The organism is Sphingobium sp. RSMS (genome assembly GCF_005406185.4).
Classification (GTDB): domain Bacteria; phylum Pseudomonadota; class Alphaproteobacteria; order Sphingomonadales; family Sphingomonadaceae; genus Sphingobium; species Sphingobium fuliginis.
On sequence record NZ_CM191258.1, the window covers coordinates 869,875 to 984,187 of the forward strand.

Sequence of the window (114,313 nt, forward strand, 5' to 3'; positions counted from 1 at the left end):
GAAGCGGATATTGCAGGATCTGGTCATTCTCGATCGTGACCAGATTGGTGCGCAGCAGCCGCTTCAACCGGCGGCCTTCGACGGCACGCAAAAGAAGATCGCTGACCTCGATTTCGAGATCATGCTCGAGGGCAATGTCGTCCAGGCGGCAGGGTGGCCGATTAGCCTTGAGCCAGGCGTTGACTTCAGATTCGGTCCGTCGGCCAACCTGATGATAGAAGTCCGCCCCGCCCGTTCCCTGGTTGCGGGCATGAAAGGCCAACTCGCCGTCTATCCAGATCTCGGCGGAATAAGCGGCGGTTTCCTGCGATAGCGCGGCACTGTAGGAGATGCGCCGGAGTTCGATTTCCATGGGGAAGCTCCTGTCTGCTCCATCAAACGGAGCCCCTTCCCCCACCCCCCTTTCCTCCACCCAGTCAGCGCGGAGGGTCCTGTTCGCCGTGGGGCCGGTATTCCGAATTCCAGGAGCAGCAATTTTCGAACTCGAGATCGTCCGCCCCGTCGACGAGAAAGCAGCTGCAGACCGCGCAATCAGGCCGGTAGCTCCGACCATCCGCCGGCGGCGCTGATCCAGACCATTCCCAGGGTGTCAGGACGCGCGGCAAACCCTTCGAGGCCCTCAGTGAAGGGATCACGAACGATCACGCTGCCGTGGTCATTGATGCGCTGTGGTGCCCGGCCGCCCAGGACGATCAAATCGCCGCGGCCGCCTGGCAAATGGATGAGGTCCCCTGCACTGACGACGGCAGCCAGTTCGCGACCGATCGTGTAGTGAAGCGTCCAGTGATTATGGGTGATGGGCGTCATACACGCTATCCTTTCGGGAATCCTGCCACCCTGGGAGTCGGAAACCGGGCTCGGTTCAAAAGCCGGGAGCCGGTTGTTGATGACGCAGGCAGCTTTTCGGCGAACGTGATGTCCGCACGTTACCCTACCCCCCCTCTCCTTCAGGATCGTGTCCCACTGCGTGGTGTAGGTTCTCCGGCGTAGCCATAGCGATCTCCGGCTAGAGCCGGGTTGATCACGCGGCCATGGGGGGCAGCGTGACGAGCGGATCATCGCCGATTTGGGCGACGCTTTCCAGTGTCATGTAGCGGGAGCGCTGGACCGCCCATTCGTCATTCTGTTCCAGCAGGATAGCGCCCACGAGGCGGGTGATGGCATCCTCGTTGGGGAAGATGCCGACCACCTCTGTGCGCCGCTTGATTTCGCCGTTGAGGCGCTCGAGCGGGTTGGTCGAGTGCAACTTCGTGCGATGCTGCGGCGGGAAGGACATGTAAGCCAGCACGTCCTGCTCGGCGTCGTCCATCAGTTTGGCCAGCTTGGGCACCGCCGGTCGAAGCTGATCAGCGACCTTGCGCCACTGGATCGTGGCGGCCTCGGCGGTTTCCTGGGCGTACGCAGTGGCGATCAGCGCGGAGACGACACGGTTCCGGCTCCGCCCGGCATGAGCGATGGCATTGCGGGCAAAATGCACGCGGCAGCGCTGCCAGGTGGCATTGAAGACGCGGGACACCGCCGCCTTGATACCCTCATGGGCGTCGGAGATGACGAGCTTCACGCCGCGCAGGCCCCGCCGCGCCAGATTGCGCAGGAAGTCGGTCCAGAAAGTCTCGGCTTCAGAAGCACCGATCGCCATGCCCAGCACCTCGCGGCGGCCATCGCTGTTGACGCCGACCGCGATGGTGACCGCCACCGAGACGATCCGCCCCGCCTGCCGGACCTTGAGGTAGGTGGCATCGACCCAGAGATAAGGCCAGTCGCCTTCGATGGGCCGATCGAGGAATGCCTTCACCCGCTGGTCGATCTCCTGGCAAAGGCGGCTGACCTGGCTCTTGGAGATGCCGCTCATGCCAAGCGCCTTGACCAGATCATCGACCGAGCGCGTCGAGATGCCCTGAATATACGCCTCCTGGATCACCGCCGTCAGCGCCTTCTCGGCCAGCCGGCGGGGTTCCAGAAAGCCGGGAAAATAGCTGCCGGTGCGCAGCTTGGGGATGCGCAGCTCGACGGTGCCCGCGCGCGTCTCCCAATCCCGATCGCGGTAGCCATTACGCTGCGCCTGCCGCTCCGCGCTCTTCTCGCCATAGGCGGCGCCGGTCAGCCCACCGACCTCCAGCTCCATCAGCCGTTGCGCGGCAAAGCCAATCATCTCGCGCAGAAAATCGCTGTCGGCACTCTTCCCCAGAAGTGCCTGAACGTCCATCATCTCCTTGGTCATCGGAATCTCCGTAGCTTTGAGTGTGGTAACCCAAATCTATCCGAGATCGCCGATGGCCACCCGCGAAACTGACCGGCCGCTACTGCGCTTAATCGATGAGCGCGCGTCCGGTCAGCTTCGCTAACCGTCGAGCTACACCATCACCGGGGACACGACCTCCTTCGGCCGCAGCGGAACAACTACTGCCGAAAGTGAAAGGTTATGACGGGTCGGAATATCCTGCTATGCGCAGGAGCCGTGTCATCGGAAGGGGCTCGTCGATCAGGCGCGCAGGTGAGCCAGTTTTCGAGCTTGAGAAAGCTTAACGCTCGGCGCGGTTGCCGCCATATTCAATGCGGCCCGCAGCTATTCCGCGGCAGCGAGATCGGAACGGCCTGGCCGGTGGCAAGGTTGATGAAGGCGCCAGCATAGCCGATGGAGCCGCGTCCGAGCAGGTCGAACAGCAGCGCGAGCGCGTGGCTCGCCATCACGCGGTTGATGAACAGCGACTGGCGCTCAAGCGCCTCGGCAACCGAACAGGATGGAGCGTCGTCATCGGCCACACTCTCGTCGGCCAGCTCCGGAAAGGCTTCGAGGACGGTCGGAAGGCGTCCGTGACGCTCATCGGCGGCTCGGGCCGGACAACCGATCAGATATTGCCCGTCGGTGGCACGATTGCCGAGGTCCATCCAGTATGCGACTGCGGCATGCGCGTTGGCCAGTTCGGCCCCAAGCGCTCGGCGGGCCGAAGCCGTGTCGACGCAACTAATGAGGATATCCGCGCCGTTAAGTCCGACCGCGCCGGGCGCGCGGCCGCGGACCGCCCTCCAGGCAAGGCCGTGGGCAAGGTTGATCCGTTCCGTCAGCGTGCGGGCCTTCGAATTTCCAAGGTCGCACCGATAGAATGGCTGGCGGCCGAGATTCGCCTCGGTGACGACATCGTCGTCGACCACGATGACGTCGAGCGATCGCGAGGAGATCGCGCGGAGCGCCGTGTCCAGCGAGGCAAGGCCCATCAGCATCTGCCCGCCATTGCCGCCGCAGCCTACAAGCATGATCCTGATCGGGCGGTTGTCGAAATCGGCGGGAAGATAGTGGCGCTCTTTTATGTCAGGCTGCATGGCTGGACTTGTAACGGTTTTGCGCCGGTCCCCTATCTCATTATGCCACCTTGGCCTCAAAGGCGAGTGGGCTGATCCCGCCCAGATATGAATGGCGCCGCCGTGAGTTGTAGAAGCCATTGATGTACTGAAAGATGGCGGCCTCTGCTTGCCGCCGGGTTGGCCAGCTCTGCCGCCAGATCATTTCCGCCTTCAGGGATTTGAAGAATGTCTCGACGGCGGAGTTGTCGTAACAATTGCCTTTGCCGCTCATGGATGGACGCAGGCCGTAGGCCTGCAGCTTCTTTTGGTAGTCATAGGAGCAATATTGGCTGCCGCGATCGGAATGAAAAATGCAGCCATGCGGCGGATTGCGCAGGCGCACCGCCATATCCAATGCCCGGATGGCCAGATCCTTCTTCATCCTATCGCTGACAGCCCAGCCAACGACACGGCGGCTGTGCAGGTCGAGGATGACGGCAAGGTAGAGCCAGCCTTCCGATGTCCAGACATAGGTGATGTCGCCAGCCCATTTGCAATTTGGCGCATCGGCGGCAAAGTCGCCATCCAACCAGTTCGCTGCGACACCCAGGCGATGGTGGCTGTCCGTCGTCACCTTGTGTTTGCGTGTGCGGACCGGCTTGATCCCGTTGATCCGCATGAGGCGGCCGACCCGACGCTCACCAACATCAAGGCCCGCCTCCTTGAGTTCCATCGTCATCCTCGGACGACCGTAGCTGCCAAGGCTCAGGCTATATTGTTCCCGAATATGGGCCAGCACCCTCATGTCTGTCCGCTCCCGATGACTTACTGGACGCGAGCGCCAGGAACGATAACCGCGCTCGCTCACCTGAAGGACACGGCACATCAGCTCCACCGGCCACCGATGCCGCCAGCTGTGCACAAAGGCGAACCTCACGGCCTTTGGCTCGCGAAGAACTGAGTCGCCTTTTTTAGGATTTCCCTCTCCTCCCGAAGCACGCGGTTCTCAAGGCGAAGCCGTTCATTCTCTCGTGCCAGATCTGCCTGCGGCGCTGCCACCAGGTCCGATGGACGATAATGCGAAACCCATTTGTTCAGCGTCGACTTGCCGACACCCAAATCTGACGCGACGCGTCCGCGCGACAACCCGCTGGTCAGCGCAATGCGCACAGCCTCCTGCTTGAACTCTTCACTATGCTTCATCATCTCGTCGGTCTCCTTGAACGAGCCTTAAACTCTCAAGTGACCGGCACAAAACCGTTACAAGTCCAGGCTGTCTCCCGAGAATGGACTGCGCGGCAGGGGCAGGAACATGCCGGCGGCGCACAGGCGCGATGCCATCATCGGACCGTCCGGCTGATCCAACCGGCCGAAGACGATCGATATCTTCGTCGAATGGGCATCGTCGGCATCGTCGGTGGCGCTGAAAAAGGCGGGTCCACGTCCATGGCTATGAATATCACAGACCATGTGCCAGTTGGGCGGGAGCGCCGGCGGACGGTAGACAAGGCGCGAGGGGGTGGCTTCGTCTATGATGGGAAAGTTCACCGTGAATTGCCTAGTCACCTCGTTCCAGAGAATGCATGCCGCAGCCTCGTTCGGAAGCTCGGCGCGGAAGAAGTCGAGGGTCTCCTCGAGATGTGCGTGGGGGATAAGACCACAGCGAAGGTCGGCCCGTTGCGTGCCGGCGCTGCCATAAGGGAGATAGGCGGCCAGCGGCGGCGTGACGGATACATCGAGCGCGAGCCATGGCCGGCGCAAGATGAGCATCACCCGGTCAGCCCCCACGGCAAGGCCTTGACCGGAGCGGGCTTCGCGCAGCGCATCGATGGCGGGCGATTGGCCGTGCGGTGGGACCGGATAGCAGGGCATGACGGCGAGCACCGCAGCCGCGGTCGGATCATCGGCGAGCATCGTCATACCCGTGCGCTTATGGCAATGAGGCTCCCCAGGGTTATCTTGGCGGCCGCCTTTCCCGCCCGTTGCTGATTCTGCGGCCGACCGGCTGAACCGAAGGGCTTGAGACGGCTGACCGGAAAGCGGGTCGCCCGGCGCGCGGCAAGGTCGTCCCATAGCCGTACAAGCCCGCCCTTTTCGGAAACGGTCAGCTCCTGTCCCGGATTGGGGTGCGTCGACCAGGAATCGAACACCGCGCTCTCATAGGCCGGGATTGATGCGGCGCTGAGTGCTTTCGGCCTCCGGATGTTCCCCCAGCAGAGGCTTCCGTTGACGAAGACGTTGAGTACTGGCGAGTACAAGACCTCGGTGGCGGCGGTGGGACGCTCGCTGGCCGGCAACGCATAGACGCCGAGGCCTGACCTGGTGGCGATGAATAGATGCGCGGGATAAGGGACCGGTAGCGTCGTTCGCGCGGACAGCGCGCGGAGGTTGGCGGGAGGAGCCGACAGCGCGAAATAGGCTGGACGCACCTGCGCCGGAATCCACCAGGCCAGCATGTCGGGATGGGCGACCAGGATATTGTCCGGCAGGATCTCGGGCACGACGGTGCGGCCGAGCACCTCGGTCCATTGTCGCAAATGCGCGCGCGATAAGGGGGTGCCCGCGGCGATCGTCGGCTGGCCTTCGTCATCATGCTCGACCGCGTGCATGCTGGCGAACGCCGGGCCATTCTCGCCCGAAGCGCCATAGGGCTTGAGGTTGCGGGGTGCTTGGTTCCTGTAGAGGAGGATGGCATTGGTCAGGACGAGACCGCCGCCGCTGGCTTCAAACTGGGTGCTATGGTCGGACATGGGAGCCTCGCGGATTGGCTGGGTCGAACTGGATGAGGTCCTGGACGGCTTTCAGGAACTGCGCGCCATGGCGCAGCGAGGCGAACCAGTCGTCAATGCGGCTTGCATCCGGCAACGGGCAGATACCGGCAATGTCCATGAAGCCCATTTCCATGCCCTGGCGCCCGACGTCATCAAGCTCGCGCGCGAACTGCTCGAAGGGAACGAGTGTCAACGGCGGTAATGTGGCGCATTCGTCGATGCCGGGGATATACTCGTAGGCGATCTCGAAATCGAAGTGCCAGGCGTTGCGTTCGGGCGTCAGGGCTCCAAGGGCCTTATACGCCTCGTGGAGGTCGGCGAGCTTACCGCGCAGAGCCGCCGGCAGCCGAGCAGATGGCGCCGCATTCGCCGCGATCATCCAGTCGGGCCGCCGCTCGTTCATCTCGGAGGGCAGCGTCAGTTCGTCGAGTTCCTCGGCATCCTCGCCATAATGGTAGATCAGGCTTTGGCGGGCAGCTTCGTCCTCGGTTTGGCCGTCCCAATAATATAGAGCGATCTCATCGAAGAGATCTTCGTAGCCGAAGACGGGAAGCGCTCGGCCAAGGGTGTGTTCGAGCGCCCTGTAGGCGGCGGCGCGCCAGGCGATGGGGGCATCGCTGGTCTCGATCCAGCCAAGATCAAGCTGCCCCATGCTTTCGCAGATGATGGCCATCGCGGGCGATCCGTCCGCCTCGCTGTGAAGGACGGCGACGCGCAGATCGACGAATTCGATGGGAGCCAGAATTTCCAGCACCGCAACGTCGAAGGTGCGTTCGATGTGCCGGCGAGCCGCCATGCGCGTATATGTTCCCGGCTCCTTTTCCCGTGAAGCGACCCAGTGGCCGATCAGTTTGTGATGCGACGCCAGCGGGGCATCGAAGACGGCGGGGATGTCAGCGGAGAGCGTGACGGCACGTCCCGCAAGGTCAGCCAAGGGGCGGAAGGCGCAGACCTGTGGGGAGCTGGAGCGGCTGGCAGGCTTCGCTTTTGCCGTCATGCGGCTCGAGCGCGATCCGTGCATGGAGGGCCTGGGCCTGGCTGGTGCAGGCAGGGTGGGTGAAGCTGGTCGTGTCGCCATCGTCGAACTCGATCCATTGGAGGAGGGTCATGCGCGGTGCGGCCGGGATGGTCGCGCTCTTCGGGCGCGGCACGGTCAGCCCTTGGTGCCGACAGCGCGGCGATATTCGGTGACGTGAGCGCCGCCCGATATGCCCGCATCGACCATCTCGGCATTGAGGATCGCCGGATAGAGGGTGGCGTGATAGGCGCGTAAGGCGTCCGGGTCGCCCGCGAGATGCGGGGGGACCGGAAGGTCGATGCCGTCATAACGATAGGCGCGAGTGAGATGATTGATCTGCATGGGGTGGCTTCCGGCTGATGGTCGTAGAGAAGGTCTGTGCGGCCTGTCAGAACAGGGTGGCGGGTTCCTCCGGCTTGGCGTTTGCCGGCGGGCTGTTCAGGTTTGGCGCCTTGACGGGGGCCGCGGACGCGGACGGCCTGGGCGTTGCTGCCGCAACTTTCGCCTTCGCCACTTCGGCAGCGGCGGTCCGTGCGGCTTCTGCGGCCAGGCGCTGGTCGGCGATCTGATCGGCGAGCGTCCTGCGTGTGGCAATCAGCTCGCCGAGTGCACCGTCCGGTCCTTTGGCGAGTTCGGCATCGATCTCGGCGGCGGGCGCGGTGAGCGATATCGGGCGGGTCTCCCCGGTATCGAGATTGTGCTTAGCGCCTTCCGCCTTGCGCGGAATGATGGTCAGGGTGACGGTGTCGTCAGGGCCGGCGACGAGATCGAGGCCGAGCGAATAACGCGCGAGCAGCGGGAGCAGGTTTGTGATCAGCATGGGCGTGATTCCTTGTCTGAGAGTCCAGGGGTGCGGATCAGGCGGCAATTTCCACGAGGGAAGCCTCGGCGTCCAAGGTGGCGCGAACCGGGGGCGGGCCATATTGGCCGTCCAGCGTCATGGCGCTTGGCAGTCGCCCTTCCCAATCGAACCCGATTGCGTTGAGCATGCTCGTGATGAGGTCGGCCTTCTTCGAGCCGAGACGCTTGGCGAACGTCTTCTGGCCCACATGCGCAATGAGGCCGCATTCCTGGGCGATGAATTTGAGCTCGTCCTTGGTGTAGCGCTCGAGAAACGCCTGATCGACCCGCCAGCTATCACGCAGGTCAACCTCGAAAACCCTTGCGAGATCGGCGACATGCCCGAAGGTGAGGACGTCCTTGGCGTATGCCGCACCGATGACGGAAAATATATTTGCTGTCTGACGGTCTGGAAGCGCGCGGATGGCCCCAATCTTCGCTTCATAGTCGAGGTCCGGGAAGGAGGCGCCGACCAACAGGCCGGCACGCGACGTCAAGGTATCGGTCTTGATCTGGGAGAGCGTTCCGGACATCGCAGCGACGAGGATCGCGGTCTGGGCGTGCGCGGCATTGCCTGCAAGCGCCCGGGCGAGCGCGGTTCGCCAGGTCGCTTCGCGCAGGTCACTGGTACGGCCGGCGATCGATTTGGCGGTGATGGTCGACTTGTGGGCGCTCGATGGGATGTTCGCGGGCTGGGCCGGGTTTGACGACGCGGGTAGGGACGCATCCGTCCTTTCGGAGGAGGGTGAGTCGTCCAGCAACCGGGCCTGAGGATCGGCCGATGAAATGGTCACGTCGATATCATCCTGCTCGCGATCGTCGGAATCTTCAGGATCGTCGACGACGGAGGGGACCGCAGCCCTTGCAGCCTTCTCGGCGCGCTCCTGCTCCTCGAAACGGATCACTTCAACGGCTTGGGTCTTCAACTCGAAGCAGCTCGCATTGGTGCAGTGCCCGTCATCGATGTGTGTCTCGAAGAGGCTTCGCTGCGCCGCGGAGTTGAACGGGCAGGTCGTGCACTCGGTCTTGTCGAAGCAGGCCGCGCCAAGATTCTGGGTGACGCGCATGAGCAGTTCGCGCGTCTTGCCGACATCGAGGCCGGACCCCAGGATCGTCTGGAGGGCCTTGTCCTGCTTGTCCCCGGGGACGGCGGCAAGCAGTTCGGCATGGCCGACCTTGATCCGGCGCTCATCGAGGGCGAGTTTGACGGCGTCGGACAGCTCGGCGAGCGCCAGGCGCCGGTCTAGTTTGCTCCGAGACCAACCGAGCCGCCGGGCGGCCTCGGCACGGTCGCCCTGGCATGCTGCGAGGTAGCGAACGGCGGCATCGGCCTGTTCGGTTTCCGAAGGGTCGTCGCGGTCGTCATTTTCAGCGATAGCGGCTTCCAGGGCTTCCAGGTCGGTCATCTCGCGAATGATGACAGGCACTTCGCCATCGGGGCCATAGGCATCAAGGCCCGCCCTGTAGCGGCGTTCGCCGGCGACGATGGCGTAGACCTCGCCCTTCGGACGAACCAGGATAGGCTGTATGATTCCACGTAAGCGGATCGAGGCCACAAGTTCGTCATGCTTTTTCCGGTCGAAATAGCGGCGCGGATTGTCCCCCTTCGTGATGCGGGAGAGCGGCAACGTGGCGCGGATCGGTTCTGCAATGGTCAAGGCTGATCTCCTCGTGAAAAATGGCATGCCGCCTTCAGAGCCGCGTGCCTTGTTGAGTCCGATGCCATTCCTCCCCCTTTCCTCTCCATGTTCACGGCGGCTTGCCGCCGGCGCTGGTTGCATGTGGTGAATTTTCCGATGCCCTGTGGGAGGTTGCACGCAGGACATCATTCCAGTCGTTCATGCCCATGGGCGGCCAGATCGTCTGGATGATCCGGTCCGGATAGTCATAGGCCGCGATGGCTTTGGCCACGGCCAGTTGCCCGGCCCGATCATTGTCAGGCAGGAGGATGAGCTGCGTCACCCCAGATGGCAGAGCGATATTGTGAAGGCGTTCGCTGCCGAGCGTCGCCCAGACGGGAATGCCGAGGAGGGACATGGCGGAGAGCGCGGTTTCGAGACCCTCCGCCAGGCCAAGAATGTCCGTCGCCGCGGCCAGCATGACTGCCCCGTGTCGAGGCCTCCCCAGCATCAGCCGCGAGTCGGCGAGATCATCGGCAATTTTTGGCGCGTTACGCGCAAAAAATGTCCGATGGACCGCCACAATTTGGCGGCGCTCGCGCACGGCAGCGATCATGGCGGGACGAAAGATCACATTTCTTCCGCTTCCCAATGGCGCGCGGGGATGGAAGCGGAGGGAGGACGGGACCTGTTCGATGCCGCGACTGGCGAGATATGCTTCGACCATGGTGCCGGCGGCAGGGACCGTGCTGCCCCACAGTTTTTGCGCGCGATCGCGGTTCCCGCTTTCGGGCCAGGTGCTGCGCGGCCGCTCGAACGATAGGTCGAGTATTCCCGTGTCGATCCGGCGAATGGCACGCAGGACATCGATCGTTTCGCAACCGGCAAAGCATTTGACGAGCAGCGCCCGCTCGCCCAGGCGGATCGACAGGCTGGGCCTGTTGTCAGCATGCGCGGGGCAGCGGCACATGCCCCCATGCGCCGTCCAGCGACCTCCCAGTCGCTCGACGAGGCGACGAGCCTCAGCCTCGATCTTGAGCATGTCGCGCATGATGGGGCCGCCCATCTCAATCTGGGCTCGCATCGCGGGCTGGCCTATGACGCGCGACCAGCCTGATGGCCCTGCGAATATGTCTGCGCACGGTCCGGCGAGATATCTGGAATCGATCAGAAATCTCGTGGACGGGCATGCCATGATGCACCCGAAGAGCGAGTATCGCCGCAGTCAGCGGAGGCATGGCGTCAACCGCCGACTTCAGCGCGGGGTCAATAGGCCGTCCTAAACCGGTTTCATCCTGCACCCCCCGGTACATTGGGTCGCTCGTGGCAGGCGGAAGGTCTTCGGAATCGTGGGCGCAGACGCGGCCAGGGGCATCCGTCGGTACGGACCTCGCCCGGCTTTGATCATGCCAATTTGGACCCTCGGCGGCCGCAAGATAGACCCTGATCGCCCGTGCCACCGCAACGTCGCCACCTGAGTCGCGATACCAGGGTCGGACGGAGAGCAGGCCACGCAATGCCTGAAAAGCCAGCCGCCATGTCATGGGAATCTCCGAGTTGAAGGAACGAGTGCGACCCAATGGCCGCATCATTCCCCTCCCCCTCTCCTCCCCATGGCTGGGCGGTATTCAGATTCTAAAAGGCATGTCGGCCATCGGACTTGTGTGGCCCACACCATGGCGGAAGAATTTGACAGGCCCGCTCTCCGCCCATTGTCCGTTGCTTTTGTGTTTCAATTTCATGACACTCCAGCCATGCAAGACCGACCGCGCATGGATGCCCGGGGCAAATTCGAGACGGTCAAGATTTGGAGGTAGTGACGAACATGCCGCTCGACCCTGACGCGATCGATTGGGAACCTCATCGAGAGCAACTCGAACGCCTTAACGGCCTTGAGCGCGAAGTGCTCAAAAGGTCCGGGTATGGATTTAGCGCGAAGCTAATAGCAAAGAAGGTCGGCACTAGCCAAAACATGGTCACCAAGGCGATCTTCACAGGACGCACGCGCCTGGGCGGCCAATTTTCCAAAGCTGAAGCGGGACGCATTGTGATTGCCTGGGAAGCCGCCATGGAGGCGGCCAGGAAAGCGGCCAAAGAAGGGGTACATTCTTTATACCCCCAAAAATTATACCTTCCGCAACCCGATGATTTCGGACCAGATGAACCCGCTGATGTTCAAGCGGATGCACAGATCCCCCAGACAGAACCACCGGCGTTGGAACAGGATGCTTTATCCAGCTTTCTCCGCCGTCTGGCCCATCGGGACATTCTGACGCTCCGCAAAAGCGGGAGGCAAGACAATGACCTGAAGCTACTAATGACCCTGGCCGTAATTGCGGCCGTTGCCGTCCTCGCTCTTGTCATGGCAGGGTCGGCCGCCTCGCTGCTTTCGGCGCTCAATAGCGCATACACATAAGGCAGCATTTCCACAGCATCGACACAAGAACCCGCTCCCCACGGAAGCGGGAAGGAGAAATCATGCGCTCACAACGTCAAACCATCGCCAAATCCGTCGCCGGAAAACTCTTTGCCGCTGAAGAGGCCATCGACATCGCGGCTGCCAGGATTGCCGAACTCAATGCCGCCCTGCCGATTGCCAGGCTGGATGCCCGCTTTGCGGCGGCCATCGGCCAGGATGCCCTCGTCAGTTCGGCCTCGGCTGTCATGTTGATCGCCCAGACGCGGCAGGAGATCATCGCGACCCATGCCAATCTCAAACAGACCAACGACGATGTTGGGCTTGTAGAGGTCAGCTATGGCGATCTGTTCAAGGCAGAGCACAGGCAGCAGTCGGCGGATGGTCGGCATCTTCGGGCGGCATGATCCATGCTTCCAGGCAGCTGTTGACGGATTGAAGCCATTCTGTGCTTTTCAGATTGTTATGACACGACAATTTGACTTTCTGCTGCTGCTGATCCTGAGCTGCCTCTATGGGGCCATGAAGGGCGGCCGACCCGAAAGGATCGGGGCGGCCACCCTCTTCGGCGGCGCCTGCCTGTCCGTGATCGTCGTTGATCCGTTTGGCGGCCGGTTCCGTCACATTGAGCCGGGTCTGCTTTTGACGGACTTTGCAATGCTGGGCATTTTTCTATGGCTTTCAGTCCGAAGCACGAGATTTTGGCCGCTCGCGATCGCGGGACTGCTGCTCGCGGAAGTGATCGTTCATGCCGTCCGGGGAGCGATGCCGAACATCGTCCCCAAGGCCTATATCGATGCGGTCGGCTTCTGGAGCTGGTTCGCGCAAATATTTTTGGCGGTGGGAACATGGCGGCACGGAAAACGCATGAGACAGCGGAGTGTCGACAAACCCTGGAAGAGCTGATCCGCCTTACCTGCCCAGGTCGCGCGAATGAACTGTCCAATCGGCTGGTGGATCGCTTCGGTTCGCTGCCCGACGCAGTGGCAGCGCGCACGGCGGACAGGACCGCGATCCTGGATGGCGCGCCAGAGGTGGAACGGACCATTCAATGCCTGCGAAAGGCTATGAACCATATCCTGCGCGGTCGAATCCAGCAGCGGCGCGTCATGTCGAATGAGCGGGCGCTTCTTGATTACCTCCGCCAGGCGATGGCGTTCGAGCCGATCGAACAATTTCGGGTAATATTTCTGAACGCAGCCAACGAGATGCTGGCGGACGAGATACTGGGGATTGGAACCGTGTCCCGGGTCCATCTCTATCCGCGAGAGGTTATGAAGCGCTGCCTCGAAATTGGCGCCACGGCCATCATCCTGGTCCACAATCACCCAGCCGGAACCGCTGAGCCTTCACGGGCCGACCGGAATTTAACGCAACGGATGATGGCCGCCGCGCAACCGCTCGCCGTCACAGTCCATGACCATCTGGTGATCTGCCGAGATGGATATGTGAGTTTTCGAAAAGCTGGTCTGATGTAGGTCCCGGCGTCCTGGCTGGGTATCGCCCAGCCCCACGCGGCACCATCGGTACGCATCGGCCATTCGTCATGAAATGGGAAATCAGCTTCCACGGGAAGGGAGTGCGCAAATGACGCAGATGATGCCAATAAACCGCAGGACGGCGATGTGCCGCAGGCTTATCGATATGCGCAACGCGGTCGGCGACGCGCTCGGTTATGAATTTTGTCCCAGCCCGATCTGGGACATGCTCATCGATCTGTATCTCGCGCGGCACGAAAATCGAGGGGTCTATCTTTGGTCCCTGTATATGGTTGCGCATGTTTCACCGTCGACGGCGCAACGCAGGGTTGTGGAAATGGAACAACAGGGCCTGCTGATGCGGGAGTTATCCGACCGCGATCGCCGCTGCATCGGGGTCGAAATGACGGAACGCGGCGTTGAAAAGGTAAATAGCCTGCTCGATCGGCTGATCGGCATCTGTCAGGCCTCGCCTTTATGATATGCATCGTAGCCCACAGCCGGAATCTCGTCGCCAAGTTGCTTCCAGTCTCCGGGGAGCCTCAGGAGGTGATAAATCGGACGAACGGCCCGCGACGGTCAATCCTGAATTACCTCAGGATCGGCTATTGCCCCTCCAGCCTCCCCGAAGCATAGCGAATGCGATGGACGAAGAACTAATGAAAATTGTGCTGACGGTGTTGCAGCGGTCGCCCGAATGGATCCGACACGATCTTGGCGCAAAGGACAGCAGTCTGCGCGCGCGAGCTGAGGAGGTTTTGGCAGCGATGGTGGAAGCTGCGATCCGAGAACGCGGGTTCGCCGTATAGTCGGCCGGGTTGCCGACGATAGAGCTGCAATCCCCATAGTGGGTCACATGGGCCGGGCAATCATGGCCGCTCATCGCGGCAAACCCGGAATAACAGGCGCACGTGGAGCAGGCCCGTAACCGCGGGTTTAATATATCCCTATTTTACTAAGTCTGACTACCGAATTACTAAGTCTGACTACCGAAAATGAATGATTTTCAAACTGGACTTCAGTTTGAAAATATTCCAAAATGCTAAGCATGGCTTACCCTTCTGACAGAAAGCTAAACCGCATACAGCAGCTTCCCGAAAGCGTGCTGGTCGATGCCGCGTGGCTTGAACGCCACGGCTATTCGTCCTCGCTGCGTAGCCAATATGTTAAACGGGGCTGGCTGCATCAACCCGCGCCGCGCGTGTATCGCCGAGCTTCCGGCCAACTCAGCTGGCAGCAGGCGGTCACATCCCTCCAATCGTTCATGGAATACCCATTGACTGTTGGCGGTCGCACCGCGCTCGAAGAGCAGGGCTACGCCCATTATCTGGGTGAACGGCGCGAAGTGCATCTCTACGGTCCGCACAAGGCTCCGGGCTGGCTTGAGGCATTGCCACTCGACATCACGTTTCGCTGGCATAATAGCCGACGCCTTTTCCCGGATAGTCCCGAACTGGCACCGGCCTCAGCGCCCGCCGAAAACACGGGTTCGCTGCTGCCGGGCGGCTTCATGGCGACCGCTGGCACCATGCAATGGCCGCTGCGCCTGTCTTCGCGTGAGCGCGCCATACTCGAATTGCTCGATGAATTACCCACCCACGAAAGCTTCCATCAGGTCGATATGCTGATGGAGGGGCTCACCAACCTTAGCCCCCGCCACCTGCAGCCGCTTCTCGAAAGCTGCCAGAGCGTCAAGGTAAAGCGCCTGTTCTTTTTCTTCGCCGACCGTCACCGCCATGCGTGGCTGAATGGCCTCAACAAGGAGGCCGTCGATTTCGGTTCCGGCAAACGCTTGCTGGTCAAGGGCGGCAAGCTTGATCCGACCTATCTCATCACCGTTCCGGGAGACCTTGATGGCCTATCTTGACCAATATCGCGATCAGGTCGCCCTGCTCGTACGCGCGATCCCGTTCGTTGCGACTGAAAATGACTTTGCGCTCAAGGGCGGCACGGCGATCAACCTGTTCGTAAAAGACTTGCCTCGCCTCTCAGTGGATATCGACCTTGCATATCTCCCGATAGCCGACCGGACCACGTCGCTTGCGGCGATCGACACGGCCATGGCACGCATTGCCGATCGCATCGAAAAGGGCATCCGAGGCGCTCACGTGACACCGAGCCGACTGCGCGCAGAAAATGTGATCACCAAACTGGTCGTCCGGCTGGACAACGCACAGATCAAGATCGAGGTGACACCCGTCCTGCGCGGTACGGTCTATGACCCCACCGAAACCTCCGTCACCTCTCCCGTCGAGGATGCCTTCGGCTTTGCGCGCATGCAAGTCGTCTCCCTCGCCGATCTCTAGGCAGGAAAACTCGTCGCGGCGCTGGATCGCCAACACCCCCGTGACCTATTCGATGTACGCGAACTACTCGCGGGCGGTGGCGTCGACGATGCGCTACGCCGCGCATTCATCGTCTACGCCATCAGCCATGACCGCCCCCTGTCGGAAATCCTCGCCCCCACCCGGAAACCGCTCGAGGAGGAATTCGCGCGCGGCTTCGATGGTATGACACGCGAACCGATAGCGCTCGACGCCCTCATCGAGGCGCGCGAGGCGATGATCGGCACGATGATCGCGGCCATGCCAGATGAGCACCGGCATTTCCTGATCGGCTTCAAACAGGGGGAACCGGATTGGTCGTTATTGGACGTGCCCAACGCATCGACTCTGCCCGCAGTGAAGTGGAAAATGCACAATCTCGACAAACTCTCCCCCGAACGGCGCAACGCCCTCGTAGAGAGGCTGCGAAGCGTACTGTTTCCCGAGTGAATGCCGTCCACGGCATGTCGAAGAACGGAGGAATGGGCGCCGGACGCAGTTCCATCGAGCCCACCCTTCAAGCTTGTTTGAGCTCGTTTCGTTCGCCACGATGTGCCACCATTTCACGAACGTAAAATGTTCTCGGTCTTTGATTGGCGAGTCGTGCGCATGACACCGGAAAATCGTCAGACAGTACCTATTCTGCTGAGCGATCTCATCGACGCGCTCGAATTTGTCAGCACTTCGCCATTAGACGAACATCACGCCTATATTTGCAGGCAAGCGGGCCGCATCCTCTTTCTGGCCGACAGTGTCGACATGGACGATGCTGCGGAGTTGCCTGACGATCCGGAGGCCGCAGGCTATATCCTGGTGCCCCATCGACGCGATCTCGACCTTGGGAAAAAGCTGGCGCTCGCATTCGCCGTCGAGGAAATGCCAGAAGCACAGATGGACGTACGGGATATTTTCAGCCGGAAAGGCGCCTACAGGCGCTTCAAATATCTGCTCCAGGCGAAGGGAGCACTTGAAAGATGGTATGCCTATGAGGAGCGCGCGATCGAGGCAGCTATGTGCCGATGGTGCGACGATGTTGGCTTGACCTGGACCCGCGACACCCATCCAGATAAGACAGGCCGGAGTTGAGCGGAGGATGATGCCGCGCACATCATGCGACGAATGTCATATCCACGCGCGAAGCCGCCCAGTCGGCTAGTGTCGGAAGAGGGTCATCATCACGCATCCTGGCAGCCCTCCTACGGCAAACATGTCGTGACCGCCATGGAAATCGTGGCTCGCGGCTCTCAAATTCGGATTTGGTGACCAGATACGGATGAACTGTTAGCTCAACTTGGCCCGAAAATAATCGACAAAGGCGAAAGTCTCGTCTTGGGATGCGTGGATTACCGCTGAGATGATTTAAGATCGATCATGGCGATGATGAGAGCAACCGCGGAGCCGATATCCTCCTTTTGTTCCATATCGCCATACGATCTGAAACGGGATGAAATCCCATCCTGGTTATTCGATTGTCTCAATTGGCAATCTGATCTTAGGGCACAACCAAATCGCAATATTTACATTTGATCTTGGTGCGCGCAAATAGCACCAACATTCCTCTCTCCATGGGTTCGCAGAATGGCCGACGAAAATCAGACCGATCTCACCGCACTCACCGTCCAGCTCCTAAGTGCTTTTGTTTCCAACAACACTGTCGCGAGCGACAGCCTGGCGGATCTGATCAAGTCGACCCGCACCGCGCTTACGGAATCGTCGGCGCCTCCCGTCGAGGAACCGACAGCTCCGACTTTCACGCCCGCAGTGTCCGTGCGCAAGAGTCTGTCCTCGCCCGATCACATCATTAGTCTGATCGATGGCAAGCCCTACAAGACTTTGAAGCGCCATCTCGCGGTGAACGACCTCACCCCTGAGCAGTATCGCGCGCGCTACAATCTGCCCAAGAATTATCCGCTGGTGGCACCGAGCTATTCGGATTCTCGCCGCGCCGTGGCGGAAAAGATCGGCCTGGGCAAGAAGCCCGCCGTCGCTTCGATTGCCGCCAAGTCAGCTGAGGCTGCCGCTGCCCCGGTCGCAGCGCCGAAGGCCAAAGCCGCGGTGACGCCGAAGGCACCAAAGAAGGCGGCCGCTGCTTCCGCGCAAAAGGCTGCGGAGGCCAAGGCTGCACCCGCCGCGAAAGCTACGCCCGCTGCTGCGGCTGAAGCGCCGAAAGCAGCCCTTACCAAGCCCGCAGTTGCTCCGGCGAAGAAGGATGCCAAAGCAAAGGACGTCGCCGCTCCCAAGGCGGCGTCGGTAATTTCGAACGGTGCCACGACCGCCAGTGCTGCACCTGCTGTGGCAAAGAAGGAACCGCGCAAGCGTTTGTCGATCGCGGGTCCCAAGGCCGACGCCAAGGTCGAGACCGCTCCCGCACCGGCGCCTGCAAAGGCCAAGCCCGTAGCGAAGAAGGCGGACGTTGCTCCGAAGGCAAAATCGACCTCCAAGCCCAAGTCGGTGAAGGCGGCGACCGAAGCAGCGCCCTCGGATGTCAGCGCCGATGGCAAGACGCCTGAAGTGGCAAACGCAAAATCCTAAGATATGAGGGGAGCGGAGGTTCGGCTCCCGCTCCCCAAATGCTTAGGCGGTCAGGTCTTGCGAAAGGAAACGCTCCGGCAGACGTTGAAGGCCACGATGACCGTTGGGTTGCCGACCCATCAGCATTGGTCGGCGACTGCGCGCTTACCGGTACTTTGCAGCCGCTGCCATAACGAGGAGGTCGCCCGGCGGAGCGGGCTGACCTTCACCCATATCGCCTTCCAGCCAATGGAATTGGCCGATGCGAACGGGGCCAGGCATCGGTTCCATTTTGTGCTGCGGCTCCTTGGCATGATGCTGTCGAGGTCAAAGGCGGAAGACGGGAAGGCTACGAATTCCAGGTGCATGGCGCCGCGGACGCCGATCTCTTTGATCTCATGACGCGCCTGCTCGAACAAATGCGGCATGATCTTGCCACGACCTACCTGGCCGAAGGCGAGTTGGGGTTGGCCTTCCGGAACAACCGTCCGAGGCCAACTCACCTGCGACCCCGAATCCGCCGATTACATGCCGCTGCTGGTCATCAATGGGCGGGAGGTGAGTTGGGACCAATTTGGTCGCATTCTCATGACCTTAGAAGGATGGCGGGTCCATCTTCAGATCCAGGATCCAAGCGAGGAAGTCTGAAAGCATCGACCCGTCCATAGCCGATCATCCTGATCGACTAATCTAATGGGTACAGGACAAAGCCTTCGACCTCTCCGCCGTGCCCCGCTCACGCCCATAGTGTCGACAAGGGAACTGCCGCCAGCCTATCGCCAAAGGGCACGATCTCGCCGCTATCATACAGCACCACGCCATAGGCAAAACGGTCACCGCAAGCCTCCGCCAGGGTGCGCAACCCGCCAAAGTCGCTCGATCTCACCGTCGCGGACGCCTTGATCTCGATGCCCACGATCATGCCGTCATCGCGCTCCAGCACGATATCCACTTCGCGCATTTGCGCGTCACGGAAATGATAGGGGGTCAACCGCTGATCGCTGGCGGTCATCAGCTTCAAAACTTCGGAAAACACAAAACTCTCAAGCAGAGCCCCAAAGAGCCCACGGTCAGCTTTCACGCGGTCGAAGCTGAGGCCTCGCACGGCAGCGAGCAGCCCCGAATCCAGGAAATGCATTTTGGGCGTCTTGGCAATGCGCTTGAGGGTGTTGATGAACCAGGGTTGCAAGGTTGAGACAAGGAAGACCTGCTCCAGCAGTCCGACATAGCGCTGGCCAGTCTTATGGCTAACGTCGATGGCGGCACCGAATTGAGAATAGTTGACCAACTGACCCGAATGCTCCGCCAGCAGCCGCACGAATTTCGGCAAATCCGTCAGCTTCTCAATATCGGCAATATCCCTCAAATCGCGGGTGAGCACTGACGTCAGATAGGAGTGCGCCCAATCCTGGCGGCGGCGCTCACTTGGCCGACTGATCGCCTCGGGGAAACCGCCAAGCAGCGTGAGGCGGAGAAGATCGTCCCCGACGATCGCGTCACGATCGCCGTGCAGGTTGCCCGCGAAGATGCGGTCCAGGAATGTAGGTGATTTGCCCTCGATCTCAGCACGCGCCAGAGGCAACATACGGATTGTTTCCATCCGTCCGGCAAGGCTGTCGGCGACGCGCGGCAGGGTCAGTATATTGGCGGAGCCCGTCAGCAGAAAGCGACCGGGTCGATAATCCTCGTCCACGCTCTTCTTGATCGCCAGAAGCAGGTCGGGTGCGCGCTGAATCTCGTCGATGATCGCCCGGTCCAAACCTCGAATGAAGCCGGTGGGATCGGCCTGCGCCGCTTCAAGAACCGTGTGATCATCAAGGGTGAAATATGTCCGGGTCGCATCCCCCATTTTGCGGACGAGCGTGGTCTTGCCCGCCCGCCGTGGCCCCACAATCAGAACCACCGGCGTGTCTTCCAGGGCTTCTGCTGCCCGGCTTTCTGCAAATCGCTCGTACATGCCCATTCCGATCTTAGATGATTGGAATTAGCGATCATGATAATTGGAAGTCAATAGGAAGAAAATTGGAATGGAACGAGTGGGTACATGGAAGAGCAATCCATCCTTCGGGATGGAAAACCGCGCTCAGAGGGCATGATCGGCGTGAGCGCGCGGGTTGATCGCCATCAGGGCTGGTGCGCCGTAGCAGACCGGGCCGAGAATGGTGTATAATACACCACCCGACAAATTCGAGCTTGCTTCAAGGCGTTAAACGCGCAAACTAGGCCCGCTTCCGAGAAAAGAACGGAAGTGGGGCGTGGAAACCCCTCTGGATTGCTCGGTCACAGTTTCTGGGGCCGGGTGGCATGCGCGCATGTCCAGCCGGCAACGGTAAAGGCGCTTGCGCCTGTTCCAGACAGGTTTCCAACATCCGGCTTAGGCCGTCGCCCCGAGTGGACATAGGTGCGACGAATGAGCCAAGGCCAATCACAATCGGCACGGAGCCGGTCTAATCCGGGACTATTTCCCTTTCACGATGAACGCTGGCACCTATTCCAGTTGCGCAGCGCGTGTCCAAGGAGAATGCCATTATGAGCATCTCTCCTCAACGGCGCGTCTCACCCGATGACGATGATGCCGACAGTGCAGCGCCTACAATCCAAGGCTTTGCAAACCTGTACCTGCGGGAAAAGCCGCGCCTCCTGCGCTACTTTCTGCAAAAGCTGGGCAATCGCGCCGATGCCGATGAGATGACCCAGGAAGTGATGACCCGATTCCTGGGAGCCACTCCCGCCGTCGCGGTGGCGACGCCTCGCGCCTATATCACCCGCATCGCCACGAACATGCTGCGGGATCGAGCGGAACGCGGCTCAACGCGCCTGTCGCAACTCTCGGTGCCTCTGGACGAGGGATTGCATAAATCCAATGGCATGGATCCGCACCGCGAGGTCGAAGCGCGACAGGAGGTCCAGCGCTGGCGAGCCATTTTGCAGCAACTGCCGCCGCGCACATTGGACATCTTTCTTCTCAATCGTGTCGAGGGCTATAGCTATCGGGAGATAGCGACTGACCTGAGGCTCCCCTTGTGGATGGTGCAAAAGCATATGTTGAAGGCCATCCGGCATATCGCCGCCAATCACGGAGACGGCCATGAATAAGCTGTCCTGGTGGGATCGGCGTGCGGCCTCGAAATGGGTCATGAAAATGCTGTACGATCCCGATCGGCATCACGCCGCTGTTCAACGCTGGATGGCAGCAAAAGAAGGCCGTCAACGCCTCTATGAAACGATGCTGGTCGATGTCGGTGCCGCAGCGGGGGCTGCGGCGGTTGCGCCCATGCCTGTCGAAAGGCGCGCGGTCCCCGCGCCCAAATGGCGGCCGGCATTAGCGGCGGTAGCCGTCATGACCGTGATATCTGGCGCGCTCATCATGATGCAATTCCACGCCCCGGTCTCACCCGAAGATGCCTTCGGGGGCGGCCAGCTCGCGACGAGGATCGGCGAGGTGCGAGAGGTCCGACTGGATGACGGATCGGTCCTCACCCTCGACACCGGGACGACCATCAATGTCGATCTCTCGGCGGAGCAACGTGTCGTCAGCCTCGAACGGGGCCGGGCAAGGTTCAGGATCGTGCATGATGCCGCGCGGCCTTTCATCGTGCGCTTCGGTCAGAATGAAATCTCGTCCCCCGGTACGATCTTCGATGTCAGCTATGGCAATCGGGCCGCCGTTCATCTCCTTGAAGGGCGTGCCGACGTGAAGGTGCGCGGTTGGCGTTCCAACGCCCGCGCCGAACAGCTGTTTCATCTCCGATCTGGTGAGCAATTATCCTTCCTCGATGGACAAGCTATGCCGCCTTCTGTCATGTCCGCAAGACCTACAGATGAGCAATGGGTCAGCGGCGTGAAGAATGTAGATGATGTTCCCATCAGCGAGGTGATCGTCGAAGCCAACAGCTACAGCACGACGCAGATCGTTCTCGCCGATCCCACTCTGGGCAGCCGGGAGATATTCGGCTCGGTTCACATCCGCGACGTTGACGCTGTGGCCAACGCAATCGCCGCGTTCCTGGAGGCAAAGGTCGATCGTTCGCATCCAGGAAAATTGATCATCACAAAATAATTCTCGATCCCGCCAGCTTCAATTTCTTGCTCCCTCGTCTTTACCCGATTGCCCTGTTCAAGAAGGGCGCGGCGAAAATGATGGGGGAAGCATCATGGGTTTCGGCAAGACTGGATTATCGATCGGCGCGGCGAGCGCCCTGGTGGCGATGTGCCCGGACAGCAGGGCGCAGGAAAGCAAGCGACGATCCTATGATATTCCTGCCCAGGACCTCAAACATGCGCTGCGCGCCCTTACGCGGACGTCCGGATATCAGCTAATCGCCGATTCAAGAGCCGTTCGGGGAAAGCAGGCCAAAGCCCTCAAGGGCGACTATACTTTGCGTGAAGCGGTCGAAGCCCTTGTCGCGGGCAGCGATCTCAGCGTGGACGTTCAAAATGGTTCGGTGTTTGTGCGGGGGCGAGGCGCACCGTCGCGCGAGCCAATAGCGGACGCGGCGGATGACAGCCACCTCGTGGTCACCGGCTCGCGGATCCGGGGAGGCGCGGTGGCCTCCAAAACAACCCGGCTGTCGCAGGATGACATACGCGATGCGGGCCTTGGCACGCTCGCTGAAGCGATCCGCACCATCCCGCAAAATTTCGGCGGCGGCCAAAATCCGGGCATCGGTCTCAATGTCCCCGAGGGCAATGGCGCCAATTATGGCAGCGGATCTTCGCTCAATCTGCGGGGTCTCGGCTCGGACGCGACCTTGACGCTGCTCAACGGGCATCGGCTGGCCTATAATGTCGCAGCGCAATCCATCGACATTTCAACCATCCCGTTCGAGGCCATCGACCGGATCGAGGTGGTCGCGGACGGCGCGTCGGCCCTTTATGGCTCGGATGCCGTTGCCGGTGTCGCGAATATCATCCTGAAGCGTGATTTCTCAGGCCTCAGGACGACCGCGCGCCTGGGTGCATCAACGGACGGCGGCAACAAGCAACAGCAATATGGCGCCATTGCGGGCAGGCAGTGGTCATCGGGCGGCCTCATGGTCGCCGGTGAGTTTGCCCGCACCACGCCAATCCTTGCCCGCCAGCGGGACTATACGCAGGTTCGCGCCAAAGGCCTCTATCTGTCCCCCTTCCTCAAGCATTACAGCCTCATGGCCAGCGCCCATCAGGACATCAGCGACAGCCTCGGTTTCGAGGTTGATGGCGTCTACAACAAGCGCAAGAGCAACAACCGCTACGCCCTCGATTCCCGTGGCGATCCGACCGTCTATGGTTCCACATCCTTCTACGACAGCCAGTCCTTCGTGGTCGCACCAAGCCTTCGATGGGATTTTGCCGACGGCTGGCAGGCTCGGGTGGCGGGCATGTTCGGCAAAGACCGTACCCGCTATGCCTTCAATGTGTTCGTCAACGGCGTCCTGGCCTCGTACCAGGCCGGCTGTTACTGCAACAAGGCCAGCTCAGCAGAAATCAATATCGACGGCACCGTCGCTCAACTGCCCGGCGGCCCCGCAAAGATTGCGGTTGGCGGCGGTTTCAGGCGCAATGATTTTCACGGCTATCGCACGGCTGGAGGAACGCAAAATGTAAAGGTCAGCCAGGACGCTTATTTCGCGTTCGGAGAAGCCAGCCTCCCCCTGATCGGTCCCGACCAGATATCCTGGTTGCATCGCCTCACCGTGAACGCGGCGCTTCGCTATGAACGCTATCAGGACGTGGATGAGGTCGTGACGCCCAAATTGGGCGTCATCCTCACGCCCGTCGAGGGTTTTGACCTGAAGGGAAGCTGGGGCAAATCCTTCCGCGCCCCTACCCTCTTCCAGCAATATAATCAGACCACTGGGACGGTGTTCCCCACCTCCACGCTGGGCGGCACCGGCTATCCTGCCGGATCGACCGTGATCCTGCTCGCCGGCGGCAACCCTGACCTCAAGCCCGAGCGGGCAACGACATGGTCGACGACCCTGGACATCCATCCTTCAACGATCCCCAATGCGCGGGTAGAGATCAGCTATTTCGATGTTCGCTATAGGGACAGGATCGTCACGCCGATCCCCTTTGCCGGTCAATCGCTCAGCAACCCCATCTATGCCGATCTCGTCGATTTCAGTCCGGATGCTGCCGCCGTGCAGGCCGCCGTCGATAGCGCCGACGTGTTCCAGAGCGCCGTCGCTGGCTCGTTCGACGCGAGCAAGGTCGCGGCCATCGTTTATAATATGAACCGCAATGTCGCGCGCCAATCGATCCGCGGTGTCGACATCGCGGTCCACTATCAGTTCGACACGAACGCCCTGGGCTCCTTTTCCCTGCAAGGCGATGCGAGCTTGCTGGAGAGTTCGCAAACCCGCAGCGCGCTACAGCCGACCACGCAGCTGGCGGGAACCTTGTTCAATCCACCGAAATTCAGGGGTCGGGCCGGGATCGGCTGGCGATATGAAAACACCCACATATCCTTCTTCGCCAATCATACCGGCTCCCTCAAGGACCAGCGTGCCACGCAGCTGGCCCGGATCGGAGCGACCACCACGTTCGATGCCAGTCTGCGGCTGACGAGCGATGCGCAGGCCGGACCGCTGGGGAAGATGGATTTCATTCTGTCGGCACAAAATCTGTTCAACAAGCGGCCGCCCCTTATCCGGACCTCCAGCGTCTATGAGGCGCCCTATGATTCCACCAACTATTCGGCGATCGGCCGCTTCGTCAGCCTGAGCGTCAGCAAGCAATGGTAAGCGCCTCCCGAAGCGATCTTGCCCTGTCGTGCGCGGCATCGGTCATGGCCCTCGCCCTATGCCCGGTTGCCGTTGCATCGACCGCCCCGGCCATGCCCCCTGCCTGCAAAGACTTCCTGCAGCGCAAGCGCATGGCCGGGGATAGTCGGGATGTCAGGGTCGACGACCTGCTGCGCCTGCGCGATATCGGTTACAGCTATGTCCCCAAGGGCGCGCGGCTTTTCAGCCTGTCGCCCAATGGTCGGAAACTGGCCTTCACCATGCATCGCGCGGATCCTGCGTCCAACCGCTACTGCTTTGCCTTGATGGCGCTGGACCTAGACCGGCCGACCGAACCAGTACTGCTTGATACGGGCGACGAGGTGATGGTGGAGGCCTTCTCGATCCGTGGCATCAAGGTCGATTATGGCTCCATCAAGAATGAGGCGCCAGTCTGGTCGGCTGACGGAAGCAGCCTGCTCTATCTCAAGCAGACGGACGGTCGCGCGCAACTCTGGAAGGCTGGCCTGGATGGGGACGCGGCGCAACTGACTCATTCGCAGGTCGGCGTCGATCGCTTCAGATTGTCTCACGGCGGCCGCGCGATCATCTTTTCTGATCGCCCCGGCATTGCGGCGCAGGAACAAGCCATCGCCCAGGAAGGCGACCAGGGCTTTCTGCTCGACGATCGCATCGCGCCCTATAGTAGCAGCCGGCCCGCAGTCCGGCTCCCACAGCCCGAACGGGTCCAGCTACTGGATCTCGGCAGCCGCAACATCGCGCCTGCGTCTCCAACGGACATCGAAGAATTTGGGGCGCCCCTCAATGTCGACCCCAATGAGAATATGCTGTCGGCCAGGGCCACCGATGGCGCAATTGCATCGGTCGTCCGCACCAATCCCGCATCCTATGCCAGCCCCACCCTCGTCACAGTGGTGGATGCCAAAGGCCGCAAGTCGGTCTGTCCGACCGACGCCTGCAAGACCAGCCTTCTGTCGGGCTTCGAGGGTATATGGTGGACCGGACGGAAAGACGAAATTGCCTTTCTCCGGCGGGAGGGCTGGGGTGGAAGCAAGCTTGGCATCTATAGCTGGACGGTCAGACAGAAGCAGACGCAGAAGATTTACGAAACGGCAGATTTGCTCATGGGCTGCGAGATGGACGCAGGCGCGTTGATCTGCGCCCAAGAAGGGTCGCAGCGGCCTCGCGCCATCGTTCGGATTCCGATCCGTTCGCAGCCCCAGGAAACGCTCCTTTACGATCCGAACCCGGAATTCAGCGCCCTGCGGCTCGGCGCGGTCGAGAGGCTCGAATGGCGAAACGAGAATGGGTCCGAAAGCTTTGCCGATCTCGTCCTGCCCTATGGTCACAAGCCCGGTGACAAGCCGCTGCCGCTCGTCATCGTCCAATATATGACGCGGGGGCTTCTGCGTGGCGGAACCGGCGATGAATATCCGATCCAGCTCCTCGCCCGCGCCGGCATGGCTGTTCTGAGTTTGCAGCGCCCTCCAGCGATCACGGCCTCGGACGGCAATGACAAATCCACCGCGGAAATTCTCAAAAGCCTGTCGGATGATTGGGCGGATCGGCGCAACATCCATAGCTCGCTCATGCAGGCCCTCAGGATCATCACCGCCCGCGGCGACATCGACGCGTCCCGCATCGGCATCAGCGGCGTCAGCGACGGGGCGACCACCGCCCAGTTCGCCATGATCCACGCGCCGCGGCTTTTCCGCGCGGCCTCGATGGGGTCCTGCTGCCTCGATCCGAGCAGCATGATGATCTATGGCGGCCCCGGCCTCACCGAAGAACGCGAGAAATGGGGCTTCCCGCCCGCCCAAGGGCCGGGGTCGGGTGCGTGGCAGGCGGTATCCCTGGCCGTCAATCGATCCGATGTCATGGCGCCGTTGCTCATGAACCTTGCCGACCATGAATTTCTGATTTCGCAGGAGACCTATGCCGCCTATCGCCGCGCGGGCCGCCCGGTCGACGTCAGGATTTTCCCCAATGAGTTTCACCTCAAATGGCAGCCCGCGCATCGGCGCGCGATATACTGCCGCAATGTCGCCTGGTTTTCCTTCTGGCTTGACGTCAATGCGGCCGACATAGGGTGTGCGCCCGATGCCACCGAATTGACGCGCTGGGCTGGGATGCGCAAGGCGGCGCCAGGGTGACGCCCCTCGCATTCAACCCGCGTCCGTCCAGCTTTGCGCCCATGCCTCGACATCGACGAGCCGCATGACCTGCCAATAGCTATGGCCGCGCGTGGGAACGGAGGGATGGCATCGCGCGGCCACCGCTTCGCGGTCGATCAGTCCCTGGGAGGCCAGCCATCCGTCGCAGAGCATCTCCTGAATGATCTTCCGGTTGCGTTCGAATATCTCGACAACGAAGCTGTCGGGCGTGCCCTTGGTCCTTCGGCGCAACACGCGCTCGGGGAGCAAGGGCACAAAGGCTTCCCTGGCGATCACCCGGTCACGACCGCCGTCGATCCAGGTCCATGTCGGCAGGCGGAGACAATATTCGACCACCGGCTGGCTCAGCAAGGGCCATAGGGTCGCGTGGCCCTGCTCCCTGCCATAGCCTTCGATATGGTTACGCACCCCCAATATCCAGGCGATATGCTGGGCTTTTCCCGGCAACTCTCCCTTGGGCGTCGATGTCCAGGGATGGGTGGACCATATGTCCTCGACCTCCTGGAAGTCGGGATTGAGGAAACTGCGATCCTGGGTCCAGAGATAGTCATGCGGCCGAAACCAGGCGCGTTGGATGCCCTTGACCCAGGCGCTCCAGAGCGAGCTGTCGGTCAGCAGGGCGAGATCCCGCGCCGCTTTCCATGAAGTGCGGCCCGGGCCGTTCATCCGCAAACTATCGGCCAAGGCGCGCGCCGATTGCAGGAAGCAGAAGACATTGTCGCCGCCACCGCCGCTCGCAAAGGCGTCCGCGCCCAGTTGCGCGCCGAGAGAAAGATGGGCTGCATTGCCAGACTGGGCAAAAGCGCGCGCCAGCGGCCTTGGCAAATGGGATCCATCGCACCTGAGAAGATCGATCTTATCGATGGATTCCGGGACTTCGTGGAGTGGGACGCCCAGATGCGCTGCCACCTCCCGGGCATAGCCTCTTTCATCTCCTGACGCATCGCGCGTGACGAGGTTGAAACAGGAAAAAGGAATACCCGCTTGCGCAAGGCTCGCGGCGACGATCGAGGAATCCAGCCCGCCGGAAAGGCCCAGAAGGACGTGGCGGCTATCGCTCGACGTTTTCCGGACAGAATCGACGACAATCTTGCGCAGCATGCTGGGCGCCTCGGGCAGATCCGCGATCTGCGCTTCGCGCGATGCAAATCTCCAAGGGTTCCAGAATTCCGTGACGATCGCAGCCTCCGTGCTGACGGTCAGGACATGCCCCCCTTGCAACTCCATCACGTCCCGGAGGCAGGTCAGCGCAGGGCGTAAATTCAAATTGTGGAGATGCCGATAGACGCTCAGCGCATTGATGGACGGGCGATATCCCGCAGCAACCAGAAGCCGTACATCGGAGGCGATAATCGTCACGCCATCCATCTCGACATAATAGCAAGGAAGCTGGCCCTGCGGGCTGCGCGCTACATCGACCACTGCGCTTTTGCCGTCGTGATTGAGAACGACAAAGTCACCCCAATTATCGCGCATGATGATGTGCCAGTGCCCCCAGGGTAGCAGCGGCCGGTGTAGCGGTGCGCCACCAGATCCAGCAATTCGATCGGGTCCGTGAACTTGCCCCATCAACGCCCCCCTCTCGTCGCGCAAGGCCGAAAATGGGAGATGCCTGTCCACTGCGAGGGAGTAAGTGGGGCCGCTCTGAACGACCTCCAAACCATATCCTCTCAGCCTATCCCAAAAGCGGGGCGTGCAAAAGGCGTCGAATTGTTCGTCGGCCGCTATGACGGCAAGATAGCGTCCCCTGATCATACCGCGAGGATCGGCGTGAAGTTGATCACATGGTCGAGGCTGTCGTTCATAACCATGTCGCCATGCTGGACCCAGCAATGCGCCTGGAACGGTCTGGCCGTCACCCCGAACACGAGATCCAGCGCCATCCCCCTGGAGGCCGCCCAGCGCATCAGCGCAAGCGAACGAAGGAGACATTGGTCGTGGCGTGTTGCCATGGTGCGCATGTCTTCCAGGGCCTGGGCCATGGTGATCTCGAATGGTCTCGACCCGCATTGCGCTTTGCATTTGCGGATATCCTCAATATGCACCTGCAATGGCCGATATTGGAGCGCCCGCTTTGTCATGCAAAGCCAATAGATGGCCGCAATCTTCCGGCTGATCGGCGCGGGCACGCAATCCTCGTCAAGCAAGCTGCGGATCGGCATCACGGTCAGTTTGAAAGGCTCAACCCCGTGACTTGCTGAGGGAACCAGGAGCCGTAAAAGTCCGGGACTAAGATCTTGTTCCTTACTTGTCGAAGATCCTGATCTGATCAGAGACTTGAGCGAAGTCTCGTCGCTTTGCGACAGGCCAAGATAGCGTCCTGCGCTGAGGTCAAGAAATACGATTTTCTCTCCAGCCACGCAGAAAGTGACATTGTCTCGCAAAGCATATCCCACGGCGTGCATCCCAAAGGGTCCGGCGCGGCTTTGGCCGCGCCGGGTTGAGGGTCATTCGTCGGAAATGCCGCCGCCGAACAGCGTCTGCTGGCCGACTTGATCGCCGGTAATGGCGACGGGTCCCTTGGTTTCGATCACCACCTCACCGAGGTCGATCAGATCGTCATCGCGTTCCATATTTACCTCCATCAATAGCCGCTTGATTGCAGCTCTATAACTTTAGATGAGGGTGCCGAATGATGAGAGCATATACGCTCCCATTTTGATGACATATATGCTGGACAATGCAGGATAATTGCGATCTTCCTCATGGCAACAGCCATATTTCCGCGATTTTCTGTTATCGATCGATGAATCCGCTCTTAATCATGGCGGAAAAAATCGCGTCAACATTGAACAAACGTCGCCGATGATAGTGCCAGAGCGCCTTTCTGATCGAATGTTTGTCCCCACAGCGAACGATATTCCACAAGGACTGTATCTCGGAAAAGCAGCGCGGCAGGACCATTTCATGGATTCGAATCAGATGAAGCCTTGTCTCGATACCAATGATGGCGTGCAAATGTTCCGGATTAGGAGAGCAAGCCCCCACTCTTGTGAACAGATCGCCCGCCAGCTTTGCCAGATGATGATGTTCTCCCGACAAGCCTTGTGACCCGTCATCGGGGAAATCGCCAATCTCCGTGGACTCGTCGAGGGTGCGAATGATCATGCGCAGCAGATCGGCATGCCAGCCATAAAGGTGAGCGAGACGCTCGGATGTCAAGGCGGGAAGCGCAAATCCTCCTCCGCCCTGTATGTCGACAAGACGCTCACCCACCATGCGCAGCACTGCGTCTCGGACCGGGGAGACGCTGGTGCCGGCGTTTTCAGCGATCTGGCTGAGGACAAGACTGTTTCCTGGCCGCAATTCTCCCACCATGATTTGCCGCTTCAATTCGCGATAGACGCGATCGGCCGTGACGGCATCGGGCGACATGGTGTTCAGGCCTCCCTATCAATGCCTTCTTCCGTAAGCGGAATCGGCATTGAACGAAGAAATGGTTTCAGGCGGTAGCTGGCAATGAACTCGATGCATCCGGCCTCAAGTTCATGCATGTCCTCATCGAAAATCTGTCGTGGAAAGTGCATCTGATGCTCCAGAAACAACATTGGCAAGAGGAGATGCGATGCAGACAATCCAAGACCGTGCGCGCACCGCAAATGGTCGTCAAGCCGGGACTTGGGGCTTCCCGATTCGACTTCCCGAAGCCAGCGTTCACCCATCCCAACCTGGGCCGCCAGCTGCTTCTGCGTCATGCGCTGGTTCCGCCGCCTTTCCTCGATACGGCGACCCGAGATCTGTTTGACCTCGGCTAGAATAGCGGCGCGACTACCCGGCCGCCTGCTCTGAGTCGACATCATCAGGTTCTCCCTGAATGTTCCTCAAAGCTTCCGTGCACATTCCGACTGTTTCAAGTTTTTGTGTGAAACCTTCGGCACGTCAAATATTATCGTTCTCATATTGGGAGTAACTGGCTCGGGAATATTCCACAGCGAGGATCCCGACCCTGCTCACTTATCTGCCACAAGATCGTCCATGCGCCTATAGGCCGCCTTCAAAGTCTTGTCCTCACTCGACGCCATCAGCGCGATACAGGCTGCATAAAGGGCGTTCTTTGTTGGCCGATCGCCAAGATGATCCGATCTTTCCAGGCGATCGCTGATCTTGCCCGCGATTCGCTGCAATCGATCGGACGCCCCGACAAAATGCTCCCTTTTCCCGATCAGCCGTCGCAAATGGGGGAGTTCGAGTTCGGCAGCAATCTCCGATGCATCCGACGCTTCCGCGATCAATATGGCTACATACAGTGTCGAGCCATAGGAAATCAGGCTGTTCGCGAGTTTTGCCAGACGTGCATGGCAAACCAGGAAGAGGTCGGTGCCCTCAGGCGACAGGGACAGTTTGTACGTTCTCGATTGGCGTTCTGTCATGATGTCTCCCTCATCCGATTCGGGGTTGGTATTCATGATGATGACGTCCCGAACGGAGAATAAAGCCGATTTTTGATAAGAAAATCGGCATTTATATGCCGCTTCCGGAACATGAATGCCGCAATCGGCACGACAGTGCCCTGCACCTTGCGCGCCTTTTGAAGCTGTGGACAACTCATCTCACGGTCGATGACTGGGAAGCATGTTCCGGCAATTTGTACAGAGCTTCCGTCCACCGACCCCACCCTCAAAAAAGGCGTCCGAGAGGATTTGCCGCTTGCCTGGAGTCGCGTGATGGTCAAATCTCTGCCTGTCCTTGGCGCCTGCCTGAGCCTGGCGCTCGCCGCAAACCCGGTGGGTTCAAAACCACTCCGCTTGGGTTCGTCAGATCGACCCGACCGCCTGCGCATCATCCAGGCGAGCGACGCATTCCAGATTATTTCCCTCCCAGCTGCCGAACCGGCAATCACGCCGCCCGGCAGCGCAATGGCGGTCGGCAGCAACATCCGCATCGATGCCGATGTTGCTCGCGCTATCACGCAGGGCAGCGGAGGCCCGCAATGAGCCGCCGGTTCAGTTTCGCCCAGGCGGCCGGCGCGGCCCTGCTCCTAGGCGTCAGCATGACCGCCGCCCAAGCCCAGTCGAAGCCCGATGATGCGCAGCTACTGCAAAAGGCGGCCAATGACGCCGAGCAGAAACTCCGCCAGAGCTTCACCAACCTCCAGTTCGAGGGGTTCGAGCCGGCGCCGGTCAAAGGACCGATCTACCAGGCAAGCGCGGGCAGCCGCATGCTCTATTATGCACCGGAGAGCGAGCATATCCTGTTCGCCACAGTCTATGACCGGAACGGCGTCAATGTGACGGCGCTTGCCCAGGATGCACGGGCGCAGCGGCAGCTCGCCGCGATCGATCCCAAACAGGCACTGGCGATTGGTCCCAAGAACGCGCCTTCGGTGATCGAATTCACCGATCCCGATTGTCCTTACTGCCGTGCGCTCGATCGCTTCTGGGCTACCAAGGCGGCGGAAGGAAAGCCTGTGCGGCGGCTCGTCTATTTCGTGTCGGGTATCCATCCCGAAGCCGCAACCAAGGCGGAACATATCCTCTGCGCGCCCGACAAAGAGGCCAGCTTCAAGGCGCTCTATGCCGGCGCGAAACCGCCTGCCCTGCTGACATGCCCGGAAGGCCATGCCAAGGTTGAAGCCGACGCGGCGCTGGTGAAAAAAGTGGGTATCAGTGGCACGCCGACCCTCATCGTGGGCGGCAAGATCATCTCGGGTTTCGACCAGGCGGAGATCGAGGCGTTTCTCGACAGCGCCTATGCAGCGAAAGCGCCAACCCATGCGCAGCGTTGATCCCCTCCCCTTTTCTGGCGGCCGTCCGGCGCGCGCGGCGACCCGCGCGGCCCGGCGGAACGGAATGCCGGCGATCGCGGCCCCATGGAGCCGTCCGACACGATCATCGGCAGCCTACGAGGTCCCTCGCCGGCACACATCCCAGGCGGACGGCTCCTTCTTGCACTTGGAGTATGACATGATCAAAGCCCTTGGACGGCGCAGCCTCACCGCTGCCGAATATTCGATTACCGCTCTCCTGGCCATATTCGCGGCCATGGGGATTGCCCATGCTTTTACGGCGCCCGCCGCCGGCGACCTTGGCTACGACATTTACGACATCGTCGTGAACCAGGGCGTCAAGGGACCGCTGGGCTTTGTCGGCGGCGTCGCGGCCTTCCTGTTCGGCGTCTCGCGCCTCTTTTCCAACATCATGATCGGCATCCCGACGATCGTGGCGGCGGTCTGCCTCATCAAGGCGGATTCGATCCTCCAGACTTTTGGGCTGACCATCTGAACTGATCGGCGCGGGTCGCCACACTCTCACGCAACCCACGCCCCCGAGCCTGGAAGCCAATGGTGGCTCCCGGGAAACCCCGAGCTCAGGCCGGGGAGATGAAGCAGGAGGAGAAGGGACAATGGACGAACGCCTGCCCCAGTATCTGCATCGGCCGGTCCAGATCCTATGGTTCGGATCGGACGAGTTCATCCTGGTGGTCTCGACCATCTTCGTCGCCGTCATCGTCGGCGGGTTGATCGGATGGGCGCTCGTCCTTGCCCTTCTCCTTTTCATCCCCTGGAAGCGCAGCAAACCCCGAGGCTTCTTGGGCCATCTCGCCTGGCGCTGGGGCCTGCTTGGCTTCCGCCATTATCCAGGTCCAACCCAGACCCGCTTCTATGAGTGAGGCCCCAGCCATGTCGCTCTTCCCAAACCGAACCGGCCCGCAGGTCGATCCGCTCCTCGGCAAACCAGCGAGCTTCGGTATCCACCGCTATCTCCAGGGCTCCTCCAATCTGTTCGAGGAGAACCGCCTGCTCAAATTCGCGATTGTCGGCCTGTTCGGCATCACGGCGGTGCTGGGCGCGGTGGTCTATTCGACCGACCAGAACCGGCGAACCGTGGTCGTGCCCTTTGGCGCCGGCGGCGATCTCTATGTGACGGGGTCCAGGCCATCGACCGACTATCTGCGGACCATGACGCGCAACATCGTCGCGCTCTCGGGCACCTATTCCGCCTATTCGGCCGATCCGCAGTTCCAGGAACTGCTCTCGATCGTCCACCCGAACGCCTATAACAGCATGCGCGACAGCCTGAACGCCGTGCTGGACGAACTCTCCAAAAACCCGACTTTGTCGATCGCCACCTATATCCGTCCCGACCAGCCGGTCAGCTGGACCGACAGGGACATCATCGTTCCGGTCGAGAAGGTCCGCATCATCGGCGGCGTGATCCGCAAATTCCGGGGCACGCTGCGCATCGGCTACGGCGTCGAGAACGGCCGCTTCTGGATCACCCGCCTTTCGGAGGAGAAGTTTGATGCCGAGCTTCGGTAGAACCCTGCGCGCGTCCGCCGCCCTGCTGGCCATGATCGGATCGGCACCGGTCTTCGCCCAGTCAATCGTCGCGCTGCCCGACCAGACCAGCACGATCCGTCTCTCTAATCGCGACGTCAATCATGTGATTTGCGCGGGCGGCGAAATCGAGGATGTCAAATTCTCGGCGGAAAAGGCGATCGCGGTCGAGAAGGGCGGCGCGGACGCCTGGATCAAATTCCTGGTGAAGGAGGTCGATGACGCCGGTGCCGTCACGCGCAGCTATGTGACCGCGCCGTCGGAATTCTTCGTGTCCTGCAACGGCGCCATCTATCCGCTCTATGCCGAGCCTTCGGACATTCCCGCCCAGACCGTCACCTTGGTGACGGGCAGCGCGCAGCGCGCCAAGGCCAATGACGAATTGCTGGGACCCCTGGTCGAGGAGGAGCGCGCCGTCTCGATCACGCTCGCCATGCTCCAGGACCGCATTCCGGCGAGCTTCACCGCCGTCGCGCCCAGGGCCGAGCGGGTCTCGCTGCGATCCCTCCCCACCGCGCGGATCATCGAACGGCGCCGGGTCGAGATTGAGGGCTCCGGCCTCTCCGCATCGGAATATCGCGTCGAAGCGGATGTCGATACGGCTCTCGACGAACGCCTGTTCCTCGACCGCGCCTTTGGTGCCCGCGTCTTTGCGGTCAGTGCCGATCGTCTTTCGCTCAAAGCTGGAGAGACCGCGCGCCTCGTCATCGTGCGACGGGGAGAAAGCCAATGACCGAGAAGAAGCAAGGCAGGGGGGAGACTCCAGGAAAGCTTGGCAGCCCGATCGAAACCTTTTCCCGTCCCCCGGGGAATCAGAGCGGCGGCATAGACGGACAGCAAGAGCAGGCAAAGGATCAGATCGCCGTTCGCGGCCCAGCCCTGCTCGATCTGAAAACCCATTGGCGCGCCATGTCCGCAAGCCAGAAGCTGCGCGCCAAGCAGGTCGGCGTGGGGGCCGCGGTCGCGATCCTGGGCTATGGTCTCTACACAGCGTCCAGCAGTTCCTCGGACGACAAGCCCGATCTGCCCGCAGCCTCGAAGCTGGACATGGGCGCGGGCCTGCGCGGTGACAGCCTGGAAACCAAGCTGCGCGGTGATCTCCAGAAGGTGCTCGACGGCCAATCCCTGCTGGGTGATCGCATCACCGCGATCGAGGAAGGCAAGGTCATGCCTGGCAGCAAGATCGGCGGCACGTCCAGCGACGGTGGCGATCTGCCATCGGCCATGCCGGGCACAGCGCCGGCCTTCCCGCCGCCGCCCAGCGACGCGGAGCTGGACAGCGCGATGGGGGCGATCCCACCACCCGTGCCGCCGGTCGCCCCGGCGGCCCCGCCCGCGCCGCCCGTCGAGAAGACCGTCGGTTCGATTGGCGCTGCCACCAGCGCGATCATCCCCGTCGCGAACAAGGAGGGTGCCGGTTCCGGCAACGGAAAAAAGTCGCGGACCATCTATTTGCCGCCTGGTTTCATGAAGGCTCGGCTCCTGACCGGGATCGACGCGCTGGCCAGCCGGGACGCGACCTCGAACCCGGAACCGCTGATCGCCCGCGTACAGGCCCCCGCCGTACTGCCCAATGATGTGAAGGCCAATCTCGCCGGCTGTTTCGTCATCGGCAATGCGACCGGCAGCCTCGCCAAGGAACGGGTCGAGGTCCAGCTGGTGTCGCTCTCCTGCGTCGATTTCGACGAACGCTCGGTCGTCGATCAGCCGATCAAGGGCTTCTTCGTCGACACCGACGGCAAGAAGGGGCTTTCGGGCAAGGTCGTGACCCGCGCCGGCGCGGCGCTGGCCCGCTCCTTCATCGCCGGGACCGTGAGCGGCTTTACCAGCTCGGTTGAAAACAGCTTCGGGGACCTCTCCACCTCCGCCCTGGGTTCGGTCCGCACGCTCGATGCGACCGATGCCGCCAAAAGCGGCATTGCCGGCGGCCTTTCCAAATCCTCCGACAAGCTCACCGATTTCTATCTCGACCTCGCGCGCCAGGCTGGGCCGATCGTCGAGGTCGGCGCCGCCAAGGAGGTGGTGGTGGTCATTCAGGAGGGCGTGACCCTCGACATCAAACCCAGCGCAGGGAGCAAATTCTGATGGCCTCTCGTCTTTTGAGGGGCATTCGCCCCATGCCTGACACGCCCGTTGGTGCTGCGCGCCGGGCCGGATCGCCAGCGCTGCTCGGCCTGGCGCTGCTGCTCGCGGGCTGCTCCACCATCGGTTCGGTCATGTCGCCCTACAGCGAGAAGTTCAGCTGCAAGAATAGCGACCATGGGCAGTGCATTCATCCCGACAAGGCCTATGCCGACGCGGTCGCGGGCGTGCCGTCCCGCTCCGACCCCGCGGTCACGCATGACAAGGCTCTTCTCCGCGTGGGAGACGGTGCCGGGGCAAGAAGTCCTACCAGGCAGGGCAAGACGGCACCATCCCCTTATTTCGGCTATCGCGACAGTGTCTATCGGGAGCTTCAGGGCCTGGTCGATGCGCCGGTCACGCCCATGCTCCGGCCCGGCCGCACGGTGCGCACGCTGATCCTGCCCTATGCCGACCGCGAGCGGCCCGACCGGCTCTATATGCCGCGCTATGTCTATTCGATCCTCGAAAGGCCCCAATGGGTGGTGGGCGATTATCTGGTGAGCCCGGTCCAGCCGGCGACACGCGTGCCGGTGCTGGAACAGGTGAAGGACAAGGGTTCGGCCGATCGCGCCGTCGAGGGCGAGCCCGCCGATATACCCGCAATCCCTGAGGAGGCCCGGCCATGATCGCGCTCGGCACCCGCCATGGCGGCGGTCTCACCCGGTCGGACCTGCACCGCGCGGTAGCGCGCGACGCCTATTCCGATTTCCTGCCGCTCGTCGCCTGGAACGAAGAGGAGGAAGCCTTTCTCTGCATCGACGATGGCTGGGGCCATGCCTGGGAGTTGATCCCGTCAGCCTATATGTTCGCCCATGTCCACCAGGCGCTGCTCGGCCTACTCAACATCCATTTTCCCGACGGGACGGTGTTGCAGCTCCACGGCTTTGCCGATCCGCTGATCGACCATGCGCTCGATGCCTTCCTGGATATGAAGATCCGCGCCGATCCCCTGATCCAGGCGTCGGCCCGGCGGACGGCCGATTATCTCCGCGCCGGAACGGAGGGGCTCGACGCACTTCACGGCATCCCCGTGCGCGATTTCCGGCTGTTCCTGTCGATCAAGACGCGCGCGGAACTTGGCCATGACCTGCGCCGGCAGGTCGAGGAACAGCTCGCCAAGCTGGGAATCCGCCGCCTGCCGCCCGAGGAACTGGTCAGCTTCTACCGCCGAATCTTCAACGGCGTCTTCGATGCCGCGCCCGGCGTGTTCGCCGACGGCAGTGACGGCCAGCCGGCCCCACCCATCCGCAAGCAAATCATCGATGCGGGACCCGACCTGCTGTTCGATGGCCCCGAAGTCCATCTCGGCAATCAGGTGGCGCGCTGCCTGACGCCGCGGGCGCCGGCACGGCGGATCACCGCCGAGCGCGCCAATCGCCTGCTCGGCGGGATGCGCGGGGCGGCAGAAGACAGCGACCAGATTGGCGGGCCCTTTCTCTTCACGCTCAACATACTGTTCGATCACAGCCAGTTCGAGATTCACAAGCGCGCCCAGATCCTCTCCGCCCAAAAAGCGGCGGGCAGTTTCGCCGTCGAGGTCGGCAAGCAGATCGAGGAAATCGGCTGGGTGCTCGATGAGGCGGGCAACAGCCGCTTCCTCTCGGTGATCCCGATGGTCTGGGTCTTCGGCCGCACCAGCGCCGACGCGCGGGAAATGGCGGCACGCGCCAAGCGGCTCTGGGAGAGCGAGCCGCTCCCCTGGATGATGCAGGAGGAAAGCTATCTCAATCCAATCCTGCTGCCGATGAGCCTTCCCTTCGGGCTCTATCCCGAAAAACGCACGATGCGGATGCTGGAACGCGATTTCCACATGCCGGTCAAAGCCGCAGCGCTGCTGGCGCCGGTGCAGACCGATTTCCGTGGCGGCGGCCGCCCCGCCCTTCTCTATACCGGCCGCAAGGGCCAGCTCATCACGCTCGATCTCTTCGATCCGCGCATCAACAATTATAATTTCATCGTTTCGGCCGAGAGTGGCGCGGGGAAGAGCTTCCTCCTCAACAATCTCTGCCAGCAATATTATGCGCAAGGCGCGCTCATCCGCATCATCGATATTGGCGGCAGCTATCGCAAACTCTGCACCCTCTGCTCAGGCCGCTATATCGACATTGGCGAAGAGAAGCTCGTGCTCAACCCCTTCGACATGGGCTTCGCGCTCGATGGCGATGATCGCCAGTCCGCGATCTCCATGGCGGTCGCGATCGTCGCGGAAATGGCCAATGCCGCGACGCGCAAGGGTGTCACGACGTCAGAATGGAACCTGCTCAAGTCCGCCGTGCAGTGGACGATCGACGAAGGTCATGCCGAGGAAGGCATAGACAGCGTCCGGGCATGGCTCGGCGCCTATCCGCAATTTGCAGCGTCCAATCTCGACCGGGTCGATCATCTGGTGCCGGCCGCGCGGGAACTCGCCTTCAACCTGCGCGATTTTGGCAGTGATGGGGCCTATGGCCGTTTCTTCAACGGTCCCTCGACCTTCGACATCAGCAACGATGAATTTGTCGTGCTGGAGCTTGAACGGCTCAAAGCCATGCCGGACCTGTTCAACGTCATCGTCATGGTCGTGGTGAATGCAGTCACCCAGGAGCTGTATCTGTCCGCGCGCGACCGGCCGCGCTTCGTCCTGTGCGATGAAGCAGCCCAGTTCATGACCCGCAGCGAAGGCCAGGACTTGTCGCGGCTCGCCGAAGCGTTCGGCCAGGGCTATCGCCGCGCGCGCAAATATCAGGGCAGTTTCGGCGTTGTCCTCCAGAGCATGAACGATCTGCTGCTCTTTGGCGGCACCGGACAGGTGATCCTCGAAAACGCCGCGACACGCTTCCTGCTTCAGGGATCGACCTACGCCCAGGCAGTCGAGAACAAGATCCTCGACTATTCCGGCTTTGTCCTCGACCTTTTGAAATCCGTCCGTAACGCCAAACCCCATTATAGCGAGATCTTCATCGACTCTCCCCTGGGGCTGGGCGTGGCGCGGCTGGTGGTGGACCCCTTCTCCTACTGGATCAACACCAGCGCGCCGCAGGAGGTGGCGGCCTTCGAGGCACTGATCCGCGCCGGGCGCAGTCCACTCGAAGCCGTGTGCGAACTGGCCGGGGTCGATCCCGCTGAAATCCTGCCTCCAAGCCAGCATGGAGGGGCAGCTTGATGCGCAAGCCTTCTACCCATCCCGATCAATTGCCCCTGGGGTTCGGCAAGGATGCCGAGATCGAGCGGATCATCGAGGCCCGGGTCGCGATCCGGGCGGAGGCGCAAGCCATCCGGTGGCGCTTCCGGCTGATGGTGATCGAGACCGTGCTGCTGACCAGCCTGGTGATCGTGACCGGCCTGATGCTCAACCAGCCGCCCATGCTGATCGCGCGCGGCGCGGTCCTAATCGGCGCGACCTGCCTCAGCACGGGCCTGCTGCTCATCCTGCTTACCGGCTTGACGGGCAAATGCCTCTCGCGCGTGCGGACATGGAAAGCCCGGCGTTCCAATCTTCTCGCTGCCTGGAAACGGCCATGACCGGCATCTTTTCATCCCGTCCCGGACAGCCCGCCATCCGCATGATCGTCGGCACGCATCTGCTGCTGACGATCCAGGCGGGGCTGGTGCTGTGGTCGGCGACGGAATTGGACATGGGCCTGCGCTGCATTGTCGGCGCTGCCGGCCTGCTGGGGCTCGCCGCCATCATCACAGCGATCCGCGGCGGAGATGAGGAGGAAGGCCGGGTGTGGCGGCCCTATCGGCTGCGCAATCATGCGTGGCGTAGAGGCGGGCACTCATGATCCACCGCACCCTCATTGCAGGCATGGCGATAGGCTGTTGTGTGCTGACTGTTCCTGCGGCCATCGCCAGCACCGCGACGATCGGCAGGACCTGGCCCATATCCGAGCCTGACGCTCTGGCAGAGATCGAAGCGCGTGCCGCGCGACAGCCCGCCAATATGGCGACTCAATTTGGCCCGCGCGCGAACTGGTCGGCGATGCGTGCTGCATCTCTCGGTATCGCCCGACAGGACCGGACCCGCTTCGTCGTGCCCTTCTACACCCTGCCCGACGAAATCCGGCTGCCTGACGGCAAGCTGCTTTATCCCAAAGGCTTCACCTTCAATCCGTTGAGCTATGTCTCGCTGCCCCAGCGGCTGATCATCGTCAGGCCCCACGACCTCTCCTGGGCGCTCAAAGCGGCGAAGCTCACCGACTTCATCCTTCTGGCAGCGGGCGATGAGAAAGATGCCGACGCGATTACCCTTGGGGAGCGCCATGGCCGCGCGCTCTTCATCCTGGAGGAGCGGGTCAAGGAAAGGCTCGGCCTCGCCGTTGCGCCCGCGATCGTTCGGCAGGTCGGCCAGCGCCTGGAAATCCGGGAGTATCGCCTGGCAACGCCCGCATTGACGGAGGCGACGCGATGAGCCGCCTCGCCATATTGCTTCGGACCAGCGCCGCGCTTCTCTCCTGCGCGCTGCTGGCGCCAGCCACGCCGGCCCATGCATCCAAATGCGAGGCGGGCACAATCTTCAATCCCATCACCAAGGTGCGCTGGACCTGCATCTTCCCCATCACCATCGGCGGCGTGCGCGTCGGCCCCTTCGACAGCCTGTCCAAGGAATTGGATGCCCAGTCCGCCTCTAAGCCGCTATGCGCCTGTCGGAAGGGCGCGACCTTCTGGTTCGGCGTGAAAGTCAGCTTCTGGTCGCCCAACCGCATGATCGACGTCGTCACTGAACCCGGTTGCATGATGGCGCTGGGCACCGACCTCATGCCGACCGGCGGCAAGCTCCAGGGGAGCCAGAGCAGCATCGCCGACGGCACCAACACGCGCAAGATGTTCGCGCAGATGCACTATTATATTTCCCCGGTCTGGAAGATGCTCGACATGTTCACGGACCTCCCCTGCATCGAGGATGACGGCTTCGACGTCGCCATGATCACCGAGGTGCTGCCGACCTGGCAGTCGGGGACTTTAGGCGCGATCATCCAGCCCGAGGGCATATTGTTCGGTAATCCGGCCGCCGGCCTTGCCTGCATGGCCGACAGCGCCGCGGCCGCCGCCGGCAAGGTCATCGATCCGCTCTTCTGGTGCATGGGAAGCTGGGGAGCCACCTATCCGATCGCGGGCGACATCCATTTCGATGACTCGGTCGAAGCCTGGGCGGGCATCGCGGCGCGCGGCACTTATCTGATGGGACGCCTTGGCGCGCTGACCATTTCTTCGGCCGATGGCTGCTCGTTCAAGCCCCAACCGATCTGGACCAAGAGCCGCTACAAGCTCCAGATCATGGAGCCCGTCAAGGGCGGCAAATGCGTCAATATCGGCCGACCCGGCGCGCTTTGGTCTTCGGGCAAACATGCGCCCGGCAAGGACAACGCCCAGTTCATGGCTTTTGAAAAGGTGATCTGCTGCGCGGGGGTATCGACCCCATGAGCCGGTCCCTTCCTCCCTCCCTCGCACCGACGCGGGCTTTTGCCTGCTCTGCCCGCCACAGCCATGGTGGCTGGCCCGCGCGGCGCGAGGACGGAGCGATGCCGCGGTCCCCCTGCGGCATCGCTCCACCTATGGTCAGCACGGCCGCCGAACCCCTGTCGGCGGTGGGCAAAACCCCTCTCCGGCCCACCGTCGTGGTGGCCGTGCTGACCACCATTTGGGGGCCGGGCTGTCTTTCGCATGCTGGGCGATGTCGGGGCACCGGGCGTGCCACACTGCTTCCGACTGCGCCCTGCATCGCCCACCGCCCCGGATGCCGCGTCATGATGCGTCACGCGCTCCTCCTCTCAGCGGGCATCGCCATCTGCCTGCCCGCCGTCACCCAAGCGCAGACGATGGAGGAGCGCGCGCGCAGCGCCGCCGTGGCGGCGCGGACGAAAAGCGGCGACAGCGATGCCCTGCAAAGCAATTATCTCACCCCTGGCCTCGCTGGCCAGCCGGTCAGCACGGTCGACAACAGCAAAAGCTTCACGTCCAATATCGCCTGCCAGAAGACCGCGACACTGCTCGAACTCCTCGCCCAGCCCACCTCGACCGGCGATATCGGCACGCTGCGCATCTCGCGCGACAAGGATTTGGACGGGTCCTTCGACGAGACGCTGAATGTGCCCGTGCCGGTATCGGGCATCTGCGCCAATGGCATCATCTCCTGTGCGCCAGGCAGCTGGAACCAGTGCCGCCCGTTCCATTGGGAGGTCGGCAGCAGCGGCAAGCTCAAGCTTGGCGAGGTCGATCTCACGGCCCTTGCCGGCTGCTATTGCGTCAACAACAGCTGCGGCGCCAATCTCGCCTGGGGCAATATGGCCTCGATCCTCAAGGACCTGGGCGGCGGTGTCGTCGGTGCGCTGACCACCGCCGATCCCCGTATCGGCGTGGCCCAGGCTTCCATCGATGGCCCGCTGATCCGTTATACCGGAGCGCAGACCACGGCCTGCACGGCTCAGCCCCAGCTTTCGGCGACCAGTTATCGGAGCAACCCCACCGCGATTCAGGGCGACGCTTATTCCGTCTCGCAGGCAAGCAGCATCTTCCAGGCCCTGGCCGCTTCCGCGGCCGGCAATGGTAAAGCGCAGCAGACCCGCAACTGCGCGATCGACCGCGACATCGCGGTCAAGGAATGGGGCTTCGACGATATCCTGGCTGTGCGCGGCGCGATCACCGCAGTCACCAGCTGCGGAACCGGCTGCCGGCGTTATGAAATTCGCGGCTCCGGCACATGCGGCAGCGTGCCCCCGATCTACAGCGCGACCTTCGATCCCCTGGCACCAGCACGGATACGCTCCGCGCGCATCGTCCAAATGGGCGCGGACGACTGGGTCCAGGCAAGGGTCAACGGCCAGATTGTGGGTTATGCGGGAAAGCGCCCCTGGCTGGGCGAGGCCTTGCCCTCGGGCGATTGCCGTATCAGCGACAACCCCTGGTACAACAAGTCCGCGATCGACATCACCTCCCAGCTGCGCAGCGGTGCGACAATAGTCGGCGCGCGCGTGCGGGGCGGCGGCGGCGGCAATTGGGGCTATGTCACCGTCGAAGTGCAGGTCGACACCGCCTGCGAGGTCAGCGAACGACTGGTCGATCTATGCTCGGGTTATGCCGCCGATCCCGCCTGCCATCTTGTGAGCGAGACGGTCGATGGTGTCGTGACCTTCAGGAACGGGGTGAACACCGGCATCAAGCCCCTGCCCTCCACCCGTATATTCGGCACGGGGGCATGCAGTTTCCAATATACGCGCGACTTCTTCGAACGTGCGCGCCAATATGCATGCGTCATCGACCAGGCAGGCGCCGGAGATCCAGACCTCAGCCGCGGCGCCTATATCATCGACCACTCGACCGAGACGCTGCTGGCCGACCGCACGACCGACGCCAGCGGCAACGTTTCGACCTCGACCCGCCCCTTCTCCATGCCCGATCGCGGTTCGGTTGCCGCCTGCGAGCCTATCTGCAAGACCCGAGCGCCCAAGGCCAATAGCGATGTGGCGGTAGACGGCGTCGTTGGCGCCAAGCAGAATGACCCTGCCGGCTGGGACATATTTTACCATAGCTGCTCCTCCGACAATGTCTGCCCGCTTGGGCAAGGCGAAGAACTGGTTTCGGCCTGCGGCTGCCTCGACGATTTTCCCGAAGCAGTCGTCATGATGCAGAGCGTGCGCCTCGCCGGCGCTGATCTGGTCTGCACGGCAGAGACACGCTGATGCGGCGGCGCCTTTCCTTGTGGACCACCCTGCTGTTGGCTTCCAGCGTGGCGCTCACGGCGGCGCCCGCACGGGCGCAGCAGCTTTGCGCCGCCGACCTCGATGGCAGCGGCGGCGCCGATGGGACCGGTGAAACCGACCAATGCTCCGAAACAAATGAGGGCAGCTATCTGTGCCCGATCCAGCAGGTCGCCTGTGTCGTCGATCAGGCCGGCGCCTATAGCTGCCCGCTGGGCAGCCAATATGCATGTGTGACGCCCACCACCGGCGGAATGCCGAGTTGTTCCCCCAACGCCTGCACGCCGGTGACCGGCGGCGCCATCGAGGAGGAAGAGCCGGTCGTCGACGATCTCGGCGCGCCCAATGACGGCGCCGTCGATGCCGACGGCAATTGCCTCGGAGCGATCGAGATTTTTGCCGGGCGCGCCGTTCGCTGCCGTCCGGCGGGCCTCAACACCAGCTTTTCCAACTGCTGCAAGGATCGCGGCGAGATCGTGAAGGACGGGATGGGCTCGTCCATCTCCTCGATCGGCACCAAGATCGCCATCGCCAAGGGCGTCTGGTCGGGCATGAAAGCCGCCTACACCGCGTTCAAGGCGGGGGCGACTGCCTCCCAGGCGGCTGGCGCCGGCGCCAATGCAATCATCGTCGGCATCGATCCGACGTCGATCGCGATCAGTCTTGCCATCAACTTCATGATGGATTTTCTCCTGTCGGGCTGTGACCAACAGGACATGGAAGTGGGCATGCTCCGTGGCTCGGGCATGTGCCATGAGGTCGGCACCTACTGCGCGTCGAAGATCCTTGGCGTCTGCGTGCAGAAGGCCAAGGGCCATTGCTGCTTCAACACCAAGCTTGGCCGGATCATCCAGGAACAGGGCCGACCGCAGCTTGCCAGCTTCAACGCCATGGGTTGGGGAACGGCGAAGAAACCCTATTGCCGCGGGTTCACCGCTGAAGAGTTCCAGGCTCTAGATTTCAGCAAAATGGATCTCTCCGAATATTATTCCGACATCGAGGCGCGGGCCCAGTCGGACATCCAGATCGATATGAAGGACAGGATCGATGCCTATATGGAGACGGTCAATCCCTAGCCGCGCGCTTCTTGCAGCGGCGATGCTCGTCGCCCCGCCCTGCCAGGCGCAGAGTGAGGGAAACGCAGGTAATGCCCGGCAACGCGCGGAGGCGCAGGGCGACAGCGCCTTGCAGCGCCTCAAGGGTGCGGTTGCGGACCAGAAGGATCGCGCTGATGCGCGCGGCCCGGATCGGCTTCCCGATCTTCCAGAGGCGACACGCCGCCGCGCGTTCGAGGGCCTGCGCAACCGCAAGCCGGCTCCCGCCATGGATGCACGCGCCCGGTCGGCGCTGACCTCCGGCGAGGAAAATCTTGCGACCCAGCGGGAGGCCATAGCAAAGCGCCTAGGTCAGGCCTTGGGGCTAGACGCGCCGGACATCACGGGCCTAGCGGGCGCCACGCCACCTTCGGCGCCTCAAGGCTGGGTGCCGCTGCTCTTTGTCTCATCCTCCATGCCTATCCCGATTTTGCGGACCTATGCGGCGCAGCTCGAGAAAGCCGGCGGCGTCATGGCCTTTCGCGGGGTGCCGGGCGGCATGACGAAGATCGGTCCGATGGCCAGGCTTTCAGCAGAGGTGCTGCGGATTGATCCGGGCTGCGACGGCCCGGCCTGTGCCATGCGCAATGTCCAGCTGATCGTCGATCCGCTGGTCTTTCGCCAGCACGGGGTCGCGCGCGTGCCCGCGCTTGGCCTGATACCGGGCGATCCGACCCAGCCCTATTGTGAGCGGGACGATGACAGCCCTGCAAGCCGCCACATTGTCTATGGCGACGCTGCCCTGTCCGGTCTGCTTGAAGAATATGCGCGCCTGGGCGGCGCGAAGGAGGTGGCCGATGCTCAGGCTCGCCTGGACCGCCGCTAGGGCGGCTTGGCCCGAAATGAGGGCCACCCCGCGCAAGGCCGCCATCGCATTGGGAGCAGGCGGCCCGGGCAGAGCCCCACGACCGCGCCGTTTCTGGCAGGCCTGCGCGATCATCCTGCCGATCAGCGCCGCCGCCTGTTGGGCGTTGCCGCAGTTCACGCTGGTCATGTCGCCATCGATCGACGCATGGCTGGTCCACAAGGCGCCGGGCACCATCCGGCGCGGTGACCTTGTGTCATTCAAGCTGTGGCATCCCCTTGTCGGCCCTTCCCCGGTCGATGTCACCAAATATGTGCTCTGCATGCCAGGAGACAGGATCGAGATGATCGAAAAACCCTCGATGATGCCGGGCGCGAGGGATGGCTGGTATCGGTGCAATGGCAAGCTCATCGGGATCAGCAAGCCTGTCGGGCGGAAGGGGCAGCGCCTTCTTCATTGGCGGCCCACCGAGCCGCATATCCCCACAGGTATGGTCTATGTCGGCTCCTCCTATGCGGGAGGATTCGACAGCCGCTATTTTGGTCCCGTGCCCCTGCATCGCCTCACGCGGATGGAGAAGTTGCTATGACCTGGCGCCTCCCTGTCGCCCTTGGGGCAATTTTGCTGATCTCGTCACCGACTGCCGCGCAGATGGGTTCGCCGGCATCGGAACCAAAGCAAGGCTACTGGTGGTACGTGGCACCAACGCCAAAACCCCGAGACGAAGCCGCAGACCCGGACAGGCTGATGAAGCCGGTAATCCCGCCCATGACCGAGCTTGCGGCATGGACGCCGCCCAAGATCCGCAAGCTGATCGAGCAGCAACGCGATTATGCCGCCACCGTGCTGACGGTCGATGCGGTCGCCGATTTCTGGCGGTTGCAGGATTTTGCGCGGCGCAAGGCACGGGCCTTTGCCGGCGTGACGCAGCTCGCCATGCTCCAGCATCCCGAACTCAATTCCAGGTCCGCCAATCCGTTGGTGGGCGATGCACGCGACCAGCTTCTTGGTCAAAAGGATGCTGTCCGCCGCGCCTATCTGCGCGCGCACGCCGGCGAGTTCGCGCTCGTCATGTTCTCGCGGACGAGTTGCGGCTATTGCCGCGTGCAGTGGCCGATCGTCCAGCGCTTCCAGGACGAGATGGGTTGGCAGGTGTCCCAAATCGACCTCGACCGCCGGCCCGAGGTTGCGCAGCGCTTCGGTGTCGATGTGACGCCCACGACAATGGTGATCCGACGGAACAGTCCGCAACGCATGGTGATCGCTACGGGCGTGGAGGCCTATCCCAACCTCGCCCAGACCGCTTATCAGGCTGTCCGCCTGCTGTCCGGCGATATCCGGCCCGAGCAGTTCCTGACCGGAGCGGGTGAGGAAGACGGTTTCTTCGACGCGCTCGCCAATGGTCCCGTGGCCGCGGCTGATCCATTGGCGGACGGGCCGCAGGATGCCAACCCATGAGATTCTGGATGATCCTTCCATTCCTGGCGCCTTCGCTTGCCATGTCAGGCGCAATGGCGAGGCCCATCACGCGCGCAGATGCCATGCGCGCTGCGATCCACCCCGTTGCGACAAACGCGGACATGCAAAAATGGCTGTCTCGCGTGCCCGTAACCAAGGATTTCCCGCCGGATTTCGCTGCGACATTGGGAGGTGAGGCCTCGCTCTTCATCATCGAGATGACGACGGCGCCCGGATGTCTGCCCTGCGCGGACCTCTGGGCAAAGTTGGCGCAATATTCCCGGCATTATCATTGGCAGGTCCGCACCATCGGCGGCGACGAGGCCTTGCTGCGTTCCGGCAGGCTCGGCCTCCCCTGGGTCGGGCATCCGGTAGCATGGATCCGTCCCGTCGCCGATGCTGATCGCATCATCCCGATCGCGATCGGCACCGACCACGGCGTCAACCTGGCGCGCAATGCCTATCTCGCGGCCAAGATGCTGACGGGCGTGCGTCCGGCGGTCGGGCTTCGCGCGATGGCCAGGTTCACCGGCATCGTTGGAGCAGTTGATCGCGTTGGCGCGACAGTGAGGCCTTCCAGATGATCGGCAGCACGCACGCATCAAACTCCAGACATTCCCAGGCGGAAGCAACCCGACCGCCTGTCCATCAACCTCGCAATTTCGGATCATTGATCCAAATTTGCGAGGTTATTCCCCACATCCGACCATCCTTGAAAATGCCGCGCATGGCGGGCCGGCATCTTCGCCTTCTCGTTCCAAGAGGAAGCCCGCCATGCCTTCGCTCCGTCCTCGCTGTGCGCTGATCGCGCTCGGCCTGCTCGCCACCTGCGGCAAGACCGCGCCAGCCTATGCCCAGGGCTGGGCGGAAAGCTGGTTCGACAATGTGACCTATACCTCGCCCGGCTCCTTCGAGGACCAGACGCGCGGCTATGTGACCGCAGGCGGCATGTCCGGGCGCGTCGACGTCCATGACGATTATCTGATGTCGCTCACCCTCCCCAAGGTGAAGGCCGGCTGTGGCGGCATCGACATGTTTCTGGGGGGCATGTCGTTCCTCGACCCGGATTATCTCGTCCAGAAGCTCGAGAGCATTCTCCAGGCCGCGCCGGCGGTCGCATTCCAATATTTGCTCGAAACCCTCGACGAGAAAATGGGCAATATCATCTCGAAGATGGAAGCGGCGACCAATTATCTCAATTCCATCCAGGTCAATGACTGCCGTCTTTCCAATCGCATGGTGCAGATCGCCAGGGGCGACGACAATATGTCGGGCATCATCGAGGAGATGACCGGCTATAAATCCGTGAAGGAAGGCTTTGCCAAAAGCTACCAGCAGAGCCGCGAGAAGATCCAGGCGAACCAGAATAATCCGACCGAGGATCTGAAGGACGCGCTCGCCAACTGCCCGGCCGAGGTGACCGACATCTTCCGCACCGGCTCCCTACTCTCCCATGCCGCGACGCGCGTGGGTGCGGGCGACTGGGCCTCGGTTATGCGGGCTCGCGTGGGCGACGTCTATATGCGCTGGGACGCGACCGACAAGGTGCCGATCTTTTCGGCCATCCCCGCCTGCCCGCATCAGGACAACGACAGTCCGCAGGATTTTCTCGCCGGCAAGGTCCAGAGCCGTTCGCTCAACATCCCGCCGTCCGCCGCGGACTGCGCCCCGGACAGCGGCAAAGGGGCATTGGAGCTTGCCCGGACGCGGATGCAGTCGATCGCCACCAAAATCCGCACGCGCGCCGCGCTGACGGCCGAAGAGCGGCAATTTGTCGCCAATGTCCGCACGCTGCCGGTCTATCGCATGCTGGAATGGGGGGTGCGCGAGGGCGTGCCCGATTCCGTGATCGCCGATACCGACGAACTGGTGGCGCTCACGCTCGCCTATCAGATGCTCAATGATCTGACCCGATCGATCGATTTTGCCGTCTCCAACGCCGAACGGGGCGCGAGCGCCGCCGGCGCGGCCGATGCCGGCAACGCCAATATCTGCCAGACCCGCATTCTTTCCAAGGGCATCGAGCAGCTGAGGGATTTGCGCGAGGAGGTGCTGCGTCAGCGCGCGCAGATGCGGCAGAGCTATATGGCCGCGCTCAATCAGGCGAACCTTTCCGCCAACTATGCCGGGCTGATGCGCACGCGGGATCGCGATGCGCGCGACACCGCCGGCACCGCTTCGAACAACAATCGATGAACCTTTTGGAGGCACCGCCCATGCGCCGCCTGTTTCGCCTGCCTCACCTGCTCATTGCTCTGCCGTTTGCTCTGGCGGCAACACCTGCGCGGGCGCTGGAGTCCAGTTTTCACACCTATGACGGCTTTGCCGAAACGGTGGATGCGTTCCGCCTGGTCTCGATGATCTTCGGCGACCCGCGCTACGAAACGCTGGTGCTGATCTGCGCGGTCGTGGGGATCGCGCTCGGCGTCGTGCTCGCCTCGTTCCGCGGCCAGGGCATGGGGCTGGTGGCCTTCGGGTTCCAGATGCTGATCGGCATTGGCCTCTTCGTCGGCCTGGTCGCGACCACAGGTACGGTCCATGTCTATGACCGGGTCCGCAATGCCTATCAGCCGGTCGGCGATGTCCCCAATCTCATAGTGCTGGTGGCGGGCGTCACCAACCTCATGGAACGTGCGCTCGCCGAGACGATCGACGACAACACCACCGATCCCAATGCAAAGCTGGAATTTGGCGCGGGTGGCCATGCCTTCGACCTATTTCTGAATGCCGTCTCCCCGCGCGGTCCGATGACCGACACCTTCCTCGACGCGACGATCAAGGATTATGTCCGGCAATGCAATCCGGTCGCCCGCGTGTCGCCAGCCTATGGCGTCGATGATGATCAGCTGTTCCGGAGTACGACGGACCTGCCCGCCTCCTTTGCCGCCATGGCCGGACCCGCGACCTTCAGCACCGTCTTCACCTCGGCCGACAAGGGCGGCACGACCATGAGTTGCCAGGAGGCCTGGGATCATATCCAGTCCCGTCTCAGCGACCCAACCCTGTTCGACAACTATGCCCGTCAGGTCTGCCAGAGCAGCGGCTATGATGTTGCCGATGCCAACCAACTGGCTCGGTGCCGCACGCGCCTTGGGCAGCTGGGGGATGGGATGATGGGTGCGCCGCTTACCCTTCAGGCTTTCTTAGCCGATGTGCTGCTGGGCAGCAGCGTCGGCGACGTGCTGTTCGAGGATAGTCCGGCGACTGCGGCACGGGTGATGGCGAACCGGGCGGTGGTGTCGAGTGGGCTCTCCACCATGTCGGTCGCCAATCAGTGGATGCCCACGATCCGCGCCACGGTGTTCGGGATCATGCTGTTCATGATGCCGATCGCGCTGCTGTTCATCCTGACGCCGATCAATCTGCGTGTCGCGAGCTTCGCACTCGGCCTGTTCGTGTTCGTGGCGCTTTGGGGCGTCATCGATGCCGGCATCTATCAGCTGACCCTGGGCCGGGCGATGGCGGTGCTGGCAGAAATGCGATCCAATCATGTGGCCGCTAATGCCTGGATGCTGGCGCCGTCCGCTGCGCTGAAGGCCCTTGCGATCTTCGGTTCGTTTCGGACGGCGGCCGCTGGGCTGGCCGGCGCGTTCGTGTTCACCGTATTCCGCTTCTCCGGCAATGTGTTCTCCTCCTTCACTGGCGGCGCGCTTCAGGCCCAAGGCCAGGGCACGGCGGCGGCGACGCCGTTGATGACGCGGGAAGGATACGCCTCGGCGCTCGAAACCCAGGCATCGGCCTCCGGTACGATGGCGCGCAGGGGCATGGCCTCGAACTTCGGGGATTTCGGGGAACGCACGACCTTCAGCAGCAATCGGTCATTCGGCGCGGCCGGAACCGTGCTGGGCGAACATGGCGGTGGGCTCGCTGGCAGCAGCGCCTTTGCGCTGGGTGGCATCGACGCCGCGCGGCAACTGGGCGGCATCTCCCCTGCTCTTGCCGGGCGCGATCTCAGCAATCCGGCAACCGCTCAAGCGGTCCGGGCGAATGCGACCACGAGCGCCATTCATAATTTTGCCGAGAAGGACGCATTGCGGGCGCTTGGCACGACCTATTTTGGCGAGGGGCAGTCGGGGGAGCGGGCTTTTGCGGCATTCGCCCAGAATATGGTGCAATGGAAAGCCTTCGGGGACCAGCGCGCCTATGACATGATGCTGTCGGGCACGCAGCGGCATTTTGAGCGCAGCGGCTATGATGCCAGGGACGCGGCGCTCAAGGCCTCGACGCTCATCGGTCAGGCATCGGCCGATCCGACATTCGCCAAGATCACCGCCAACGCCTTCGATCAGGAGCAGATGCTGCGCAACGACCTGACGGGCGCGCAGGTACAGGTCGGCGCCATGGAGGGCCGACGTGATTATGCCGGCGACCATGTGGCAGCGACCGAACGGGGCAACGTCGCCACCGAGCAAGCCTGGCGCAGCGGCAATAACGCCGGTCACCGCAGCGCCGCCTCGATGCTCGGCCTGTCGCTCGATGAAACCAGCCGCCGTATCGCGTTCATCAATGCCCTTTCGGGTGAAGCGCGCTCCACAGCCATTAGCCAGCTCTCCCGCGCGACTGGGCGTAATGAGGCGCAGGTGATGCGGGCGCTTGAAAGCTATAATGCCGCGACCCAGGTCGGGACCGCCGATGGCGCGACGGCAGAAGCCGCGCGCGAGAACACCAGTGTTTACGGCCGGACTCGCGAGGCGGCGGGCTATGATTTTGCCGAGCGGTCGGGCAAACTCGACGCGCAGCGCGAGGTCGGGCTGGATGGAACGCGGTCTGCGGCCAGGATCGGTGAGCAGCGCCGGGAAGCTGAGAATTTCGGATTTGCGCAAGGGGCTGCGGCTGCTGGCGCAACGGTGCGGGAAGCGGCGCGTCTCGACAGCTTTATCCAGGCCTTGAGCCGCACGGCGGGCAATCAGGTCGATATGGCCGAAGGTGGCGCGGAAGGCGTTGCCGATCGGGCGCGCAATGAGCGGATGACCCGGATCGTCGATAATGAACGCCTGACGCGCATGCAGGCGCTGTTGCGCGAGAATGGCATCGGCCTTTCGAGGCGCCAGATCGCGATGGACCAGAATGGTGACCTCAACCTCAATTTGACGCCCGACGCAGCGGCCCAGATGTGGAGATCCGGGCTGATCAATGAAAGCCAGCTGGGCGCGATTGCCAATGGCGGGCGGGCGCGGTTCAGCTTTGCCCATAATGATCTGCTGGTGTCGAGCAGCACCGGGTTCAGCCGATCGGCGCGGTCCGACACCAGCACGCGGTTTGAAGCGGGCAAGCAGGCGGGGCCGGATACGGTCGAGAATTTCCTGGGCGGTGGCGCAGAGGGTCATGCCATGATGGCCAATTGGCTCAAGGGCGGATTCGAAATGGACCGAAAGGGCAACTGGCGTCTGAAACCGCAGGTGGCTGATACGCTCCAACGGGACGTTCAGGCGATCATGGTGCAAACAGGATGGACACGATCGCTATCCCGAAGCGCGAGTCATCAGATTTCGAACAGATCTTCCGTAGGAGTCCAAATCGGCGGATCAACAGAAAGTACGGGAAAAGGAGGTCAAAGTGCGGGAAGGTCGCGGGGGAGTTTTGGAGGTCAAGCTGGATTTGAAAGCGCGGATCTTAGCATGGGAGAAACGGGCGCGAGATCGAGTATCGACATCGTCAACCACGACGTGCGTTCAGCAATTTCTTCCGCTGAACGCGCAGCGAGCCGGTCGGTCTCTCCAGAACAGGCATTCACTAATGAGCTACGGCAGCAAATCTTAGGAACGGCAGGGCTGCGCAATCGCTATCTTCAACAAGCGGACGCGGGCCGGGGAACAGCGGACATAACCGCCCCTCTAACCTCCATGGAGCAAAAGAGCATCCTACAAAGCGGTCGATTTAATGGCGATCGCAGCCAGGGGTGGGACGATGGCGATCCAGAGTTCAAAACGCGCTAATCGATACCCCATAGCCTCCGGTTTCGGGAAGCTTCGCTCATCGGATTGGCTGGATGTCCATAATAGCTTGAATTTGATGGGTCCGTTGGGTCCATCCGTCGAAACGAAGCCATGTCGCGGCAAAAATCATCATGCTGACTCCAGGTGAGACCCTCTCCATTCCCCGCCCTGAAGTGATAGCTGAACCATGTCCTGAAAAAGCCGGCCCCCAGTACCGGTACGATCACAAACGGATGAAGCAGCGCGCCGACCAGCACGACAATGGCGCCTGGAAGCAGATAGCCGGGCACCGCAAGGATTACGGCCCAGAATATCGCCGCTGATCCCCACCAGAGTTTGGCGTACCACGGATGCCAAAACCAATCCCTCGCCTGGGGTGGCAAGTTTCCTGGATGACCATTTTCCGCGTTCGAATTGGGCGCATTCTGCTCTGCCATGGGTTCCTCGCTTCGCCACCACGATAGCATATCAAGTCATTCAGATCACACACAATCGTTCCCAAATTCGTGCCAATCCACTCCTCCTTCCTCCTGCTCACCTTCCAACACCGGGCGGCTAGCAACCCGTTTCCGAATACAGAGAGTGACGCAGCGACCTCGCCATTGCCTGGCCAGATTGGCTTGGTCCATGGCCCGTGTCATTGCCGCGTGTGCCGCGCGCTTCTATGAGAGAAGCTGCTTTTATAATTTATTCGAGACGAGGGGATCATGCCGACACTCCGTTTCCCGCTTTTGCAGGAGGATAATGACCGGACCGCCTTGATCGATGGTGAGCGCCGCGTGACTTATGGTGCGCTCCACGGCCTTGCGGACCGCCTTGCTGGAGGGAAAAGTAGATCTGGAGGAAGAACGCATTGCCTTCTTCCTGCCCGCCAGCACCGACTATGCGGCTGTGATGCACGCCGTCTGGCGCGCGGGCGGGATCGCCGTTCCACTCAATGTCGCCGCGACCGTTGCCGAACTGGATCATTATCTTAGCTGCGCGCGGGTGACCCGGCTGATCGCCCAAAGCGAGCATCACGCCATGCTGGGCGAATTGTGCGCGAAACTGGACATCCGTCTATTGCAGCCGGGCGAGCTTATGGCCGGTGAAGCAGGCGTCCTGCCGGATATTGCCGATGAGCGCCGCGCGATGATGGTCTTCACCAGCGGCACCACCAGCAAGCCCAAGGGCGTGGTGACAACCCATGGCAACAACCGGGCGCAGATCACCGTGCTTCTGGACGCCTGGGGCTGGTCGGACAGCGATACTATCCCCCTGTTCCTGCCGCTGCATCATGTCCATGGCATCATCAACGTACTGAGCTGCGGCCTATGGGCGGGCGGGACGGTGCATCTCTTCCCTCGGTTCGACGCGCCCGCCGTCGCCGCCCATGTCGCGGCGGGCGACTATTCGGTATTCATGGCGGTGCCGACCATCTATGTGAAGCTGCTCGACCATCTCGACAGCCTGGAAGAGGGTGAGGCGAAAAGGGTCTGCGACGGCTTTGCCGCCATGCGCCTGAACGTGTCCGGCTCAGCGGCCTGTCCGGTTCCATTGTTCGAGCAGTGGCGGGCGCGCACCGGCCAGGTGCTGCTCGAACGCTACGGCATGACCGAGATCGGCATGGCCCTGTCCAACCGCCTTCATGGCGAACGGCGGGCGGGGCATGTCGGCCAGCCCTTGCCGGGAGTCGAGGTGCGTCTCTACGGTGAGAATGAGCAGCCCATCGCGGAAGAGGGGCAGCCGGGCGAGATTCGCGTCAAAGGACCCAATGTCTTCCTCGAATATTGGGACAATGAACGATCCACACGGGACAGCTTCCGCGACGGCTGGTTCTGCACCGGGGACATGGCGGTAATCGAGCGGGACTATTACCGGATCATGGGACGGACCTCGATCGATATCATCAAGTCGGGCGGCTATAAATTATCGGCGCTTGAAATCGAGGCGGTGTTGCTCGCCCATCCCGCCGTTGCCGAGGCCGCCGTTATCGGGACCGAGGATGCGACCTGGGGCGAAGTCGTGGCAGCCTTCATCGTGCCACGGCCGGGTCACAAAGCGGACGCCGAAGAGATCATCGCCTGGTCCACGAGGCAATTGTCCGCCTACAAGATTCCGCGGCTCATCCATTTCGTCGACAGCCTGCCCCGCAATGCCATGGGCAAGGTTACCAAGCCGGACCTGAAGACGATACTCAGGGCCGCTTCAGCGCGAGCTTCCTAGCATGGGCCAACTTCTTGATGGAGGCGATTGCGGCATCATGCGGACGGGCCGTTTTCCGGCAAAGGCTGGGACATTCGAGACTGACCGGTTTCGGAGCGCCCGAGTGCTGTCCCGGACATCGAGCAGCCGTTATGCGCCGTCTGCTGCCGCCAACAAAGCAGTCGCTCACTGTGGCAAAATTGTCCTCTAGATACCTGCCTTTCCTTCATCACATCGACGCGGGCTTGAAGCCTGTAGGCAACTCCGCCAGTGGAAGTGACCTGCTCATCCAGCCTATTCAGGGAACGGCCTCTGTTCAGTTTGAAGCCTCGGGTATAGCCCCTGCAACAGCCACATTAGGGGTTGTGGGGATTTAGGATTCCCATTTGTTGGGAGATGTGATTCACGCTCTGGATGGACCGTTTCGTACTGACCGACGCCCAATGGGCAAAGATGGAGCCACATTGTCTGGGTAAGCCGACTGACCCTGGGCGGAGCGGAAGGGACAACCGGCTATTCATGGAGGCGGTGCTGTGGATTGTTCGCACGGGCAGTCCATGGCGTGATCTGCCCGCCATGTTCGGCAACTGGAGTACGGCGTTCAGGCGGTTTCGCGATTGGCGGGAAGCCGATATTTTCAAGCGTATTTTCGATGTGCTGTCGGAGGAACCCGACATGGAATACGCCATGGTCGATGCGACCATCGTCAAGGTTCACCGGCATGGCCAGGGCGCAAAAGGGGGACTCAGGGCCAGGCCATTGGTCGCTCAAAAGGCGGCATGACGACCAAGATTCTGGCGCTGACCGATGCCTTGGGCAATCTGGTGCGCTTCGAGTTGCTGCCGGGCAACCGCTACGACACCATAGGCGTCGCACCGTTGATCGACGGTATTGAGTTCGGTGCCCTGCTGGGCGACAAGGCCTTCGATTCCAACTGGATTGTACAGGATCTTGATCAGCGTGGGGCGAAGGTTGTCATTTCACAACATCCCGGCCGCGCCCAAAAGCTCAAGATCGACGTCGAGATGTACAAATGGCGTCACCTGATCGAAAACTTCTTCTCCAAACTTAAGGAATTCAAACGCATCGCTATGCGTGCCTGCAAAACCGACCAGAGCTTCTCTGCAATGATCTATCTCGCCGCAGCCATCATCAACTCACGATGAATCCCCACACACCCTAATGTGCACGCGGCGAATATTGCAGGGCGCGGTGCTTTTCCGATAGATGAAGCCCGATGGTTTGGATCGTCAGACCATTGACATGTTAAGTTTTCTTCTCTCATATGAGGGATGGAAACTTAACATGGAGTTGGTCGATGGCGGTATTGGCGGAAGACTATGAAGTCATACCCCGCTTGGCGCAGTTGGGGCTGCGGCGCGACTTCCTCTTTGAAGTCGTTGCGGCTGCGGTCGGCGGGCGACGCAGCTCCACTGGTTTCCACCCATTGAGCGCCGGCGGTCTTCTCTCTTGGATCGAGGGCACGGCGCATATGCGGCGCGTGTTCGTCCCACAGGGCTGGGAGATATCCCGCAGGGATAACATCGAGTCGATCTTCCATCCTACCATCGGGATCAAGGTCGTCTTCCAGAACGCTGAGCGAGCAGGCGATCCGCTGTTCGACCCTATAGCCGTTTCCAAGAAGGGCGCGGGATCCGCGCGGGCGATCGAACTTGGTCAGTTCGAACTCTGGCCAGAAGTAAGAGAACAGGAAGTCGCCGAAATCAGCGCGCCCACTTGGGTGCTATTCGTTTTCGCTGATGGAGAAGACGTGCGTGCGGAATTGTCGCGCCCAATGGCCATCAATAGAGATCAGTTCGATGGCTTCCACGAGCGGATACTGCTGATCGAAAAGGGTGGCTGGGGTGCTACTGAACCGTTCATCGGAGAAGATGAGCCGCCAGCTGAATATGACGTGACGGTCTCTCGCAAGGGCTAATGGCGTCGTGTTCAATCCCCAACGACTGATACTGGGGCGCAAGCGCCGAAAGATGACTGCGCGCGCGCTTGCCGGTGCCATCAACGTCTCTCCGATTACGATATCCCGCTTGGAGAATGGTGCCAACGAGCCCGAGGATCCTACTGTTGACGCCCTAGCTGCTATTCTGAACTTTCCCCGGGAATTCTTCTTCGCCGAGGAAGTTGACGAACTTCCGGCCGGCGCTGCCAGTTTCCGCAGCCTATCCTCGATGTCTGCCAAGGAGCGCGATGCTGCTCTGTCGGCAGGCGCGATCGCTTATCTGTTTCACGACTGGGTCGCTGAACGGTTCAACTTACCTGACGGCGACATTCCCGACGTGCGGGAGGATGCGTCACCCGAAGGTGCCGCCCAGACCGTCCGGACGCAGTGGGGGCTCGGCGCGCAGCCGATCTCGAGCATGGTGAAGTTACTCGAATCCAAAGGCATTCGGGTTTTCTCGCTCAGCGAGGACACCAAGAATGTCGACGCATTCTCGTGCTGGCGTGCGGATCGCCCCTTCGTGTTCCTCAACACCTTCAAGTCGACCGAGCGTAGCCGCTTCGATGCCGCGCATGAGCTAGGGCATCTCGTCATGCACCGGCATGGTGCGCCCCAGGACAGCCGCCAGGCCGAGAGCGAAGCTGACAAGTTCGCATCGGCATTCCTCATGCCGGCTGACGACGTGGCGAGCAGGATTCGCTACGTTTCCAGTCTCGACAGTCTCGTCAAATATAAGCGGCGTTGGGGAGTGTCGGTAGCAGCGCTGAACTACCGATTGCATAAGCTAGGAATCGTCAGCGAATGGCAGAACCGAAGCCTTAACGTGGAACTGTCAAGCCGCGGCTACCGGCGCCAGGAACCTGAGGGTCTGCCTCCCGAGGCATCCGCACTGTGGCCCCAGATATTCACCGCGCTCTGGCAGGACCGGATCACGCGTGAACGGATAGCCGACCAGCTGCATGTTCCTCCCGCTGAGCTTGATATGATCCTGCGCCATCTGTCTGGACCTCCGCTTAGTAGGAGCAACGCAGCAGTCGGGCTGCGTGCTGTGTGAGCGCTGGGAAGCCCGAATACTAGGCATTGCGTGATTGCAGCCAGCGGATACTAGTGTCAGGAGCATGATAAGGCGGGGATATTGAACGGTTTGGGGCAGTGTAGGACGAGGCGGGGCGACGACCAGTGACGGCTGAGGAGGTTCTTGCCGCCGCGCTCGTTCCGCCGACGCGCCGGGTCTTTTTTCTGGGCAACATGGAAAAGCGCGTGACGCTCCATGCGCAGCAGCTGCGCGCGCTCAATCTCGCGGATGCTTTGCTCGAATGCGATACCATTCGCACGAATGGAGCGATCGCTATCATCGGCGGTGGCGTGGGCGGCGTGACGCTGGCCGCCGCACTTGGGCTCGTCGCCCCAGAGTTGAAGATCGTCCTTTATGAGGAGCAGCAGGAATTGCTGTACCTCCAGGTCGGCGCGACCAGCCGCTACATTCACCCCAACCTGTTCGACTGGCCTGCTGTCGGCTCGACCGATAGCCGCGCGGGCCTCCCGGTTCTCGATTGGGAAGACGGGATCGGAGATGAGGTCGCGAAGGGGCTATTGCGCGACTTCGACACCATTCGGAAAGGATCGGGGATAGAGTTGCGCCGTGCGAAGGTCGCAGGGATCGAGCCGGTGGGGTCATGGGCCGCCGCCCGCATCCGCGATGATCAGGGAATTGCCTCCACCGAGCTGTTCGAGGCGGTGATCATCGCTGTCGGCTTTGGTCTCGAGCGCGAGGTGTCGGTCGGCAGCAACCCATCCTACTGGCGGCCTTCCCCTGTTGCCGGACCGTTCGTGGCCGCCCAACCGCAGACCGTGCTCATCTCGGGCAACGGCGACGGTGGCCTAGCCGACTTCATGCTCGCTGCTTTCAGTCAGCAGCAGCGCGATATCCTGCGCTACGTCACCGACTATCCCCATCTCGAGCCGGTCAAGGCCGAGCTCGACGCGATCGATAACGAGGCCTGGGCGGATCCCGGTTTCGATATCTTCGCAGCCTATAGGGCGCGGCTCACGCCGATTCTGCCGCCACATCTCCTGATGGATATTCGAGACCGACTGCGGGACCCATGCCGCCTCGTTTTTCATACTAGGGAAGCGCGCCTCTTCCGTCGTGATACCGCGATTCTCAACCGGTTCGTCTGCTATCTGGCGATCGAGGCCGACATTCATTTTGCGCGGAACAGCATCGAGCTCCTGACTGGTTGTTCGATTGAGTCCTCGACCGACGCCGCTGTGCTGACATTTTCCTGCGGCGCCAGCGTCACGCCTACGGTCCGGCTGTTGCGCTTCGGTCCCGACACCGAGGCCGTGCTGGTTCCCTTTGCCGACCTTGCGGTGGAATACAAGAATGCTCATCCGGTGATAGCCGGAGCACGGCCGGTCATGCCCGTACTCACCGCCACGGCGGCGCACCGCTGGGCTGGCTTCGCGCCGACGGTCCCAGCACCGCTGCCGGCCGGCGCCAATCCCGATGAACCGGTGCGCGTGTCATTGGACATCGATGCAGGGGGCCAAGCCGTACTTACCGGGACCGGCTTCGACGCTGTCGCGGCCTTCTGGGATCCTCACAGCCCGGGTGTTCGGCTGACGGTGTCCGCAGGACCCGAAGCAGTGGGCCCGCTGGTTGCGGCGCTCGCGCGCTTATGCGCGCACGCGCCTAACGCCGTGCTGATCAGCGGGCGCTATCGCGGCTGGGATGCCGCTTGGTCGGGGCTTCGCGTGGCGATGCCAGGCCCAGCGATCGACATCGCGTTGGTGACCCGCGCGCCGGCAGTTCCGCCTTTGGTTGCAGTTGGGGTGACGTCGCCTCCCATTGGTGTCGCCGAAGCTGCGACCCTGATCCAGAAGGTGCTCGATGCCGATCTCCTCGCCAGGCTCAACGCAGCGCTTTACCAGGCGCTCGAGCCGGCCGTCCCGGTGTCGCTTGGCTGGGTGATCGAACCGGCACTGCGCCACAAAATGTGGCTCAGGTGGCAGCAATGGTTACAGGTCCTCGGCGCTGACTCAACAATCTGCCGCCGCTTTTTGTTGCTGCTCGCCACGGAGAATGACGATGCGGCTCACGGGGACGATGCGTTGATAAGGCTGGGGCCGCTGATGCTGAAAGCGCATCTGACACGTGCGGCGGTGCTCGCGCTCGCCGTTGCACTCTGCTCGCAGCACGTCTTCGAACCCGCCGGTGACCGGCCGGGCAATCTTCGCACTGGTTCTGTGTCAGGCCATGCCTGCGGCGTGGCCTGGATCGACGGCACCGATATCGGGCCAGAAGTGGCGGCCCGGGTGTGGACCACCGGTATCGTTCTCCTCTCCGAACTCGACCACACGGTCGAACAGCTGCGGCTCACCAGCGATGTCCGGCTGGACGAGGAAGAGGATAGTCCGGCCGATGTGACGCAGGTCCCACGTGCGGAGCGCCCGGTGGTGATGGGCTGTGACGTTCGCATGCGCCAAGCGCTGGCCATCGGTGAACTAGCGGTGGTGGACTATGTGCAAAGAGTTTTTGGCGCGCGCGCCAGTGCTGACGCGGCCATGATCGAACCGGGAGCCTGATGATGAGCGCACGTGGTGAGATCTTCGCCAAAGTAGAACTGCTCGCCGCTGTGCGGGCGCTCGATGTCGTGGTGACCTCAGCCGATGAGGAATGGTTGCGCGACCGGTTCGTGACCGAAGTCCTGGCCGGCAAGGATGCTGAAAACGTCGGTGTCGAGACCGCGACGAACCTGCGGGTCGGCGAGGATCTGCCTGCCAATATCGCTGCCTACCGCATCGACGGCATTCCGGTGCTGCTTGGGGCGCTGCGCGATCGGACGCGCCGCGCTGTTCAGGATGAGGTCCGGCGCTACCGCAATCAGGCGATGATCGCGCGTGCATGGCTGGGCAAGGAGGCCGCCAATCTGCAGCTTTTCCTAATCGGTCCGCTCGGCTCGATGGATGATATGCTCTGGCGGCAGCTCGCTGAAGAGGTCGAGATCGACGACCGGGTGTGCCGCAAGCTCGTCTGGTTGCCGTCCGATGCACCCAAGATCGAGGACGCCGCCTACTTCCTGCAGCGGACTTTCCTCGCTCGTCCCTGGGCCGATGCGCTGCGTCCGCGCCGCCTCGACCGGCTGCGCGAACTCGCCTTACCGGAGGGATGGGACGCTATCGTGCGCGATTCCTCGCTAACGCCCGACCAGCTGATCGCGGCGATCATCAAATCGACACCGCTCCCGGAGGACAGCTGATGACCGCGCCACTTTTCCTCCGCCGCGTCGAACTGTCGAATTTTCGCACCTATGGCGAGAATTTCGCACTCGATATGGTGCCCGGCCCGGGCATCGTGCTGCTGACCGGCTCTAACGGCCTTGGCAAGACCACCTTTTTCGACGGGATCGAATGGTGCCTCACCGACCGGATCAGCCGGTTCGACGGGCTGCCGCGCCCCGATCTCGATCCGCTGACCCGATTCGGCCAGAAGGAAGGGAGCCACCGGGTCAGTCTCTATTTCAGCGATGGTGATCCGATCGACAGGGTCGGTGCCGACGGCCCTGCCGCGGCCGATATTGCGGCGTTCTTGAAATCGCAGGCCTGGCCGTCGATCGGCGATCTCGGTCACTATCTGTCGATGACCCATTTTCTCGGCCAATCCTCGGTGCAACGCTTCTCAATCCGGGATTCAAGCGCGCAGTGGCGCCTGCTTGAGGGGCCGGCCGGCATCGACGAGATCAATCTCATTCGCGAGCGCCTAGGCGGACAGGCCGCGACACAGGCGATGAACCGCGCCGTCGCGGCCGCGCAGACGGCGGCGAACGATGCCGAGGGTCGCGCGAGGGAATGGCGCGAGCTGACCGCGCTGCGCGAGCGGTTCAGCCGGCTCGCCTTTTCCGACAATGCGCTTGACGGCGACGCGGCGCTTGACAACCTTGGCGCCCTGCTCGCCGAAGCCGGCTTGCCGTCGCTGCCCACAGGCGGGGCCAATCCGGAAGCTGCCCTTGCCGCGGCAGCCGGGATGTTCGCGGACGCGATCGCCGCGGCGACGCGCCGTCGGGACCAGGTACTCGAGATCGCACCACGGATCCCGACCTATGTTGAAACCGGCAGACTAGTGGCGGCGGCAAGGTCCGACCTCGAAACCGAACGCACCGCACTGAGCGAACGGCAAAGCGCCCTTGCCGCGGCCGAGGAGCGGATCGAGTCGCTGACGAGCGAGCGCGATACGAAAGCGGCGATGCATCAGCAGCTGACCGATCAACATGCCGCGCTCACGGCCGCAATCGTGGCGGCGCGCTTCCTCAAGGAAAGCGCTCCGCGCGTGGCCGCGCTGGGCGCAGAGGTGGATGATGCACGCAGCGCTGCAGAACGCCAAGCGCTCGAGGTGAACCGGCTCGCGGCCATCGTCACTGATGCCCGCGCGCGGGGCGCGCGCGCCGCGAGCCTTCGCAGAGATATCGCGCGAGTCGATGCGCTTACCGAGACCGTTCGCGTTTATCTGGCGCTAGTCGAAGAGCAGCGGCTGGACAGCGACGACATCGAAGCGGAGCTGGCGGTTGCCCGGTCGCGAAGGGCCGAGCTTGCCGGCGACGACCAGAAACTCGCAAGCGAAATCGAGGCCAATGCCGCGGCGCTCCGCGCACTTGAAGACCGTGCGAGCGTGATCGCACGCGCTGTCCAGGCGATTTCGAGCCACCTCACCGCGCATGACGCGGAGTGCCCGTTATGTCACACCGCGTTCGCGACCGGGGAACTCCTTGCCAGTATTAGGGCGGCCGAGGACAACGCCGGCCAGCATGCCGCTGAACTGCAGCGCCAGGCCGAGACGCTGGCGGCGCGGCGGGCGGCGGTAACGCTCGAGCTGACCTCGCTGGACGGCACGATTGCGACGATAAGGGCGAAAATAACCGGCCGTGCGGTACGCAGCCAGGCTCTCGCCGACCAGCTGGAAGGACTTCAGCTCGCCGGCCTGGCTCCCGACACCGCGTCTGAAATCCTTGCCGCGCGGCGCGATGACCGGCTGCGTGATCTCGACCAATGTATCGCTGAGATCGCTGCGATGGGTGACGAGGAGGCCGCGGTCGCGGCGCATCGCGATGCCGAGATCGAGCTGAGTCGCCTGCGCGAAGTGGAAGCGGCGGCGAGTGGAGCGATCGCGGCGCTGCTAGCGGAACGACAGGAAGCAACCGGGATCGTCGGCCGCGTCGCCGAGGGAAGCGGGGATTTGGGCCTCGAGGCCTTGCTCGCGCGGCTTGCCTTGCTATCACGGGAGGTACAGGCGGCAGCGGCTGCGCTGGAGGCAGCGGCCACCAATCGCGCGCGCGCGCGTCAGGAACTCGACGAAAAGCGTGCCGCCGTGGTGAGCGCAACCGCCCTGATCACCCGTCTCGAACAGCTGATTGCCGAAGGCGCGGAACGGCAGGCCACCTTGCTTGGCGAATGGACGGACCTCGGTCTCGACGGCACGCCGTCCGTCAGTCTGGTCCAGAACATTCTCGCCAATGGCGAGCGGAACCTGGCCCGGCTGCAAAAGATCGAGGATCGGCGACGGGAGCTTCTCGGGCGCTATGAGCAATGGTTGCGCAACAAGGATCTGGCCGAACTCGAAGCGCGCATCGCGACGTTTCGTGAAACGCTCAAGCCGGGCCGGGACGAATCGACTGAGGCGGCGCTCGACAGGCTCCTGAATCGCACCCAGCTGGAGCTCGAACGGGCGACTGTCGCGCGGCGACGCGTCCAGGCGCTGCGCAAGAACCTGCGCTCCAAGGCGAACAGCTTTGCCGCCGGTGTCTTGAAGCCGCTTAATGACAGTATCGGCCGTTTCGCCCACGCGTTGCTCACGCGCGCCGACGGTTCGGTTGCCTACACCGCCGAGCATCATCTCAATCGCGCCAGGCTCATATCGTCGATCCAGACCCGCGCGGGGGATGGCGAGACCAAGGAACTGCCACTTAGCCCAAACTATTTCTTCAGCGAAGGCGAATTGTCGGCGATGAGCGTCAGCACGTTGTTTGCCGCAAGTACCGCCTTTCCTTGGTCGCGCTGGCGCTGCGTGCTGATGGACGATCCGCTCCAGCATAACGACATCATTCACGGCAGCGCGTTCATCGACCTACTTCGCAACATGGTCCGCCATCTAGACTATCAAGTCATCCTGTCGACGCATGATTCGTCTGAAGCACAATTCCTACTGCGCAAATGCCAGGCGGCGGGCCTGAATGTGACCTATTGCGAGCTGGCGCCAAGCGGCGAGCAGGGGTTGGTTTCCTCGGCCGCCTGAACGGGACCGCACTAGCGGGAATTCAGGCGCTACTATTGGGCGGCGGGCACCGATCGCGAGCCCGTACTGGAAATGAACCGATGGCCACATCTAAGAGCTGAATGCAAGCCGCGAACGTCCGGATGGGGGCGGACGGCCAGCTTCATCTCGACGAACTGACCCGTATGACCTACGACTTGGCGGCGGACATCGGAGTGCTTAAAGTCACGCTATGGATGCTCCCCCAAGCCTAATCTGCCACGAATGCATCGGCGATCTCTTTCTCAAGGCGCGCGCCAAATCCGAGGGTAAACGGGCGCGCTGCGACCATTGTGGAAAGATACGCAAATGCGTGGCCGTCGAAGATCTCAAATCGTGGATCGACGAAGTCTTCACGGCACAGTTTCGCCCTGGGCCGGGGCAGGAAGCGCATGAAATCTTCAGCCGCATCGCCGGCATCAGTCGGGACCTCGCATTTGACATGGTTGACGACCTGTCGCAAATCTATGGCCATCTCGATGCATTGGGCAAGGATACCGATCCCTATGCATTCGAAGCCTACGTGCCGGATGGGCCGGACGAGGACGAGTCAGACGATCGCTGGCGAGCTTTCAGCAAGACCGTCCGGCAGGAAGCGCGTTATTTCAACCGATGCGCCGAGCAATGGCTTGAGAATATCTTCACCGGGCTGCACGACCAGCGCACCTGGTCCGACGAGGGCGTGATACAGACCATCGAGCCGGGCGCCACAAGTTTTTGGAGGGCCAGGCTGGCCGAGAGTGAGACAACGCTGCTCAAAATCGTTGGGAGCCCGCATGCCGAACTCGGCCCGCCTCCCAATGGCTCGGCGACCGCCGGGCGTATGAACGCCGCCGGTGTCTCCGTCTTCTATGGCGCGGTCACGCCTGAAACGTGCATATCTGAGATCCGCGCACCGGTCGGCGCCTGGGTTGTTATGGGCCGTTTCACGCCCACCCGTAGGCTGAGGATTCTTGATGTTGATCGCCTCGCGCAGATCGACGGTAGGATTAGCCATTTTGATCCCGACTACGTCCGCAAGCACGAGCGGGTCGATTTCCTTCGTGCATTTGGTCGCCAGATCGCCCAACCGGTCATGCCCAGTGACCAAGGCTTTGGCTATCTTCCGACCCAAGTAGTGGCCGACTTCCTTGCCCAGCGCCTGACACCTGCCATTGATGGGCTCTACTACCGGTCAACTCAGACTGGTTCGGCGGATCGCAATATCGTCCTGTTCAACCGGGCAGCACGGGTCGAACCGCTTAGCCCTGCTCTGCAATATGACGTCGACGTAAACTGGCGGCCGGGCGAAGAGGATGACACCATCTGGATGTCGCTGAAACCGGCTGATCCATCATTGCCGCCGAAGCCTGATTATAAGCATTTGATGGACGAGCGACCCATGACGCTGCAGCTCGATCTCGCAAGCCTAGAGGTCCGACGGGTTAGCGAGACGCACTACAAAACAGAGTTGAGAGCGGTGTACCTGCATAGCGCCGAGGCCGGCCCACCCGCGCCAAACGGTACAGTCAAGATCTAGAAAGCCGGGCCGCGCTAGCCAGATACTGGATGTCGGGCACCAGCCTGCTGAAACCGTGGTCGATTTAAATGCTGAAAGCAGCCCTTTGCGTCCAATGTAAGAAGCGGCAAGTATTGGTAGACACCCGCGGGAAAGCTGACGGTCAGCAGCTGATGGCCGAAATTTGGCCCCTGAGCGTCTGAGAAGGGTCGACCCCGGAATTGATCCGCAACTGCTCTCGTGGTCAATCAACGGCGGTGACCTGTCGAGCGAATTTCGCGGCGTCGGCGACGATGCGTGCGCGATAGCGAAACGGACGAGCCATGGCCATTATCATGCCGATGTGACCAATAGCGGGATAACGCTTGATCCGGACTGTGACGCCGCCGGCTCGCAGCCTCGCAGCAAGCGCCTCGCTGTTGCGCGCACGCACGGTTTCGTCTGAACCGCCGACCATAAGCAGCGCGGGAGGATCGCCTGCGCCAGCCCAGCTCACCGGCTGGGTGTCGGCAGGTCTGGGCCATGTACCAAACGCGGCCTTGCTGGCAGGAAGGTCGAAGGGCGCAAAGTCATAGGGGCCGGCTATCCCCACCAATCCTTTGACCGCCTGTCTATCCTTGCCGAGCCAGCGATCGTCGACCGCCAGCATGGCGGCGATATAGGCGCCCGCCGAATGGCCGCTGAGCACGATATTGGTCGGGGCGCCGCCATATTCTCTTCCATGCGCGGCGATCCATCGAACGACGCTGGCGCCGTCCTTCACAAAGTCGGGATAGAGATTGGCAGGGCCGATCCGATAATCGGGGATGACCACCAGAAAGCCCTGCGCCGCCAATGCCCGGCCGACAAACTCATAGCCCTTTCGCGTGCCACTGGCCCAGGAGCCGCCATAGAAGAACAGGATGACTGGCAGCCGCGCATTCGCAGCGCGTTGACGCGGTGCATATATGTCCAGCTTTTGCCGTGGTCCCGCGCCATAGGGAATGTCGCTCGCCACTTTGACTCCGCCCTCATCCTTGGGAACAAGCAGGTCGAAGGTCCGTAGCGGCGAAACGGCGGCTGCAACCATCGCGGCGAACACGCATGCTCCCGCCACCACCCATCTCCATCGCCAGCCCATCGTTCCTCCACGCAAGACAAGGGATAATGCGCAGCCCGGCGCGAAAGCGCCATGGGGACGAAGGAAGCCCGCCAAACGGACAAGATCGGCGGACTTCCACAATTGAGAGGACACGCGATCGAGTCAGGGCATCAGCACCGTATCGACAACATGGATGACGCCATTGGATTGCATCACATTGGCGATGGTGACCTTGGCCGAGCCGCCCTTGGCGTCAGTCAGATACCAGGCATTGCCCTTCTTCCAGGCAGTCAGCGCCTCTCCCTGAACCGTCGTCAGCTTCGCCTTGCCCGCATGAGCCTTGGCGTTCGCCGCAATGTCGGCCGCAGTCATGCGGCCGGGGACGACATGATAGGTGAGAATCTTGGTCAACATGGCCTTGTTCTCTGGCTTGACCAATGTCTCGACGGTCCCGGCGGGAAGTTTGGCGAAGGCCGCATTGGTCGGGGCAAAGACGGTGAAAGGACCGGGACCTTTGAGCGTCTCCACCAACCCGGCGGCCTTGACGGCGGCGACCAGCGTAGTGTGATCCCTGGAATGGACGGCATTGTCGATGATGTCCTTGGTCGGATACATGGCAGCGCCGCCAACCATCGGATTTTTCATCATCATGTCCTTGGCAATGGCGATGCCGCCGCCGCCCAGGCTTGTGGCGCTGGCCACGATGAGTGCGAGTTTGGAAAATTTCATTGGAAAAGCTCCTAAAACGCCATCCCGATTTGGGGGAGGTAGCCTAGCTACGGAGCTTTGCGCCAAAGGATGCGTTCGCCCGCAGTCAGAGAAGCGATATTTTTCCTGCGGCGATCGGCGCGGAACTGGGCGCGGCGTGCGGAGCCCCATGTTGCCGCTCCATGGTGATCGCCAGCGTGGCGCCGTCGACCAGCAGCCGGCGCTGCTGGGCGGATAGCGGCACCGATGTCCGACCCGCCCGCGGGATCAGCCCCAGCGACACCGGCGCGCCGCCGTCAGGGATCACCCATAATTCGGGAAATAGCCTGGTTGCCGGGACGGCAGCGACGACGCGGAGACGAATCTCCACCGCCTGCGGGTCGTAGCGGGCGAGAACAACCGGCCCGTCCGCTTCGCCGACCATTTGCGCGACAGCCGTCGGCGCGGACACCGGCGCAAAGCCAAAAGGATGCATGACGAGGACGATCGCCAGCGCCGCGGCGATCGCGCCAGTCAGCAGCGCTCCGGCGCGCCACCGCGAAAGGCGTATTTGCAGGCGGGCGGTTGGATCAGCGATCCGCGCCGCCACTGCGTCCCACACGGCGTCGTGCGGAGCGACACCTTCCCATGCGCCGTGCAGTGGCGCCAGCCGCGCTTCCCAGTCCTGCACCGGGCGCGCGAAAACGGGATCGGACAGTTGCAGCCGCAATGCCGCCGCCCGCTCCGGCCCCGCCAGAACGCCGAGCGCCAGTTCGGCCGCCAACGCATCGCGTTCCTCTTCGGGGGTCAGAGCGTCACTCATCGCTCAGGCAGGCCTTCAACCGCAGCAGCCCCCGCCGGATCAGGCTTTTCATCGTTGCCAGCGGCATTGCCGCCCTTTCCGCCAGTTCGGCATAGGTCAGCCCGTCGAAAAAGGCAGCGCGGATCGACGTGCCGGTACGGTCGTCCAGTTGCTCCAGACACTCGAACACACGCGTCCGGTCCTGCCGGGCCATCAGCGCCTCATCGGCGCTAGGCTGTGCATCGGCGACCTGGGATGCGGCATCCTCCGGCAGCAGAACCGCTCTGCCCGCCATCCGCCGCCAGTCGATCGCACTGTTGCGAGCGATCGCGCATAGCCAGGTCACGGGACTGGCGCGCCCAGCGTCGAACCGGGCCGCCCTGTTCCAGACCTTGAGATATACGTCCTGCAAGATGTCCTCCGCGCTCTCTTTGTCGCCCGAGATACGCAGGCAAATTCCAAATAGCTTCGCACAAGTGAGCTCGTAAACCTGTCGCAGGGCCAATTGGTCCTGCTTCGCCACGCCAGCGAGCGCGACGATCAGCCGTTCGCGGGCCAAATCAGCCTCTTCCTTCATCCGGGCATCCTCACGCGCTCGAACCTAAGGGCCAGATACTCCATTGCAAGAGCGATGGCGGGCATCCCCGATCATTTGATCCAAGCAGTCCGTGGCAGAGGTACTGAGGGTCGGACCTTATCTTCCAGTATCGCGCTTGATCGCAACTTGACGTCTCTGAGAGCGCCGATTTTCTGCGATCCAGCCGAAGCGTCGCACATTAATGAATGTCCGGAACCTGGAACGCAATTTTGGCTCGGGAACGACAACACCGGGTCGTTAAAACCCAATCTCGCCCAGGCAGGCCGATGCCTGCCTGACATAGCTGCCGCCGAACAAGCGCGCATGCACGAGGAGCGGCCATAAGCGATATATGGGCTGCCGCTCACGCCATCCCTCTTCGAGACCACAGGCTTCGTAGAATGCGACGGGCGGATTGTCGAACAGGCTGAGCATCGCCAGATCGACTTCCCGGTGGCCGTAATAGGCTGCCGGATCGATCAAGCCGGATATGCTGACGTCATTGACCAGGATATTGCCGCCCCACAGATCGCCATGAAGCAGGGCGGCCGGGGGATGATCGGGCAGGAAGTCGCCCAACCGCCGGACCAGTTGCTCAAGGCGATCGCCCAGATGGCGATCAACATGGGGAAGATGACAGCGGAGCCGGTTGTCACTCCAGAATTCGACCCAACTGCTTTTCCGACCGTTCGGAATGGCCACGTTGCTGAAGGCATAATCAGAGTCCCAACCATAGCCGCCGGCGGTTGGCAGATGCAGATGATCGAGAATGTCCGCAAGGTTTGCCCATGCACGGGCAAGCCGCCCCGCGGCCGGCAGGTCCTCCAGGATCAGCAATTCGGCCTCCATCGCAAGGACCGCCGGCGTCGGCACGCCCCTTCCGCGCAGCGCCTCCAGCATCGTGGCTTCGACGGCCACCAGCGAGCCGGTCTTCGCGATCGCCGTCCCACCACCGACCAAACCAAGCCGGCTGACCGACGAAAGGCTGCCGCCGGAAATTTGCGTCACGCTTTCGACGCGAGCCCCCAGCAAATGGCCCGCGCGCACAAATATCGACCTCACACAGCGATCCCTTATTATCTCCGGTCAGTGATAGGCGGTTTGCGCTGTCAGGCATAGCGACGACGGACGGCTCAAACCGTGCCAGGACGCGCCGACCGGCCCTTGATTGGCGATTGTAAAAGCGGCACAATATGGGCGCGGGCAGACCGGGACAGGAGCTTGGTTTGCAATGGACGATATGAGTGAGCAATTTCTTCGCCTCAGGGCGGTGATCCAGAAAACCGGGAAGCCCAAGGCGTCCATCTATCGCGACATCCATCTGGGCACGTTTCCCGCGCCCGAAAAAATAGGCGCCAGGGCGGTTGCCTGGCGACTGTCGCGGATCATGCGATGGATGCGGTCTCCGGCCGATTACCAGGACGACTGAAACCAGCCCAGCGCCTCGGCCGGCTTCTTCTTCGGGGCCACCTCCTCGATGACGATAGCCTTCGAGGCGCGCTCGGCATCGTCGAGATAGTCCGCCCACCATTTCATCATCTTGCGGCGGGGATCGAGATAGAGCGCGGCGTTGTAAACGCTTCGAACCCCTTGCGGCACATGGGCAAGCTGCATCTCGATCCAGTCGGCGTTGAAACGACCGGATTCATTCAAGATCGTGCTGGCAACCGAACGGAAGCCATGCACGGTCGCCTTGTCCCCGACGCCGAGGCGCCGCAGCAAGACCAGCATGCGGCTCGAACTGATCGTGTCATCAGTGTTGCCAATGACCGGGAAAAGATATTGCCCGAACCGCTCGTTGCCGAACTTGCCGTAGACATTGAGTTCCTTGAGCTCGCGGAGCAGTTCGACGGCCTGCGGCGGCAGCGGCACCAGATGCTCCAACTGCATCTTCATCCGCGCCGCGGGAGTGCGCCACAGTGGCTTCGGCCCGCCCAGCCCTTCGAACTCGCTCCATTGGGCGTGACGGGTTTCCTGCGTGCGCACCATGGTGAGAATGGTCCACCGCAGGGCAAGATGGCTGAGGCGTGAGCCGGTGTCGGCATTGAGCGCCGCAAAGAAACGCGGCAGTTCGGTGATCGGAACCTTGGAGCGATGCTTCACCCTCGCCCGCTTGCGCATCACGGAACCCAGATCGCTACAGGGGTCGGACATGACGCGACCACTCGGAATGCCGTACCGGAAGATCTCGCTGCAATAGCCGCGCACCCGGTGCGCCATTTCGAGCGCCCCGCGATCCTGAATCGTCTGCAAGGCCTCCAGCATCATCTGGGGGATGACCGCCCGGACCTTCTTCTTGCCGATGACGGGGAAGATGTCCGCCTCAAGCCGCCGCTCAATGACGCCGGCATAACGGGCCGACCACCCTTCGCGCTTCACCGCGAGCCATTCCTCGGCCAGTTGCTGGAAGGTCGTATTCTCGGCCTTGATCTCATATTTCTGGAGCAGGCGGATATGGGCCGGGTCTTTCCCCTCGGCGAGGAGCGCCTTCATCTCCTCGCGCCATACCCGCGCGCGGTCGATGCTGACCTCGGGATAGGTGCCGCCTTTCAGCGTCTTCTGCCTGTAGTCGAAGCGATAGGAGAGGCGCCACTGCGCCTTGCCGTTGGGCAGCACGCAGATGTGGAGGCCGCCGCCATCGGCTTTCTTGACGGGGCGCTCGGAGGGTAAAATCGATTGAATGAGACTGTTGGTCAGCACCGGTCAGGACTCCTGAAAACGGTGCGTGGGATTTGAAATCCTGTTCCAAAGACCAACCAAAAGACCAACAAATCCCATGCAAACCACCTGAGCGGTCATGATCCCAAAGGAGACCATGTTACATGAGACAACTGCTTGAAAACAGCAGTTTTTTGGCGACCTCTTGAAACTTTGTTGGTCCATCTGGACCGAAGTTTGGTTGCGGGCTTTGGACCCGCGGCCTTCTGATCCCCTGCAATATCCGCGACGGTGATCTTGCTTTCTTCACAACCGGGTGCCCGCGGGGATAGGCATCCAGGCGCTTGTTTCAATCGAAAACCATCGCTGGGCAATCGAAGATAGCTTCGAAGCTACGAAGAACGAACTCGGTTGTCAACGGCGGTCGGATTTTAGGCCAGCGCGGCGGAGTAAAAGCAGGCCAGTGAATGTGGCGCGGATGATATGCAAAGGGCCCCGATCGGGGCCCTTTGCATATTGGCCGTTTTTCTGCGGATCAGTCGGGCGTGGTGGCCTGGTTTTGCTCCGCCCCGGCGGTGCGGCGGCGGGCGGATTGCTTGAGCCGGTAGCTGTCGCCATTCATGGCCAGGATGCTGACATGGTGCGTGAGGCGATCAAGGAGCGCGCCAGTCAGCCGCTCAGAACCCAGAACCTGGGTCCAGTCCTCGAAAGGCAGGTTAGAGGTGACGATCGTGGAGCCGCGCTCGTAGCGCTGGGAGAAGGTTTCGAACAGCAATTCGGCCCCGGTCGGCGAGAGCGGCACATAGCCGAGTTCATCGACAATCAGCAGCTTCACGGCGGCCAGTTCGCGCTGCATCCTCAGGAGGCGCTTTTCGTCGCGGGCCTCCATCAACTGGTTCACCAGGGCCGCAGCGGTGGTGAACAGGACGCTGAAGCCCTTCTGGCAGGCGGCCAGTCCCAGGGCGAGCGCTACATGGGTTTTACCCGTCCCGCTGTTGCCCAGCGCAATGATGTTTTCCCGCCGCAGGATATACTCGCAGCGCGCCAGTTCGAGCACGAGCATCTTGTTGAGGCTGGGGATGGCGGTGAACTCGAAGGTGTCCAGGCTCTTGACCGCCGGGAACCGGGCGGCGCGGATACGGCGTTCGACGGTGCGCCGCTCCCGGTCGATGAGTTCCAGTTCGATAAGGCGCAGCAGATAGCGGGTATGATCCACGCCATCGCGTGCGCATTCCCGGGCCAGCTTCTCATATTCGCGCAGCACGGTGGGCAATTTGAGCTGCTTGAGGTGATGCGCCAGCAGCACCTGCGGTGTGCCCGCCGTCGTGCCGGTGGGCATCTTGTCTTCCCCGGCCCGGCTCATGCGGCCATCCCCGGCAGAAGGCTGGCATAGTCAGCAGCGCGCGTTGTCTTGACCTCCATCCTGGGCAGGTGCGGATAGGCTTCCAGGTCGAGCCGGGCCGGTCTACGCTCGATCCGCGCCAGTGCGATCTGCTTGACCGCATCGAAGCCGATTGCCCCGATGTGGATTGCCTCTTTCACCGCAAAGGTCACCACCTCCATCGGCATCGCCTCAAGCAGGCGTAGGACCTGGATGAACTCGCGCTTCCCCTTGTTGCCCATCCGAACCTCGAGAAGATGGCGCAGGTGCTGGAAGTCCTCCGGCAGATTCCAGTCCTTAAGCGCGGCTGCCTGATCGAGCGCGCCCGGCTTGGTCTCGATCAGGGCCAGATAGTGCAGCGGGTTTGCCACAAACATGGCTTCGCCATAGCAGCGCGGATGACGGGCGATCTCTTCACCGCCGCACAGGATGATAACCCGGTCGACGAAGCCCTTCACGACAACGTCTTGGAAGCCATAGCAGGTCGGCACCGAGTAATCGTTGGTCCGGTAGCGCACCAGCGCAGTCGAGGAGACGCGTGCGCCCTTGGTCTCGCATGGTTCGAACGTGCCGGCGGGCAGCGGGCGCAAAGCCGCCAGATCTGCCGCCAGGCGCTCCCCGATCGTCTCGGTGTGGCGTTCGGCTCGCTCGTCCTGCCGGGCCCGGCACCGTCGTTCCAGCTCTGCGTTGAAGTCGTCATAGGTCGCCGCGCGCGGGATCGGCACCATGAAGTGCGAGCGCGCATACTTCACCAGCCCTTCAACCTTCCCCTTGTCGTTGCCCTTGCCCGGGCGGCCAAAGCGATCGGCAAACAGGTGATGGCTGACCAGCCCGGTGAAGGCCTGGGTACGCTCGCGCTTGCCATCCCCGCAGATCTTGGCCACCGCGATCTTGGTGTTGTCGTACAGGATCGAGAGCGGTACCCCGCCAAAGAAGGCGAAGGCGCAAACATGCCCGTCCAGGAAGGCTTCCGTCGTCTCGGCAGGATAGGCCTTCACAAAGCAGGCATCGGATTGCGGAAGGTCCATGCAGAAGAAATGCACCTTCTGCCGCACACCGCCGATCACTCCCACCGCTTCGCCAAAGTCCACCTGGGCGTGCCCTGGCGGATGCGCCAGCGGCACGAAGGTCTCGCGGCTACGCACACGGCTCTGCCGAACGTAATCCTTCACCACCGTATAGCCGCCGCCGTAGCCATGTTCATCGCGCAACCGCTCAAAGATTCGTTTGACCGTATGGCGTTGCTTGAGCGGCGCAACATAATCCTCAGCCAAAATCCGGTCGATCACCGGCAGCAACGATCCCAGCTTCGGCTTGGCGACAGGCTTGGAACGCGTGTAGCCCGGCGGCAGCGAGAAACGGCACATCTTCGCGATCGTCTCTCGGCTCAGGCCGAAAACCTTCGCTGCCTCCCGTTGGCTGTTCCCTTCGACAAACACAAAGCGGCGTACCGCTGCATAGCTCTCCACGGCAAACATCCCCGGCCGCTCCAAAAAGAGCAACCTTACCAATGGCTGGTTTTTACTCCGCCGCGCTCAGCAATTTGCCGGCGCTCCATTGGCCTGGTTTGTCACCGCCGTGCACAGCCTAGCGCGCGCACCAGTTCGCGCCGCAACTGGCCCAGGACGATGTCGTCGACCAGCAGCATCCGCCGCTTGCCCAGGCGGATCTCCGCGCTTGCCGGGTCGAAATGGAAGCTGTCGCGCAGGTCGGCAAGGTCGCGGTCCCCGGTGGGCGCGACTCCGCCATCGTGAAATGCGGTCCCCAGTCCCGACTTGCCCGATGTCGATCCGCCTGCCCGCGCCACGCCCCACTCCTGTCGATTATTCGACAACCATAGGGGAAGAAGCAGATGATTTTCAACAGTCCGATCCTGTTCCACCCCCATACAGGTGGTCGTGCGCGGCATGTCCTTCCCACCCCTTGTCCGGGAAGAACGGGATTTCGGCCCGCTTATGCGGAACGGACGGGGCGGAGACGCACAATCTGGCACGCTGCTTGCTGAACGATCCGCATCAGCCGCCATCCGTGCGGCGACCATGGGAAAAGGATCATCATGTCTGCAAAGAGCCAGTATCTCAAGCGCGCCTGGTACGTCGCCGCCCTCTCCAGCGAAGTCGATGCAACGCAGCTTTTCCACCGCCGGATATTGGGCATGTCGATCCTGATCTACCGCGATGCGCGGGGAGAGGCGGTCGCCCTTCAGGACCGCTGCCCGCACCGCTTCGCCCCGCTTTCCATGGGCAGCCGGGTGGGCGACGCCATCGCCTGCCCCTATCATGGACTGCGGTTCGACGCGGGCGGGCATTGCGTCCACAACCCGCACGGCCGCGGCCAATTGCCCAAGGGACAGGTCGTGCGCAGCTTTCCGCTGATCGAACGGCACGGCTTCCTGTGGATCTGGATGGCGGAGGAGGCCGCCGATCCCGCGCTGCTGCCCGACTTCGCGCCGCTGGACGAGGGCCATGCCAACGGCGTCGGCCACACCTATATGAAGTTGCCGGTCGATTACCGGCTGATCCTGGACAATGTCATGGACCTCAGCCATGTCGACTACGTCCATGGCGAGATCATCACGACGCGCGGACAATTGTCGCCGCTGATCCCGCAGGTGGAGGAAACGGATCACAGCGTTTCGGCCAGTTGGGACTACAGCCAGACCCCGCCCATCGGAATCTTCGCCCCCTTCCTGCCCCGCCCGGAGGAGACGGCGCGGCACAGCATCCGCGTCACATGGACGGCGCCCGCCAACATCCAGTTGTCGATCGCGGCCGCGCAGGACGATGTGCCCTTCGAACAGGGCGTCAGCCAATATGACCTGCACAGCTGCACGCCCGGCGACGAGAATGAGACCCATTATTTCTTCGCCACGCGCCGAAACCATGCGGAAGAGGATGGAGACTATAATAGGTTCAAGACGGCGGCCATGCACGCGGCGTTCGAGACGGAAGATGGCCCCATCATCGCCGCGAGCCAAAGGGAGATGGGGGGCGAGGAATTCTTCGACCTCAAACCCATGCTGCTGTCCAACGATCTGGCGGCCGTGAAGGTACGCCGACAGCTGCAACGGGCGATAGATAATGAAAATGCGACTTCAAGTGGATGGGGCCGCGCCGTTGCCCGGTCCTGAACCAAAATAGTCGGGCGGCGCCGGGATTTCGCGCTTCATCGGCAAGAAGCGCCGGGCGTCAGGCGCGAAAACAGGTCGGCATCAGGGATTTACTTCCGGGCGGGCGACAAGTTCGCCTTCCCCTGCCGGCAGGGGCGGCGGCATCAACTCCCGGATCACGCCCCAATAGCTCTGCGTGACGTGCGCTTTCGCCGCATAGACCGGATCGGTCATCAGATGCGCGTGCAGCCGGCGCAGATTGGGCCAGGGCACCGACGGGAACAGATGATGTTCCAGGTGATAGCTCACGTTGAAGGGCGCGATCAGGAACCTGTCGAGCAGGGTGGGGATGACCGTGCGCGTGCCCTTCAGCTCGCTTTCGTCGGAGACGCCGTTATGCTCCGCCATTGCCCGGATCCGATTGAAGACATTCGCCCAGATGAACTGCGGGATCAGCAGGAGCCCCAATATCTTCCAGCGATAGGGCGACAACAGGATCAGGCCGTAGAAGAGCAGCGCCCACAGCACATAGCGGATGCGCAGGCCCAGGGGAAAATCATAACCGAAGCGCCGGGGATTGTGGAAATTGGCGAAGGGCGCCCAGACGCGGCTGTCCCGCGCCATGCGATAGAGGTTGAGGCCGGTCACGCTGCGGACCAGCAGCCAGGCCATGGCAGCCGCGCTTTTCGGGAAATGCTGGTCGGAATCCCGCCGCTGGACACGATAATCGCGGTCGCGCAGCGTGTTGGTGTAGCGGTGGTGATGCAGGTGATTGGCGCGGTACAGGTCGACGCTGAAGCCGAGCGGATAGGCGACGAATATGTCCCCTATCAGGTCGTTGAGGCGCCGGTTGCTGAACAGCATGCCGTGACATGCATCGTGCATCATCACCGCCAGGCACTGAATGCGCGTTCCGATGACGATGCCGGCCAGCAGGTAAACCGGAATTCGGTCGACATGGATGGCGATCGCCCCGGCCCCGATCGCTATTGCCCATTGGAGGACGAGCAGCAGAGCGTTGCGGCGATCGTCGATGACGGAAAGATCGCGGATCAGCGCCAAAGTGCCCCGCCGCGAATATCGATAGCCGGGGGGACGCTCCTTGGCGCTTTCTTCCATGGGAGTAGGTCTCCGAATGCAACATCAAACCGTCGCGGACGCTATGATCGGTGCGATCCGGCGTCAAGCTCGCTCCTGATGCGGGCGCTCGCGCAGCGCATCGGATCGCCCGCCGCCGCGGGCCAGTTTTCCTGAAGGGCGGACAACCGGTCCATCGCGCCCGTTCCACAAAAGGTCGGGGCGGCGATTGCCGCCATGCCGGATGGTGATAAGGATGGCTTATGCCCGCCTCTGAACCACTTGACCGCCGTTCGCTCACCCTTGCGGCGCTGTCCACCGTGGTCGAATGGTATGATTTCACCCTGTTCCTCTACCTGGCCACGGTGCTGGCGCGCGTGTTCTTCGTGGGCGGGAATGCGATGCTCACGACGCTGGCGGGGTTTGCGGTCGCCTATCTGATGCGGCCGCTGGGCGCGATGGTGTTCGGGCATTTCGGGGACCGGCATGGGCGAAGGGCGACGCTGCTCCTGTCCATGGCCTTGATGACGGTGGCGATGCTGCTGAGCGCCCTGCTGCCGACCGTGGCGCAGATCGGCCCGCTCGCCGGGATATTGCTGCTGGCCCTGCGGTGCGTGATGGGATTTGCCGTGGGGGGCGAATATACCGGCGTCGTCGCCTATCTGCTGGAAGGCGCGGCGCCGCATCGTCGCGCGCTCGTCACGTCGATGGCGGCGGCGACCAGCGAGGTCGGCGGGTTGCTGGCCGCGGGCGCGGCGGCGCTGACCGTGAGCCTTCTTCCCGCTCCGGCGCTTGAAAGCTGGGGCTGGCGATTGCCGTTCCTGTTCGGCGCGGCGCTGGCGGGCACGATCCTGGTGGCCCGCGCGGCGATGCGGGAATCGCCCGAGTTCGCGCTTCATCGCGCGGCAGGGACGCTGGTGAGCAGGCCGCTCGGTCATGCGGTATCGCGCCATGGAGCAGGCGTGGCGAGGGGCTTCGCCATCTCGGCCCTGGGATCGATCACCTATTATGTCGGCATCACCTACCTGCCGATCCATCTGGTCTCGTCTGGCGGGCTCGGCGAGGCGGAGGCGCTCAAACTGGCGACCGTCGCGGCGGTCGCCGTGATTGTCGTGACGCCATTTGTGGGCCTGGCCGCCGACCGGTTCGGGCGTCGCCCGGTGCTCGTCGCCCTGGCCGTCCTGTCGGCCGCGCTGCCCTATCTGTCCTTCCGACTGCTCGCCGGAGCGGGAACGTCGTCGGCGCTGGCCGGCGCCGTGGTGCTCGCCGCTTTAGCGGGCGGCGTCAGTGCCGTGGGCGCGGTGACGACGGCCGAACAGGTTCCGGCCGAAGGGCGGCTGAGCGGGCTAGCCCTTGGCGCCACGACCGCGACCGCATTGTTCGGTGGCCTAACGCCGTGGCTCGCACAACTGCTGACGGAGCGAACAGGATCGACCGCGGCGCCGGGCATCATGATCGCGCTGGTGTCGCTGGCGGTGCTTCCCGTGCTGCTGACGCTTCCCGAGACGCGGCCGCCTCGAGGCTGAGCCTCAGAGACCGAAGCGCACCTTGGCTTAGGGCCGTCCAGAAATTGCAGGCCGTGAAGCTGGCCTTGGGGTGCCCCTGCCCGCGAAAAACCTTCCCAACGCCTTTCGCGACAGCAGGGCTATTGCCTGATCGGGGGCAACTGTGCTCATCGGGGGCAGCGCGCCATGGGAGGATCGCATCCTCCCGCTTTCGTCGGCGCCCGGCAGAATGAGGACTGGCCATGCATGCGATCCCGAAGCTTTCCCCCGCAACCATCGCCATAGAAGGATCGCAGGAGCGCTTTCCCATTCGCAGGATATTCTGCGTCGGTCAGAATTACGCGGACCATGCGCGGGAAATGGGGTCCGATCCGGACCGGGCGCCGCCCTTCTTCTTTTCAAAGCCGTCCGACGCCGTCGCGGCGAATGGATCGCGCCTTCCCTTTCCGCCTTTGACGAGCGATCTGCATCATGAGGCCGAGCTTGTGGTGGCGCTTGGTTCGGGCGGTGCGAAGATCGGCGCCGAACAGGCGAGCGCGGCCATCTGGGGTTGGACCGTCGGCCTCGATCTCACACGCCGCGATCTGCAGTCGGAGGCGAAGAAGGCGGGCCGCCCCTGGGACATGGCCAAGGGGTTCGACGATTCCGCACCCGTCGGAGACCTGCGCCCCGGTCTGCCGCCGTCGTCGGGGGCCATTTCGCTGGCTGTCAACGGAGAGCTTCGCCAGTCCGGCGACCTGTCCCAGATGATATGGTCGGTGCCCGAGATCATCGCCAATCTTTCGACCTATGTGGCGCTCGCCCCCGGCGATCTCATCTTCACCGGTACGCCCGCTGGAGTGGGGCCGATAGGAAGAGGGGACAGGCTGGTCGCGTCCATCGACGGACTGCCGCCGCTGGAAATCTCCTTCGAGGATTGAATGCAGGCCCGCGCGCGCTGCGCATCCGTTCGCCGGCCTAATCGATCGTATAGGGTTTCAACCGGGCGCAAGTCGATGCGCGCATCGTCCGGCACCCGCTCAACGGACAGCCACCGACAAGGAGAGGAGCGCGGCAAACACAGCCGCGCATCCTTCCTGCGCCATGCCCTCAGGCGTCGAAGCCGGGCGACTGGCGCTGCGCCTTGCGGAGCGCGGCCTCCCAGACGAGGTCGTAATGCGATCTGGCGCCTTCGACCGGCTTGCGCTCGCGGCTCATCTGGCGGCGGACTTCCTCCTGCGCGGCTTCCGGGGCGATCAGCACCCTGTCGCGGCCCACGGCAAGGCTGCGGACCTGCGCCTTGCAGGCTTCCTCCAGATGATAGATGCCGCTGAACGCCTCGCCCGGCGTCGAACCCAGCGCCAGCGTGCCGTGATTGCGCAGCAGCATGACATTGGTGTCGCCCAGGTCGGCCACCAGCCGTTCGCGTTCGTCCAGATTGAGCGCCACGCCTTCATAATCGTGGTAGGAAAGGCGCGGGATCAGGGCCAGGGCGCGCTGGTTGAGCGGCAGCAGCCCTTCGGCATGGGCCGATACCGCCATGCCGTCGGCGCTGTGGAAATGGGCGATATAATGGGCATCGTCCCGCGCGCCGTGGATCGCGCTGTGGATCACATATCCGGCATAGTTGATGCCATAGTCGCTTTCCCCGATGACATTGCCGTCGAGGTCGACCTTGACCAGGCTGGAGGCGGTGATCTCATCGAACATCAGGCCGAAGGGGTTGATCAGGAAATGATGCTCCGGCCCCGACACGCGCGCCGAGATATGGGTGTAGATGAAATCGTCCCAGCCATAGAGGGCGGACAGGCGATAGAAAGCGGCAAGATCGACGCGGACCTTCCATTCCGCTTCGCTGATGCCCGACTGGCGGAAACGGTCGTCCTTCAAGACTGTGGCCATGGCGCTGCTCCTTTGCGCGGTATTTTAGGGAGGCGGCGGGACACCGCCCAATGAGAATGACTTATCGATCGATTGGCGACGCTCATGCGGGGAACAAGCCTGCGTCCACGATCGAGGCGACGTCGATATGGGCCGGCAGCTCGCCATCGGCATGGAAGCGGTCGACCACCCGTTGCAACGGCTTCACCACCGTCGCGTCGGGCGGGATCAGTAGCGGGTTCTGCCGTTCCACGATCAGGGCGGCGAGTTTGGGGTCGACCTTCGTCTGCCGGACGAAGATACGGGCATAGTCGGCGGGATGCGCCTGCGACCACAGGCTCGCCTTGCGGAGGCGGGCGAGGACGTCGCGCAGGGCTTCGCGCTTCGCCGGGTTGTCGAGCGCCGCTTGCGACGCGGCGATCAGGGTCAGGCCGCTGTTGATCCCCTCCCCGTTGCGCAGCACGCGCGCGCCGCGCTGTTCGGCCGCGAGCTGGTAGGTGCCGAAGGTCGCCCACGCCTCTATCTGCCCGGCGGCGAAGGCGGCGGCGGCGTCATTGGGCAGCATGAAGCCGATGCCGACCTTTCGCCGGTCGAGCTTCGCTTCCTTGAGCGCTTCGAGCAGCAGATAATGGGATATGCTGCCCCTCGCGCTCGACACGATCACGCGCTTGCCCGCAAGGCCCGCGACGGACCGGATGCGAGAGTCGCCGGGCACGAGAATGCCGATGTCCCTGGTCGATGAAATCGAACCCGCGATGATCTTCAGCGGCACGCCGGCCGAGGCGGCCAGCACGACCGGCAGGTCGCCCGCCGGAGCGGTGTCGACCGCCCCGGCGTTAAGCGCCTCCAGCAGCGGCGCGGCGCCGACGAAATTCGCCCATTGCACGTCATAGGGCAGGTCGTTCAGGGCGCCCGCCGCCTCCGCCTTCGACTCCAGCAGATGGACCTGGTCGCCCAGCACCAGTTTCGTGCGGCCGCTTTTCCCCGCGCAGGCGGCGAGGCCGAGGGCGGCCGCCCCCGCCAGGAAGGTGCGGCGATCAGAAAGCAAGCGCGATCCGTCCATAATAATAGCCGCCTGCGGGGTTGAAGGGCGACGGGCCGTAATAGCCCTGCCCGGTCTGGGGATTGCCCGGCCCGTTGGTTTCCGGGCGGACGTCGAACAGGTTGGTGGCGCCCACCGAAAGCGTGGCGAATTCCGTCACTTTCGCGCTGACGCTGGCGTCGGTGATGACCTTCGCCCCGAAATGACGGTCGTCGCCCGCCGCCGTGCGCTGCGTATATTTGCCGTAGCGGGTGGCGGTGAGGCTGAAGCCGAAAATGCCCTTGCTCCAGTTGAGCGTACTGACCAGTTTCGTGTGCGGCTGGAGCACTTCCAGCTCACCGATCTTGTCGCCGCCGAAGAAGACCGAACCCGCCCCCAGCAGCGAAGCGCCGGTGGGACCGAAGAGTTGCGACGGGGTGGCGACGACGTCCGTCACCTTGGTCTTCGAATAGTTGAAGGCGAAGGTCAGGCCCAGCTTGCCCAGATCGCCCAGGTTCCTCGAATAATCGGCCACCAGGTCGAGGCCCTTGGTCGTGGTGTCGGCGGCGTTGATGAAATATTCGGCCTGTTCGATGTCCGACAGGCCATTGGCGGCGAGGATGGCGGAAATTCCCGGCCCGAACAGGCGGCCGGTGCGTTCGATCCGGTTCTTGATGCGGATATAATAGCCGTCCAGCGTCACCGACAGGGACGGCGTGGGCGTAAAGACGAAGCCCAGCCCGGCATTCCAGGTCTTTTCCGCCTTGAGCGGCTTCGCGCCCAGCAGCTGGCCGACGGCGGAATCCGCCGTCACCAGCTTGGCGACGGTGGGGCGCAATTCGGTCTGGCCGGTCTGCGCGTTGAAGAAGGAGGAGGTGCGCCCATCGGTCTGCGCATAGCCGATCTGCGTCAGCGACGGCGCGCGGAAGCCCGTGCCCACCGTGCCGCGAACGGCGAAGGTGGGGCTGACCTCATAACGGCTGTTGAGTTTCAGGCCGACCGGACTGCCCGAACCGTCGCTATAATGTTCGGCGCGGATCGCGGCGCCGATATACCAGGCGTCGAGCGGATAGATGCCGAGATCGACATAGCCCGCATAGACCTTGCGGCTGATGTCGGCTTCATCGGCGGGGGAGAGGACGATGCCCCCCTGCACCACCGGCGAGGCGGTGACGCCGACATTCCAGTCATATTGCTGGTCGCCGGGACGGAAGCTGTATGTGGCCGGTTCATAGGCCAGCGGATCGCCCGCGAAGGTGCGGAAACGGTCGAGCCGATATTCGCCGCCAATGGAGATTTGCAGCGGTTGGGCCAGGCCGATCTCAACCTCCCGATGCAGATCGACATTATGGGTCCATTGCCGGAACTCGAAATTGGCGAGATTGGGCCAGCTCGTCGGGCTGGTCGGTCCCAGCGAAGGACGAACGGACAGTTTCGAATATTGATGGCTGTAGTTGCGGCCGAAGGAGGAGCTGACATCATAGTCCCAGCCCCAGAGCCTCCCCCGAAGACCGCCGACGAACTGGAAGTCGTTCTCGTCTATATTGTTGAGCGGATAATAGCCGTCCGGGAAAAGCGCGGTGAAATTGGCGGTGCTGTTGGGGCGGCGGAAATTATTGCCGATCTGGGCGTCGCGCTCGCCATAGGTGCCGAAGCTGTAGAGGGTGGCATTCTCCGTCACCGGCAGTTCGGCATTATAGGAGAGGTTGAACGCCTTGATCTGCGGGTCGCCATTATGCGCGCCGTCGCGGCTCCATTGGGCGTTGCGGGCATTGGCGGCGGCGACATTGGCCAGCACCTGATCGCGGGTGAGGCCGCTGGTCGCCGCCACCTGGTCCACCGTGCGGTTGGCGGGAAGGCCGTAGATGTTCGCGTCGGTCGCGGGCAGATTCCACCAGGCGCCGCCGCGCTTGCGGATGTCGCCGCTCAGGGTCAGGAAGCCATCCTCCCCGATCTTCGTGCCGTAGCGGATCGTACCCTTCCAGCTGTCCGGCCTGCCATTGGCGTCGTAGAGCGTGCCATAGGTGAAATCGCCGCTCAGCCCTTCCTTCTTCGCGAGTTGGATATTGATGACCCCGGCTATGGCGTCCGTGCCATATTGGGCGGCGGCGCTGTCCTTCAGCACCTCGATCCGGTCGATCGCGCTGGTGGGAATGAGGTCGATGTCGACCGGGTTCGCGCCCGAGGTGTCGGCGGTCGAATTGTTGAGGAAGGCGCCATTGTGCCGCCGTTTGCCGTTGACCAGCACCAATGTGTAGGCGGGCGCCAGGCCGCGATTGGTGACGGGGCGCCCGATGGAGAAGACGCCCGCATGGGTCGCGCCGAAATTGAGCGAGGGCAGCAATTTGGACAGCGCTTCGCCAAATTCGGCCGAGCCGGTGGCCTGCAACTTCTCCGCGCCGACCACATCGATGGGCGCGGGGCTTTCCGCCACGGTGCGGGGCGCGCCGCGTACGCCGGTCACGATGATGGCGCTCGAATCGGCCGCCTCGGCATCCGCGCTGTCAGGTGTTGCAACGGTCTGCGCGAGCGAGGGCGCCGACGTCAGAAGTACCGCGGCAAGCGCGGTCGAGCACAGATAAAGGCGGTCAAGGTTCATGAATATATCCCCCGGTTTCCGGGGACCATCTATTTACTATCGATATGATTGAGAAATGACTTCGCTAGCCGATTCATGAGTAAATCTGAATTTTAGATATGCTTGGCGGCGACGAAGCTCAGCTTCATCCGCCCGTGCCGAAGCTGCGGTCGAAGGCGTCGGCCACCGGGCGCTTGCCCTCGGTCAGACCGGCTCTCTGGAAGCGCTGCGTGATGTCCTGCTCATGCGCGACGATCTTGCCGTCGATGGGCCGCGCCACGCGGTTGTTGCGGTCGAAACTGGCGCGGGCGATGTCGAGCGGCAGTCCGGTTTCCTTGGCCAGCACCTGCGCGAATTCGTCCGGATGCGCGCGGGCCCACTCGACGGCCTTCGCCTCCCGCCGGAGGAAATCGGCAAGCAGGGCGCGCTTGGGGCCGATGGAATCGCCATGGGCGATGTCGATATAGACCGGCAGGCCATAATCCTTCGCATCGACGACAGCCCGCGCGCCTTCCTTGATCGCCACATTGGTATAGGGCGTCCAAATGGACCAGGCGTCGATGGCACCGCTGTCGAAGGCGGCCTTGGCGTCGCCGGGCGGCAGGAAGGTGACGCGCACCCGATCCGCCGGAATATGCGCCCGCTCCAGCGCCTGGAGCAGCAGGTGATGGCCGATCGATCCGCGCGTCGTGGCCACCGATTTGCCGATCAGATCCTGTATCGAATGCGCGGGCGATCCGTTCTTCACCAATATGGCCAGCGCTTCGCCAGCCTGGGCGAAGGGCGTCTGGATGCCTATCGCCTTGACCGGGCTGCCGCTCTGATAGGCGAAGATGAAGGGCGCGTCGGCGGCAAGGCCGAGGTCCGCGGCGCCGCCGCCCACCGCTTCCAGCAAGGGCTGGGCGGCGGGAAATTCCGACCATTCGACCGTGTAGGGCGCATCCTTGAGAACGCCCGAGGCGATCATCATGGATTTGACCTGCCCCTTCTGGTTGGCGACGCGCAGCACCTTGTCGTCGCCGCCACCGAATTTCGCGGCGGCAAGGCCGAAGCCCGCCACCGCCACCAGCGCCACCGCGATGATCGCACCCCTGTTCTTCGCCATGTCAGCCCGCCAGCGCCAGTTCGGCCTTTTCGCGCTCGGCCACCTTGCGCCGCACGACGGGGAGCAGTTCCCGGCCATAGAGGATGGAATCCGCCAGCGGATCGAAGCCGCGGATCAGGAAATGGTCGATGCCGATGTCATAATAATCGAGCATGGCGTCGGCCACCTGCTCGGGCGTGCCGACCAGCCCCGTGCTGTTGCCCGATGCGCCGGTCAGCGCGGCGATGCCGGTCCATAGCCGCTTGTCGCGCCGGTTGGCGCTGGCGGTTTCAAGCAGGCGGAGCGACCCCGCATTGGGCGGACGGTGGCCGGTCAACGGCAATCCGGCGGCAATGCGGTTCTCACGCACCTGCTCCTCGATCTCTGCCGCGCGCTTCCACGCCGCTTCCTCCGTATCCGCGATCACCGGGCGCAGCGACAGGGAGAAGCCGGGATCGCGGCCATAGCGCACCGCCGAGCGGCGCACCTGCCGAACGGTGTCCTGCACCGCCTCCAGCGTTTCGCCCCAAAGAGCATAGACATCGGCATGGCGCCCCGCGACCTCGATCGCCTCGGGCGACGAGCCGCCGAAGAAGACCGGCAGATTGTCGGGCTTGACGGCGCTGAACGCCTGCTTGACGTCGTAGAACCTGCCCTGATGGTCGAAGGGCTGGGCCGCCGTCCATTCCTGTCGCAGGATCGACAGATATTCGTCGGTGCGGGCGTAGCGTTCCGCCTTCACGCTTCTGGTGTCGCCGTCCCGCGCCATTTCCTCGTCGGCGCCGCCGGTTATGATGTGGACGGCGACGCGGCCGCCCGACAATTGATCCAGCGTCGCCAGTTGGCGCGCCGCGACGGTGGGCTGGGTGAAGCCGGGCCGGTGCGCGACCAGGAAGCCCAGCGTCGAAGTGATCGCCGCCGCATGGGCCGCGACGATCTGGCTTTCCGGACTGTTGGAGCTGAAGGGGATCAGCACGCGGTCGAAGCCGCCCTCCTCCTGCGCCTTCGCCGCCGCTTCGACATAATCCCTGTCGAGCGCGCGGCTGCGCACCGCCGACTGGATTTCGGAGCTGTTGTTGAAGCCGATATAGCCGATGAACTTGACGCTCATGATCGTTTCCTTCCCGATCAGATCACGAAGAAGCCGTGGGTGCCGTCGCGCTCCAATTGGGCGACGAGGCCATATTCCCAGTCGAGATAGGCCTGCATGGCGGCGGCCTTGTTGTCGGTGCCTTCATAAGGGCGTTTGTAGCGGCCCTCCGGCCCCCGCGGGCCGGGCGCGCCATCCGGCCCCTTCTCCAGCGTCACGGCGGACCAGTCGACGTCGAGCACGAAGACCTCCCACCCCAGTTGCGCGAGCCAGGAGGCGGTCATGTCGGCGCGGGGACCGAGGTCGTCGGTGACGACGATGCGCGCGCCGCGCACCGGGGCATTATGGTCGGTTTCCTGCACCAACTGGCCGCCCTGCGCGTTGCGGAAGCCGGGGAGATGGCCGCCCTCATATTCGCGCGGCTGGCGCACGTCATAGAGATAGAGGGTGCGGGCCTTGTCCGCCTTCAGCTCCTCCAGTTCGTCCCAGCCTATACGCTTCACCCCGGCGCGATAAGCGACATCGCGGGCATGGGCGCGGGCCTCCTCCGCCGAGCGATTGTCCACCTCCGGCGCGACGCGGGTCTGGCCGGTCTCCAGCTCCTGCCCGGCCAGCGTCCAGCCGATCGTGCCGTTGCGCAGCGCGAAGATGCGGTTGGGCAGGCCCGCATTGACCAGCGACTGCGTGCCGATGATCGACCGCGTCCGGCCGGCGCAGTTGACGATGATCGTCGTATCGGGATCGGGCGCGATGGTCCGGGCGCGCAGCACCAGTTCGGCGCCGGGCACGCTGGTGCCGGTCGGAATGCTCATCGTGTTATATTCGTCGTAGCGGCGGGCGTCGAGGATCGCGATGTCGGCCTTTTCCCGGATCAGCGCCTGCACCTCCTCCGCTGCCAGCGAGGGCGTATGGCGACGATGTTCGACCAGTTCGCCAAAGGCCTTGGAATAGCTGTTCACATCCTCGAACAGCTCATAGCCCGCCTCGCGCCAGCCGGTGAGGCCGCCTTCCAGTTCGCGGACGTCGGTATAGCCCAGCCCCTCGAACCGCACGGCCGCCTTGCGCGCCAGACCTTCGCCATTGTCATAGACGACGATCGGCGTGTCGAGCCGGGGGATGCGCCAGCGCGCTTCCTCGTCGATACGGCGCAGCGGTATCTGGGCCGCGAAGAGGGGGTGGCCCTGCGCGAATTCATGCTCCTCGCGCACGTCGATCAGGGCGATCTCGCTGCCCACCAGCAGGGCGCGGCGAATATCCTGCGGCGTGGCAGTCTGAATACGGTCCAGCGTATCGGTGGTCATGCGTTTCTCGATCTGTCCCAGAGGTTGGGGATCACGCCGTTGGCGTAACCCGATATGAAGGTCTTGGGCGTGCCGTCGGCGGCATAGGTCGCCCGCTCGACCGCGCCGATATTGGCGCCGTAGACATGGATGCTGATCGACGGCCGGTCGGGCAGGCCATTGGTCACGCGATGAATGTCGCCGATGCGGGGGGAGACGGCGTCGACTTCGCCCTCGCGCAGAAATTGTTCGCCGTGCGGGATCAGCCGGCCATCGGGCGACTGACGGAAGCGCTCGACCTTTTCCACGCCGCGCAGCACGCCGACCAGGCCCCAGACGGTATGATCATGGATGGGGGTCGACTGGCCCGGCCCCCAGACGAAGCTGACGACGCTGAACCTTTCCCGGCTGTCGCAATGGAGCAGATATTGCTGATAGCGGTCGGGATGCGGGCGGGTGAATTGCTCCGGCAGCCAGTCGTCCCTGGCGATCAGGCGGCTCAGCAGGGCGCGTCCGCTTTCCAATATCGCCCCTTCATCGCGGGTCGCCGCCAGCAGGTCGGCAAAGGCGGTGACGAAGCCGCGCAGGCGGCCGATATCCGCAGCGCCCTCGACGGGTCGTTGCAGGGTCGAGACAGCGTTCATTCGGCTGCCTCGGCAATGGGCGCGAAAGGAACGACGCCCTCGCCATGATCCTCGCCCCCGAGATAGGAGAGCAGTTTTTCGCGCAGCCGCCCGGAAATGGCGGAGCGTTCGCCGCGCGGAACCGTGATCCGCTCCTGCGCGACGATGCGTCCCTTGTCGAGCACCAGCACCCGGTCGGCCAGCGCGATCGCCTCCTCCACGTCATGGGTCACGATCAGCACGGCGGGCCGGTGCGCGCGCCAGAGCGACAGGACGAGGTCGTGCATGCGATAACGGGTCAGCGCGTCGAGGGCGGCGAAGGGCTCGTCGAGCAGCAGCAGCTTGGGTTCGCGCACCAGAGCGCGGGCGAGCGCGACGCGCTGCGCCTCCCCGCCGGAGAGCGTCAGCGGCCAGGCGTCGAGCCGATGACCAAGGCCGACCTCCTTGAGCGCGGCTTCGCTGCGGTCGCGCACCCGGTCGCCCTTGAGGCCCAGGGCGACATTCTTCCATACCGGCTTCCAGGGCAGCAGCCGCGCATCCTGGAACACCACGGCGCGGGAATCGGGGACTTCCACATCCTGACCCCGCACCTCGTCCAGCCCGGCGAGGGTCCGCAGCAGGGTGGTCTTGCCCGAACCCGAACGACCCAGCAGCGCGATGAACTCGCCGGGCGCGATGTCGAGGTCCAGGCCGTCGATGATCGTGTTGGGGCCGAAGCGTCGGGTGAAATCGCGCAGCCTCACCACCGGTTCGGGATGCGGAATATCGCTGTGGCCGGCGGCGCTTTGCAGGGCGGTGAATCCGAGACGGGCGTCCATGCTTATTGCTCCACTATGCTGGGGCGCCAGATCAGGGCGCGGGCTTCGACGGTGCGGACCAGCCAGTCGGCGCCAAGGCCGAGAATGGCATAGACCATGAGGCAGACGACGATGATGTCGGTCCGCATGAAATCGCGGGCATTGTTGATGAGATAGCCGAGCCCCGCCGAAGCGTTGATCTGCTCCGCCACGACCAGCACCAATATGGCCACGGACAGGGCGTAGCGCAGCCCGACCAGCAACGAAGGCAAGGCGGAGGGCAGGACGACGTGCCAGATCTGCTCCCAACGGCTGAGACCGAAGCTTTTCGCCGCATCCAGCAGGCGCAGGTCGACGCCGCGGATGCCGCTGTAGAGGTTGAGATAGACCGGAAAGACCGCCGCGAAGGCGATGAGCGCGATCTTGGGCGTTTCCCCGATCCCGAACCAGACGATGAAAAGCGGCGTGAGCGCCAGCACGGGAATGGTCCGCTTGATCTGCATCAGCGGGTCGACCGCCAGCTCTCCGGTACGGGACAGTCCGGCGACCAGACCGAGGGCGAGGCCAAGCCCCACCCCGATCAGCAGGCCGACGGCGACTCGGGCGAAGGACACCAGCAGGTTCGAGGGCAATTCGCCCGACAGCAGCATCTCCACCAGCGTCCCGATGACGGCCGAGGGCGCGGCCAGCGTGCGTTCGGGAATCAGGCCGCTGCGCGACCCCAATTCCCACAGCAGCAGCAAGAGGACAGGCGAAAGCCAGCGTCCGCCGAAGCGCGCCAGGGAAAATTTCTGTACCCCGCCATGCGCATGGCCGCGCCTGTCCGCCGTCAAAACCGTCATCAACTCGCCCTCTCGATAGGTGAGGGAAAGCCCAACATGAATTCTCTACTGTTTCAATTAAGTTTTAATTGGCCGACCTATGAGCAGCGCTCATTCGAACCGGTTGAGCCTGAATCGGACGCGTCCGGCCGCAGAAAATGGCGGGTTTGCGCGTCCGGATCGTTGTACCCAAGATTTTTATGCCCTCTTTAAATCTCTACTATTTTGATTGATATATAAGTCTTCGCGATAAGGCTGCGACTCCGTTCCCGGCTTCGGATCGGCTGTGCTTCCCTTGCAATGAGGTTTTCATGCCGGTCAATCTGCCTACCAATCTGCTCCGCAGCTTCGTCGCCATCGTGGACACGGGGTCTATGCTGAACGCGTCGGAGCAGGTGTTCGTGACCCAGTCCGCGCTCAGCCTCCAGATCAAGCGGCTGGAGGAACTGGTGCAGCAGACCCTGTTCCTGCGGGAAGGCCGGCGGCTGAACCTGACCTCTGCGGGGGAAGTGCTGCTCGATTATGCGCGGCGGGTGCTGATGCTGCATGACGAGGCGGTCGCGGCGGTCAGCGCAGGCCGTTTCGCCGGCCCGGCGCGCATCGGCATGGTGCAGGATTTCGCGGACAGCCTGCTCAGCGGACTGCTGTCGCGCTTTTCCGAACTGCATCCCGATGCGCAGATCTATGCGCGGGTTGCCGGCACGGCGGAGTTGCAGACATTGCTCGACCGGCGCGAGCTGGACATCCTGCTGGGTTTCGCCGCGCCCAACGATCCGCATGCGGTGACGGTCGCGCCGATGAGCTGGTATGGCGAGGCCGCGCTGGCAGAGCGGGAGGTGATCCCGCTCGCCGTACTGGAGGAACCTTGCCGTTTCCGGGAGGCGGCGATCCGGGCGCTGGAGGATAGCGGGCTGCAATGGCGGATCGCGGTGGAGACGCCCAATCTGGCGACGCTGAAGGCGGCGGTGGGGGCTGGCCTGGGCATTACCTGCCGCACGCATCTGTTCCTGGAGAACGACCGGGTGCTGGAGCATGACGGCCTGCCGCAACTCCCGCGCGTCGCCGCGATCCTGCGCGCTGGGGAAAAACTGGACAAGGCGGCGCATCGGCTGGCCGAATTGGCGCGGGAAACGGTGCAGACGCTGTAGCGCGGTTTCGGATCCGATTGACCGGATCGCAGCTTTCGGCCTGTCGTTGTCGTTATGGATTGCCCAGTCATTGCCTGGAAATCGCCTTGGCGCGCCGGACGGCAAATTGTCGCCGGCCATTGCCGCCGCCGAACCGCCATGCCGAAACAGGTTCAGCATGACGATGATGACATGTTCGACGGCATCGCTCCGGATCGGTCCTGATGCGGCTCCTTCCTAATAGCCACGTGCCGGGTCGACGATGTCGCTGGGCTTTTCGCCGCGGATGAAGCGGGACAGATCGTCGTTCACCTTCTCCAGCAAGCGGTGGCGGATCAGGCTGTAGTTGCTGGAGATATGCGGCGTCAGCCGTACGCGCGGATGGGTGTAGAGTGCATGCCCCTCGGGCAGCGGCTCCGGATCGGTGACGTCCAGCGTTGCGAAACCCAGCCGCTCGCTGTCCAGCGCATCGATAAGCGCCTCCTGATCGATCACCGAGCCCCGCGCTATGTTGATGAGATGCGCGCCGGGCTTGATCCGGGCGAACAGGGCTTCGTTGAAGAGGTGGCGGGTCTCCGGCGTTCCGGGCACGGCGATGACGATATGATCCGCCTCCGCCGCCAGCGTTTCCAGGTCGCGGACATGCTGCACGCCGCTGATGCCCGATTGCGCGCCGCTTCGCCGCAGGCCGATGACCTGCGCGCCCAGCGCCAGGCCGCGCCGCGCCACCGCTGCGCCGATCGCGCCCAGCCCGACGATGCCGATGGTCGTCCCGGATACGCGGCCCAGCGGGCGAGGAACCCACTGATCGCGCGAACGGGCGGTCGCCGCCTCCAGATTCTTGGCATGGGCATAAATGGCGGCGATCACATAGTCCGCGATCTCCTCCGACGCGACGCCGCGACCGCAGGTGACGAGCGGGGCGTCCAGCAGCCAGCCGGGGTAGAAATCCACCCCAGCCGAGGCGCTATAGACCCATTTGAGCCGCCCCGGCCATATTTTCGGCCGGGCCTCCTGTGTGGATCGCCGCCAGGCAAGGGACGGCCGCACCAGCAATATGTCCGCCTCGTTCGCGGCGGTCCACGGCTCATCCTCCGCCACGTCGATCAGGGTCGGGGCGGACGGGTGCAGGCCAAGGCTGCGGTTGAAATCGGGTTCCAACTGGCTGGCGATGATCAAGGACATGTCAGTTCCCCGGCACGGCGACTCTTGCCGAAGGGTCCGTGTTCCAGCACGGCCTGCCGCGCAAGTTGCTCATGAATGCCTTGCGGCCGGCCCGGCGCTCGGGCGGGCGATACAGGATGAGGATGGGTCGTCATTTTGAAATCGCGATAGAAGTTGCGATGAACATGCTCGCTTGCTCCAGCCAAGATGTTCCTGCCTCCAAGGCCGATGTCGGCATGGCAGGTTCAAGGATCGGCATAGGGAATATACCTGGCTGCCCGCGCTCACATCTGAATTTTTCTCAAGCATGAACTCGAGAATTTAATGGCTCACCGGGGGCGACCGACTTCAGGCCGACACTTCATCGGGATTCCGATTATGGCTGGAGGAGAAGCCGGTGGGGAACATCAGGCGCCTGCCCCAATGAGAAAATGCGATATTGGGATTTATGTTATAAAATTGACGCGCCCTTTTGTTGCGTCCATTGGCTTTCATGGTGGCTCGACAGGGTTGATCGCTCGCCTGATCGGAGATGTTGTCGAGTTCCGGCAGCGGACGGAAGCGGCGAGGAAAGACGTCGATCAGCCATCGGCAATCGGTCCTTTTTTGATATAGCGCTGGGGAAATAATGGCGACAGCATCCGACTTGCGGCCCACTCCTGTCCCGGACGAAGTTTTGGCCATTTTGCGCGAGCGTTTCGCTGCAACCGCCGCCGATCATGATCGCGACGCTTCCTTTCCCTTTGCAAATTTCGCCGCCTTGCATGAGCATGGATTATTGGCGCTGACGATTGCGCCCGAAAGAGGTGGCCGGGGCGCGGACCTTGCGGAGACCAGCCGAGTCGTGCTGGAGATTGCGAAGGGGGACCCCTCAACGGCGCTGGTCCTCATCATGCAGTATCTGACCCACGCCGGTGTGCGCGGCAAGGACCGCTGGCCCGCACATCTGCGCCGCCGTGTCGAGGCCGAAGCAGTATCGCGGGGGGCGCTTTCCAATGCATTGCGTGTTGAGCCGGAACTGGGCACGCCCACGCGTGGCGGCCTGCCGGCCACCACGGGGAAGCGCGACGGGGAAGGCTGGCGGATTTCCGGTCACAAGCTCTTCTCCACCGGAAGCCCGATCCTGAGCTACATGATCGTCTGGGGCCGTACCGAGGGGGACGATCCGCTTGTCGGCTACTTCCTTGTGCCGGCAGGCAGCCCGGGCATACGCATAGAGGAAACCTGGAATCATGCGGGGATGCGCGCAAGCGGCAGCCACGACGTCATCCTGACCGATGTGGCGATTCCGTTCGACCACGCCGTCGACTTGCGGCGGCCGGAGGAATGGAACGAGGATAATTCGCTCCAGCTCGCATGGATGGTCGGCCTGCTCGGCAGCCTCTACGACGCGGTGGCGCAACAAGGGCGCAACTGGTTCGCGGAATTTGCGAGCAGCCGTATACCGACAAATCTGGGGGCACCCCTATCCTCCCTTTATCGTTATCAGGAACTGCTGGGCCGCATGGACGCGCTTCTGCTGAACAACAGGATATTGCTGCAGGACCTGATCCGCCGTACCGACGAAGGGTCGCCGCCTTCCGCGTCGGACGCGCAACTCCTCAAATATCTCATCACCGGCAACGCCATCGATGCCGTCGCGCTGGCGGTGGAGGCCACCGGCAATCCGGGGCTTACCCGCAATAATCCGCTTGAGCGCCATTATCGCGACGTGCTGTGCAGCCGCGCCCATGCCCCGCAGAACGATTCGATCCTGACTTCTGCCGGACGCGCCGGTTTCAGCCGACAGGCGTCGCCGCGGAAGGGCGACAGGTGACGCCCCATCGCCCTTCCGGAACGGTCATGCGCTACCGTTCCCTGATCACGAGAGATTTGCCCAGATAGCGCGCCGGATTTACGTTACGCAGCGTCTGGACCTTGCGCCCGTCGCGAGCCATCCAGCTGACTTCCACCTTCACTGCTTCCATCGACTTCAGGCCGAAATGCAGGGGCGCCGCATTTTCCGAATTATAGCCGTCGCCGGTCGAAAGCTGGCGCGTGGCGAGGATCTTGCCCGCCTTGTCATACAGGCGCACTTCCGCCCCCATGCGGGTAAAGCGCCCCTTCGCGTCGAGTAGCGTGACGGACAGGCTGCGCTTGGCCGCCGCGCGATCCAGATCATTGTGGAACAGGAAATGTCCACCCTGGCTGGTATAGCCGCGCATGACAGAGAGATCGAGCGCTCCATCCCGGTCATAATCGACCCACTGCACCCCATGGTCCCCGACGTTCAGCCTGGACTTTTCTGTCAGGACCTGGCGGAAGCCCCTGCCGCCTTCATTGTGGAACAGGCTGTCCCTGGGCTGCTGCTGATCGCGCGGGCCGTGGTAGGACGTGACATAAAGGTCGATGAAGCCGTCATTGTCATAGTCGCCCCAGGCGGCGCCGACGGCGTGATTGTCGATGGCGACACCCAATTCCTTCGCGACATTGGTGAAGCTGCCATCGCCATTATAATGATAGAGCGTATTGATGCCGTAATTGGGCACGAACAGGTCGAGAAAGCCGTCATTGTCATAGTCGCCGACGGCGCAGCCGACCCCGCCTTCCTCCTTCGACCGGCCCGGATTGTCCATGCCCAGTTGCGGGGCGACGTCGGTGAAGCTGCCGTCGCCATTGTTGCGCCAGAGCGCGTCCGCCGCGCCCGACTGGTTGGCGAGGAAGACGTCGAGAAAACCGTCGCGATCATAGTCGAACCAGCAGGCGCCCACCGTCGGCCGCGGGTCGGATATGCCCGCACCCTGCGAAACCTGCACGAACCTGCCGCCATCGTTGCGGAACAGGCTGTTGGGACCGATGCGGTTGGCCGCATAGACGTCGAGGTCGCCGTCATTGTCATAATCGACCCAGCTCGTCTGACGCGCTGAACGGTTGGGGATGGTAAGGCCCAGTTCCGGGGCGACATTGGTGAATTTCCGCCCGCCCTCATTGTGGAAGACAAGGCTCAGATCGCCCGGCATGGTGGCCCCGCCCAGCAGGTCGATCCACCCGTCGCCATCATAATCGCCCCATGCGACGCCCCGCATTTCCGGGCCGGAGGTCGGCAGGCCCAATTCCGGTCCGACATTCACGAAGCGGCCTTTGTCGTTGCGGTATAGACGGATGTCGCCGCCCTTCAACGATACGGCCAGGTCGAGATCGCCGTCATTGTCGAAATCCGCCCAACTGTTGGACAGCGAACCGGCAATGGCGAAATCGGCGGTCTGGACGGAGGTGAACGGCGGTTCCGCCGGCGCCGCGTCTTGGGCGACGGCGGGCTGGCAGAGCAGCATCGCCGGCAGGATATGGCACAGGGACGGGATCTTGGTCTTCATGGGGCTCCCCCTTCTTTCCACAGCTAGATGCGGCTGGTGTTGCGGGTATCGGGCATGCGCAGATAGACGATCAGCGAGACCCCGATCATGGCGGTGACATACCAGTAGAAGCCGCCCTCCATTCCGGCATGTTTCAGCCAGAGCGCGGCATATTCGGCCGTGCCGCCGAACAATGTGTTCGCCAGCGCATAGGGCAGCGCGACGCCCAGTGCGCGGATATTGGCCGGGAACAGTTCCGCCTTCACGATCGCGTTGATCGAGGTATAGCCGGTGACGATGACCAGTCCCGCCAGCACCAGCAGGAAGGCGCTGAAAGAGGAGGTCACCGTTTCCAGCGTCGTGAAGATCATCGTGGTGAACAGCACGCCGCCCGCCCCGAAGCCGATCAGCAAAGGCTTTCGCCCGATCCGGTCGGAAAGCCATCCGGCCATGGGTTGCAGCAGCATGTAGATGAACAGGGCCGAGGCCATGATGGCGGTCGCCGTCTGCCGGCCGAAGCCGGCGCTGTTCACCAGGAACTTCTGCATATAGGTGCTGTAGGCGTAGAAGGCGAGCGTACCGCCCGCCGTCAGCGCCATCACCAGCAGCACTTCGCGGGGATGGCGGCGAATGAGGTTCCATCCGCTCGATCGCGGCTGCTCCTCCACCGCCGCGCTCTGCTCGAACGCCTCGGTTTCCCTGAGGCCCCGGCGCAGGCGATAGACGCCCACCGCCATCAGCCCGCCAATGACGAAGGGCACGCGCCAGCCCCAGCTTTCGAGCTGATGTTCCGTCAGGGCAAGCTGGAGCAGCAACAGCACGCACAGGGCCAGCAACTGCCCCGCGATCAGCGTCACATATTGGAAGCTGGAGAAGAAGCCGCGCTGCCGCTGCTGCGCCATTTCGGAAAGATAGGTCGCGCTGGCGCCATATTCTCCGCCGATCGACAGCCCCTGCATCAGGCGCGCGAACAGCAGCAGCAGCGGCGCCATCACGCCGATCGACGCATAGCCGGGGATCGCCGCGATCATCAGCGAACCGCCCGCCATCAGCATGACCGACAGGGTCAGACCTGCCTTCCGGCCCCTTCGGTCGGCATAGATGCCCATGATCCAGGCGCCGATGGGGCGCATCAGAAAGCCCACGGCAAAGATCGCCGCCGCGTTCAGCAGTTGCGCGGTGCTGTCGTCCGAAGGAAAGAAGACGGGGGCGAAATAGAGGGTGAAGGCAGAATAGACGTACCAGTCATACCATTCGATCAGATTGCCGATCGACCCGCCCAGGATGGAGCGCAGGCGGTCCTGCCTGGACAGGCTGGCCGGCTGGAGAGACGAAACATGTTCCATCCCTGCTGATACGGACGGCCCGCCGCCTTCTGCTAATGCTATTCGGCGGACACCAATATAATCGAACTGTCGCTGCCGGGGACGGCGCGCACGCCGAAGCCGCTCTCCAGCGCCTGGACGAAATCCTGCGACCGGTCCAGCCGGAAGGCGCCGCCGATCCGCAGGCTGGCAATGGCGGGATCGCCAATCACCATGGGGTTGGAGCGGTAGCGGTTGAACTCCTCCACCGCCTGCGCCAGCGTATCGCCATCGAATTCGACCATGCCTTCCTGCCAGGCGATCCGCTGCTTCATCTTGGCCGGCTCGAGATGGGTGACGGCAATGCTGCCGCTGCGCACGGCGGCGCTGCGTCCGCTGCCGATCCTGCGGACGGCGGAGCCTCCGTTGCGCACCGCCACCATGCCCTCGATCACCGTCAATTCGGTGACGTCGGGACGCAGGCGCACGTTGAACATGGTTCCCACCGCACGGACCAGCGTGCCGTCGGCATTGACGATGAAAGGCCGCCTGGCGTCGTGGGCGACATCGAAGCGCGCCTCCCCCTTCAGCAATTTGATCGACCGGATGTCGTCCCGCAGGGCGACCTCGACCGAGCTGTTGGTATTGAGGTGAACCAGCGATCCGTCCGCCAGCTTGACCGTGCGGGTCTCGCCCAGCGCCGTGCGATAGCGGTCGACCGCACCCAGCAACCTGAGCGTCACTGTCGCCGCCACCCCTATCGATGCGGCGGCAGCGGCAAGGCCGACGAGCAGGCCCCGCCGCCCGATCAGCGGGACGGCGGCGTCCTCGGCGCCAGAAACCGATGGGACGGGGGCCGGTTGATCGTCCCCGCCGACAGGCAGCTCCTGCAACCGGCCGGTCAGTTCCCAGCCCGCCTCCGCCTTGGCGAAGGCGAAGCCGTGAGCGGGATCCTGCGCCACCCACGCATAGGCCTGGTCCCAGTCTTCCGCGGCGTCGCTTGCCCGCGCCTTAAGGTACAGACGAGCCGCTTCGGCCTCGATCGCCTGCATGTCCTCCGCGCTTCTGTAGCGACCAGCCAAATCCAGAACCCTCAAACTGCCCGATAGCCTGCATTATCTTCACGGCCGCCCGCGTCAAATGCTTGTCTACGGTAAAGACGGATAGCTCCATTTCCTCTGCTATGTCCTTGACCGATTTCCCGTGCACGCGGCGCAGGATGAAGGCCCGGCGGCATTGCGGCGGCAGCGTGTCCAGAATGGCCTGCAGATGACGCAGTTCGTCACGCGCCTGCAGCGCTTCCTCCGTCGAATTGTCGGCCTGCAGCACGTCGAGTTCGGCCACCAGTTCGAGCGAGACGATCTTTTCCCGCCTGGCCTCGTCGATCAGAAGGTTGCGCGCGATCTGGAACAGAAAGGCCTTTCCGCTATGCGCGCGGTGGATGTCGCCGCTCGCATAGGCGCGGGTCATGCATTCCGCGACAAGATCGTCGACATCGTGGCTGCGCGATACGACCCTGCGCAGCCGCGAACGCAAGGCGCCCTCATGCGGCAGGATGGCCTGCTTGAACCAATCCAGCCTCGCCCTGATCGATTCCACGTCCACGCTTGTCCCCTGTTCCTGTCGATACCTCCCTACGCTTTCGTCTCTTTGGCGGCGCAGCGGTCTTCATTCGATAGAATGAGCCTCGACGTCACGAAAATGAGATATCTTCAAGCGTCGTTAGCAGAAACGCGATCGGCCTCCGTATCCACCACTGACAATGCAAATTTTCACAGGGGGTACGATGACGCAGAATTTTCGGAACCTGTCGTTGTGCGCAACGGCGGCGCTCATTGCATGGAGCGCGCAGTCGGCGGCCGCCGCCGAACCGACGCAGTTCAAGATCCCGGCCCAATCGATGCAGACCGCGCTGACGCTCTTTGCCAAGCAGTCGGGCATCCAGCTTCTCTTTCCCTATGATCAGGTTGCCGGGCTGCACGCCCAGTCGGTGAATGGCAAGATGGCGCCCGACGTCGCGCTCCAGCGGCTGATCGCGGGGTCGGGTCTGAAGATCACATTGTCGAACAACAATGTCATGGCGCTGGCGCTGAGCGCCCGGGCGCAGAAGACACGCGCGGTAGAGGTCGCCAGCCTGGGCGTCACCGCCCTGCCCTTCGCCGTTCAGTCGGCCGGCGCAGGCCCTGCCCCTCAAGCCGGCGCCACGAGCACCGAAGAACCCGACGGTCCCGCCATCGTCGTCACCGGATCGCGCGGGCAGGCGCGCACCGTCACCGACAGCCCGACGCCGATCGACGTCATTTCCGGCGCGGACCTGACGCGGACGGGCAAGGCCGGCGTCTTCCAGGCGCTGAACACGCTGGTGCCATCCTTCAACCTGCCGGTGCGGGCCGGAGGCGCGACGTCCACGGTCATCGCGACCGGCGGTCTGCGCGGTCTCAATCCCGATCAGGCGCTGATCCTCGTCAACGGCAAGCGCCGCCACAAGACCTCGCTCATCAACGCGGTATCCACCCTCTACAACGGATCGGTCCCTTCGGACCTCGACATGATCCCGACCTCCGCCGTCGATCATATCGAGGTGCTGCGCGACGGCGCGGCGGCGCAATATGGCTCCGACGCCATTGCGGGCGTCATCAACATCATCCTGAAGGATGACGCCAAGGGCGGTTCCGCCAACGTCACCGCCGGCCAGAATTTCGACCGTTCCGACGGCGAACTGTACCAGGCGGACCTGAACTTCGGCATGAAGCTGGGCGACAACGGCTTCGCCAACCTCTCCCTCAACCTCAAGAAGCAGGAGATGTCGAACCGGGCGCTGCCGCTGGCCGACTGTTCGGTGACGGCGACGACCACCTGCCTCTATCCGCTGATCGGCGGCCAGCTCGACCCGCGCGATGCCGCAGCCGTGGGCAAGGAGCGGATCGTGACCACCAGCTTCGGCGTCATGCCCTCCCGCAGCATCAATACCGCGCTCAACGCCGGCTACGACCTTGGCGGCGTCCAGCTCTATGCTTTCGGCACCTACAGCCAGCGGCGGTCGGACCTGTGGTATTCCTACCGCTATCCCAAGGACGTCAACAATGTGATGGCGATCTACCCCAATGGCTATCGCCCGCACGTCATGATCGACGAGGAGGATTTCGAATTCACCGTCGGCGCCAAGGGTGAACTGTCCGGATGGGACTGGGACTTTTCCACCGGCTACGGCCGCAACCGCGCCCGCCAGTCTTCCGAAGGCACGGTCAATCCCACGCTGGGCGCGCTCAGCCCCACCGAATTCTACATCGGCACGCTGAAGTCGTCGGAGTTCGTCACCTCGCTCGACCTGACGCGCGGCTTCGACGTCGGCGGCGGCAACCTCCAGGTGTCGGCCGGCGCGCAGCAGCGGCACGAGCGCTACCAGACCTTCGCGGGCGATCCGGCAAGCTATGCGGTCGGCACCTTCATCTCATCGGGCATGACGCCCGGCGCGCAGAGTTCCGCCGGCTTCCAGCCCAGCGACGCCGCCTATATGTCGCGCGACAACTATGCCGTCTATGGCGATGTCGCCTGGGACCCCAGCAAGGACATCACCATCGGCGCGGCTGCCCGGTTCGAGCATTATGACGACGGCAGCGGCAATACGCTGATCTGGAAGGTGAACGGCCGTTATGCCATCGCACCGTGGATCGCCCTGCGCGCAGCGGCGAATACCGGCTTCCGCGCGCCGGCGGTGGCGCAGCAGATCTATACCCAGACTACCAACCAGTTCCGCACCGTCAATGGCGTGAACAACGTCCTGCTTCAGATCAAGACGCTGGCGGTGGACGATCCGGCGGCGGTCGCGCTGGGCGCCAAGCCGCTGAAGCCCGAAAAGTCGTTCAACATATCGGGCGGCGTTGTGCTGACCCCCTTGCCGAACTTCAACCTGACGATCGACGCCTATCAGATCGACGTCGACGACCGCATCACCATCACCAGCACGCTGACCGGCACGGCGGTTTCCAACATCCTGATCGCCAGCGGTATTCCCGCATCGCAGGCCAATACCCTGTCGGCCCAATATTATACCAATGCCATCGACACCCGGACTCGCGGCATCGACATCGTCGCCTCATACAAACACAACCTGTTCGATGCGCTCGCCATGCAGTGGAACCTTGGCTACAACTACAACAAGACCAAGATCACCGACATCATCGACAACCCGCCGGAACTCAGCACGATCAGCTTCGAACTGTTCGACCGCGCCCGGCGCAGCAATATGACGACCAACCTGCCGCGCACGAAGCTGTCGATCAGCAATCTCGCGACGCTGGGCGATTTCACGCTCTCCTCCCGCCTGACGCGCTTCGGGAAGTTCCAGGTGTTGCAGAACGGCGTGACCAGCGGCGGCGTCACGACCTATCCGAACGACCGCAGCTATGGCGCGAAGTGGATCACGGACATGGAACTGGGCTGGCAGGTCACGCCGCTGGTCAACCTGGCCGTCGGCGCGAACAACCTGTTCAACGTCTATCCCGACGAAACCGGGCAGATCAGCGCCACGCTGGGCCAGGGCGCCTATCCCGGCACTTCGCCCATCGGCTTCACCGGCGGGTTCTATTATGCCCGTGTCGGACTGAACTTCTAACCCACAGGACCATGAAGCGCCGCCTTCCCACAGAGGCGGCGCATTTTCCGCGATGACAGGAGATGATGGCGATGCGCCACATGACGATCTGGCTGGCGGCGCTGGCCGCTTCCTCCGCAATGACTGCCTCCGTCGCCGCCCCTTCGGCCAAATGGGGCGGGGGCGAGATTTTGTGGGACAGCTTCGGCGTGCCGCACATCTATGCCAGGACGGAAGAAGGCGGCTTCTACGGTTTCGGCTATGCCCAGGCGCAAAGCCACGGCAATCTGCTGCTGCGCATGTATGGCGAAAGCCGCGCCCGGGCCGCGGAATATTGGGGGGCGAAATATGAGAGCCAGGATAAATGGCTGATCGCCAACGACGTTCCCGAACGGTCGAAATCATGGTTCAGGCAGCAGACCCCGCAGATGCGGAAGAACCTCGACGCTTTCGCTGCCGGGGTGAATGCCTATGCCGCCGCGCATCCCGACAGGATCGCGCCGGAGGTCAAGGTCGTGCTCCCCTTGACCGGGGTGGACATCATCGGTCATGCGCAAAGGCTGATGAACTTCGGCTATATCGCATCCGACCGGAAGGTGTTGAGCGATCCATCGATCAACGAAGCGGGCGGATCGAACGCCTGGGCTGTTGCGCCGTCCCGCTCGGCGAGCGGCAAGGCGATGCTGCTCGCCAATCCGCATCTGCCCTGGGCGCCAAGCCAGCTCACTTATTATGAGGCGCAGATCAATGCGCCGGGCCTTGCCATCTATGGCGCCACGCAAGTGGGGCTGCCCGTGCTGCGCTTCGGCTTCAACAATGACCTGGGTTTCACCAACACCGTCAATACGATGCAGGGCTTCACCAGCTACAGGCTGACGCTGGAAGGCAGTGGCTATCGCTTCGACGGGAGGGTCCTGCCGTTCAGGTCGGTCACGAAAAGCTACAAGGTGAAACAGGCGGACGGATCGCTGAAAACCGTCAGCTTCGAACAGAAGAGCGCCGTGCAGGGCCCGGTCTTCACCCTGCCCGACGGCAAAACGACCATCGCGCTCAAGGTGGCCGGGCTGGACCGCCCCGGCGTGCTCCAGCAATATCTCGAAATGGGGAAGGCGCGAAACTGGGCCGGCTTCGAAAAGGCGCTGCGCAAGATGCAGGTGGTGATGTTCAACATCATCTATGCCGACCGTGCGGGCCATATCCTCTATCTCGACAACGGCCTGTTGCCCAGACATGCGAACGGCGACCTCAGCTATTGGTCCGCGCCCGTTCCCGGCGACACCTCCGCAACGCTGTGGAAGGATGTCCACAGCTATGACGACATGCCCAAGGTGCTCGATCCCGCCAGGGGCTTCGTGCAGAACGCCAATGATCCGCCATGGCTGGCCACCTGGCCCCGTGCGCTCGATCCCAGGGATTTCCCCGCCTATGTCGCGCCGGTGGGACCGATGAGCCAGCGTGCGCAGATGTCGGTCAAGCTGATGAGCGGTACGGACAAGATCGGCTTCGAGGATTTCGTGGCGCGCAAGGTGACGACGACATCGCTGATGGCGGAACGCTTGCTGCCCGATCTGCTGGCGGCCGCGTCGGCCTCCGCCGATCCCGATGTGCAGACGGCCGTGACGCTGCTCAAGGGTTGGGACCGTCGCTTCGAACCCGACAGCCGTGCCGCCCTGCTGTTCGAGACCTGGGCCGCTATCTTCGCGCCGAAGAATTTCACGGATCAATCCAACTATGCCGTCAAATGGACGCTGGACGATCCGCTGGAGACGCCACGCGGCCTGAAGGCCCCGGCGGCGGCGGTCGCCATGCTGAAGCAGGCGGTGGCGAAGACCAGGGAAGTCTATGGCGCGGTTGACCGCCCATATGGCGAAGTCTCGCGCTTCCATATCGGCGACGTGAACCTTCCGGCCAATGGAGGCTTCGGCAACACCGGCGTGTTTCGCACGATCACCTGGGGGCCGATGAAGAATGGCGAGCGCACGCCCGTCCACGGCGAAACCTGGGTGTCGATGGTCGAATTCGGCACGCCGATGAAGGCGGTGGGCCTGATGAGCTACGGCAATTCCAGCCAGCCGGGCTCCAAGCATAACAGCGACCAGCTCCCACTGCTGGCCGACAAGAAATTCCGCACATTGTGGATCGATCGCGCGGATGTCGAACAGCATCTGGAGGAGAAGACCGCCTTTTGACGGTGGCCGGATCGCCGGGACATATATGTTGCGTCAGACCGCGACCAAGCCATCCGGCATGTCTTCGCACAGACGCAAGGCGCGGCGGGCCCGTTACTGCGCCGCGCCGCCGCCGGCGGTGTCGCTGTCGAAATCCTCGGGATTCCCGCCGCCGCCCGCGCCTGCACCGCTGCCTTCGACTTCGCCAATGCCCTCCTTCGGCCGCTTGCCCCGATTGTCAGTGCCCGCTGCGGGTGGGGTGCTGATGTCAGGCTTGCGGTCCGGGGTGAGATGTGAGCCGCTGCCGACAGCCCCATGCGGGTCTCTACCACCCGCTGCGGGCAGGTCGTCCAGGGACGCGCCAGTCCCGTCAGCCTGATCCTTGCCGTCGGGAATATGTTGGGGAACCATGGATCTCTCCTGTCAGCCGTAAAAGGAGCCAACTGGCGGAGAGCCTGCATGTTCCAGTGCCCGGCAGCAGCGGTGGCGGGCTTTGGCGGGAGCATACTGGCCGAGACGCCGACGCGAAGCCTTGCGACCGTGTCGCGGCCTTGCTGCTTTTCATGCATGACCGCCGGCTTCCCTGGCGTCCTGCCGGAATAGCGAGCGCGATCGGCCTTTCCCACCCGGCGGCCTGAGGCGACGGGTGGGTGGCGGACCATGATTTTCAGCCTCTTTTCGGTATGGAATCGTTGAATCGCGCGTCCCAGAGCGGTCGGACATCGACCGGCTTGGGCAGCAGCTTCTGCGCGAGGAAGAGGTCCGCCACCTGCTGCTGCGAGGCGATGGCCGCATCGGAGACGGGGCGCAGTTCGTAACTGTCGCTCTTGCGGCGGAACTGGTCCACCACATAATCGCGCGGAACGCCGATGTCCGTCGCGACGATGCCCGCCCATTCGGCTTCATTGGCCACGGCCCAGCCATAGGCCTGCTGCACCAGCGCCAGATATTGGCGGATGATCTGGGACATTTCCGCGTCGGCCAGCGCATCGGCATGGGCGCATACGAGATAGTTGCCCGACAGGATGCCGTAAGCGGTGCGCAATATCCGCGCACCCTCGGTCGCGATGGCCCGCTGGATCGGAAAGCCATAGATCGCCCAGGCGTCCAGCGCGCCTTGGGAAAAGGCCGCCGCGCCGTCGGCAACGCCCATGGCCACGGGCGTAATGTCGCCCCAGCCAAGACCCGCTTCCTCCAGCATCCGGATCAGGAAATATTGCGAGGTGGTTGCCCGCACATAACCGACGCGCTTGCCCCTCAGGTCGGCTATGGAACGCGCCTTTGATCCCTTGGGCACCAGAACCGCCTGATTATTGACGTCGCCGTGAAGGACGGCGATCTGACGGAAGCTCTGGATCGTAGAGGCGGCCGCGAAGATCGGCGGAATCTCGCTCATTCCTCCATAATCCAGCGACCCGCCGTTCAACGCCTCCACCACCAGATGTCCCGACTGGAACTCGCTATAGTGGATGTCGAAATCCTGCCGGGGGATGCCAGCGGCCTTGAACAGCAACCGCATGTCGGTCTCGCCCTTGCCGACGATCGCGGCGCGCAGCCGGGGCCTGCCGCGCCCGGCGCCACAGCCGGCCAGCAAAAGACCGGACGCCGCGCCCGCCGCCAGAAAACCACGCCGCGACCAGCCCTCAGCGACCACCGGCGCTTTCCTGCTGCGGCGCGCGCTCGAAGAGGATCACATTCGGATCACGCAGAAATTCGCGGCGGGCGGCATCGCGCAAGCGGAGCCAGGAATCTATCAGGGCACGTAACGGCTTCATACTCATCCTTCCGGCATGGAATGGCCATTATCTATTTTAATGGTAGAGATTAGTCTCACAAGCAATGCTGGGGGACCTATTAGATTTCTTTAGCGCAGGACCGTGCCCTTTGAAGGAGCGGGCGACCCAAAGACGGCGATGAGGGAAGCCGGGCGCGCACCATGGGTCATGGAAGCGCCCGCCCCTTTCCCATGCCCCCATGACCACCGACAGGGGGCCGGCACTCCCAAAAAACTGGCCCGGCAGCCGAAGCCGCCGAGCCAAGGAGAAAGGCATGAAAGCCCTTCGGGTCGCAGGGCTGCTCTTGCGCAATCCACCCGATTCGGATTGTAAAAATCCGACATGAGGGCCGAGGACGCCGGACCGCCTAATCCATGTTGTTTGCGCATGATGCAGGGAAAGTTAGTGCGCCAGCGGTCACGAAGGAATCGGGTCGCACCGGTCCCCGCCCCGCTCGCCGGGGCGGGGATTTTCTGCGGCGGGATCGCCGGGGCGGAAACAGCCGGAACGCCAGGGCGATCACGGTTGCGCGGCCAGCATCCCCCGCGGGAAACCGGCGGCGAGATGGTCGATCCAGGCCCTGACCGCCGGGGGCAGGCCGCGCCGGGTCGTGAAGACCAGATGCACGATCCCTTGCACGCCGCGCCATGCGGGAAGGATATGCACAAGCTGCCCCTCCGCCAGCGCGGCATTGCAGATATGGTCGGGAAGCAGGGCGATCCCCAGGCCCTCCACCGCGGCCTTCCGCACCGCCAGCATGTCTTCGCAACCCAGCCGGGGCGCAAAGCGGATGGAATGCGAACGCTCGTCGTCGGTTTCCAGATGCCATTCGCTTTCATCGCCGGCATCGCTCGTACCCAGGCAGGGCAGATCGGCCAGTCCGGCAATATCGGCAAGGCGGCTCGCCCATTGCGGGCTGCCCACCAGAATGCGCGTCGATTTCCCCAATGAACGCATGGTGAGGGCCGCATCGCCCGTCAGCGTCGTGCGCACCCGCAGGGCGACGTCGATGCGTTCCTCGATCAGGTCCACGGCCCGGTCGGTCGCGACGATTTGAAGGCGGACCCCGGGATAGCGCCGGAGAAAAGCGGGAACCAGGTCCGAGACGATTTCGACGAGGCCGTTAGGGCAACTGAAGCGAACCCGGCCATGGGGTTCGGCCTGCGCCTGCATGACCAGTGCTTCGGCCTGTTCCACTTCGGCCAGGATGGTGCGGCATCGCTCATAAAAGGACTGGCCTGTGTCAGTGACGCGGAAGCGGCGGCTGGACCGCTCGATCAGCCGAAGCCCCAGACGCTCCTCCAGACCGGCGATGCGGCGGGACAGTTTCGACTTGGGTTCGCGCAGGGCGCGGCCGGCCGCCGCGAAACCGCCATGGGCCACAACCTGCGCGAAATAGGCATAGTCATTGAGATCAATCTTCATCATCGTTCCTCTTAAGGAACGCTAAGTGCCATTTCTGCCGACTACAAGCCTTATCGTCCCGAATCTATCTCCATCGGGCAAAGGCGATCCTGCCGAAATGCTCAAGGAGACAGACGATGACGGACAAGTTCGACAACAAGGTGGTGGTGATCACGGGCGGCACGAGCGGCATCGGGCTGGCCACGGCGAAGGCCTTTGCCGGGGAAGGCGCATCGGTGTTCATCACCGGCCGCCGTCAGGATGCGCTCGACGCGGCGGTCCGGTCCATCGGCGGCAGGGTGACGGGGGTTCGCGGCGACATGGCGGACCTGGCCGACATCGACCGGCTCTACGACGCGGTCCAGCAGGACCATGCACAGATCGACGTCCTCTTCGCCAATGCGGGCGGCGGCGAGTTCGCCCCGCTGGGCGCGATCAGCGAGGACCATTATCAGCGGACCTTCGACACCAATGTGAAGGGCGTGCTGTTCACCGTGCAGAAGGCCTTGCCCTTGCTGAAGGACGGCGCATCCATCGTCCTGACGGCTTCCACCACCAGCGTGGCGGGCACGCCGGCGCTGAGCGTCTATTCAGCCACCAAGGCAGCCGTGCGCAATTTCGCCCGCAACTGGATATTGGACCTGAAGGACCGCCGCATCCGCGTGAACGCGGTCAGCCCCGGCGTGACCGAGACCGCCGGCCTCAATGAACTGTTCGGCGGCGGCGAACAGGCGGAAGGAACCAAGGAATATCTCGCGGGACTGATCCCGGCCGGCCGCGTCGGACAGCCGGAGGAAATCGCCAGGGCGGTGTTGTTCCTCGCCTCCGACGAGGCGAGCTTCATCAACGGGATCGAACTTTTCTTGGACGGCGGGCAAGTGCAGATCTGAAAGGCCCGCTTGCCGGACGGCGCCGGCCCCCCGGGGGAGGGGGGGTCGGCGCCTGTTCCTGTCAAGACCCCGATGACGCCCGGCGCCCGCTCATATCTGCGCCAGGCCGCCGTCGACGAACAGCTCGCCGCCGGTCATGAAGCTGCTGTCTCCCGACGCGAGGAACGCCGCCGCCGCCGCAATCTCCGACGGATCGCCCAGGCGCCCGAGGGGCGTTGCTTCACCCAATGCCTCGAAAGCCTCCCTGCCGACGACGTCGAGCGCCAGATCGGTGAGCGTCGGCCCGGGCGAGAGCACGTTCACGCGAATGCCGGTGCCCTTGAGGTCCAGCGCCCAGCTCCTTGCCAGATTGCGGACGGCGGCCTTGGAAGCGCTGTAGACACTGAAGCTGGGCGTTCCCATTTCTCCGGTGGTCGAGCCGGTCAATATGATCGCGCCGCCATCCCGCATCAGTGGCAAGGCCTTCTGCACCGTGAAGATCGCGCCCTTCACATTGACGTCGAACGTGCGGTCATAATGTTCCGGGGTGATTTCGCCCAAAGGCACCAACTCGCCGGTGCCTGCATTGGCCACCACGATGTCGAGCTGGCCCCGGCGCGCTTCCACCGCGGCGAACAGCCGGTCGAGATCCTCAGGGCTCGTCACCGATCCCTGCACGGCGACCGCGTTCCCGCCAAGCCGGGCGACGGCCGCATCAAGCGCTTCCTGCCGACGTCCGAAGAGGAAAACGAAAGCGCCCTCCTCCACGAAACGCTGCGCCGTGGCGAAACCGATGCCGCTTGCGCCGCCCGTCACCACCGCCGTCTTGCCATTCAATCTCTTCATCTTCGCGTCTCCTTGTTCAGGTGATGCGTAGCTGGCGAGGCACATTCCTATGGACAAGTATGCACCTTTTGGTAAGTATCAAAAATATGTCCGAGCAACCATCCTGCATGCCGGGCTTCTCCTGCGGCCTGGACGCCACCCTCAAGGTGATCGCCGGCAAGTGGAAGCCGTTGATCATCTACTTCCTGCTGGAAGCGCCCAATCGCTATGGCGAACTGAAGCGGGCCGTGCGCGGCGTGAGCGACAAGGTGCTCATCCAGCAGCTCAAGGAACTGGAGAGCGACGGCATCGTCGTCCGGACGGACTATAGGGAAGTGCCGCCCCGGGTCGATTACTCGCTGACCGCACTGGGCCGCAGCCTGGCCGATGCCCTAGCGCCCCTGTCCAATTGGGGCGCGGAACATATGGAGGAAGTCGCCCGCGTCTTTGCCGAGCGTGACAAATGGCGGCGGGGCTAGGCGATTCCCGAGGGGCGAACCGCCCCGGACTGCCACATGGGTCGTGCTTCCACAGGCGGAAGCCGGTGCCGCCGCTCCATCCGCCTAGGCCAGGAAGCGATCGCTTTCGGCAACGAAGTCCTCGATTTCCTGGAACAGGAAGCCATGCCCGGTCTCGGGACAACGGACCAGCTTGGCGTTCGGCGCCTGTTGCGAGAGGACATAGGATGGTTCAGGAGGAGCCATGCCTCTATCGGGAGAAGATCTTCTCCACGCTCACAAGGCGGGTCGACGGTTCAAAGTCGTCGTTTAATCCTCCAAACTTGCCTCGCTTCGTGCGGCGGTGGCCTGCGGCATCGAGATAACGGCGCATTCGCGCTTCTTCGCGGACAATTCGACACCCGGCTTCACCGGCTTGCTGCCGGCCCTGCCAGCCATCTCCTACGAGGTTGCCCTTTCCTCCAAGCCCTCACAACGCGCCCGGCAACTGGCGGACCGCATCAGGGACATGCTCCGGCTCAGCCCGCTGCAGGAGGATGCCATGACCGCAGGCCGGCATGTCCGGAAGCCGGACCATCGCTCCCCTTCCCTGTCAGTCCTGTCGAACCTTCTGGACGATAGCAGGCGTATAGGCAGGCCAGCGGCAGATCGCCTGCAAACGCGTGCGCTGGAGGAACAACATGCCTGACGGAGACCCCTGATCATAAGCCTCAGGCCGACAAGCCTCACCCCCGCACCGGTTGACGGTGCTTCGCGTCCCGCGCTCCGCTTCAACGAGGCAGTAGCCGTCAAAACATAGCCGCTTCCTCCAGGAAATGAGGCGCCCGCATGGCGGAATCGTCGCTCGAATATCCATCGCCATGCCGAAAAACGCGCTGCGGGGTAGCGTTCTCCCCTTGCAACCAGCCCGAAAATGCTCGTTAAAGGCAGGCGTATGAACCGGCTGCTCGCCCTATTCGCCTGTCTCGCGCTGGCGCTGTCCTTTACGACGGCATCGGTCGCGCATGCGATGGAGCCGATCGATTGCATCGACGCAGAAGGACCAGCGGCTGCCGAAACGCATGACGGCGGCGATGCGGGACAGACGTCCGGCGATACCGACCGCGCCTATCCTCACCAACATGGGGGATGCCATGGGCATCATGTCGCGGCCGCTGTCGCCATGTCGGAAATCACGTCCGGTCCGGTCCATCGGATGGTGAAGCTGCGTTGGACGCCCACCATCCATGGCGCCGCACCTCCGCGGAGCGAGTTGAGACCGCCGATCGCCTGACCACTGCCGCCCGGCCTGCGCATCGCGCAGGCGGTCATCCGTTGTCAGGAGTTTCCGAACATGAACCGTTTGCTGGCGGCGTTGCTTGCCGCCACCTCACCCCTATCCGCAGCGCAGGCGCAGTCCGCGCGGACGGCCGAAGCACCGCCCGGCCTGACGCTTGAGCAGGCGCTCGATCTCGCCAGCGCCACTGCCCCTTCGCTGGACGCGGCCGGGGCCGGCGTCGATGCAGCCAGGGCCGCGCAGGCAGCGGCCGGTCTGCGGCCGAACCCCATCCTCACCGTCGAAGCCGAGAATGTGGCCGGCACCGGCCTCTATTCGGACACGAAAAGCCTGGAGGCCACGACTTCGCTGGCCCTCCCGCTGGAACTGGGCGGAAAGCGATCGGCCCGGCTTGCCATCGCGGCCGCCCAGCGCGATCGCGCCATGATCGAACAGGCGGTTGCGCGGGTCGACCTGCGGTTCGCGGTGACGCGGGCCTATGCGGAGGCCGCGGCGTCGGAGCGGCGGCTGGCGAATGCGCGCGACCAGCTTCGGATTGCCGGGGAAGGCTTGCATGCCGCTCATGTCCGCCTGCGTGCCGGCCGCGCCTCGCCCATGGAGGTGCAGCGCGCCGAGCTGGCCAGGATCAATGCGCAGGCCGCTCTCGTGCGGATGGAACGGTCGGCGGAAACGGCCCGCTTCATCCTGGCCCAGCGAATCGGGCAGGCGATCCCCGGCGCTCTCGACGCAGGCTGGTTCGACCGCATCGGCACAGCCCCCGGCCCGTTGCAGCCCCTGGAGCTGACAGAGACGCTGGCGCTTGCCGCCGCCAACGCCGATCTGGCGGCGAGCAGCGCGCAGGTGCGGCTTGCCCGAACCCAGCGCATTCCCGATCTGACGGTGGGCGCGGGCGTCCGCCGACTGGAAGCGACCAACGACAGCGCAGCGCTTTTCAGCCTGTCGCTGCCCCTCCCCTTCCTCAACGGCGGCAAGGCGGCGGTCGGGCAGGCCCTGGCGGAGCAGCGTCGCGCCGAAGCCCAGCGGCGAGCCACCGCGCAGGAGGTCGCCCAGGCGATAGCCCAGGCGCAGGCCGAGGCCGCGAACGCCGCCATCGGCGCGGAGACGGCGACCGGACCCGCCCTTGCGGCCGCTGAGGAAGCCGCCCGCATCGCCCGCATCGGCTATCGCGAGGGCAAGTTCAGTCAGCTCGACCTGCTCGATGCCGAACGCACGCTCACCGAAACGAAGGCAGCCGCCATAGAGGCGCTGCTCGCCTATCACAATGCACGAGCGCAGCTGGAGCGATTGACCGCTCGCGCGCCGGATCAGGGAGACGATCGATGAACCTCCTCCAGCGGACCGTCATGGCCGCAATCCTGACATTCACGGTCGCCGCCTGCGGAAACCAGCCTGCCGAAGAAAGCCATGCCGAAGGGGAGGCGCATGCCGGCGGGGAAGGGCTGATCCGCCTCACCGCGCAGCAGATCGCCGCCGCGGGCATCGAACTCGCCCGGCCCACCCCGGGTGGGGCGGGCGCCATCACCCTGCCCGCCACCATAGAGGGCGATCCGCAGGGGACGCAGGTGGTTTCCGCCGCGATCGGCGGGCGCATCGTGGCCCTCAGCCGCAATCTGGGCGAATGGGTGCGCAAGGGCGACATGCTGGCGGTGATCGAAAGCCGCGAGATCGCCTCGCTCAAGGCGGAGGCCGAAGCGGCGCAGGCGCGGCTGGCGCTCGCCCAATCCAATTTGCGGCGGGAACAGCGCCTGTTTGCCGAACGGGTTTCGCCCGAACAGGATCTGGTCGCGGCACGCACCGCCGCGACGGAGGCCGGGATCGCGCTGCGCCTCGCCCGGCAGCGGATTGCGGCGTCAGGGGGCGGGGGCGGTGGGCTCAACCGGCTGGGCATCGCCGCACCGATCGGTGGCCAGGTCATCACCCGCACCGTGACGCTGGGGCAGATGGTCGCCGAGGATGCCGAACTCTATCGCGTCGCCAATCTCTCTAAACTGGCGGTCCGCCTGTCGCTTTCCCCTGGCGATGCGAGCCGCGTCCGGCCGGGCGCGCGGGTGGACATCACCGCGCCGGGCCGCAGGACCAGCGCACGCATCGGCTTCGTCTCTCCGGTGCTCGATGAGAGCACGCGCCTCGTCCCCGTGCTGGCCATTATCGACAATCGCGGCGGCCAGTGGCGTATCGGCGAACCCGTCACCGCCGCCATCGCGGTGACGGGCGAATCGGGCGGCATGACGGTGCCGTCCGGCGCGGTCCAGACGGTCGAAGGGCGGCCCTCGGTCTTCGTCCGCACAGCCCAGGGGTTCAGGGCCGTGCCGGTCACTACAGGCCGGCCAGGCGGCGACGCGGTCACGATCCTGTCGGGCCTGACCGGGCGCGAGCAGATCGCCGTCGCCAACAGCTTCACTCTCAAGGCCGAGCTCGGGAAGAGCGAAGCCACGCATGAGGATTGAACCATGATCGGGCGTATCGTGACCTTTTCGGTCGAGCGGCGCTGGTTCGTGCTGCTCGTCACCCTCATCGCGGCCGCGATCGGCGGCTGGGCGCTCAGCCGCCTGCCCATCGACGCGGTTCCCGACATCACCAACAACCAGGTGCAGGTGAATATCCGCGCGCCCGCGCTGTCGCCCGAACTGGTCGAAAAGCAGGTCGCCTTCCCGATAGAGACCGCGCTGGCGGGGGTGCCGGGGCTGGAATATACAAGATCGCTGAGCCGCAATGGCTTCGCCCAGGTGACGGCGGTCTTCACCGATTCCACCGACATCTATTTCGGCCGCGCCCAGGTTGCCGAACGGCTGCGCAGCGCGGAGGATAGCCTGCCGGACGGCGTCACGGCTGAAATGGGCCCGATCGCCACCGGCCTTGGCGAAGTCTATATGTGGACGGTCCATCTGGCCCATCGCAAGGATGATCGACACTCGCCCGGCGAACCCGGCATCCAGCCCGACGGCAGCTATATCACGCCGGAGGGCGAGCGGCTGGTCGGCCAGTCCGATCAGGCGACCTATCTGCGCACGGTGCAGGACTGGATCGTCGCCCCGCTGCTCAAGAACACGCCAGGCATCGCCGGCATCGATTCCATCGGCGGCCATGTGAAGCAATATCAGGTCGCGCCCGATGTCCAGCGGCTCGCGGCGCTGAACCTGAGCCTCAACGATCTGGCGACCGCATTGGAGGAGAATAACAGCGCCGTCGGCGCGGGCGTCATCGACCGCAACGGCGAAGGGCTGACGGTGCGGTCGGATGCCCGCATCCGCAACGCCGACGATCTCAGCCGAACGGTCATCGCGACGCGGGAAGGCGTTCCCATCCTGCTCCATCAGGTCGCGACGGTGCGGACCGGCCAGGCGCTGCGGATGGGGTCCGCATCCGAGAACGGACGGGAGGTCGTCGTCGGCACCGCGGTCATGCGGATCGGGGAAAACAGCCGGGCCGTTGCCTCCGCCGTCGCCGGGCGACTGGACGAGATCAATGCCTCATTGCCAACCGACGTCATCGTAGAGCCCGTGCTGGATCG

The 114,313-nt window shown here is 63.1% G+C and carries 111 protein-coding genes and 3 pseudogenes (2 of these 114 running past the window's edge); 62 read left to right on the forward strand and 52 right to left on the reverse strand.

Annotation, left to right across the window (positions count from 1 at the left end; translation table 11 throughout):
- From EGM87_RS21870 to EGM87_RS21930, 13 genes are all read right to left on the reverse strand, one after another.
- A protein-coding gene (locus EGM87_RS21870; RefSeq protein ID WP_137708827.1) for a hypothetical protein crosses the window boundary here: on the reverse strand, positions 1–352 show its 5' portion. 125 nt of this gene lie to the left of the window's left edge; 352 of the gene's 477 nt are visible here — the first part of the coding sequence; the start codon lies at positions 350–352; its stop codon lies off the left edge, out of view.
- Between the two features lie 179 nt (positions 353–531).
- Entirely contained in the window at positions 532–807 is a 276-nt protein-coding gene (locus EGM87_RS21875; protein ID WP_137708826.1) for a hypothetical protein, read from the reverse strand.
- Between the two features lie 214 nt (positions 808–1,021).
- Entirely contained in the window at positions 1,022–2,221 is a 1,200-nt protein-coding gene (locus tag EGM87_RS21880; protein WP_137708825.1) for an IS256 family transposase, read from the reverse strand.
- 329 nt (positions 2,222–2,550) lie between these two features.
- Entirely contained in the window at positions 2,551–3,321 is a 771-nt protein-coding gene (locus EGM87_RS21885; RefSeq protein WP_137708824.1) for a PRTRC system ThiF family protein, read from the reverse strand.
- A gap of 40 nt (positions 3,322–3,361) precedes the next feature.
- Positions 3,362–4,488 (reverse strand): IS3 family transposase gene (locus tag EGM87_RS21890; RefSeq protein ID WP_202981374.1). Its coding sequence is split into 2 segments (ribosomal slippage): positions 3,362–4,257 and positions 4,257–4,488, totalling 1,128 coding nucleotides; the frame shifts between segments, so codons are not numbered across the junction.
- A 54-nt stretch (positions 4,489–4,542) separates the two neighbouring features.
- The gene (locus EGM87_RS21895) at positions 4,543–5,202 is read right to left on the reverse strand and encodes a PRTRC system protein A (RefSeq protein ID WP_137708823.1); all 660 of its coding nucleotides are present in this window, start codon (positions 5,200–5,202) and stop codon (positions 4,543–4,545) included.
- Positions 5,199–6,032 (reverse strand): PRTRC system protein B, encoded by an 834-nt coding sequence (locus EGM87_RS21900; protein ID WP_137708822.1) that lies wholly within the window; start codon positions 6,030–6,032, stop codon positions 5,199–5,201. The genes EGM87_RS21895 and EGM87_RS21900 overlap by 4 nt, the downstream gene beginning before the upstream one ends.
- The gene (locus tag EGM87_RS21905; protein ID WP_253719179.1) at positions 6,019–6,987 is read right to left on the reverse strand and encodes a hypothetical protein; all 969 of its coding nucleotides are present in this window, start codon (positions 6,985–6,987) and stop codon (positions 6,019–6,021) included. The genes EGM87_RS21900 and EGM87_RS21905 overlap by 14 nt, the downstream gene beginning before the upstream one ends.
- Positions 6,980–7,204, reverse strand: a complete 225-nt coding sequence (locus EGM87_RS21910; RefSeq protein WP_253719180.1) for a hypothetical protein — start codon at positions 7,202–7,204, stop codon at positions 6,980–6,982. The genes EGM87_RS21905 and EGM87_RS21910 overlap by 8 nt, the downstream gene beginning before the upstream one ends.
- A gap of 2 nt (positions 7,205–7,206) precedes the next feature.
- Positions 7,207–7,413, reverse strand: coding sequence for a PRTRC system protein C (locus EGM87_RS21915; RefSeq protein ID WP_137708820.1), 207 nt, complete (start codon positions 7,411–7,413; stop codon positions 7,207–7,209).
- A gap of 46 nt (positions 7,414–7,459) precedes the next feature.
- Positions 7,460–7,891, reverse strand: coding sequence for a PRTRC system protein E (locus tag EGM87_RS21920; protein WP_137708819.1), 432 nt, complete (start codon positions 7,889–7,891; stop codon positions 7,460–7,462).
- Positions 7,892–7,928: 37 nt separating this feature from the next.
- Entirely contained in the window at positions 7,929–9,569 is a 1,641-nt protein-coding gene (locus EGM87_RS21925; protein ID WP_137708818.1) for a PRTRC system ParB family protein, read from the reverse strand.
- Between the two features lie 91 nt (positions 9,570–9,660).
- On the reverse strand, positions 9,661–10,572 hold the full coding sequence (locus EGM87_RS21930) for a DUF7146 domain-containing protein (RefSeq protein ID WP_503345431.1): 912 nt from the start codon (positions 10,570–10,572) through the stop codon (positions 9,661–9,663).
- Here EGM87_RS21930 and EGM87_RS21935 point away from each other — a divergent pair.
- On the forward strand, positions 10,507–10,647 hold the full coding sequence (locus EGM87_RS21935) for a hypothetical protein (protein ID WP_253719183.1): 141 nt from the start codon (positions 10,507–10,509) through the stop codon (positions 10,645–10,647). The two genes, EGM87_RS21930 and EGM87_RS21935, sit on opposite strands and share 66 nt — an antisense overlap.
- Here EGM87_RS21935 and EGM87_RS21940 read toward each other — a convergent pair.
- Positions 10,598–11,122, reverse strand: coding sequence for a sigma factor-like helix-turn-helix DNA-binding protein (locus tag EGM87_RS21940; RefSeq protein ID WP_137708817.1), 525 nt, complete (start codon positions 11,120–11,122; stop codon positions 10,598–10,600). The two genes, EGM87_RS21935 and EGM87_RS21940, sit on opposite strands and share 50 nt — an antisense overlap.
- Before the next feature lie 233 nt (positions 11,123–11,355).
- Between EGM87_RS21940 and EGM87_RS21945 the strand changes: the two genes are divergently transcribed.
- The 12 genes and pseudogenes from EGM87_RS21945 to EGM87_RS22000 all read left to right on the forward strand — a co-directional run bounded on the left by EGM87_RS21945 (position 11,356) and on the right by EGM87_RS22000 (position 18,907).
- A complete protein-coding gene (locus EGM87_RS21945) occupies positions 11,356–11,946 on the forward strand; it encodes a hypothetical protein (protein WP_137708816.1) in 591 nt (196 codons plus the stop codon).
- 62 nt (positions 11,947–12,008) lie between these two features.
- Entirely contained in the window at positions 12,009–12,353 is a 345-nt protein-coding gene (locus EGM87_RS21950) for a hypothetical protein (protein WP_137708815.1), read from the forward strand.
- Positions 12,328–12,852, forward strand: a complete 525-nt coding sequence (locus tag EGM87_RS21955) for a hypothetical protein (protein ID WP_253719184.1) — start codon at positions 12,328–12,330, stop codon at positions 12,850–12,852. Before EGM87_RS21950 ends, EGM87_RS21955 begins: the two co-directional genes overlap by 26 nt.
- Positions 12,795–13,424, forward strand: coding sequence for a JAB domain-containing protein (locus EGM87_RS21960; protein WP_137708814.1), 630 nt, complete (start codon positions 12,795–12,797; stop codon positions 13,422–13,424). Before EGM87_RS21955 ends, EGM87_RS21960 begins: the two co-directional genes overlap by 58 nt.
- 109 nt (positions 13,425–13,533) lie before the next feature.
- On the forward strand, positions 13,534–13,905 hold the full coding sequence (locus EGM87_RS21965; protein WP_137708813.1) for a MarR family transcriptional regulator: 372 nt from the start codon (positions 13,534–13,536) through the stop codon (positions 13,903–13,905).
- Between the two features lie 163 nt (positions 13,906–14,068).
- Entirely contained in the window at positions 14,069–14,233 is a 165-nt protein-coding gene (locus EGM87_RS21970) for a hypothetical protein (RefSeq protein WP_171009938.1), read from the forward strand.
- A 239-nt stretch (positions 14,234–14,472) separates the two neighbouring features.
- Positions 14,473–15,291: a type IV toxin-antitoxin system AbiEi family antitoxin domain-containing protein gene (locus EGM87_RS21975; protein ID WP_137708812.1), complete on the forward strand. Its 819-nt coding sequence runs from the start codon at positions 14,473–14,475 to the stop codon at positions 15,289–15,291.
- Positions 15,278–16,198, forward strand: a pseudogene (locus EGM87_RS21980) (nucleotidyl transferase AbiEii/AbiGii toxin family protein). Before EGM87_RS21975 ends, EGM87_RS21980 begins: the two are co-directional and overlap by 14 nt.
- A gap of 126 nt (positions 16,199–16,324) precedes the next feature.
- Positions 16,325–16,834, forward strand: coding sequence for a UPF0158 family protein (locus EGM87_RS21985; RefSeq protein WP_137708811.1), 510 nt, complete (start codon positions 16,325–16,327; stop codon positions 16,832–16,834).
- Positions 16,835–17,326: 492 nt separating this feature from the next.
- Complete coding sequence (locus tag EGM87_RS21990) at positions 17,327–18,280, forward strand: Ros/MucR family transcriptional regulator (protein ID WP_137708810.1); 954 nt, start codon at positions 17,327–17,329, stop codon at positions 18,278–18,280.
- Positions 18,281–18,508: 228 nt separating this feature from the next.
- Positions 18,509–18,636: pseudogene (locus EGM87_RS21995) on the forward strand (DUF7686 domain-containing protein); the annotation flags it as partial.
- 151 nt (positions 18,637–18,787) lie between these two features.
- Complete coding sequence (locus tag EGM87_RS22000; RefSeq protein WP_503345427.1) at positions 18,788–18,907, forward strand: DUF7713 domain-containing protein; 120 nt, start codon at positions 18,788–18,790, stop codon at positions 18,905–18,907.
- A gap of 88 nt (positions 18,908–18,995) precedes the next feature.
- Here the strand turns inward: EGM87_RS22000 and EGM87_RS22005 are convergent, their stop codons facing one another.
- Positions 18,996–20,216: an ATP-binding protein gene (locus EGM87_RS22005; RefSeq protein WP_137708808.1), complete on the reverse strand. Its 1,221-nt coding sequence runs from the start codon at positions 20,214–20,216 to the stop codon at positions 18,996–18,998.
- Positions 20,217–20,788: 572 nt separating this feature from the next.
- Here EGM87_RS22005 and EGM87_RS22010 point away from each other — a divergent pair.
- The 4 genes from EGM87_RS22010 (at position 20,789) to EGM87_RS22025 (ending at position 27,137) form a co-directional block, all read left to right on the forward strand.
- On the forward strand, positions 20,789–21,355 hold the full coding sequence (locus EGM87_RS22010) for an RNA polymerase sigma factor (protein WP_137708807.1): 567 nt from the start codon (positions 20,789–20,791) through the stop codon (positions 21,353–21,355).
- A complete protein-coding gene (locus EGM87_RS22015) occupies positions 21,348–22,319 on the forward strand; it encodes a FecR family protein (protein WP_137708806.1) in 972 nt (323 codons plus the stop codon). Before EGM87_RS22010 ends, EGM87_RS22015 begins: the two co-directional genes overlap by 8 nt.
- Before the next feature lie 94 nt (positions 22,320–22,413).
- Complete coding sequence (locus tag EGM87_RS22020; protein ID WP_137708805.1) at positions 22,414–24,984, forward strand: TonB-dependent receptor; 2,571 nt, start codon at positions 22,414–22,416, stop codon at positions 24,982–24,984.
- A 131-nt stretch (positions 24,985–25,115) separates the two neighbouring features.
- A complete protein-coding gene (locus EGM87_RS22025) occupies positions 25,116–27,137 on the forward strand; it encodes an Atxe2 family lasso peptide isopeptidase (protein ID WP_171009937.1) in 2,022 nt (673 codons plus the stop codon).
- Between the two features lie 12 nt (positions 27,138–27,149).
- On the opposite strand, the gene EGM87_RS22030 is transcribed toward EGM87_RS22025, so the two are convergent.
- The 6 genes from EGM87_RS22030 to EGM87_RS22055 form a co-directional block, all read right to left on the reverse strand.
- Positions 27,150–28,634, reverse strand: a complete 1,485-nt coding sequence (locus EGM87_RS22030; protein ID WP_171009936.1) for an asparagine synthase-related protein — start codon at positions 28,632–28,634, stop codon at positions 27,150–27,152.
- A 275-nt stretch (positions 28,635–28,909) separates the two neighbouring features.
- A complete protein-coding gene (locus EGM87_RS22035) occupies positions 28,910–29,563 on the reverse strand; it encodes a lasso peptide biosynthesis B2 protein (protein WP_137708802.1) in 654 nt (217 codons plus the stop codon).
- A gap of 42 nt (positions 29,564–29,605) precedes the next feature.
- A complete protein-coding gene (locus EGM87_RS22040) occupies positions 29,606–29,731 on the reverse strand; it encodes a benenodin family lasso peptide (RefSeq protein ID WP_137708801.1) in 126 nt (41 codons plus the stop codon).
- A 163-nt stretch (positions 29,732–29,894) separates the two neighbouring features.
- A complete protein-coding gene (locus EGM87_RS22045) occupies positions 29,895–30,533 on the reverse strand; it encodes a GntR family transcriptional regulator (protein ID WP_137708800.1) in 639 nt (212 codons plus the stop codon).
- Between the two features lie 5 nt (positions 30,534–30,538).
- Positions 30,539–30,958 (reverse strand): helix-turn-helix domain-containing protein, encoded by a 420-nt coding sequence (locus EGM87_RS22050; RefSeq protein WP_253719185.1) that lies wholly within the window; start codon positions 30,956–30,958, stop codon positions 30,539–30,541.
- Between the two features lie 150 nt (positions 30,959–31,108).
- Entirely contained in the window at positions 31,109–31,702 is a 594-nt protein-coding gene (locus tag EGM87_RS22055) for a hypothetical protein (RefSeq protein WP_137708799.1), read from the reverse strand.
- A gap of 120 nt (positions 31,703–31,822) precedes the next feature.
- On the opposite strand from EGM87_RS22055, the gene EGM87_RS22060 reads away from it, so the two are divergent.
- The 21 genes from EGM87_RS22060 (at position 31,823) to EGM87_RS22160 (ending at position 53,527) form a co-directional block, all read left to right on the forward strand.
- Positions 31,823–32,092 carry a hypothetical protein gene (locus EGM87_RS22060; RefSeq protein ID WP_137708798.1) on the forward strand — a complete coding sequence of 90 codons (270 nt, stop codon included), beginning with the start codon at positions 31,823–31,825 and terminating at the stop codon, positions 32,090–32,092.
- Positions 32,089–32,883, forward strand: coding sequence for a DsbC family protein (locus tag EGM87_RS22065; RefSeq protein WP_397586743.1), 795 nt, complete (start codon positions 32,089–32,091; stop codon positions 32,881–32,883). Before EGM87_RS22060 ends, EGM87_RS22065 begins: the two co-directional genes overlap by 4 nt.
- 178 nt (positions 32,884–33,061) lie before the next feature.
- Complete coding sequence (locus tag EGM87_RS22070; RefSeq protein WP_137708797.1) at positions 33,062–33,379, forward strand: hypothetical protein; 318 nt, start codon at positions 33,062–33,064, stop codon at positions 33,377–33,379.
- Positions 33,380–33,500: 121 nt separating this feature from the next.
- Positions 33,501–33,767 (forward strand): type IV conjugative transfer system protein TraL, encoded by a 267-nt coding sequence (locus EGM87_RS22075; RefSeq protein WP_137708796.1) that lies wholly within the window; start codon positions 33,501–33,503, stop codon positions 33,765–33,767.
- 10 nt (positions 33,768–33,777) lie between these two features.
- Positions 33,778–34,416, forward strand: coding sequence for a TraE/TraK family type IV conjugative transfer system protein (locus tag EGM87_RS22080; protein ID WP_137708795.1), 639 nt, complete (start codon positions 33,778–33,780; stop codon positions 34,414–34,416).
- A complete protein-coding gene (locus EGM87_RS22085; protein WP_137708794.1) occupies positions 34,400–35,167 on the forward strand; it encodes a type-F conjugative transfer system secretin TraK in 768 nt (255 codons plus the stop codon). Before EGM87_RS22080 ends, EGM87_RS22085 begins: the two co-directional genes overlap by 17 nt.
- The gene (locus EGM87_RS22090) at positions 35,164–36,519 is read left to right on the forward strand and encodes a TraB/VirB10 family protein (RefSeq protein WP_137708793.1); all 1,356 of its coding nucleotides are present in this window, start codon (positions 35,164–35,166) and stop codon (positions 36,517–36,519) included. Before EGM87_RS22085 ends, EGM87_RS22090 begins: the two co-directional genes overlap by 4 nt.
- A 32-nt stretch (positions 36,520–36,551) precedes the next feature.
- On the forward strand, positions 36,552–37,184 hold the full coding sequence (locus EGM87_RS22095) for a TraV family lipoprotein (protein WP_137708792.1): 633 nt from the start codon (positions 36,552–36,554) through the stop codon (positions 37,182–37,184).
- Positions 37,181–39,700 (forward strand): TraC family protein, encoded by a 2,520-nt coding sequence (locus EGM87_RS22100; RefSeq protein ID WP_137708791.1) that lies wholly within the window; start codon positions 37,181–37,183, stop codon positions 39,698–39,700. The genes EGM87_RS22095 and EGM87_RS22100 overlap by 4 nt, the downstream gene beginning before the upstream one ends.
- Entirely contained in the window at positions 39,700–40,059 is a 360-nt protein-coding gene (locus tag EGM87_RS22105) for a hypothetical protein (protein ID WP_137708790.1), read from the forward strand. Before EGM87_RS22100 ends, EGM87_RS22105 begins: the two co-directional genes overlap by 1 nt.
- A complete protein-coding gene (locus tag EGM87_RS22110) occupies positions 40,056–40,322 on the forward strand; it encodes a hypothetical protein (protein ID WP_216614595.1) in 267 nt (88 codons plus the stop codon). Before EGM87_RS22105 ends, EGM87_RS22110 begins: the two co-directional genes overlap by 4 nt.
- Before the next feature lie 23 nt (positions 40,323–40,345).
- Positions 40,346–40,948, forward strand: coding sequence for a conjugal transfer protein TraW (locus tag EGM87_RS22115; protein WP_137709095.1), 603 nt, complete (start codon positions 40,346–40,348; stop codon positions 40,946–40,948).
- Positions 40,945–41,961, forward strand: coding sequence for a TraU family protein (locus EGM87_RS22120; protein WP_137708789.1), 1,017 nt, complete (start codon positions 40,945–40,947; stop codon positions 41,959–41,961). The genes EGM87_RS22115 and EGM87_RS22120 overlap by 4 nt, the downstream gene beginning before the upstream one ends.
- Before the next feature lie 323 nt (positions 41,962–42,284).
- A complete protein-coding gene (locus EGM87_RS22125; RefSeq protein WP_137708788.1) occupies positions 42,285–44,216 on the forward strand; it encodes a hypothetical protein in 1,932 nt (643 codons plus the stop codon).
- The gene (gene traN, locus EGM87_RS22130; protein ID WP_137708787.1) at positions 44,216–45,310 is read left to right on the forward strand and encodes a conjugal transfer protein TraN; all 1,095 of its coding nucleotides are present in this window, start codon (positions 44,216–44,218) and stop codon (positions 45,308–45,310) included. Before EGM87_RS22125 ends, traN begins: the two co-directional genes overlap by 1 nt.
- 22 nt (positions 45,311–45,332) lie before the next feature.
- Positions 45,333–46,154, forward strand: a complete 822-nt coding sequence (locus EGM87_RS22135) for a type-F conjugative transfer system pilin assembly protein TrbC (protein WP_253719186.1) — start codon at positions 45,333–45,335, stop codon at positions 46,152–46,154.
- Positions 46,126–46,722 carry a S26 family signal peptidase gene (locus tag EGM87_RS22140; RefSeq protein WP_137708785.1) on the forward strand — a complete coding sequence of 199 codons (597 nt, stop codon included), beginning with the start codon at positions 46,126–46,128 and terminating at the stop codon, positions 46,720–46,722. The genes EGM87_RS22135 and EGM87_RS22140 overlap by 29 nt, the downstream gene beginning before the upstream one ends.
- 62 nt (positions 46,723–46,784) lie before the next feature.
- Entirely contained in the window at positions 46,785–47,591 is an 807-nt protein-coding gene (locus EGM87_RS22145) for a conjugal transfer protein TraF (RefSeq protein WP_253719226.1), read from the forward strand.
- Positions 47,588–48,175, forward strand: coding sequence for a hypothetical protein (locus tag EGM87_RS22150; protein WP_397586742.1), 588 nt, complete (start codon positions 47,588–47,590; stop codon positions 48,173–48,175). The genes EGM87_RS22145 and EGM87_RS22150 overlap by 4 nt, the downstream gene beginning before the upstream one ends.
- A 190-nt stretch (positions 48,176–48,365) precedes the next feature.
- Positions 48,366–49,787: a conjugal transfer protein TraH gene (locus tag EGM87_RS22155; protein WP_137708782.1), complete on the forward strand. Its 1,422-nt coding sequence runs from the start codon at positions 48,366–48,368 to the stop codon at positions 49,785–49,787.
- Positions 49,788–49,807: 20 nt separating this feature from the next.
- Positions 49,808–53,527, forward strand: a complete 3,720-nt coding sequence (locus EGM87_RS22160) for a conjugal transfer protein TraG N-terminal domain-containing protein (protein WP_137708781.1) — start codon at positions 49,808–49,810, stop codon at positions 53,525–53,527.
- Here EGM87_RS22160 and EGM87_RS22165 read toward each other — a convergent pair.
- A complete protein-coding gene (locus EGM87_RS22165; RefSeq protein WP_137708780.1) occupies positions 53,524–53,964 on the reverse strand; it encodes a hypothetical protein in 441 nt (146 codons plus the stop codon). The two genes, EGM87_RS22160 and EGM87_RS22165, sit on opposite strands and share 4 nt — an antisense overlap.
- 349 nt (positions 53,965–54,313) lie before the next feature.
- Here EGM87_RS22165 and EGM87_RS22170 point away from each other — a divergent pair, with 349 nt between their 5' ends.
- The 8 genes from EGM87_RS22170 to EGM87_RS22205 all read left to right on the forward strand — a co-directional run bounded on the left by EGM87_RS22170 (position 54,314) and on the right by EGM87_RS22205 (position 66,496).
- On the forward strand, positions 54,314–55,732 hold the full coding sequence (locus EGM87_RS22170) for an acyl-CoA synthetase (RefSeq protein WP_216614596.1): 1,419 nt from the start codon (positions 54,314–54,316) through the stop codon (positions 55,730–55,732).
- A gap of 393 nt (positions 55,733–56,125) precedes the next feature.
- Positions 56,126–56,877 (forward strand): IS5 family transposase gene (locus tag EGM87_RS22175; RefSeq protein WP_148564693.1). Its coding sequence is split into 2 segments (ribosomal slippage): positions 56,126–56,456 and positions 56,456–56,877, totalling 753 coding nucleotides; the frame shifts between segments, so codons are not numbered across the junction.
- Positions 56,878–57,029: 152 nt separating this feature from the next.
- Entirely contained in the window at positions 57,030–57,650 is a 621-nt protein-coding gene (locus tag EGM87_RS22180; protein ID WP_137708779.1) for a hypothetical protein, read from the forward strand.
- Positions 57,651–57,702: 52 nt separating this feature from the next.
- Entirely contained in the window at positions 57,703–58,725 is a 1,023-nt protein-coding gene (locus tag EGM87_RS22185; RefSeq protein ID WP_253719187.1) for a helix-turn-helix domain-containing protein, read from the forward strand.
- A gap of 125 nt (positions 58,726–58,850) precedes the next feature.
- On the forward strand, positions 58,851–61,259 hold the full coding sequence (locus EGM87_RS22190) for an ABC-three component system protein (protein ID WP_137708777.1): 2,409 nt from the start codon (positions 58,851–58,853) through the stop codon (positions 61,257–61,259).
- Between the two features lie 2 nt (positions 61,260–61,261).
- Positions 61,262–61,933, forward strand: coding sequence for an ABC-three component system middle component 1 (locus EGM87_RS22195; RefSeq protein WP_137708776.1), 672 nt, complete (start codon positions 61,262–61,264; stop codon positions 61,931–61,933).
- The gene (locus tag EGM87_RS22200) at positions 61,933–64,959 is read left to right on the forward strand and encodes an ATP-binding protein (protein ID WP_171009934.1); all 3,027 of its coding nucleotides are present in this window, start codon (positions 61,933–61,935) and stop codon (positions 64,957–64,959) included. The genes EGM87_RS22195 and EGM87_RS22200 overlap by 1 nt, the downstream gene beginning before the upstream one ends.
- 331 nt (positions 64,960–65,290) lie before the next feature.
- Positions 65,291–66,496, forward strand: coding sequence for an RES family NAD+ phosphorylase (locus EGM87_RS22205; RefSeq protein WP_171009933.1), 1,206 nt, complete (start codon positions 65,291–65,293; stop codon positions 66,494–66,496).
- 223 nt (positions 66,497–66,719) lie between these two features.
- Here EGM87_RS22205 and EGM87_RS22210 read toward each other — a convergent pair whose 3' ends face one another.
- From EGM87_RS22210 to EGM87_RS22230, 5 genes are all read right to left on the reverse strand, one after another.
- A complete protein-coding gene (locus EGM87_RS22210) occupies positions 66,720–67,571 on the reverse strand; it encodes an alpha/beta hydrolase (RefSeq protein ID WP_253719188.1) in 852 nt (283 codons plus the stop codon).
- 147 nt (positions 67,572–67,718) lie between these two features.
- Positions 67,719–68,285, reverse strand: a complete 567-nt coding sequence (locus tag EGM87_RS22215) for a fasciclin domain-containing protein (RefSeq protein ID WP_137708772.1) — start codon at positions 68,283–68,285, stop codon at positions 67,719–67,721.
- A gap of 85 nt (positions 68,286–68,370) precedes the next feature.
- Positions 68,371–69,066, reverse strand: a complete 696-nt coding sequence (locus EGM87_RS22220; protein WP_137708771.1) for an anti-sigma factor — start codon at positions 69,064–69,066, stop codon at positions 68,371–68,373.
- Complete coding sequence (locus EGM87_RS22225) at positions 69,059–69,622, reverse strand: sigma-70 family RNA polymerase sigma factor (RefSeq protein ID WP_137708770.1); 564 nt, start codon at positions 69,620–69,622, stop codon at positions 69,059–69,061. The genes EGM87_RS22220 and EGM87_RS22225 overlap by 8 nt, the downstream gene beginning before the upstream one ends.
- Before the next feature lie 258 nt (positions 69,623–69,880).
- On the reverse strand, positions 69,881–70,684 hold the full coding sequence (locus tag EGM87_RS22230) for a fructosamine kinase family protein (protein ID WP_137708769.1): 804 nt from the start codon (positions 70,682–70,684) through the stop codon (positions 69,881–69,883).
- A gap of 169 nt (positions 70,685–70,853) precedes the next feature.
- Between EGM87_RS22230 and EGM87_RS22235 the strand changes: the two genes are divergently transcribed.
- Positions 70,854–71,051 carry a helix-turn-helix transcriptional regulator gene (locus EGM87_RS22235; RefSeq protein ID WP_137708768.1) on the forward strand — a complete coding sequence of 66 codons (198 nt, stop codon included), beginning with the start codon at positions 70,854–70,856 and terminating at the stop codon, positions 71,049–71,051.
- Here EGM87_RS22235 and EGM87_RS22240 read toward each other — a convergent pair.
- The gene (locus tag EGM87_RS22240; RefSeq protein WP_137708767.1) at positions 71,036–72,322 is read right to left on the reverse strand and encodes a tyrosine-type recombinase/integrase; all 1,287 of its coding nucleotides are present in this window, start codon (positions 72,320–72,322) and stop codon (positions 71,036–71,038) included. The genes EGM87_RS22235 and EGM87_RS22240 overlap by 16 nt on opposite strands.
- Positions 72,323–72,525: 203 nt before the next feature.
- Between EGM87_RS22240 and EGM87_RS22245 the strand changes: the two are divergent.
- A pseudogene (locus EGM87_RS22245) lies at positions 72,526–72,692 on the forward strand (IS701 family transposase); the annotation flags it as partial.
- Positions 72,693–72,815: 123 nt separating this feature from the next.
- Here EGM87_RS22245 and istB read toward each other — a convergent pair.
- From istB to EGM87_RS22260, 3 genes are all read right to left on the reverse strand, one after another.
- Positions 72,816–73,619 carry an IS21-like element helper ATPase IstB gene (gene istB, locus EGM87_RS22250; protein WP_030538513.1) on the reverse strand — a complete coding sequence of 268 codons (804 nt, stop codon included), beginning with the start codon at positions 73,617–73,619 and terminating at the stop codon, positions 72,816–72,818.
- A 20-nt stretch (positions 73,620–73,639) separates the two neighbouring features.
- Positions 73,640–75,139, reverse strand: a complete 1,500-nt coding sequence (istA, locus tag EGM87_RS22255; RefSeq protein ID WP_137708766.1) for an IS21 family transposase — start codon at positions 75,137–75,139, stop codon at positions 73,640–73,642.
- A gap of 92 nt (positions 75,140–75,231) precedes the next feature.
- Positions 75,232–75,468: a XylR N-terminal domain-containing protein gene (locus tag EGM87_RS22260; protein ID WP_253719189.1), complete on the reverse strand. Its 237-nt coding sequence runs from the start codon at positions 75,466–75,468 to the stop codon at positions 75,232–75,234.
- Positions 75,469–75,717: 249 nt separating this feature from the next.
- Between EGM87_RS22260 and EGM87_RS22265 the strand changes: the two genes are divergently transcribed.
- Positions 75,718–76,791, forward strand: coding sequence for a Rieske 2Fe-2S domain-containing protein (locus EGM87_RS22265; RefSeq protein ID WP_025548049.1), 1,074 nt, complete (start codon positions 75,718–75,720; stop codon positions 76,789–76,791).
- An 81-nt stretch (positions 76,792–76,872) separates the two neighbouring features.
- Here EGM87_RS22265 and EGM87_RS22270 read toward each other — a convergent pair whose 3' ends face one another.
- Positions 76,873–77,889 (reverse strand): fatty acid desaturase family protein, encoded by a 1,017-nt coding sequence (locus EGM87_RS22270; protein WP_137708765.1) that lies wholly within the window; start codon positions 77,887–77,889, stop codon positions 76,873–76,875.
- 221 nt (positions 77,890–78,110) lie between these two features.
- On the opposite strand from EGM87_RS22270, the gene EGM87_RS22275 reads away from it, so the two are divergent.
- Positions 78,111–79,373 carry an MFS transporter gene (locus EGM87_RS22275; protein ID WP_044661072.1) on the forward strand — a complete coding sequence of 421 codons (1,263 nt, stop codon included), beginning with the start codon at positions 78,111–78,113 and terminating at the stop codon, positions 79,371–79,373.
- 221 nt (positions 79,374–79,594) lie between these two features.
- A complete protein-coding gene (locus EGM87_RS22280; RefSeq protein WP_137708764.1) occupies positions 79,595–80,272 on the forward strand; it encodes a fumarylacetoacetate hydrolase family protein in 678 nt (225 codons plus the stop codon).
- A 169-nt stretch (positions 80,273–80,441) separates the two neighbouring features.
- Here the strand turns inward: EGM87_RS22280 and EGM87_RS22285 are convergent, their stop codons facing one another.
- The 9 genes from EGM87_RS22285 to EGM87_RS22325 all read right to left on the reverse strand — a co-directional run bounded on the left by EGM87_RS22285 (position 80,442) and on the right by EGM87_RS22325 (position 90,527).
- A complete protein-coding gene (locus EGM87_RS22285) occupies positions 80,442–81,233 on the reverse strand; it encodes a class II aldolase/adducin family protein (protein ID WP_137708763.1) in 792 nt (263 codons plus the stop codon).
- Positions 81,234–81,315: 82 nt separating this feature from the next.
- A complete protein-coding gene (locus EGM87_RS22290) occupies positions 81,316–82,260 on the reverse strand; it encodes an ABC transporter substrate-binding protein (RefSeq protein ID WP_171009932.1) in 945 nt (314 codons plus the stop codon).
- A complete protein-coding gene (locus EGM87_RS22295; RefSeq protein ID WP_137708761.1) occupies positions 82,250–84,832 on the reverse strand; it encodes a TonB-dependent receptor plug domain-containing protein in 2,583 nt (860 codons plus the stop codon). Before EGM87_RS22295 ends, EGM87_RS22290 begins: the two co-directional genes overlap by 11 nt.
- Positions 84,833–84,956: 124 nt before the next feature.
- Positions 84,957–85,916 carry an ABC transporter substrate-binding protein gene (locus EGM87_RS22300; RefSeq protein ID WP_044661070.1) on the reverse strand — a complete coding sequence of 320 codons (960 nt, stop codon included), beginning with the start codon at positions 85,914–85,916 and terminating at the stop codon, positions 84,957–84,959.
- A 1-nt stretch (position 85,917) separates the two neighbouring features.
- Complete coding sequence (locus EGM87_RS22305; RefSeq protein ID WP_065846456.1) at positions 85,918–87,006, reverse strand: LLM class flavin-dependent oxidoreductase; 1,089 nt, start codon at positions 87,004–87,006, stop codon at positions 85,918–85,920.
- A 17-nt stretch (positions 87,007–87,023) separates the two neighbouring features.
- Positions 87,024–88,286 (reverse strand): rhodanese-like domain-containing protein, encoded by a 1,263-nt coding sequence (locus EGM87_RS22310; RefSeq protein ID WP_048575950.1) that lies wholly within the window; start codon positions 88,284–88,286, stop codon positions 87,024–87,026.
- Positions 88,283–88,909 (reverse strand): cysteine dioxygenase family protein, encoded by a 627-nt coding sequence (locus tag EGM87_RS22315; RefSeq protein WP_025549481.1) that lies wholly within the window; start codon positions 88,907–88,909, stop codon positions 88,283–88,285. The genes EGM87_RS22310 and EGM87_RS22315 overlap by 4 nt, the downstream gene beginning before the upstream one ends.
- Positions 88,906–89,706, reverse strand: a complete 801-nt coding sequence (locus EGM87_RS22320) for an ABC transporter ATP-binding protein (protein ID WP_065846457.1) — start codon at positions 89,704–89,706, stop codon at positions 88,906–88,908. Before EGM87_RS22320 ends, EGM87_RS22315 begins: the two co-directional genes overlap by 4 nt.
- 2 nt (positions 89,707–89,708) lie before the next feature.
- On the reverse strand, positions 89,709–90,527 hold the full coding sequence (locus EGM87_RS22325; protein WP_061936147.1) for an ABC transporter permease: 819 nt from the start codon (positions 90,525–90,527) through the stop codon (positions 89,709–89,711).
- 290 nt (positions 90,528–90,817) lie between these two features.
- On the opposite strand from EGM87_RS22325, the gene EGM87_RS22330 reads away from it, so the two are divergent.
- Positions 90,818–91,654 (forward strand): LysR substrate-binding domain-containing protein, encoded by an 837-nt coding sequence (locus EGM87_RS22330; protein WP_065846458.1) that lies wholly within the window; start codon positions 90,818–90,820, stop codon positions 91,652–91,654.
- Between the two features lie 216 nt (positions 91,655–91,870).
- Here the strand turns inward: EGM87_RS22330 and EGM87_RS22335 are convergent, their stop codons facing one another.
- Positions 91,871–92,818: a D-isomer specific 2-hydroxyacid dehydrogenase family protein gene (locus tag EGM87_RS22335; protein WP_025549478.1), complete on the reverse strand. Its 948-nt coding sequence runs from the start codon at positions 92,816–92,818 to the stop codon at positions 91,871–91,873.
- A gap of 122 nt (positions 92,819–92,940) precedes the next feature.
- On the opposite strand from EGM87_RS22335, the gene EGM87_RS22340 reads away from it, so the two are divergent.
- Positions 92,941–93,108 (forward strand): hypothetical protein, encoded by a 168-nt coding sequence (locus EGM87_RS22340; RefSeq protein ID WP_158230068.1) that lies wholly within the window; start codon positions 92,941–92,943, stop codon positions 93,106–93,108.
- A 37-nt stretch (positions 93,109–93,145) separates the two neighbouring features.
- Here EGM87_RS22340 and EGM87_RS22345 read toward each other — a convergent pair whose 3' ends face one another.
- Positions 93,146–93,454, reverse strand: a complete 309-nt coding sequence (locus tag EGM87_RS22345) for a hypothetical protein (RefSeq protein WP_061936153.1) — start codon at positions 93,452–93,454, stop codon at positions 93,146–93,148.
- Positions 93,455–93,473: 19 nt separating this feature from the next.
- On the opposite strand from EGM87_RS22345, the gene EGM87_RS22350 reads away from it, so the two are divergent.
- Complete coding sequence (locus EGM87_RS22350) at positions 93,474–94,613, forward strand: acyl-CoA dehydrogenase family protein (RefSeq protein WP_242495895.1); 1,140 nt, start codon at positions 93,474–93,476, stop codon at positions 94,611–94,613.
- Positions 94,614–94,644: 31 nt separating this feature from the next.
- On the opposite strand, the gene EGM87_RS22355 is transcribed toward EGM87_RS22350, so the two are convergent.
- Genes EGM87_RS22355 through EGM87_RS22370 form a run of 4 tightly spaced genes read right to left on the reverse strand, consistent with a single transcriptional unit; the run spans position 94,645 to position 99,038 of the window.
- Positions 94,645–96,150 (reverse strand): CRTAC1 family protein, encoded by a 1,506-nt coding sequence (locus EGM87_RS22355; RefSeq protein WP_065846460.1) that lies wholly within the window; start codon positions 96,148–96,150, stop codon positions 94,645–94,647.
- A 23-nt stretch (positions 96,151–96,173) separates the two neighbouring features.
- A complete protein-coding gene (locus EGM87_RS22360; RefSeq protein ID WP_025549475.1) occupies positions 96,174–97,475 on the reverse strand; it encodes an MFS transporter in 1,302 nt (433 codons plus the stop codon).
- Positions 97,476–97,513: 38 nt separating this feature from the next.
- Positions 97,514–98,485 (reverse strand): FecR family protein, encoded by a 972-nt coding sequence (locus tag EGM87_RS22365; protein WP_025549474.1) that lies wholly within the window; start codon positions 98,483–98,485, stop codon positions 97,514–97,516.
- Entirely contained in the window at positions 98,445–99,038 is a 594-nt protein-coding gene (locus tag EGM87_RS22370; protein WP_082166057.1) for an RNA polymerase sigma factor, read from the reverse strand. The genes EGM87_RS22365 and EGM87_RS22370 overlap by 41 nt, the downstream gene beginning before the upstream one ends.
- A gap of 181 nt (positions 99,039–99,219) precedes the next feature.
- On the opposite strand from EGM87_RS22370, the gene EGM87_RS22375 reads away from it, so the two are divergent.
- The gene (locus EGM87_RS22375) at positions 99,220–102,048 is read left to right on the forward strand and encodes a TonB-dependent receptor (RefSeq protein ID WP_065846461.1); all 2,829 of its coding nucleotides are present in this window, start codon (positions 99,220–99,222) and stop codon (positions 102,046–102,048) included.
- 65 nt (positions 102,049–102,113) lie between these two features.
- Positions 102,114–104,216 carry a penicillin acylase family protein gene (locus EGM87_RS22380; RefSeq protein WP_503345428.1) on the forward strand — a complete coding sequence of 701 codons (2,103 nt, stop codon included), beginning with the start codon at positions 102,114–102,116 and terminating at the stop codon, positions 104,214–104,216.
- A 93-nt stretch (positions 104,217–104,309) separates the two neighbouring features.
- On the opposite strand, the gene EGM87_RS22385 is transcribed toward EGM87_RS22380, so the two are convergent.
- The 3 genes from EGM87_RS22385 to EGM87_RS22395 all read right to left on the reverse strand — a co-directional run bounded on the left by EGM87_RS22385 (position 104,310) and on the right by EGM87_RS22395 (position 107,398).
- Complete coding sequence (locus EGM87_RS22385; RefSeq protein WP_065846462.1) at positions 104,310–104,606, reverse strand: hypothetical protein; 297 nt, start codon at positions 104,604–104,606, stop codon at positions 104,310–104,312.
- A 256-nt stretch (positions 104,607–104,862) separates the two neighbouring features.
- Complete coding sequence (locus EGM87_RS22390; RefSeq protein WP_065846463.1) at positions 104,863–105,849, reverse strand: ABC transporter substrate-binding protein; 987 nt, start codon at positions 105,847–105,849, stop codon at positions 104,863–104,865.
- Between the two features lie 640 nt (positions 105,850–106,489).
- Complete coding sequence (locus EGM87_RS22395; protein WP_253719190.1) at positions 106,490–107,398, reverse strand: LysR family transcriptional regulator; 909 nt, start codon at positions 107,396–107,398, stop codon at positions 106,490–106,492.
- A 113-nt stretch (positions 107,399–107,511) separates the two neighbouring features.
- Here EGM87_RS22395 and EGM87_RS22400 point away from each other — a divergent pair, with 113 nt between their 5' ends.
- Positions 107,512–108,264, forward strand: coding sequence for an SDR family NAD(P)-dependent oxidoreductase (locus tag EGM87_RS22400; RefSeq protein ID WP_065846465.1), 753 nt, complete (start codon positions 107,512–107,514; stop codon positions 108,262–108,264).
- 90 nt (positions 108,265–108,354) lie between these two features.
- Here the strand turns inward: EGM87_RS22400 and EGM87_RS22405 are convergent, their stop codons facing one another.
- Complete coding sequence (locus EGM87_RS22405) at positions 108,355–109,089, reverse strand: SDR family NAD(P)-dependent oxidoreductase (protein ID WP_099186588.1); 735 nt, start codon at positions 109,087–109,089, stop codon at positions 108,355–108,357.
- 107 nt (positions 109,090–109,196) lie between these two features.
- On the opposite strand from EGM87_RS22405, the gene EGM87_RS22410 reads away from it, so the two are divergent.
- Positions 109,197–109,547 carry a winged helix-turn-helix transcriptional regulator gene (locus tag EGM87_RS22410; protein ID WP_226869602.1) on the forward strand — a complete coding sequence of 117 codons (351 nt, stop codon included), beginning with the start codon at positions 109,197–109,199 and terminating at the stop codon, positions 109,545–109,547.
- A gap of 84 nt (positions 109,548–109,631) precedes the next feature.
- Here the strand turns inward: EGM87_RS22410 and EGM87_RS22415 are convergent, their stop codons facing one another.
- Positions 109,632–109,772 (reverse strand): alpha/beta fold hydrolase family protein, encoded by a 141-nt coding sequence (locus tag EGM87_RS22415; RefSeq protein WP_197565247.1) that lies wholly within the window; start codon positions 109,770–109,772, stop codon positions 109,632–109,634.
- Between the two features lie 688 nt (positions 109,773–110,460).
- Between EGM87_RS22415 and EGM87_RS22420 the strand changes: the two genes are divergently transcribed.
- The 4 genes in view from EGM87_RS22420 to EGM87_RS22435 are tightly spaced (at most 60 nt apart) and all read left to right on the forward strand, a layout consistent with a single transcriptional unit that may run on beyond the window.
- Positions 110,461–110,799, forward strand: coding sequence for a hypothetical protein (locus EGM87_RS22420; RefSeq protein WP_025549463.1), 339 nt, complete (start codon positions 110,461–110,463; stop codon positions 110,797–110,799).
- A 60-nt stretch (positions 110,800–110,859) separates the two neighbouring features.
- Entirely contained in the window at positions 110,860–112,125 is a 1,266-nt protein-coding gene (locus EGM87_RS22425; protein WP_137708759.1) for a TolC family protein, read from the forward strand.
- On the forward strand, positions 112,122–113,249 hold the full coding sequence (locus EGM87_RS22430; RefSeq protein WP_025549461.1) for an efflux RND transporter periplasmic adaptor subunit: 1,128 nt from the start codon (positions 112,122–112,124) through the stop codon (positions 113,247–113,249). The genes EGM87_RS22425 and EGM87_RS22430 overlap by 4 nt, the downstream gene beginning before the upstream one ends.
- 3 nt (positions 113,250–113,252) lie before the next feature.
- Positions 113,253–114,313, forward strand: the 5' end (the start) of a protein-coding gene (locus EGM87_RS22435; protein ID WP_137708758.1) for an efflux RND transporter permease subunit. It continues 2,152 nt past the right edge of the window; the window shows 1,061 of its 3,213 coding nt (coding positions 1–1,061); the start codon lies at positions 113,253–113,255; the stop codon falls past the right edge of the window.

Coding starts and splice junctions, on each gene's coding strand:
- EGM87_RS21875 (WP_137708826.1), bottom strand. CDS start 807: ATGACGCCCATCACCCATAATCACTGGACGCTTCACTACACGATCGGT.
- EGM87_RS21880 (WP_137708825.1), bottom strand. CDS start 2,221: ATGACCAAGGAGATGATGGACGTTCAGGCACTTCTGGGGAAGAGTGCC.
- EGM87_RS21885 (WP_137708824.1), bottom strand. CDS start 3,321: ATGCAGCCTGACATAAAAGAGCGCCACTATCTTCCCGCCGATTTCGAC.
- EGM87_RS21895 (WP_137708823.1), bottom strand. CDS start 5,202: ATGACGATGCTCGCCGATGATCCGACCGCGGCTGCGGTGCTCGCCGTC.
- EGM87_RS21900 (WP_137708822.1), bottom strand. CDS start 6,032: ATGTCCGACCATAGCACCCAGTTTGAAGCCAGCGGCGGCGGTCTCGTC.
- EGM87_RS21915 (WP_137708820.1), bottom strand. CDS start 7,413: ATGCAGATCAATCATCTCACTCGCGCCTATCGTTATGACGGCATCGAC.
- EGM87_RS21920 (WP_137708819.1), bottom strand. CDS start 7,891: ATGCTGATCACAAACCTGCTCCCGCTGCTCGCGCGTTATTCGCTCGGC.
- EGM87_RS21935 (WP_253719183.1), top strand. CDS start 10,507: ATGCGCCGTCCAGCGACCTCCCAGTCGCTCGACGAGGCGACGAGCCTC.
- EGM87_RS21930 (WP_503345431.1), bottom strand. CDS start 10,572: ATGCTCAAGATCGAGGCTGAGGCTCGTCGCCTCGTCGAGCGACTGGGA.
- EGM87_RS21940 (WP_137708817.1), bottom strand. CDS start 11,122: ATGATGCGGCCATTGGGTCGCACTCGTTCCTTCAACTCGGAGATTCCC.
- EGM87_RS21945 (WP_137708816.1), top strand. CDS start 11,356: ATGCCGCTCGACCCTGACGCGATCGATTGGGAACCTCATCGAGAGCAA.
- EGM87_RS21950 (WP_137708815.1), top strand. CDS start 12,009: ATGCGCTCACAACGTCAAACCATCGCCAAATCCGTCGCCGGAAAACTC.
- EGM87_RS21955 (WP_253719184.1), top strand. CDS start 12,328: ATGGTCGGCATCTTCGGGCGGCATGATCCATGCTTCCAGGCAGCTGTT.
- EGM87_RS21960 (WP_137708814.1), top strand. CDS start 12,795: ATGGCGGCACGGAAAACGCATGAGACAGCGGAGTGTCGACAAACCCTG.
- EGM87_RS21965 (WP_137708813.1), top strand. CDS start 13,534: ATGACGCAGATGATGCCAATAAACCGCAGGACGGCGATGTGCCGCAGG.
- EGM87_RS21970 (WP_171009938.1), top strand. CDS start 14,069: ATGGACGAAGAACTAATGAAAATTGTGCTGACGGTGTTGCAGCGGTCG.
- EGM87_RS21975 (WP_137708812.1), top strand. CDS start 14,473: ATGGCTTACCCTTCTGACAGAAAGCTAAACCGCATACAGCAGCTTCCC.
- EGM87_RS21985 (WP_137708811.1), top strand. CDS start 16,325: ATGTTCTCGGTCTTTGATTGGCGAGTCGTGCGCATGACACCGGAAAAT.
- EGM87_RS21990 (WP_137708810.1), top strand. CDS start 17,327: ATGGCCGACGAAAATCAGACCGATCTCACCGCACTCACCGTCCAGCTC.
- EGM87_RS22000 (WP_503345427.1), top strand. CDS start 18,788: ATGCCGCTGCTGGTCATCAATGGGCGGGAGGTGAGTTGGGACCAATTT.
- EGM87_RS22005 (WP_137708808.1), bottom strand. CDS start 20,216: ATGTACGAGCGATTTGCAGAAAGCCGGGCAGCAGAAGCCCTGGAAGAC.
- EGM87_RS22010 (WP_137708807.1), top strand. CDS start 20,789: ATGAGCATCTCTCCTCAACGGCGCGTCTCACCCGATGACGATGATGCC.
- EGM87_RS22015 (WP_137708806.1), top strand. CDS start 21,348: ATGAATAAGCTGTCCTGGTGGGATCGGCGTGCGGCCTCGAAATGGGTC.
- EGM87_RS22020 (WP_137708805.1), top strand. CDS start 22,414: ATGGGTTTCGGCAAGACTGGATTATCGATCGGCGCGGCGAGCGCCCTG.
- EGM87_RS22025 (WP_171009937.1), top strand. CDS start 25,116: ATGGCCGGGGATAGTCGGGATGTCAGGGTCGACGACCTGCTGCGCCTG.
- EGM87_RS22030 (WP_171009936.1), bottom strand. CDS start 28,634: ATGCGCGATAATTGGGGTGACTTTGTCGTTCTCAATCACGACGGCAAA.
- EGM87_RS22035 (WP_137708802.1), bottom strand. CDS start 29,563: ATGCACGCCGTGGGATATGCTTTGCGAGACAATGTCACTTTCTGCGTG.
- EGM87_RS22040 (WP_137708801.1), bottom strand. CDS start 29,731: ATGGAACGCGATGACGATCTGATCGACCTCGGTGAGGTGGTGATCGAA.
- EGM87_RS22045 (WP_137708800.1), bottom strand. CDS start 30,533: ATGTCGCCCGATGCCGTCACGGCCGATCGCGTCTATCGCGAATTGAAG.
- EGM87_RS22050 (WP_253719185.1), bottom strand. CDS start 30,958: ATGATGTCGACTCAGAGCAGGCGGCCGGGTAGTCGCGCCGCTATTCTA.
- EGM87_RS22060 (WP_137708798.1), top strand. CDS start 31,823: ATGGTCAAATCTCTGCCTGTCCTTGGCGCCTGCCTGAGCCTGGCGCTC.
- EGM87_RS22065 (WP_397586743.1), top strand. CDS start 32,089: ATGAGCCGCCGGTTCAGTTTCGCCCAGGCGGCCGGCGCGGCCCTGCTC.
- EGM87_RS22070 (WP_137708797.1), top strand. CDS start 33,062: ATGATCAAAGCCCTTGGACGGCGCAGCCTCACCGCTGCCGAATATTCG.
- EGM87_RS22075 (WP_137708796.1), top strand. CDS start 33,501: ATGGACGAACGCCTGCCCCAGTATCTGCATCGGCCGGTCCAGATCCTA.
- EGM87_RS22080 (WP_137708795.1), top strand. CDS start 33,778: ATGTCGCTCTTCCCAAACCGAACCGGCCCGCAGGTCGATCCGCTCCTC.
- EGM87_RS22085 (WP_137708794.1), top strand. CDS start 34,400: ATGCCGAGCTTCGGTAGAACCCTGCGCGCGTCCGCCGCCCTGCTGGCC.
- EGM87_RS22090 (WP_137708793.1), top strand. CDS start 35,164: ATGACCGAGAAGAAGCAAGGCAGGGGGGAGACTCCAGGAAAGCTTGGC.
- EGM87_RS22095 (WP_137708792.1), top strand. CDS start 36,552: ATGCCTGACACGCCCGTTGGTGCTGCGCGCCGGGCCGGATCGCCAGCG.
- EGM87_RS22100 (WP_137708791.1), top strand. CDS start 37,181: ATGATCGCGCTCGGCACCCGCCATGGCGGCGGTCTCACCCGGTCGGAC.
- EGM87_RS22105 (WP_137708790.1), top strand. CDS start 39,700: ATGCGCAAGCCTTCTACCCATCCCGATCAATTGCCCCTGGGGTTCGGC.
- EGM87_RS22110 (WP_216614595.1), top strand. CDS start 40,056: ATGACCGGCATCTTTTCATCCCGTCCCGGACAGCCCGCCATCCGCATG.
- EGM87_RS22115 (WP_137709095.1), top strand. CDS start 40,346: ATGGCGATAGGCTGTTGTGTGCTGACTGTTCCTGCGGCCATCGCCAGC.
- EGM87_RS22120 (WP_137708789.1), top strand. CDS start 40,945: ATGAGCCGCCTCGCCATATTGCTTCGGACCAGCGCCGCGCTTCTCTCC.
- EGM87_RS22125 (WP_137708788.1), top strand. CDS start 42,285: ATGATGCGTCACGCGCTCCTCCTCTCAGCGGGCATCGCCATCTGCCTG.
- traN (WP_137708787.1), top strand. CDS start 44,216: ATGCGGCGGCGCCTTTCCTTGTGGACCACCCTGCTGTTGGCTTCCAGC.
- EGM87_RS22135 (WP_253719186.1), top strand. CDS start 45,333: ATGCTCGTCGCCCCGCCCTGCCAGGCGCAGAGTGAGGGAAACGCAGGT.
- EGM87_RS22140 (WP_137708785.1), top strand. CDS start 46,126: ATGCTCAGGCTCGCCTGGACCGCCGCTAGGGCGGCTTGGCCCGAAATG.
- EGM87_RS22145 (WP_253719226.1), top strand. CDS start 46,785: ATGGGTTCGCCGGCATCGGAACCAAAGCAAGGCTACTGGTGGTACGTG.
- EGM87_RS22150 (WP_397586742.1), top strand. CDS start 47,588: ATGAGATTCTGGATGATCCTTCCATTCCTGGCGCCTTCGCTTGCCATG.
- EGM87_RS22155 (WP_137708782.1), top strand. CDS start 48,366: ATGCCTTCGCTCCGTCCTCGCTGTGCGCTGATCGCGCTCGGCCTGCTC.
- EGM87_RS22160 (WP_137708781.1), top strand. CDS start 49,808: ATGCGCCGCCTGTTTCGCCTGCCTCACCTGCTCATTGCTCTGCCGTTT.
- EGM87_RS22165 (WP_137708780.1), bottom strand. CDS start 53,964: ATGGCAGAGCAGAATGCGCCCAATTCGAACGCGGAAAATGGTCATCCA.
- EGM87_RS22170 (WP_216614596.1), top strand. CDS start 54,314: ATGGTGCGCTCCACGGCCTTGCGGACCGCCTTGCTGGAGGGAAAAGTA.
- EGM87_RS22180 (WP_137708779.1), top strand. CDS start 57,030: ATGGCGGTATTGGCGGAAGACTATGAAGTCATACCCCGCTTGGCGCAG.
- EGM87_RS22185 (WP_253719187.1), top strand. CDS start 57,703: ATGACTGCGCGCGCGCTTGCCGGTGCCATCAACGTCTCTCCGATTACG.
- EGM87_RS22195 (WP_137708776.1), top strand. CDS start 61,262: ATGAGCGCACGTGGTGAGATCTTCGCCAAAGTAGAACTGCTCGCCGCT.
- EGM87_RS22200 (WP_171009934.1), top strand. CDS start 61,933: ATGACCGCGCCACTTTTCCTCCGCCGCGTCGAACTGTCGAATTTTCGC.
- EGM87_RS22215 (WP_137708772.1), bottom strand. CDS start 68,285: ATGAAATTTTCCAAACTCGCACTCATCGTGGCCAGCGCCACAAGCCTG.
- EGM87_RS22220 (WP_137708771.1), bottom strand. CDS start 69,066: ATGAGTGACGCTCTGACCCCCGAAGAGGAACGCGATGCGTTGGCGGCC.
- EGM87_RS22225 (WP_137708770.1), bottom strand. CDS start 69,622: ATGAAGGAAGAGGCTGATTTGGCCCGCGAACGGCTGATCGTCGCGCTC.
- EGM87_RS22235 (WP_137708768.1), top strand. CDS start 70,854: ATGGACGATATGAGTGAGCAATTTCTTCGCCTCAGGGCGGTGATCCAG.
- istB (WP_030538513.1), bottom strand. CDS start 73,619: ATGCCCACCGGCACGACGGCGGGCACACCGCAGGTGCTGCTGGCGCAT.
- istA (WP_137708766.1), bottom strand. CDS start 75,139: ATGTTTGCCGTGGAGAGCTATGCAGCGGTACGCCGCTTTGTGTTTGTC.
- EGM87_RS22265 (WP_025548049.1), top strand. CDS start 75,718: ATGTCTGCAAAGAGCCAGTATCTCAAGCGCGCCTGGTACGTCGCCGCC.
- EGM87_RS22270 (WP_137708765.1), bottom strand. CDS start 77,889: ATGGAAGAAAGCGCCAAGGAGCGTCCCCCCGGCTATCGATATTCGCGG.
- EGM87_RS22275 (WP_044661072.1), top strand. CDS start 78,111: ATGCCCGCCTCTGAACCACTTGACCGCCGTTCGCTCACCCTTGCGGCG.
- EGM87_RS22280 (WP_137708764.1), top strand. CDS start 79,595: ATGCATGCGATCCCGAAGCTTTCCCCCGCAACCATCGCCATAGAAGGA.
- EGM87_RS22285 (WP_137708763.1), bottom strand. CDS start 81,233: ATGGCCACAGTCTTGAAGGACGACCGTTTCCGCCAGTCGGGCATCAGC.
- EGM87_RS22295 (WP_137708761.1), bottom strand. CDS start 84,832: ATGAACCTTGACCGCCTTTATCTGTGCTCGACCGCGCTTGCCGCGGTA.
- EGM87_RS22300 (WP_044661070.1), bottom strand. CDS start 85,916: ATGGCGAAGAACAGGGGTGCGATCATCGCGGTGGCGCTGGTGGCGGTG.
- EGM87_RS22305 (WP_065846456.1), bottom strand. CDS start 87,006: ATGAGCGTCAAGTTCATCGGCTATATCGGCTTCAACAACAGCTCCGAA.
- EGM87_RS22310 (WP_048575950.1), bottom strand. CDS start 88,286: ATGACCACCGATACGCTGGACCGTATTCAGACTGCCACGCCGCAGGAT.
- EGM87_RS22315 (WP_025549481.1), bottom strand. CDS start 88,909: ATGAACGCTGTCTCGACCCTGCAACGACCCGTCGAGGGCGCTGCGGAT.
- EGM87_RS22320 (WP_065846457.1), bottom strand. CDS start 89,706: ATGGACGCCCGTCTCGGATTCACCGCCCTGCAAAGCGCCGCCGGCCAC.
- EGM87_RS22325 (WP_061936147.1), bottom strand. CDS start 90,527: ATGACGGTTTTGACGGCGGACAGGCGCGGCCATGCGCATGGCGGGGTA.
- EGM87_RS22330 (WP_065846458.1), top strand. CDS start 90,818: ATGCCGGTCAATCTGCCTACCAATCTGCTCCGCAGCTTCGTCGCCATC.
- EGM87_RS22335 (WP_025549478.1), bottom strand. CDS start 92,818: ATGTCCTTGATCATCGCCAGCCAGTTGGAACCCGATTTCAACCGCAGC.
- EGM87_RS22340 (WP_158230068.1), top strand. CDS start 92,941: ATGGGTCGTCATTTTGAAATCGCGATAGAAGTTGCGATGAACATGCTC.
- EGM87_RS22355 (WP_065846460.1), bottom strand. CDS start 96,150: ATGAAGACCAAGATCCCGTCCCTGTGCCATATCCTGCCGGCGATGCTG.
- EGM87_RS22360 (WP_025549475.1), bottom strand. CDS start 97,475: ATGGAACATGTTTCGTCTCTCCAGCCGGCCAGCCTGTCCAGGCAGGAC.
- EGM87_RS22365 (WP_025549474.1), bottom strand. CDS start 98,485: ATGCAGGCGATCGAGGCCGAAGCGGCTCGTCTGTACCTTAAGGCGCGG.
- EGM87_RS22375 (WP_065846461.1), top strand. CDS start 99,220: ATGACGCAGAATTTTCGGAACCTGTCGTTGTGCGCAACGGCGGCGCTC.
- EGM87_RS22380 (WP_503345428.1), top strand. CDS start 102,114: ATGGCGATGCGCCACATGACGATCTGGCTGGCGGCGCTGGCCGCTTCC.
- EGM87_RS22385 (WP_065846462.1), bottom strand. CDS start 104,606: ATGGTTCCCCAACATATTCCCGACGGCAAGGATCAGGCTGACGGGACT.
- EGM87_RS22395 (WP_253719190.1), bottom strand. CDS start 107,398: ATGATGAAGATTGATCTCAATGACTATGCCTATTTCGCGCAGGTTGTG.
- EGM87_RS22400 (WP_065846465.1), top strand. CDS start 107,512: ATGACGGACAAGTTCGACAACAAGGTGGTGGTGATCACGGGCGGCACG.
- EGM87_RS22405 (WP_099186588.1), bottom strand. CDS start 109,089: ATGAAGAGATTGAATGGCAAGACGGCGGTGGTGACGGGCGGCGCAAGC.
- EGM87_RS22410 (WP_226869602.1), top strand. CDS start 109,197: ATGCCGGGCTTCTCCTGCGGCCTGGACGCCACCCTCAAGGTGATCGCC.
- EGM87_RS22415 (WP_197565247.1), bottom strand. CDS start 109,772: ATGGCTCCTCCTGAACCATCCTATGTCCTCTCGCAACAGGCGCCGAAC.
- EGM87_RS22420 (WP_025549463.1), top strand. CDS start 110,461: ATGAACCGGCTGCTCGCCCTATTCGCCTGTCTCGCGCTGGCGCTGTCC.
- EGM87_RS22425 (WP_137708759.1), top strand. CDS start 110,860: ATGAACCGTTTGCTGGCGGCGTTGCTTGCCGCCACCTCACCCCTATCC.
- EGM87_RS22430 (WP_025549461.1), top strand. CDS start 112,122: ATGAACCTCCTCCAGCGGACCGTCATGGCCGCAATCCTGACATTCACG.